At 38.3% G+C, this 101,364-nt stretch carries 107 protein-coding genes, 1 other RNA gene, 1 pseudogene and 2 riboswitches (1 of these 111 running past the window's edge); of the genes and pseudogenes, 35 read left to right on the top strand and 74 right to left on the bottom strand.

What is annotated here, in order from left to right:
• Window positions 1-1,410 precede the first annotated feature (1,410 nt).
• Both ACFX4G_RS06440 and ACFX4G_RS06435 read left to right on the top strand, forming a co-directional pair.
• Window positions 1,411-1,683, top strand: a complete 273-nt coding sequence (locus ACFX4G_RS06440) for a DUF1827 family protein (RefSeq protein WP_176521228.1) — start codon at window positions 1,411-1,413, stop codon at window positions 1,681-1,683.
• A 71-nt stretch (window positions 1,684-1,754) separates the two neighbouring features.
• Window positions 1,755-1,976, top strand: coding sequence for a tyrosine-type recombinase/integrase (locus ACFX4G_RS06435; protein WP_097823511.1), 222 nt, complete (start codon window positions 1,755-1,757; stop codon window positions 1,974-1,976).
• 84 nt (window positions 1,977-2,060) lie between these two features.
• Here the strand turns inward: ACFX4G_RS06435 and ACFX4G_RS06430 are convergent, their stop codons facing one another.
• Window positions 2,061-3,071, bottom strand: a complete 1,011-nt coding sequence (locus ACFX4G_RS06430) for an LLM class flavin-dependent oxidoreductase (RefSeq protein ID WP_043982309.1) — start codon at window positions 3,069-3,071, stop codon at window positions 2,061-2,063.
• 130 nt (window positions 3,072-3,201) lie between these two features.
• Complete coding sequence (locus ACFX4G_RS06425; protein WP_377573405.1) at window positions 3,202-4,419, bottom strand: MFS transporter; 1,218 nt, start codon at window positions 4,417-4,419, stop codon at window positions 3,202-3,204.
• Window positions 4,420-4,559: 140 nt separating this feature from the next.
• Here ACFX4G_RS06425 and ACFX4G_RS06420 point away from each other — a divergent pair, with 140 nt between their 5' ends.
• On the top strand, window positions 4,560-4,841 hold the full coding sequence (locus ACFX4G_RS06420) for an acylphosphatase (protein ID WP_028408645.1): 282 nt from the start codon (window positions 4,560-4,562) through the stop codon (window positions 4,839-4,841).
• 83 nt (window positions 4,842-4,924) lie between these two features.
• Window positions 4,925-5,701: a 3-hydroxybutyrate dehydrogenase gene (locus tag ACFX4G_RS06415; RefSeq protein ID WP_025752250.1), complete on the top strand. Its 777-nt coding sequence runs from the start codon at window positions 4,925-4,927 to the stop codon at window positions 5,699-5,701.
• A 39-nt stretch (window positions 5,702-5,740) separates the two neighbouring features.
• Here the strand turns inward: ACFX4G_RS06415 and ACFX4G_RS06410 are convergent, their stop codons facing one another.
• The 8 genes from ACFX4G_RS06410 to ACFX4G_RS06375 all read right to left on the bottom strand — a co-directional run bounded on the left by ACFX4G_RS06410 (window position 5,741) and on the right by ACFX4G_RS06375 (window position 14,570).
• Window positions 5,741-8,152, bottom strand: coding sequence for a S8 family serine peptidase (locus ACFX4G_RS06410; protein ID WP_377573402.1), 2,412 nt, complete (start codon window positions 8,150-8,152; stop codon window positions 5,741-5,743).
• A gap of 740 nt (window positions 8,153-8,892) precedes the next feature.
• Window positions 8,893-9,330, bottom strand: coding sequence for a S1 domain-containing RNA-binding protein (locus ACFX4G_RS06405; protein ID WP_013056909.1), 438 nt, complete (start codon window positions 9,328-9,330; stop codon window positions 8,893-8,895).
• A 181-nt stretch (window positions 9,331-9,511) separates the two neighbouring features.
• Entirely contained in the window at window positions 9,512-10,333 is an 822-nt protein-coding gene (gene nadE / locus ACFX4G_RS06400; protein WP_013083029.1) for an ammonia-dependent NAD(+) synthetase, read from the bottom strand.
• 34 nt (window positions 10,334-10,367) lie between these two features.
• Window positions 10,368-11,048 (bottom strand): nicotinate (nicotinamide) nucleotide adenylyltransferase, encoded by a 681-nt coding sequence (gene nadD, locus ACFX4G_RS06395; protein ID WP_025752246.1) that lies wholly within the window; start codon window positions 11,046-11,048, stop codon window positions 10,368-10,370.
• A gap of 15 nt (window positions 11,049-11,063) precedes the next feature.
• Window positions 11,064-12,533, bottom strand: a complete 1,470-nt coding sequence (locus tag ACFX4G_RS06390) for a nicotinate phosphoribosyltransferase (RefSeq protein WP_377573399.1) — start codon at window positions 12,531-12,533, stop codon at window positions 11,064-11,066.
• 23 nt (window positions 12,534-12,556) lie between these two features.
• Window positions 12,557-13,105 (bottom strand): cysteine hydrolase family protein, encoded by a 549-nt coding sequence (locus tag ACFX4G_RS06385; protein WP_043982237.1) that lies wholly within the window; start codon window positions 13,103-13,105, stop codon window positions 12,557-12,559.
• 71 nt (window positions 13,106-13,176) lie between these two features.
• Window positions 13,177-13,953 (bottom strand): NUDIX domain-containing protein, encoded by a 777-nt coding sequence (locus ACFX4G_RS06380; RefSeq protein WP_057236878.1) that lies wholly within the window; start codon window positions 13,951-13,953, stop codon window positions 13,177-13,179.
• 221 nt (window positions 13,954-14,174) lie between these two features.
• On the bottom strand, window positions 14,175-14,570 hold the full coding sequence (locus tag ACFX4G_RS06375; protein ID WP_162214168.1) for a CDI toxin immunity protein: 396 nt from the start codon (window positions 14,568-14,570) through the stop codon (window positions 14,175-14,177).
• 331 nt (window positions 14,571-14,901) lie between these two features.
• Here ACFX4G_RS06375 and ACFX4G_RS06370 point away from each other — a divergent pair, with 331 nt between their 5' ends.
• Window positions 14,902-15,990, top strand: coding sequence for an FAD-dependent monooxygenase (locus ACFX4G_RS06370; protein ID WP_043982235.1), 1,089 nt, complete (start codon window positions 14,902-14,904; stop codon window positions 15,988-15,990).
• Window positions 15,991-16,093: 103 nt separating this feature from the next.
• Here ACFX4G_RS06370 and ACFX4G_RS06365 read toward each other — a convergent pair whose 3' ends face one another.
• Both ACFX4G_RS06365 and ACFX4G_RS06360 read right to left on the bottom strand, forming a co-directional pair.
• A complete protein-coding gene (locus ACFX4G_RS06365) occupies window positions 16,094-16,429 on the bottom strand; it encodes a helix-turn-helix domain-containing protein (RefSeq protein WP_013056901.1) in 336 nt (111 codons plus the stop codon).
• A gap of 181 nt (window positions 16,430-16,610) precedes the next feature.
• On the bottom strand, window positions 16,611-16,736 hold the full coding sequence (locus ACFX4G_RS06360; protein ID WP_013083022.1) for an anti-repressor SinI family protein: 126 nt from the start codon (window positions 16,734-16,736) through the stop codon (window positions 16,611-16,613).
• A gap of 232 nt (window positions 16,737-16,968) precedes the next feature.
• Here ACFX4G_RS06360 and ACFX4G_RS06355 point away from each other — a divergent pair, with 232 nt between their 5' ends.
• The 3 genes from ACFX4G_RS06355 to ACFX4G_RS06345 all read left to right on the top strand — a co-directional run bounded on the left by ACFX4G_RS06355 (window position 16,969) and on the right by ACFX4G_RS06345 (window position 19,947).
• Window positions 16,969-18,522 carry an alpha/beta fold hydrolase gene (locus ACFX4G_RS06355; RefSeq protein WP_162214166.1) on the top strand — a complete coding sequence of 518 codons (1,554 nt, stop codon included), beginning with the start codon at window positions 16,969-16,971 and terminating at the stop codon, window positions 18,520-18,522.
• Window positions 18,523-18,537: 15 nt separating this feature from the next.
• Window positions 18,538-19,008 carry a DinB family protein gene (locus ACFX4G_RS06350; RefSeq protein WP_043982232.1) on the top strand — a complete coding sequence of 157 codons (471 nt, stop codon included), beginning with the start codon at window positions 18,538-18,540 and terminating at the stop codon, window positions 19,006-19,008.
• A 153-nt stretch (window positions 19,009-19,161) separates the two neighbouring features.
• Window positions 19,162-19,947: a nucleotidyltransferase domain-containing protein gene (locus tag ACFX4G_RS06345; protein ID WP_377573395.1), complete on the top strand. Its 786-nt coding sequence runs from the start codon at window positions 19,162-19,164 to the stop codon at window positions 19,945-19,947.
• 67 nt (window positions 19,948-20,014) lie between these two features.
• Here ACFX4G_RS06345 and ACFX4G_RS06340 read toward each other — a convergent pair whose 3' ends face one another.
• Window positions 20,015-20,212 (bottom strand): hypothetical protein, encoded by a 198-nt coding sequence (locus ACFX4G_RS06340; protein ID WP_162214163.1) that lies wholly within the window; start codon window positions 20,210-20,212, stop codon window positions 20,015-20,017.
• Window positions 20,213-20,657: 445 nt separating this feature from the next.
• Between ACFX4G_RS06340 and ACFX4G_RS06335 the strand changes: the two genes are divergently transcribed.
• The gene (locus ACFX4G_RS06335) at window positions 20,658-21,017 is read left to right on the top strand and encodes an efflux MFS transporter permease (RefSeq protein WP_377573392.1); all 360 of its coding nucleotides are present in this window, start codon (window positions 20,658-20,660) and stop codon (window positions 21,015-21,017) included.
• Window positions 21,018-21,087: 70 nt separating this feature from the next.
• Here ACFX4G_RS06335 and ACFX4G_RS06330 read toward each other — a convergent pair whose 3' ends face one another.
• From ACFX4G_RS06330 to ACFX4G_RS06315, 4 genes are all read right to left on the bottom strand, one after another.
• Window positions 21,088-21,930 (bottom strand): hypothetical protein, encoded by an 843-nt coding sequence (locus ACFX4G_RS06330; protein ID WP_322551993.1) that lies wholly within the window; start codon window positions 21,928-21,930, stop codon window positions 21,088-21,090.
• Window positions 21,931-22,398: 468 nt separating this feature from the next.
• Window positions 22,399-22,596: a hypothetical protein gene (locus ACFX4G_RS06325; RefSeq protein WP_016763981.1), complete on the bottom strand. Its 198-nt coding sequence runs from the start codon at window positions 22,594-22,596 to the stop codon at window positions 22,399-22,401.
• Between the two features lie 115 nt (window positions 22,597-22,711).
• Window positions 22,712-23,140, bottom strand: a complete 429-nt coding sequence (gene fosB / locus ACFX4G_RS06320) for a metallothiol transferase FosB (protein ID WP_025752225.1) — start codon at window positions 23,138-23,140, stop codon at window positions 22,712-22,714.
• A gap of 67 nt (window positions 23,141-23,207) precedes the next feature.
• Window positions 23,208-23,819 carry a LysE/ArgO family amino acid transporter gene (locus ACFX4G_RS06315; RefSeq protein ID WP_043982225.1) on the bottom strand — a complete coding sequence of 204 codons (612 nt, stop codon included), beginning with the start codon at window positions 23,817-23,819 and terminating at the stop codon, window positions 23,208-23,210.
• A 103-nt stretch (window positions 23,820-23,922) separates the two neighbouring features.
• On the opposite strand from ACFX4G_RS06315, the pseudogene ACFX4G_RS06310 reads away from it, so the two are divergent.
• Window positions 23,923-25,365: pseudogene (locus ACFX4G_RS06310) on the top strand (aminotransferase-like domain-containing protein).
• Here the strand turns inward: ACFX4G_RS06310 and ACFX4G_RS06305 are convergent.
• From ACFX4G_RS06305 to ACFX4G_RS06295, 3 genes are read right to left on the bottom strand one after another with little or no spacing between them, the layout of a single operon-like run.
• A complete protein-coding gene (locus ACFX4G_RS06305; protein WP_043982222.1) occupies window positions 25,356-26,432 on the bottom strand; it encodes a HAMP domain-containing sensor histidine kinase in 1,077 nt (358 codons plus the stop codon). The pseudogene ACFX4G_RS06310 and the gene ACFX4G_RS06305 overlap by 10 nt on opposite strands.
• Window positions 26,429-27,109 carry a response regulator transcription factor gene (locus tag ACFX4G_RS06300; protein WP_165575218.1) on the bottom strand — a complete coding sequence of 227 codons (681 nt, stop codon included), beginning with the start codon at window positions 27,107-27,109 and terminating at the stop codon, window positions 26,429-26,431. The genes ACFX4G_RS06305 and ACFX4G_RS06300 overlap by 4 nt, the downstream gene beginning before the upstream one ends.
• A gap of 11 nt (window positions 27,110-27,120) precedes the next feature.
• On the bottom strand, window positions 27,121-27,684 hold the full coding sequence (locus ACFX4G_RS06295; RefSeq protein ID WP_162214160.1) for a class I SAM-dependent methyltransferase: 564 nt from the start codon (window positions 27,682-27,684) through the stop codon (window positions 27,121-27,123).
• A 233-nt stretch (window positions 27,685-27,917) separates the two neighbouring features.
• On the opposite strand from ACFX4G_RS06295, the gene ACFX4G_RS06290 reads away from it, so the two are divergent.
• Window positions 27,918-28,052, top strand: coding sequence for a hypothetical protein (locus tag ACFX4G_RS06290; protein ID WP_272911204.1), 135 nt, complete (start codon window positions 27,918-27,920; stop codon window positions 28,050-28,052).
• Window positions 28,053-28,135: 83 nt separating this feature from the next.
• On the opposite strand, the gene ACFX4G_RS06285 is transcribed toward ACFX4G_RS06290, so the two are convergent.
• A complete protein-coding gene (locus ACFX4G_RS06285) occupies window positions 28,136-28,855 on the bottom strand; it encodes an SDR family NAD(P)-dependent oxidoreductase (protein ID WP_043982219.1) in 720 nt (239 codons plus the stop codon).
• A 197-nt stretch (window positions 28,856-29,052) separates the two neighbouring features.
• Between ACFX4G_RS06285 and ACFX4G_RS06280 the strand changes: the two genes are divergently transcribed.
• Window positions 29,053-29,679 (top strand): FMN-dependent NADH-azoreductase, encoded by a 627-nt coding sequence (locus ACFX4G_RS06280; RefSeq protein WP_043982218.1) that lies wholly within the window; start codon window positions 29,053-29,055, stop codon window positions 29,677-29,679.
• Between the two features lie 66 nt (window positions 29,680-29,745).
• Entirely contained in the window at window positions 29,746-29,958 is a 213-nt protein-coding gene (locus tag ACFX4G_RS06275) for a hypothetical protein (protein ID WP_043982217.1), read from the top strand.
• A 79-nt stretch (window positions 29,959-30,037) separates the two neighbouring features.
• On the opposite strand, the gene ACFX4G_RS06270 is transcribed toward ACFX4G_RS06275, so the two are convergent.
• Window positions 30,038-30,805, bottom strand: a complete 768-nt coding sequence (locus ACFX4G_RS06270) for a TrmB family transcriptional regulator (protein WP_043982216.1) — start codon at window positions 30,803-30,805, stop codon at window positions 30,038-30,040.
• A 122-nt stretch (window positions 30,806-30,927) separates the two neighbouring features.
• Between ACFX4G_RS06270 and ACFX4G_RS06265 the strand changes: the two genes are divergently transcribed.
• From ACFX4G_RS06265 to ACFX4G_RS06255, 3 genes are all read left to right on the top strand, one after another.
• A complete protein-coding gene (locus tag ACFX4G_RS06265; protein ID WP_025752213.1) occupies window positions 30,928-31,701 on the top strand; it encodes a sulfite exporter TauE/SafE family protein in 774 nt (257 codons plus the stop codon).
• A 164-nt stretch (window positions 31,702-31,865) separates the two neighbouring features.
• On the top strand, window positions 31,866-32,531 hold the full coding sequence (locus ACFX4G_RS06260) for a hypothetical protein (RefSeq protein ID WP_377569834.1): 666 nt from the start codon (window positions 31,866-31,868) through the stop codon (window positions 32,529-32,531).
• Window positions 32,532-32,671: 140 nt separating this feature from the next.
• Complete coding sequence (locus ACFX4G_RS06255) at window positions 32,672-33,562, top strand: PhzF family phenazine biosynthesis isomerase (RefSeq protein WP_043982212.1); 891 nt, start codon at window positions 32,672-32,674, stop codon at window positions 33,560-33,562.
• 39 nt (window positions 33,563-33,601) lie between these two features.
• Here ACFX4G_RS06255 and ACFX4G_RS06250 read toward each other — a convergent pair whose 3' ends face one another.
• The 3 genes from ACFX4G_RS06250 to ACFX4G_RS06240 all read right to left on the bottom strand — a co-directional run bounded on the left by ACFX4G_RS06250 (window position 33,602) and on the right by ACFX4G_RS06240 (window position 36,548).
• Window positions 33,602-33,880: a hypothetical protein gene (locus tag ACFX4G_RS06250; protein ID WP_223268911.1), complete on the bottom strand. Its 279-nt coding sequence runs from the start codon at window positions 33,878-33,880 to the stop codon at window positions 33,602-33,604.
• Window positions 33,881-33,993: 113 nt separating this feature from the next.
• Window positions 33,994-35,496 carry an NAD(P)H-hydrate dehydratase gene (locus ACFX4G_RS06245; RefSeq protein ID WP_377573387.1) on the bottom strand — a complete coding sequence of 501 codons (1,503 nt, stop codon included), beginning with the start codon at window positions 35,494-35,496 and terminating at the stop codon, window positions 33,994-33,996.
• Window positions 35,497-35,507: 11 nt separating this feature from the next.
• Window positions 35,508-36,548 carry a C45 family autoproteolytic acyltransferase/hydrolase gene (locus ACFX4G_RS06240; protein WP_237074865.1) on the bottom strand — a complete coding sequence of 347 codons (1,041 nt, stop codon included), beginning with the start codon at window positions 36,546-36,548 and terminating at the stop codon, window positions 35,508-35,510.
• A 142-nt stretch (window positions 36,549-36,690) separates the two neighbouring features.
• Here ACFX4G_RS06240 and ACFX4G_RS06235 point away from each other — a divergent pair, with 142 nt between their 5' ends.
• The 3 genes from ACFX4G_RS06235 to ACFX4G_RS06225 all read left to right on the top strand — a co-directional run bounded on the left by ACFX4G_RS06235 (window position 36,691) and on the right by ACFX4G_RS06225 (window position 39,738).
• Complete coding sequence (locus tag ACFX4G_RS06235; RefSeq protein WP_043982207.1) at window positions 36,691-38,568, top strand: terpene cyclase/mutase family protein; 1,878 nt, start codon at window positions 36,691-36,693, stop codon at window positions 38,566-38,568.
• 331 nt (window positions 38,569-38,899) lie between these two features.
• A complete protein-coding gene (locus tag ACFX4G_RS06230) occupies window positions 38,900-39,442 on the top strand; it encodes a GNAT family N-acetyltransferase (RefSeq protein WP_043982205.1) in 543 nt (180 codons plus the stop codon).
• 101 nt (window positions 39,443-39,543) lie between these two features.
• Window positions 39,544-39,738 (top strand): hypothetical protein, encoded by a 195-nt coding sequence (locus tag ACFX4G_RS06225; protein ID WP_034652505.1) that lies wholly within the window; start codon window positions 39,544-39,546, stop codon window positions 39,736-39,738.
• A 1-nt stretch (window position 39,739) separates the two neighbouring features.
• On the opposite strand, the gene ACFX4G_RS06220 is transcribed toward ACFX4G_RS06225, so the two are convergent.
• The 4 genes from ACFX4G_RS06220 to ACFX4G_RS06205 all read right to left on the bottom strand — a co-directional run bounded on the left by ACFX4G_RS06220 (window position 39,740) and on the right by ACFX4G_RS06205 (window position 42,632).
• The gene (locus tag ACFX4G_RS06220) at window positions 39,740-40,531 is read right to left on the bottom strand and encodes an ABC transporter ATP-binding protein (protein ID WP_377573383.1); all 792 of its coding nucleotides are present in this window, start codon (window positions 40,529-40,531) and stop codon (window positions 39,740-39,742) included.
• Between the two features lie 18 nt (window positions 40,532-40,549).
• Window positions 40,550-41,032 (bottom strand): GNAT family N-acetyltransferase, encoded by a 483-nt coding sequence (locus tag ACFX4G_RS06215; RefSeq protein WP_162214156.1) that lies wholly within the window; start codon window positions 41,030-41,032, stop codon window positions 40,550-40,552.
• 158 nt (window positions 41,033-41,190) lie between these two features.
• Entirely contained in the window at window positions 41,191-41,667 is a 477-nt protein-coding gene (locus ACFX4G_RS06210; protein ID WP_013082995.1) for a site-2 protease family protein, read from the bottom strand.
• A gap of 146 nt (window positions 41,668-41,813) precedes the next feature.
• A complete protein-coding gene (locus ACFX4G_RS06205) occupies window positions 41,814-42,632 on the bottom strand; it encodes an AraC family transcriptional regulator (RefSeq protein ID WP_237075032.1) in 819 nt (272 codons plus the stop codon).
• Window positions 42,633-42,770: 138 nt separating this feature from the next.
• Here ACFX4G_RS06205 and lacZ point away from each other — a divergent pair, with 138 nt between their 5' ends.
• The gene (gene lacZ / locus ACFX4G_RS06200) at window positions 42,771-45,875 is read left to right on the top strand and encodes a beta-galactosidase, LacZ type (RefSeq protein ID WP_322551984.1); all 3,105 of its coding nucleotides are present in this window, start codon (window positions 42,771-42,773) and stop codon (window positions 45,873-45,875) included.
• Between the two features lie 36 nt (window positions 45,876-45,911).
• Here the strand turns inward: lacZ and ACFX4G_RS06195 are convergent, their stop codons facing one another.
• The 4 genes from ACFX4G_RS06195 to ACFX4G_RS06180 all read right to left on the bottom strand — a co-directional run bounded on the left by ACFX4G_RS06195 (window position 45,912) and on the right by ACFX4G_RS06180 (window position 50,126).
• Window positions 45,912-46,823 (bottom strand): EamA family transporter, encoded by a 912-nt coding sequence (locus tag ACFX4G_RS06195; RefSeq protein ID WP_043982193.1) that lies wholly within the window; start codon window positions 46,821-46,823, stop codon window positions 45,912-45,914.
• Between the two features lie 98 nt (window positions 46,824-46,921).
• Entirely contained in the window at window positions 46,922-48,838 is a 1,917-nt protein-coding gene (locus ACFX4G_RS06190; protein WP_043982191.1) for a vWA domain-containing protein, read from the bottom strand.
• A gap of 11 nt (window positions 48,839-48,849) precedes the next feature.
• The gene (locus ACFX4G_RS06185) at window positions 48,850-49,764 is read right to left on the bottom strand and encodes an AAA family ATPase (RefSeq protein WP_043982189.1); all 915 of its coding nucleotides are present in this window, start codon (window positions 49,762-49,764) and stop codon (window positions 48,850-48,852) included.
• A 131-nt stretch (window positions 49,765-49,895) separates the two neighbouring features.
• Entirely contained in the window at window positions 49,896-50,126 is a 231-nt protein-coding gene (locus tag ACFX4G_RS06180; RefSeq protein ID WP_013056869.1) for a YkvS family protein, read from the bottom strand.
• A gap of 421 nt (window positions 50,127-50,547) precedes the next feature.
• Between ACFX4G_RS06180 and ACFX4G_RS06175 the strand changes: the two genes are divergently transcribed.
• A complete protein-coding gene (locus tag ACFX4G_RS06175; protein WP_016763958.1) occupies window positions 50,548-51,042 on the top strand; it encodes an RNA polymerase sigma factor in 495 nt (164 codons plus the stop codon).
• Entirely contained in the window at window positions 51,039-52,229 is a 1,191-nt protein-coding gene (locus ACFX4G_RS06170) for an anti-sigma factor (RefSeq protein WP_043982187.1), read from the top strand. Before ACFX4G_RS06175 ends, ACFX4G_RS06170 begins: the two co-directional genes overlap by 4 nt.
• 149 nt (window positions 52,230-52,378) lie before the next feature.
• Here the strand turns inward: ACFX4G_RS06170 and ACFX4G_RS06165 are convergent, their stop codons facing one another.
• The gene (locus ACFX4G_RS06165) at window positions 52,379-52,831 is read right to left on the bottom strand and encodes a helix-turn-helix transcriptional regulator (RefSeq protein WP_176521229.1); all 453 of its coding nucleotides are present in this window, start codon (window positions 52,829-52,831) and stop codon (window positions 52,379-52,381) included.
• A 153-nt stretch (window positions 52,832-52,984) separates the two neighbouring features.
• On the opposite strand from ACFX4G_RS06165, the gene ACFX4G_RS06160 reads away from it, so the two are divergent.
• From ACFX4G_RS06160 to ACFX4G_RS06150, 3 genes are all read left to right on the top strand, one after another.
• Window positions 52,985-53,605 (top strand): hypothetical protein, encoded by a 621-nt coding sequence (locus ACFX4G_RS06160; RefSeq protein WP_043982185.1) that lies wholly within the window; start codon window positions 52,985-52,987, stop codon window positions 53,603-53,605.
• 109 nt (window positions 53,606-53,714) lie between these two features.
• A non-coding RNA gene (gene ssrS, locus ACFX4G_RS06155) (6S RNA) lies at window positions 53,715-53,892 on the top strand.
• Between the two features lie 147 nt (window positions 53,893-54,039).
• A complete protein-coding gene (locus ACFX4G_RS06150; protein ID WP_013082985.1) occupies window positions 54,040-54,468 on the top strand; it encodes a pyridoxamine 5'-phosphate oxidase family protein in 429 nt (142 codons plus the stop codon).
• 27 nt (window positions 54,469-54,495) lie between these two features.
• On the opposite strand, the gene thiE is transcribed toward ACFX4G_RS06150, so the two are convergent.
• From thiE to ACFX4G_RS06125, 5 genes are all read right to left on the bottom strand, one after another.
• Entirely contained in the window at window positions 54,496-55,140 is a 645-nt protein-coding gene (gene thiE, locus ACFX4G_RS06145) for a thiamine phosphate synthase (RefSeq protein ID WP_043982184.1), read from the bottom strand.
• 13 nt (window positions 55,141-55,153) lie between these two features.
• Complete coding sequence (gene thiM / locus ACFX4G_RS06140; RefSeq protein WP_043982183.1) at window positions 55,154-55,960, bottom strand: hydroxyethylthiazole kinase; 807 nt, start codon at window positions 55,958-55,960, stop codon at window positions 55,154-55,156.
• 76 nt (window positions 55,961-56,036) lie between these two features.
• Window positions 56,037-56,145, bottom strand: a riboswitch (TPP riboswitch).
• A 192-nt stretch (window positions 56,146-56,337) separates the two neighbouring features.
• Window positions 56,338-57,555 carry an MFS transporter gene (locus ACFX4G_RS06135; RefSeq protein ID WP_013056861.1) on the bottom strand — a complete coding sequence of 406 codons (1,218 nt, stop codon included), beginning with the start codon at window positions 57,553-57,555 and terminating at the stop codon, window positions 56,338-56,340.
• A gap of 96 nt (window positions 57,556-57,651) precedes the next feature.
• Complete coding sequence (locus tag ACFX4G_RS06130; protein WP_013056860.1) at window positions 57,652-58,251, bottom strand: TetR/AcrR family transcriptional regulator; 600 nt, start codon at window positions 58,249-58,251, stop codon at window positions 57,652-57,654.
• 316 nt (window positions 58,252-58,567) lie between these two features.
• Entirely contained in the window at window positions 58,568-59,032 is a 465-nt protein-coding gene (locus ACFX4G_RS06125; RefSeq protein WP_035335654.1) for a GNAT family N-acetyltransferase, read from the bottom strand.
• Window positions 59,033-59,202: 170 nt separating this feature from the next.
• Between ACFX4G_RS06125 and ACFX4G_RS06120 the strand changes: the two genes are divergently transcribed.
• Complete coding sequence (locus tag ACFX4G_RS06120) at window positions 59,203-59,709, top strand: hypothetical protein (protein ID WP_377569605.1); 507 nt, start codon at window positions 59,203-59,205, stop codon at window positions 59,707-59,709.
• A 97-nt stretch (window positions 59,710-59,806) separates the two neighbouring features.
• On the opposite strand, the gene ACFX4G_RS06115 is transcribed toward ACFX4G_RS06120, so the two are convergent.
• The gene (locus tag ACFX4G_RS06115) at window positions 59,807-61,306 is read right to left on the bottom strand and encodes a UDP-N-acetylmuramoyl-L-alanyl-D-glutamate--2,6-diaminopimelate ligase (RefSeq protein ID WP_165575223.1); all 1,500 of its coding nucleotides are present in this window, start codon (window positions 61,304-61,306) and stop codon (window positions 59,807-59,809) included.
• Between the two features lie 462 nt (window positions 61,307-61,768).
• Here ACFX4G_RS06115 and ACFX4G_RS06110 point away from each other — a divergent pair, with 462 nt between their 5' ends.
• A complete protein-coding gene (locus ACFX4G_RS06110) occupies window positions 61,769-62,377 on the top strand; it encodes a DNA-3-methyladenine glycosylase (RefSeq protein ID WP_043982178.1) in 609 nt (202 codons plus the stop codon).
• 68 nt (window positions 62,378-62,445) lie between these two features.
• On the opposite strand, the gene ACFX4G_RS06105 is transcribed toward ACFX4G_RS06110, so the two are convergent.
• From ACFX4G_RS06105 to ACFX4G_RS06085, 5 genes are all read right to left on the bottom strand, one after another.
• Window positions 62,446-63,414, bottom strand: coding sequence for a sugar phosphate isomerase/epimerase family protein (locus tag ACFX4G_RS06105; RefSeq protein ID WP_377573378.1), 969 nt, complete (start codon window positions 63,412-63,414; stop codon window positions 62,446-62,448).
• 1 nt (window position 63,415) lies between these two features.
• The gene (locus ACFX4G_RS06100) at window positions 63,416-64,420 is read right to left on the bottom strand and encodes a Gfo/Idh/MocA family protein (RefSeq protein WP_043982176.1); all 1,005 of its coding nucleotides are present in this window, start codon (window positions 64,418-64,420) and stop codon (window positions 63,416-63,418) included.
• 12 nt (window positions 64,421-64,432) lie between these two features.
• Window positions 64,433-65,458 carry a Gfo/Idh/MocA family protein gene (locus ACFX4G_RS06095; protein WP_043982175.1) on the bottom strand — a complete coding sequence of 342 codons (1,026 nt, stop codon included), beginning with the start codon at window positions 65,456-65,458 and terminating at the stop codon, window positions 64,433-64,435.
• 32 nt (window positions 65,459-65,490) lie between these two features.
• On the bottom strand, window positions 65,491-66,216 hold the full coding sequence (locus tag ACFX4G_RS06090; RefSeq protein WP_230183928.1) for a ThuA domain-containing protein: 726 nt from the start codon (window positions 66,214-66,216) through the stop codon (window positions 65,491-65,493).
• Window positions 66,217-66,305: 89 nt separating this feature from the next.
• On the bottom strand, window positions 66,306-67,337 hold the full coding sequence (locus ACFX4G_RS06085) for a LacI family DNA-binding transcriptional regulator (RefSeq protein WP_377573374.1): 1,032 nt from the start codon (window positions 67,335-67,337) through the stop codon (window positions 66,306-66,308).
• A 250-nt stretch (window positions 67,338-67,587) separates the two neighbouring features.
• On the opposite strand from ACFX4G_RS06085, the gene ACFX4G_RS06080 reads away from it, so the two are divergent.
• Window positions 67,588-68,163, top strand: coding sequence for a cell wall hydrolase (locus tag ACFX4G_RS06080; RefSeq protein ID WP_043982174.1), 576 nt, complete (start codon window positions 67,588-67,590; stop codon window positions 68,161-68,163).
• A 30-nt stretch (window positions 68,164-68,193) separates the two neighbouring features.
• Here ACFX4G_RS06080 and ACFX4G_RS06075 read toward each other — a convergent pair whose 3' ends face one another.
• The 3 genes from ACFX4G_RS06075 to ACFX4G_RS06065 all read right to left on the bottom strand — a co-directional run bounded on the left by ACFX4G_RS06075 (window position 68,194) and on the right by ACFX4G_RS06065 (window position 70,937).
• A complete protein-coding gene (locus tag ACFX4G_RS06075) occupies window positions 68,194-69,528 on the bottom strand; it encodes a sodium-dependent transporter (RefSeq protein ID WP_071274965.1) in 1,335 nt (444 codons plus the stop codon).
• Window positions 69,529-69,704: 176 nt separating this feature from the next.
• Complete coding sequence (locus tag ACFX4G_RS06070; RefSeq protein ID WP_013056847.1) at window positions 69,705-69,887, bottom strand: hypothetical protein; 183 nt, start codon at window positions 69,885-69,887, stop codon at window positions 69,705-69,707.
• 303 nt (window positions 69,888-70,190) lie between these two features.
• Window positions 70,191-70,937: a TspO/MBR family protein gene (locus ACFX4G_RS06065; RefSeq protein WP_043982170.1), complete on the bottom strand. Its 747-nt coding sequence runs from the start codon at window positions 70,935-70,937 to the stop codon at window positions 70,191-70,193.
• Window positions 70,938-71,163: 226 nt separating this feature from the next.
• A riboswitch (TPP riboswitch) is annotated at window positions 71,164-71,261 on the top strand.
• Window positions 71,262-71,355: 94 nt separating this feature from the next.
• Between ACFX4G_RS06065 and tenA the strand changes: the two genes are divergently transcribed.
• Window positions 71,356-72,045: a thiaminase II gene (tenA, locus tag ACFX4G_RS06060; protein WP_013056845.1), complete on the top strand. Its 690-nt coding sequence runs from the start codon at window positions 71,356-71,358 to the stop codon at window positions 72,043-72,045.
• A gap of 28 nt (window positions 72,046-72,073) precedes the next feature.
• Here the strand turns inward: tenA and ACFX4G_RS06055 are convergent, their stop codons facing one another.
• Genes ACFX4G_RS06055 through ACFX4G_RS06045 form a run of 3 tightly spaced genes read right to left on the bottom strand, consistent with a single transcriptional unit; the run spans window position 72,074 to window position 74,582 of the window.
• Complete coding sequence (locus ACFX4G_RS06055) at window positions 72,074-73,474, bottom strand: aldehyde dehydrogenase (protein ID WP_377573369.1); 1,401 nt, start codon at window positions 73,472-73,474, stop codon at window positions 72,074-72,076.
• A gap of 13 nt (window positions 73,475-73,487) precedes the next feature.
• Window positions 73,488-73,790, bottom strand: coding sequence for an ArsR/SmtB family transcription factor (locus ACFX4G_RS06050; protein WP_025752152.1), 303 nt, complete (start codon window positions 73,788-73,790; stop codon window positions 73,488-73,490).
• 12 nt (window positions 73,791-73,802) lie between these two features.
• Window positions 73,803-74,582: an SDR family NAD(P)-dependent oxidoreductase gene (locus ACFX4G_RS06045; protein ID WP_162214142.1), complete on the bottom strand. Its 780-nt coding sequence runs from the start codon at window positions 74,580-74,582 to the stop codon at window positions 73,803-73,805.
• Window positions 74,583-74,890: 308 nt separating this feature from the next.
• Between ACFX4G_RS06045 and ACFX4G_RS06040 the strand changes: the two genes are divergently transcribed.
• Window positions 74,891-76,123, top strand: a complete 1,233-nt coding sequence (locus ACFX4G_RS06040) for a helix-turn-helix domain-containing protein (RefSeq protein ID WP_162214141.1) — start codon at window positions 74,891-74,893, stop codon at window positions 76,121-76,123.
• A 74-nt stretch (window positions 76,124-76,197) separates the two neighbouring features.
• Here the strand turns inward: ACFX4G_RS06040 and ACFX4G_RS06035 are convergent, their stop codons facing one another.
• The 9 genes from ACFX4G_RS06035 to ACFX4G_RS05995 form a co-directional block, all read right to left on the bottom strand.
• Entirely contained in the window at window positions 76,198-77,685 is a 1,488-nt protein-coding gene (locus ACFX4G_RS06035; protein ID WP_377573366.1) for a phytoene desaturase family protein, read from the bottom strand.
• Window positions 77,686-77,801: 116 nt separating this feature from the next.
• Entirely contained in the window at window positions 77,802-78,392 is a 591-nt protein-coding gene (locus ACFX4G_RS06030; protein ID WP_025752148.1) for a superoxide dismutase family protein, read from the bottom strand.
• A gap of 188 nt (window positions 78,393-78,580) precedes the next feature.
• A complete protein-coding gene (locus ACFX4G_RS06025; protein WP_165575227.1) occupies window positions 78,581-79,066 on the bottom strand; it encodes a YusW family protein in 486 nt (161 codons plus the stop codon).
• Window positions 79,067-79,182: 116 nt separating this feature from the next.
• Complete coding sequence (locus ACFX4G_RS06020; RefSeq protein WP_230183932.1) at window positions 79,183-80,565, bottom strand: aspartate kinase; 1,383 nt, start codon at window positions 80,563-80,565, stop codon at window positions 79,183-79,185.
• A 195-nt stretch (window positions 80,566-80,760) separates the two neighbouring features.
• A complete protein-coding gene (locus tag ACFX4G_RS06015) occupies window positions 80,761-82,632 on the bottom strand; it encodes a PTS fructose transporter subunit IIABC (RefSeq protein WP_013056836.1) in 1,872 nt (623 codons plus the stop codon).
• Window positions 82,633-82,644: 12 nt separating this feature from the next.
• Window positions 82,645-83,559 carry a 1-phosphofructokinase gene (gene pfkB / locus ACFX4G_RS06010; RefSeq protein WP_025752144.1) on the bottom strand — a complete coding sequence of 305 codons (915 nt, stop codon included), beginning with the start codon at window positions 83,557-83,559 and terminating at the stop codon, window positions 82,645-82,647.
• Window positions 83,556-84,308, bottom strand: coding sequence for a DeoR/GlpR family DNA-binding transcription regulator (locus ACFX4G_RS06005; RefSeq protein ID WP_013056834.1), 753 nt, complete (start codon window positions 84,306-84,308; stop codon window positions 83,556-83,558). The genes pfkB and ACFX4G_RS06005 overlap by 4 nt, the downstream gene beginning before the upstream one ends.
• Before the next feature lie 381 nt (window positions 84,309-84,689).
• Window positions 84,690-84,830, bottom strand: a complete 141-nt coding sequence (locus ACFX4G_RS06000; protein WP_013056833.1) for a hypothetical protein — start codon at window positions 84,828-84,830, stop codon at window positions 84,690-84,692.
• A gap of 122 nt (window positions 84,831-84,952) precedes the next feature.
• Window positions 84,953-85,306, bottom strand: a complete 354-nt coding sequence (locus ACFX4G_RS05995; protein ID WP_043982157.1) for a YolD-like family protein — start codon at window positions 85,304-85,306, stop codon at window positions 84,953-84,955.
• Between the two features lie 248 nt (window positions 85,307-85,554).
• Here ACFX4G_RS05995 and ACFX4G_RS05990 point away from each other — a divergent pair, with 248 nt between their 5' ends.
• On the top strand, window positions 85,555-86,394 hold the full coding sequence (locus tag ACFX4G_RS05990; protein WP_025752141.1) for a YitT family protein: 840 nt from the start codon (window positions 85,555-85,557) through the stop codon (window positions 86,392-86,394).
• A 149-nt stretch (window positions 86,395-86,543) separates the two neighbouring features.
• Here the strand turns inward: ACFX4G_RS05990 and ACFX4G_RS05985 are convergent, their stop codons facing one another.
• From ACFX4G_RS05985 to ACFX4G_RS05945, 9 genes are all read right to left on the bottom strand, one after another.
• Window positions 86,544-87,539 carry a ketoacyl-ACP synthase III gene (locus tag ACFX4G_RS05985; protein ID WP_377573359.1) on the bottom strand — a complete coding sequence of 332 codons (996 nt, stop codon included), beginning with the start codon at window positions 87,537-87,539 and terminating at the stop codon, window positions 86,544-86,546.
• Between the two features lie 132 nt (window positions 87,540-87,671).
• Window positions 87,672-87,824 (bottom strand): Fur-regulated basic protein FbpA, encoded by a 153-nt coding sequence (locus ACFX4G_RS05980; RefSeq protein WP_043982152.1) that lies wholly within the window; start codon window positions 87,822-87,824, stop codon window positions 87,672-87,674.
• Window positions 87,825-88,171: 347 nt separating this feature from the next.
• The gene (locus tag ACFX4G_RS05975; RefSeq protein ID WP_013056824.1) at window positions 88,172-88,336 is read right to left on the bottom strand and encodes a YezD family protein; all 165 of its coding nucleotides are present in this window, start codon (window positions 88,334-88,336) and stop codon (window positions 88,172-88,174) included.
• 372 nt (window positions 88,337-88,708) lie between these two features.
• A complete protein-coding gene (locus ACFX4G_RS05970; RefSeq protein WP_043982151.1) occupies window positions 88,709-90,088 on the bottom strand; it encodes a sensor histidine kinase in 1,380 nt (459 codons plus the stop codon).
• Between the two features lies 1 nt (window position 90,089).
• The gene (locus tag ACFX4G_RS05965; RefSeq protein WP_013056822.1) at window positions 90,090-90,764 is read right to left on the bottom strand and encodes a response regulator transcription factor; all 675 of its coding nucleotides are present in this window, start codon (window positions 90,762-90,764) and stop codon (window positions 90,090-90,092) included.
• Window positions 90,765-90,908: 144 nt separating this feature from the next.
• On the bottom strand, window positions 90,909-91,796 hold the full coding sequence (gene galU / locus ACFX4G_RS05960; RefSeq protein ID WP_377573356.1) for a UTP--glucose-1-phosphate uridylyltransferase GalU: 888 nt from the start codon (window positions 91,794-91,796) through the stop codon (window positions 90,909-90,911).
• The gene (locus tag ACFX4G_RS05955) at window positions 91,793-92,197 is read right to left on the bottom strand and encodes a GtrA family protein (protein ID WP_377573353.1); all 405 of its coding nucleotides are present in this window, start codon (window positions 92,195-92,197) and stop codon (window positions 91,793-91,795) included. Before ACFX4G_RS05955 ends, galU begins: the two co-directional genes overlap by 4 nt.
• A complete protein-coding gene (locus ACFX4G_RS05950) occupies window positions 92,190-93,155 on the bottom strand; it encodes a glycosyltransferase family 2 protein (protein WP_097823572.1) in 966 nt (321 codons plus the stop codon). The genes ACFX4G_RS05955 and ACFX4G_RS05950 overlap by 8 nt, the downstream gene beginning before the upstream one ends.
• Before the next feature lie 13 nt (window positions 93,156-93,168).
• Window positions 93,169-95,442: an ArnT family glycosyltransferase gene (locus ACFX4G_RS05945; protein ID WP_377573350.1), complete on the bottom strand. Its 2,274-nt coding sequence runs from the start codon at window positions 95,440-95,442 to the stop codon at window positions 93,169-93,171.
• Window positions 95,443-95,682: 240 nt separating this feature from the next.
• On the opposite strand from ACFX4G_RS05945, the gene ACFX4G_RS05940 reads away from it, so the two are divergent.
• Both ACFX4G_RS05940 and ACFX4G_RS05935 read left to right on the top strand, forming a co-directional pair.
• Entirely contained in the window at window positions 95,683-96,255 is a 573-nt protein-coding gene (locus ACFX4G_RS05940) for a GNAT family N-acetyltransferase (RefSeq protein ID WP_014460341.1), read from the top strand.
• A gap of 68 nt (window positions 96,256-96,323) precedes the next feature.
• Entirely contained in the window at window positions 96,324-96,800 is a 477-nt protein-coding gene (locus ACFX4G_RS05935) for a hypothetical protein (RefSeq protein ID WP_013082943.1), read from the top strand.
• 120 nt (window positions 96,801-96,920) lie between these two features.
• Here ACFX4G_RS05935 and ACFX4G_RS05930 read toward each other — a convergent pair whose 3' ends face one another.
• From ACFX4G_RS05930 to ACFX4G_RS05920, 3 genes are all read right to left on the bottom strand, one after another.
• A complete protein-coding gene (locus tag ACFX4G_RS05930; RefSeq protein ID WP_377573346.1) occupies window positions 96,921-97,793 on the bottom strand; it encodes an STAS domain-containing protein in 873 nt (290 codons plus the stop codon).
• Between the two features lie 268 nt (window positions 97,794-98,061).
• Window positions 98,062-98,754, bottom strand: coding sequence for an LrgB family protein (locus tag ACFX4G_RS05925; protein ID WP_042992146.1), 693 nt, complete (start codon window positions 98,752-98,754; stop codon window positions 98,062-98,064).
• Complete coding sequence (locus ACFX4G_RS05920) at window positions 98,724-99,128, bottom strand: CidA/LrgA family protein (RefSeq protein ID WP_377573341.1); 405 nt, start codon at window positions 99,126-99,128, stop codon at window positions 98,724-98,726. Before ACFX4G_RS05920 ends, ACFX4G_RS05925 begins: the two co-directional genes overlap by 31 nt.
• A gap of 190 nt (window positions 99,129-99,318) precedes the next feature.
• Between ACFX4G_RS05920 and ACFX4G_RS05915 the strand changes: the two genes are divergently transcribed.
• Both ACFX4G_RS05915 and ACFX4G_RS05910 read left to right on the top strand, forming a co-directional pair.
• Window positions 99,319-99,750: a MarR family winged helix-turn-helix transcriptional regulator gene (locus ACFX4G_RS05915; RefSeq protein ID WP_028413554.1), complete on the top strand. Its 432-nt coding sequence runs from the start codon at window positions 99,319-99,321 to the stop codon at window positions 99,748-99,750.
• 99 nt (window positions 99,751-99,849) lie between these two features.
• Entirely contained in the window at window positions 99,850-100,137 is a 288-nt protein-coding gene (locus ACFX4G_RS05910) for a phospholipase (protein WP_306430524.1), read from the top strand.
• Window positions 100,138-100,173: 36 nt separating this feature from the next.
• Here the strand turns inward: ACFX4G_RS05910 and ACFX4G_RS05905 are convergent, their stop codons facing one another.
• Both ACFX4G_RS05905 and ACFX4G_RS05900 read right to left on the bottom strand, forming a co-directional pair.
• A complete protein-coding gene (locus ACFX4G_RS05905; protein ID WP_181170484.1) occupies window positions 100,174-100,653 on the bottom strand; it encodes a GNAT family N-acetyltransferase in 480 nt (159 codons plus the stop codon).
• A 139-nt stretch (window positions 100,654-100,792) separates the two neighbouring features.
• Window positions 100,793-101,364 carry the 3' portion of a manganese catalase family protein gene (locus tag ACFX4G_RS05900; RefSeq protein ID WP_377573336.1) on the bottom strand. It continues 340 nt past the right edge of the window, so 572 of the gene's 912 nt are visible here — the last part of the coding sequence; the start codon falls outside the window, past its right edge — the gene reads right to left on this strand; its stop codon occupies window positions 100,793-100,795.

Raw genomic sequence — 101,364 nt, 5'->3', positions numbered from 1 at the left:
GGGAATCCGCCCATGCCTGGTGATCCGCCCATACCAGGGAATCCGCCCATGCCTGGTGATCCGCCCATACCAGGGAATCCGCCCATACCAGGGAATCCGCCCATGCCTGGTGATCCGCCCATACCAGGGAATCCGCCCATGCCTGGTGATCCGCCCATACCAGGGAATCCGCCCATACCAGGTGATCCGCCCATACCAGGGAATCCGCCCATACCAGGGAATCCGCCCATACCAGGGAATCCGCCCATGCCTCCATGTCTATCTAAACCTTGTCTTATGTTATCCATATTATCTCTCCTTCAAATAGGTTACAGTCTAGACTATGTAAAATCAGTAATAAGGCATAGACATATACCTATTCCACCAAAAAAATAATGAAATTACCAAAAATTTATTACTTATATTTATTAGATAACGTATTAGATTAAAGAGTAACAATATCATAATTGCTACATATTTATATACCCCACACTTTTAACGCCTTCATCACATCATCATTTTCACCTGATGGTCAATTGTTTTGGTGATATTGAACAGCAAGTAATACAACACTTACTGTTCTTTTTTTATTTATGTTACTTAAGTAAACAATTTGTCGTCATTTCATCATAATAAATAAAAAAACATCCAACTATTAGAATACTTTTTCTTAAGACACTACTTTTTCAATTTTATTAGGATAAGTCCATTTAGCAGATGTAATTTCCTGTTTAAATAATTCTTTTTGTTCCTCTTTGTCATTCATTGCAACATAGGACTCCACGTTTTTTATATGGTCTATTTCACGTTTCATCTGTTCGTTCATCAAAGTTTTATAGGTATGTTCATGTCTAAATTATGTACTCTATCATCATTGTTCTGGACTTTAAATCTAATCGACATTTTACAATCCATGATAATTGGAGAATTTCCGTACTGAAATAGTTTTAAGAAAGTTGTCTTTACATTCTTATTTTTATATAATTCCACCATTTCCTCATATGGTTTTGTTGATATAATTCTACTATAACCGAAAGCAGGAAAAGTTAGCTCGCCGCTGGGGCTACAACGAAATATTATTTTTGTCTCGTCTTATTGAAGCTTTTCGTAATAATTGTACAAACCGATATGAAACTGCTTCTTTTTTAAATGTAACAGAAAATTTTTTACAAGAAGCATTAGATTGGTATAAAGAAAAATATGGTGTTTGCACTTTTTACGATGGTTACTTAATAGGCTTTGATCCGCTAATTATAGAAAAATTACCGCTTAACTCTGAATCTAATTAATAGGATGTATAATCTTTATTCCGCGCTTTATTAAAAAGCTAAACTTCTAAACCACTATCCTCTAAACTTACTCTTTCACGAGTAAATTAAGGATTAACTTTACCTTAAAACAGAACATACATTCCTAATAGAGGTGATTTACTTGAGATTTAAAGATGTAACTGCAGGAAGAAAAACGTTCGTTTCTTTTTTTAAACACCAAAGTGAGGATACGAATACAATCAAAATTTTTAGTAACGGAGCAACTAAGATTATTTACAGTAGCACTGAAAAGTCTGAAAAAGTCAGTATATCGAATCTTAAAAGAGACGTAAAACAATCTGAGGTATCATACGCAATAAAGAAAGTATTAATGGCTCAACCTGCTTCAGTTGAAATATTCTATAGCATCAATGGGGGTTATCCATATACATAAAAATAACTAATGTTAAACACAAGTTACTTAAAGGAGGTGAAATAGAGATTCTTATCGATTGGTTTAACATTATGAAGGCTATTACTAACAAAGCTAAACTGCATCACATAAGCCCTCATGGTTTACGACATACTCATGCAATTATGTTATTAGAGAGCGGAGCTGACATTAAATTCGTAAGCGATCGGCTGGGACATACTAACATTAAAATGACAGCTGATGTATATCTTCATATTACAAAAAAATATGAATCTGAAAACATTACTAAGCTAGATCGTTATTTAAGTAATTAGTGGGGCAAAAATGGGGCAAACGCCTATTACCCACTCTTCCCCTCCTCTCATATCAATAGCTTACTCACAAACCCCATCTTTTTCTTAAAAAAATGAGGGTTGAGGAAATAGCTCTGCAAGCAGTTCATAAGACTTCTTTTTTGCTTCATAATCATGGATATTTGTAATAATTAAAAATTCGTCGTTATCATATTTTTGCTGCAGCTGAGTTAATCCTTGTTTTACTTCAGCTGGATTTCCTACGATCATACGAGGACGATTGGTGCTTATTTTTTTGAGCTCTTCTTCTGAATAAGAACGATTGCGCACTTCCTCTATCGATGAAACCGTTGTATCTCCGCCTTTAGCTACTTTCAACAGCCAATCATCTAACGTTTTAGCGTGTTCCTCAGCTTCTTCTGTTGTTTCTGCACATACTACAAATACGCATACGTTGGTTTTAGGCGTTGATTGATACGAAGAAGGGATAAATTCTTGTTTATAATGACGAATGGCTTCTTGTCCTCCAACTGAATAAATAAAGTGTCCAAACGTAAAAGAGATGCCCAATTCAGCAGCTGATCTCGCTCCTCTTTTATTAATACCAAGATGCCACAGTTCTGGCTTTGTTTCGCTCAGCGGATAAGCCGTCACGCCGTAATACGGATGATCCGACGGCAAATTATGCTCAAGATGTCCTTTTAACGCTTGAATTTGCCGAGGGAATTCATTGAGGCTTTTACGAACTCCATCTGTCAGCGCTAGCCGGGTAAGCGCATCACCTCCAGGTGACCGTCCAAGACCTAAGTCAATTCGATTCGGAAACAGATTTTCAAGCAGCTGAGCATCTTCTGCTACTTTATACGGACTGTATTGAGGAAGAAGGACTCCTCCAGATCCAATGCGGATTCGGCTCGTTTGAGAAGCTAAGTGCGTCATTAATAGTGTCGGAGATGAACCCGCAAGACCATTCGTATTATGATGTTCCGCTACCCAAAAGCGATGGTAGCCCAACTCTTCCGTTAATTTAGCCAGCTCTACCGTGCGTTTCAACGCTTCCTTTGGTGTTGATCCGCTTGAAACAGGAGACTGATCCAATACGCTTAGCTTAATCATAGGTGATTCTTCCTTTCGATTTTCAATTTCTATTGTCTCTATTGTAGGAGAAAAATATGAATCCGTCTTGAAATTTGCTTCACGCTCATAGAAAAAGCAAACGCTAAGGCGCGTTTGCTTTTTCTTTTTCTTATTTTGCTTCGTGCATTTCTTTCACACGCTTATCGCTCGGTAACAGCCATGTTAGCAGCCCTAGAATTGGAAGATAGCTGCAAAACAGCATAATAAACTGAAGGCTGAAGACGTCGGCTAATTTACCGAATACAACAGCTCCTAAAGCTCCCATTCCAAAAGCAAGACCTACAATTAAGCCGGAAACCAAGCCGATTTTTCCTGGCATCAGCTCCTGAGCATAGACGACCGTGACGCTGAAACTTGACTGAAGAATAAAGCCGATTAGTACTAAAAGAGGTGCTGCCACTCCTAGAGAAACATGAGGCAGTAATAAAGTAAACGGTACTGAACCTAACATAGAAAACAATAGAATATTTCGTTTTCCGAAACGATCGGCAAGCGGACCTCCAAAGAATGTTCCAAACACCCCTGCAATCATAAATAAAAAAACGTAAAGCTGAGCGCTTTTGATAGGCAAATTAAATTTTTCAATGATATAAAACTGAAAGAAATTAAGGATGCCTGCTCCGTACCATGAACGTGCAAAAACTAGAAAAATTAAAAGTCCAACTGCAAAAATAATTTGCTTGTTCATCGTAAATGAAGCATCTGACTGCTTTTTCTTTAAGCGTTGACGAGTAGCTAACTCCGATTTATACCATTTAGAGACGCTATACAAAACCACTACGCCGATACCTGCAATTAACGTAAACCAAATCGTTCCAAACTGACCAAATCCGATAAAGATAAATGCCGTAAATAGCGGAGCCATCGACTGTCCTGTATTTCCGCCAACTTGATAAATAGACTGCGCCAGCCCCCGTTTTCCCCCTGCTGCCATATACGCTACGCGAGAACCTTCGGGGTGAAAAATAGCTGAGCCGAATCCTACAAATAAGACAGATATAATCACAAAATAAAAATTTGGCGCTAAAGCGAGCCCAACCATACCAATCATGCTTAAACACATTGCAATTGGCAATAAAAATGGCGAGGGACGCTTATCGGCAAATACGCCGAACACCGGCTGCATAATCGATGACGTCATGTTTAAAGCAAAGGCAATCCAGCCGATTTGCGTGTAGTTTAAATTCATCGATTTTTCAAGGACAGGAAAAAGTGCCGGTATAACGGACTGCATACAATCATTTAGGAAATGGCCTAAACTAATAGCAAATAAAATACGATAAATCGTCGCCGGCTGCGCTTGCTGCGTTCGTGCTGCTGCTTGCATTCATAACCCTTCTTTCTTATTTAATCTACATCAAAACTGTTAAAGTCTTACAATGTCTTTTTCTATTATACAGTGAAAAGTAAGATTGTAGTTGTTTTCTTTTTTATAAAAAAGGGAAAATTGCCTGTGAGGTGAAAACGGTGAAAAAACATGTGCATATGATTGTGGACGGACGCGTTCAAGGAGTTGGGTTCCGTCACTACACGCAGCTAAAAGCAATGGAATGCTCCATTAACGGATGGGTACGAAATCGAGACGATCAAAAAGTCGAAATTGATGCTGAAGGTGAAGAAAGCAACATCCAAAAATTTATTGAAGAAATAAAAAAAGGTCCCTCACCGTTCGCTTCTGTTAGCAATGTGGAAGTAAAGATAGTAAACACCCCTTCCCACACCCATTCTTTTCGCGTGAAGTATAGTTAAAAAACTCGCTAAATTAAGATAATTTTTGATAAAATGGAAAAGTAAGCGATTTTATATTTTCTACATATAAGGGGGAAAAAACGATGGTTGAAAACAAAATTGTGTTAATTACAGGTGCAGCTCAGGGTATTGGTTATCAAATTGGTGAGCGCTTTGCTGAAGACGGAGCGACTGTTGTCTTAACTGACTTAAATGAAGATGGCGTTAAGAAAGCAGCAGATAAATTGAAGACAAAAGGCTACGAAGCATTAGGCATTAAAGCAGATGTGACAAAGGAAAGTGATATTGAACAAATGATTGCTCAAACGGTTGAAACATATGGCCGCCTTGATGTATTAATTAACAATGCTGGCATGCAATTTGTTTCCCCTCTCGAAGAATTTCCTACTGAAAAATTTGAACTTTTAACGAAAATTATGCTTGTTGCACCTTTTGTTGCGACTAAGCATGCGTTTCCTATTATGAAAAAGCAAAAATTCGGCCGCATTTTGAACATGTCTTCCATTAACGGTTTGATTGGTTTCTCAGGAAAAGCAGCGTACAATAGCGCTAAGCACGGCGTAATTGGCTTAACGAAAGTGGCTGCTCTTGAAGGTGCAGAGCACGGCATTACGGTAAATGCGATTTGCCCTGGTTATGTTGATACGCCGCTTGTTCAAAATCAATTAAAAGATTTGGCACGTACGCGAAATGTAGCGCTTGAAAAAGTACTAGAAGAAGTCATTTATCCTCTTGTTCCTCAAAAGCGCTTGCTTGCTGTCGATGAAATTGCAGATTATGCCATGTTTTTAGCAAGTGATTTAGCAAAAGGCGTAACCGGCCAAGCTGCTGTAATCGATGGTGGATATACGGCTCAATAAAAAAAGAGTGTCAGTTAGACTGGCACTCTTTTTTTTTATTTATTTAATTTCGAATTCTCCTAAAGAACCGGTCGTCTGACCTGCTTTTACTGCTTCTGCGTATAAATAATACGTTCCCGCTGGAAGAGCTTCACCATTAATCTTTCCGTCCCACGTTGCGCTAGAGAATCCTTTTCCTACATTCGTATACGAACTTAACAATTCCCCTTTTTCTAGCGTTGCATCGTAAACGTAATAGCTAAGCTTCTCTGCTCCGCCTGGTAAATAACTGCCGTATTCAAATGATCCATTTCCAAGTACATCTACATACGCAGAAGTAACGCGAGGATAATCCGGCTCTTTTACAAATAAGATGGTTGGAACATCGTACGTTTCTTTATTGTTACTTACGGTAATTGTCCCTTCGTAATAGCCAGGAGATAATTTTCCTGCATCTACTTTTACATTCAGGTTTACTTTTTGCGTTTTTCCTGCATTAACAACTAAATCGTTTGTTGATTTAACGTCAATTGCCTGATGGCTTTTCTTAAATTTTACTTTGACCGAGTATTTTTGACTGTGATTTGATAGATTTTTAATCTTAAAGCTTTGTTTTTCTACTTGTTTCCCTTTATCTTTATAAAAGACACCGTACGAGTGACTTCCTGGTGTAATAAGCGTTTTTGCTTTAATTGCATCTACTACGCGCATGCTTCCTGCACCTTGCGTATTATGAGGATAAACCAGCCCGTTGCGGTCACGAAGCAGTTCCGTTGTATTCATTAAAGATGCTTTTACATCTTCTACTTTATAATTTGGATGCGCCTGTAAAATTAACGCTGCTGCTCCTGCTACGTGGGGTGCTGCCATACTTGTTCCTTGCTTTGATCCATATCCATGAGGGTTGCTTGGATCATTGGTTGGCACTGTGCTGATGATATCGACTCCAGGTGCCGAAATGTCCGGCTTAATCATCCATGTATCAACAACCGGTCCGCGAGATGAAAAGTCAGCCATTGTTTCATCAACTGTCTGATCAAATGTTGCAGTAAAAGAGCCCGTAACGGATCCTTTTGCTAAAGAAGCTGCCAAAGCTTGTCCATCAGCTTTTGATAGGCGAATACTTGGCAGAGATGTGCCTGGAATATCAGGGATTGTCCCTTCTACGTTGTTGTAAATCACCGTTGCCACAGCACCGGCTTTTTTCGCATTGTCAACTTTGTCTACAAACGCAATGTCGCCGCGAGAAATAACCGCTACTTTTCCTTTTACATCCTTTCCTTCAAAGTCTTCTGGTTTTCCGAGTCCGACAGGTACAAATTCATACTTTTTACCACTTGCATCTAGTAATGCCTCGTCATTTGGAAAGCCCATTACTTCAGCTGAAGCATAGCTTGCGTTATCCACAGTTAATGTCGTTTTATACAAATTGTAAGGAAGCTGAGTTGCACCAACTGAAATAGCTTCACGAGATGTTCCCGGAGACCCTACTGTCCAGTTAGCTGGTCCACTGTTTCCATTTGACGTAACGGCAACTACTCCTTCTTCCATTGCCCAATCTAATGCAATACTCGTTGCCAAGTCCGGATTATTAATCGTATCTCCAAGCGACAGGTTCATTACATCCGCTCCGTCTTCTACCGCACGGTCAATACCGGCGATCACGTCTTCTGTTGTACCTGTTCCTCCTGGCCCTAGTACACGATAAGCAAGTAAATGAGCATCAGGAGCTACCCCTTTAATTTTCCCGTCCGCTGCAATTGTTCCTGCTACGTGCGTTCCGTGCGTTGTTGCTTCGCCTTTTGGATCTCCAGCAGGCGTTTCTTGAGGATCTTTGTCATCATCTACAAAATCCCATCCTTTATATTTCTCAAACGCTGACTTTAAATCCGGGTGGTCGTAATCAACGCCTGTATCGATAACGGCTACGGTCATATTTTTACCTGTATACCCTGATTTCCACGCTTGATCTGCTCCCACATAGTAAATGCTTTTATCCATTTCAGAACCGTATTCTTCCGCGCTCACTTCTTTCGATTTCACTTCTGTTGTATGATATTCAACGCTTGGGTAAATAGCTTTTACTCCGGGCAAACTTGCTACTTTTTCAAGGTCATTAGCCGGAAGTTCCGCTGAAAACCCGGAAAACACTTGGTCATATTCACGCTTTACTTTTGAAGTTTTAGAAGCTTTTGAAAGCTCTTTTTTCACTTCGTCACGCGCTTTTTTAATCTTTCCTTTACTTTGCGCTACTCCTTTTTTCTTTGCTTCCGCTACAGACTCTTCATTTAACTCCACAATAACTTTTACTTTTTTAGCCGACTTTAAGTTATAGTCTCCTTGAATTTTAACTAAAGACGGTTCAAGCGCTGGTTTTGAATTTCCGTTGGCGGATGCTCCCATTGCAAAAGAAGATAAAGCAACCGAAAATGCTACTGTACTTAATACAGACCGAATTGATACTTTTTTCATTTTGTTTTCCCTCTCCATTTCTCTCTATACTTCGTGCTACTATGTATGCCTTCATCCCCAGAACATACGCATCTTTCGCTTAGCTAGTGAGTTAAAAACTAGAATAGTATGGAAGTTCTATATATTACTATAAAATCCTTGAGTCTATGGAATCATTTTATATATTCGTGCAAATTAAGCACTAATGCTCAAAAAATAAAGAATTTTGTCTGTTTCTCGTCTTTCTGTAACTTTTTTATTCCTAAAATTATGAAGAGATTAGATGAATATATAAGAATACTGACGAATTTCTGTTAATTTAGCTATTTTTATCAGGGACTCATTCCTACTTTTCCTTTGCTTACTTATAAGGTTTTTTTATTATTTTAAGAAAATTGTTCTTATAAGCGCTTTTTATTTTATAACTTATTATTTAGAACATAGTTTAATTTAATATAAAATATCGCACTTAATTAAATGAAATTTTAAAAAATTACGAATAATAAAATGAGATCTTGCAGATACTAACGTCAACGCTCGCACAAAGGGAGGCATGATTATGATAGATTTAAATTTCATCCTACTCATCCTTGATCTTCTCTCATCACTTGTCACTATTGGCATCTACTTTACAACCAAGTAGTACCTAACCTTCTCTTTACTCTTCTAGCGCATGTACTTAAGCTATTACAAAAAAGAAGCAAGCCAATTTTTATTGGCTTGCTTCAGCTATATAATAAAGTAGTTAAAGTGGAAGGGATTTATCCGCGTCTTCCGCCTCTGCCACCTCGTTTTGATTCAGTGCTGCGTTTTAGTGTAGATAAATTATCTTCACTATCTTTTAAGAAACGCGCCATTTTTTGTTCGAAGTTTTCCTTTGGTTGGAAGTTGCTTTTAGAACGATTATCATTATTTCTTGCCTGACGTGGCGGGCGTTGTGAATAAGAAGATGAGGGTCTTTCAGGTTTATCTATTGCTTTTTTAATCGATAATCCAATTTTTCCGTCTTTCTCATTAACGACTTTCACTTCAATCTCTTGACCAACTTTAAGATGGTCATTAATGTCTTTTACATAGCTGTCAGCTACCTCACTAATATGTACAAGCCCAGTTTGACCTCCAGGTAATTCTACAAATGCTCCAAAATTAGTAATACCTGTTACTTTACCTTGTACCTTGCTACCTACTTCAACTGCCATAAAAAATGTTCCTCCTCAATAATATTAAAAGCACTTCATTATACCAAAGTGCGTAAGAATAACAAAGTGTGTATGAGAAAACAATTTGTTAAATTACACTTTTTCCGCCTCTTTTTTGTTTTATGAAAGAAATCAGTCAAAATAATGCCCATATTAGATATACCTAATATGGGCATTTCTCTCATTTCCACCATTCATCAAACATGCTAGCCGGTAACTGACGTTTATGTTCCGTAATACGATAGCGCTGTTCAATTTTTTCAGCGGCTTCTTGTGATACTTCTTTTCCTTCCAAATAATCGTCTAGTTCATCATAAGAAATTCCTAGTTCCGTTTCATCAGATTGACCAGGACTATTATCTAACAAGTCAGCTGTTGGTACTTTTTCATACAATCGTTTATCTGCACCTAATTCTTTTAGCAATGCTTTTCCTTGACGTTTTGTTAGTCCCGTTAGAGGCAGCACGTCTGCTCCGCCATCTCCGTATTTCGTAAAAAAGCCTGTTACTGCTTCTGCTGCATGATCGGTTCCGATAACTAAAAGGCCGTTTTCTCCTCCGATTGCATACTGTACAATCATACGCGTACGTGCTTTGACATTTCCTTTATGAAAATCAGACAGCGCTATATCTGTCGCACCTGTAAACGAACTTTCAAATGCTTCCACCGTGTTTTTAATATTAAACGTATATGTTTCATTAGGTTTAATAAATTCTAGTGACGCCTTCGCATCCGCTTCATCATGCTGCGTGCCATGGGGCAAGCGAACGGCTACAAATTTTGCTTCATATTCTTCTTTTCGCAATTCGTCTACAGCAATCTGTGCTAATCGTCCAGCTAAGCTAGAGTCCTGCCCACCGCTTATACCTAATACAAAGCCTTTTGCATTTGCTGACTTTAGGTAGCTTTTCAGAAAATCAACGCGGGCACGAATTTCTTGTGCTGGATCAATTTCAGATTTCACATGTAGCTCTTTTCTTATTTTTTCTTGCATGTCTGACATGATACATGCTCTCCTTCCATTATATGTAGATTTCTTACTGATACAGTCCATGTTTTTTACTATAAAAATAACAGAGATCAGGCATTAAATATCTTGGTTCTCCGCCCCGGGCAAATTCTTGACGAATATAAGTAGAGCTGATTTCCATCGCCAGCCCTTTATCAAGAAGCTGAAACCGGCCGTCGTCATAATTTCGAAGCAAAGGAGAATGACTAATAGCTTTCAACATGTCTATTCCCTCTCTTGCCATGATGATAAACTGGTTTTTACTAATAAGTTCATCTGCTTTCTTCCACTTGCCTTCACCAATATCTTGCAGTAAGTCGGCTCCCATAATAAAAAATAAATCAGCGTGTGGAAGCAATTTTTTAAAGTGCTCCATAGTGTAGTATGTGTAATGATAGCCCGGCAATACGTCTAGCTCATACGTATCGAGCAAAAATTTGGGGTTATCTTTAATCGCTAAGCTAACCATATTTACACGGTGCTCATCCAACGTCTGGAGCTTTTTATCTGTTCGTTTGTGCGATGAAGGCAAAAAGATAATAGCATCTAGCTTCTTTCGATGCGCAACCGTTGATGCCGTCCAAAGATGAACATTGGTAACCGGATCAAAAGAAGAACCATAAATACCAATTTTCGCTCCTTTTTCTAAAAGCTTATCTATTTTTTTATCAGGGTTTAGCTGTTGAAAATAAGCAAGCGTATCTGACATGTCTCCAGCTCCCTACTATTTTTTATTTAGGGCTTCTGCTACTTTTTGTTTTACGTACGCAATTTGACGCGTTTTATTTTCCCAACATTTTTCGCTTAAATCTACTGGATATTCTTCAGGATTGCGCGTGCGCTTATATTCATCCCAAAGCAGCTCTAAATTATCTTTTACGTACTGCTGAATTTCCTGAAGTTCTTCTGTTTCATACACAAGCTCTCCGTCTACAAAGATATCATGCTGGAGTTCTTTTGCTTCAAAATTTGTGACGAATTTACTGATAAACGTATGAACAGGATGGAACATTTTTAAACGTTCTTCGCTTTGAGGATCTTCGTCTTCCATCGTGATATAATCCCCTTCAGATTTCCCATTCAAATTATTAATAATACGATATACGCGCTTTAATCCTGGTGTACTCACTTTTTCAGGATTTGCGCTAATTTTAATCGTATCCATCATCTCGCCATTTTCTCCTTCAATAGAAACGAGTTTATACACTGCACCAAGCGCGGGCTGATCATATGCAGTAATGAGCTTAGTACCAATCCCCCACATGTCTATTTGTGCCCCTTGCGACTTTAAATGCATAATCGTATCTTCATCTAAATCGTTGGAAGCAACAATTTTTGTCTCTGTAAACCCTGCTTCATCTAACATTTGACGAGCTTTTTTAGACAAATATGTTAAATCGCCGCTGTCTAAGCGAATCGCTGTAAAATTAATTTTATCGCCTAATTCTTTTGCTACTTTAATGGCGTTGGGAACTCCTGATTTTAACGTATCGTACGTATCAACTAGAAACACGCAGTTTTTATGGCGACGAGCATATTTATGAAATGCAATATATTCGTCTTTATAAGCCTGCACCATGGCATGAGCATGCGTTCCTGCAACTGGAATTCCAAATTTCTTTCCTGCTCGCACGTTAGAAGTAGCACCAAATCCGCCAATATAGGCTGCTCTTGTTCCCCAAATGGCAGCGTCCATTTCTTGAGCGCGGCGTGTTCCAAATTCCATTGCCACTTGATCTCCTACTACATGTTTGATTCGAGCTGCTTTCGTCGCAATCAGCGTTTGGTAATTCACAATATTCAAAATAGCTGTTTCTACGAGCTGAGCTTCAATTAATGGTGCTTCTACACGTAAAATTGGTTCATTATGAAATACAAGCTCACCTTCACGCATACATCGAATCGTTCCAGTAAACGTAAGGTCTTTTAAGTAAGCTAAATAATCTTCTTTAAAACCTAATTCTTCATGCAAGTAGGTTAAATCTGATTCGCTAAATTTAAATGCTTTAATATATTCAATAATTCTTTCTAATCCAGCAAAAACAGCATAGCCATTTCCAAAAGGAAGTTTGCGGAAGAAAACTTCAAAAACAGCCTTCTTTTGATGAATATTATCTTCCCAGTACGTTTCTCCCATATTAATTTGATATAAATCGGTGTGTAGCATTACGCTGTCATCTGTAAACATATTCATTGATTTCCTCCACTTTTATGTCCTTAAATAATTTCTGCCCCGAGGCAAGATTTAAAATGTTCAAGCGCCCACTCATGGCCTTTTTGATTAAAGCTTGCTACGGCTTTTTCATAAATATAAATAGCAAATCCTTTATTATAGGCATCTACTGCTGTATGAAGTACACAAATATCCGTACATACACCTGCTAAGTAGACATCGGTAATTTGTCTTTCTCGAAGTTTAATCTCCAGATCTGTTCCAGCAAATGCGCTGTATCTCGTTTTATTCATCCATTCTACATTTGCCTGTGATCGATACACATTATATAAATCATTTAACTTTCCGTATAGCTCTCTTCCTGCAGAACCTTCAACATTATGAGGCGGAAACAGCGCTGATTCTGGATGCAAGGAATCATTTTCTTTATGAAAATCAATGGCGAACACCACATACTCGTTTTGCTCAATAAATTGACGCGTAATATCGCTTATGAATGTTTCTATTTGTCTCCCTGGTTCTCCGCATGTCAAAGCTCCGTTTTCAGCTACAAAATCATTTGTATAATCGATGTTAATCAGTGCTTTTTTCATTATGTTTCCCCCTCATACGTAAAAATTAACAGTTAACATATTGTTAATTATTTAAATTGAAAGTTTTTCTTTTAATAGCGTGCTGTATAGATTGGCTTCATCACATTCATTTCAACAAACCGGTAGAGCTTTGTTGGTTTTTTAGACGTTCTCGTCGTTGTTTTTCCGTCTACTTCTTCAATAAATGGCAGCATTCTTATTTTTCGTGCAAAGGCCTGATCACTTTTAATCGCTGCATCATCCGTTACGGTAAGCAGCACAGCCTGCAGCTCAGAGTATGTAAACTGAGAAGGCAGAAATTTCTGGGCAATGGTCGTTTGCAATAAATCTTTCTTAATTTCCTTGATTGCATCTCGAATGATGATTTCATGATCAAAAGCTAAAGGCAATGAAAAGATTTCATCTATTTTAAACAATTCAACTCGAGCGGCATCATCATTCGCTTTTCGCTTTATTAGACTATCTTCTGGGACGATTGCATAATGTGCGTTTGTAATGACCCATCCTCTATCGTCTCTGCCAGGCTCATCATAGACACCATAGTGTTTTAAATGAATATCCTTTACGCCAGTTTCTTCTTCGAGCTCTCTTTTGGCCGCTTCAAAAGCTGATTCATCAGGATGGACAAATCCGCCGGGAAGCGCCCACTTTCCTGCTTCGCTGTTCTTTTCTCCCTCTGCATTCACCATTGCTCGTTGGATAAGCATTAATTTCAAACTCATTTTAGGTGGTTTGTATGGTTCTTTTTCTTCCGTCACAATCGTAAATACAGCAATATCTGACGTATAGCCATAGGGTTTAGGGTATTCTTTTTTCGTTTGATTCGTCATTGCTTTATTGTTCGACATTCATCATTTCTCCTGATCGCTCTTTTTACAATTAACAATATGATTAATGTTAATTATATTTGTTTTATGGAAAATGTCAATACTTTTCCCACTAATTATAAAGAGAAGGTAATTTATGTTGTAAATAACGTTATGTTTCGTATTTTTCAGATTTTATATGCATAAAAAGCTGAGTGAAGAAGTTCTAATTCGCCTCCTCTCTCAGCTTTTTTTCCTTTTAATTAACGTGCTGCTAAACCAATCATCATTTTACCGTCTTTAAAATACTCAATTACATAGTCAACAGACGGACAGTAAATAAATGCTTCTTCTGTCAGATCAGCTGTTTGTTGAAAAAACAGTAAAGCCTGAACTAAATCGACGCTTACAGCTTTAGTTGCTCGTTTCCAGAATAAAACAACCTGATGTTCTTTTATATTCATCTCTTGAAGCCATTTTTTGATTTCTTCAATATGCCGGGTGGACTTTTTAATTAATACTTTTCTCCAATTAATTTGCATGATTGTTAAAAAAGGAAAGGTGTTTGAAAGTTTTTCGAAGTAAATGCTTGTCTGCCTTTTTGTTAGCAAATCTGCACTGTTACCCAATGTTTGAATATAATGTTCTACTTTTGTCATAATCATCCTCCAGTCGAAATTGGAGTTTGCTAGAATTTTCAGAAACGATCTCTACTCTTCTTGCTAAAAATCCTGCAGCTTTCCAACCGTGCTTTTTCTCAACAATTTTGAAATTTAACCTTTTTATACAAATTATTCAAAATAATTTGTGTATTTTAGTTTACCATAAAACTTAATCTTTGACTTTGATTATATAGAACCTTATTTGTGTTTTGTCCAAAGAGCGAATTTCATAGAAGAAAAGCTATAAAAAAGTTGACATTAACATTTATAAAAGTTAATATACTTACTAAAAGTAACTTAATTGCATATAACAAACAAGGTGAAGAAAATGAACTATCGAACAGAAGTGTGTATAATAGGAGCCGGACCAGGCGGTGCTCTACTGGCCTATCTACTGGCTAAACAAAATATATCAACTATACTGATAGAGAGATCTGATACGCTTGGAAAAGAATTTCGAGGCGAACATTTAAATGAAAATGGAGAAATGATTCTTAAGAAACATCATATATTTGAAGAAATTGAAAGCTTAGGCCTCCTTCGAATGTCTAGGGTCGAATACTGGAAGGATGGACATATATTCAAAACGATAGAATCTGAACTTGGACATGCAGGAATTCATGTGCCACAGCAGCATCTCCTTCAGTCTATAAATAACCAAGCAAGCATCCATCCCTCCTACAAACTTATGCTGGGCACAAAAATAACGGAACTAATGCAGAATGAAAAAGGCCAATATACTGGAATAAAAGCTCAGCAAAAAGGCCAAGGTGAAATAATAGTTGAAAGTAAAATCATTATTGGAGCAGATGGTCGATATTCAACTGTTCGCAAACTTGCGCACATAAAAACCAATATTCATAATCATGGATACGATTTGCTTTGGGCAAAAATTCCTGCACCAGCCAATTGGGAGCCTTCTATTAAATTTGCACTTGTGAAGCAGCAGCAGGTGGCGCTTTTTTCTCAAGCAAAAGGCTTTGTTCAAATCGGATGGAATATTGAAAAAGGCAGCTATCCTGCTCTTCGGAAACAATCGTTTAGACCGTTTATTCAGCGTTTAATAGACGCTTTCCCTAGCTTAAACCTTTCAATAGAAAGGTTTATTACGTCGTGGTCAGACTTTACGCTTCTTTCTGTGCAAAGCAGCATAAGCGAAGTATGGTCAAAGCATCACCTGTTATTATTAGGGGATGCTGCTCATACGATGACCCCCACTGGCGCTTTTGGATTAAACGAGTCATTAAAAGATGCTGACTTACTGTCTGACTTACTGCATCAAGTTTTTTATCAAAACAAAGAGATTTCAGAAACATTGAGACAGTTTGAACAGAAAAGAAAGCCTAAATTAATAACTCTTGAACGTATTCAGTTTCAGCGAGAAAAAGAATTCTCGTCCCATTTTATTTCTTCTTAAGCCTAAAAAAGAGATTCCATAGATAAATGGAATCTCTTTTTTGTAATCATGATTTTTTAGCAGTTATTCTATGTAAGTTCTCTTTTATGTATATTCCGCGAAGTTAATCTTGCTTTGCCCGCTGCCATTTTTGAAATTCAAGAAATTGTTTAAACTGCTCTTTGCTTATTCCTGACTCCGCTGCTTCTTTTGCTAACTCAAGCCACTCATCGTCAATATCCAACGATTCAGATTTATCCATAGGCTCATGAATTAATCTATCAATACTCACGTTCAATGAGGTAGAAATTTTGTTTAGAAATTGAATAGATGGGTTGAGCTGAATTCCTCTTTCTACTGAAGATATGTAGGATTTAGCAACACCCGCTCGGTTTGCAAGTTCTGTTAGCGATATTCCTTGTTTCGTTCTGAGATCTCGAATACGTTGGCCAATTGTCATTTTAATCACCCTTACTAATGCTTACTTATCGATAATAATACCATAATTTCACTTTACCGTGCATTATAAATAAACGTTCTTACCATAAAGGGGTGATTATGCATCTAGTGAAGATAGCTTGAGACTGGTTATAAAGGTTATCTATACTTGGGAACGATTTATTCCCTTATCATTGTATCGGCTAAGCATTTGAACTAATGCTTTGTAAAAATTGTCTAACTTCCTCGATGCTTATACCTGTTTGTTTTGCTTCCATTATGAGCATAACCCATTCTAAGTCTAACGTATTTTCGTCTTTAAAATTCATAATTCTCCTCCTTTCTTCTTTTTTCGAAATTGATAACGTTTTCTTTTTTCTATTTTTGGGCATTCTCTCTTATTTCTCACTATGGTTTTACAGTATAATGGATATTACTAGAACATTAGACATTTTTTAATTACTAAAAAGCACCTATTTTTTTGAAATTTTTGTCTATTCTTATCATAATAATTTTACCGTTACACAAACGCTACAGTTAGACACTAGGAGGATTGTTTTTATGCCTTTTCTGCATACGGCGACAGAAAAAATTTACTATGAAGTTCATTCGCCCGCGTTCACTGACCAGACAGACACCATTGTGATGATTCATTCTGTTATCACTGATCATACGCTTTTTGATTCTATTACTGCAGAATTAACCCAACATTATTCTGTTATTCAATACGATTTGAGAGAGACAGGAAACAGCGCCTCCGCTACAGGGGAGATATCGTTCGAGGCTCATATTGAAGATCTTTTCCACTTATTACATACGTTACATATAAAAAAATGTTACTTAGTTGGAGTGGGATTTGGAGGACAAATCGCTGTTAAATTTGCTAATCGCTATGAATTTCTTATTGAAGGACTGATACTATTGTCTCTTCCTTTTTATTCCGATAGCACCCTTCAAAAGATTAAGAGATGTTACAACGAAGAAAGTAAAAACCAAATACCGGTAGAAAAAATTTTCGAATTAGGCAAACTAGAGAGTCTGGAACCTACAAACATACAACAGGTAATTGAAAGACTAAAAAAAATGGATCCCGGGGTATATTTCCGCTTTCTTAAACTATCTATTACAGACAATCTATTTCAAGAGTTGACTAGTATTTCACTTCCTGTACTCACTTTATCTGGCCAACATGATTTGCTGCTTTCATCACAGTATCTGATTTCAAAAACGATGTTTTTAAAAAACTACAGTCATATGACCATACCTAACGCTCATTCTTCATTTCTAGTAAAAGAAAAAACAGCTTTACTCAAAGAAATTGTTATAGATTTTATTAAAAGTAATACACAACAATTACCTTCTTTAAAGAATGATCCTATGAAAATACTTAAGAACTGGGAAAGTGACACAGCTATAGATATACAAAAAGATTTTCATGCACATACACCCTCTCTTAAAGTAGATTTTTTGTACTCTTTTTCCGTATATGTAAATGGCCAGCTTATTACAGAAGGCTGGAATAAGCGCTTTGCTCAAGAAATTTTACTATATCTTATTTTTCATCATTCTATCAGCAGAGAACAGCTATGCGAAGCGCTGTGGCCTGATGTACCTTTAAGCAATGCCAAAAAGAATTTACGCGTCTACTTGTCTCATTTAAAAAAGTTATTGAACGCAGAAAAGGAAGAGCCAGTTTTACTTGTTAACAGGCAGCTCATTTCTTTAAACGCCGATGTGTCAAGCGATGGATTAGACTTACTAACTGACCTTCAGTGGATTACCGAACAGTCTGATCCGGCGTTGAAATTTAAGGAAGCTGAACAGCGACTGCACCAATTAGTTCCTCATTATTTAACAACGATTTATGACGATTGGTTCCTTGATATCCGAGTAAAAATAGAGATTATTCTTCTTGACTTATTAATCTGGATGAAAGAATGGCTTTGTGAGAATGGAAAAGTTTCAAAAGCCGTATTTTTACTCATTAAATTTATTGATTTAGTAGAAGAAAAGGAATTCATTTATGATGAAATTGTCGATTGCTATATTAAGCTCGATAACAATGAAAAATCAGAGTACTGGCTCGATCAAAAAATGCGGTATTTAGTTGAATAAAAAGGATGTGAATATATGAATTCGTATTGTGAGACGGTATTTAATCAAATAAACGTTAACATCCATTCCCTAACCGCAATTATTAATGACGTTACAGAAGAAGAGCTTGCTTATCGTCCCCTCCCTCACAAGCGGTCTATTCAAGAGCTGCTTCAGCATTTATGTCTCATTTGCAGTGCAGACTATTATATTTCCTTAGGCTACTCTGCAGATAAAATGAATGACTTTTATCTGCAGCATCCAGCTTATACAAAGCTTGAACTCAAAGTAGCTTTAGTAGAGGGCTTCAATCAGCTAAAAGCAGTTTACTCTTCTTTTGACGAACAAAAGCTATTTTCACTGCAGACATCCTATTGGGGATGCACGTATACACGTTTTGAGTGGCTGCTTGAAATTCAGTCTCATTTATACCATCACCGTGCAGAACTGTATACGCTTCTAACCTGTTACCGCAGAAACGGATTGGATGTAGTGCTTTTTGAGTGATATAATTCTTTACTCTCTATATTTTCGTAGATTTTTAGAGTCCTAAAGGAAGCTTCTTTTATTTATTTACCATTTTCCATCCATTATGAAATATAATAGGAGAAATAGTAATAGCTTTATATAGAAAGCATTAAAAGAAAATGAGGTTGGGTTATGAGAGAAACAATCGTTGCAGCTTTAAAGAAAATTGAAGAAGATTACGACGTAAAAGTATTATACGCTTGTGAATCTGGAAGTAGAGCGTGGGACTTTCCATCTAAAGATAGCGATTATGATGTTAGATTTATTTATATTCATAAGAGGAATAAATATTTAAGCATTGATCCAATGGGTGTAGGTAAAAAGCGAGATGTAATAGAGCTACCTATTAATGACCTATTAGATGTTAGCGGCTGGGACGTAACCAAGACATTAAAACTTTTTAGAAAATCAAACCCACCCTTACTAGAATGGATACAATCAAACATTGTATATTACAAGGCGTATTCAACATTTGATAAAATGAAAGAACTACATTCTAACATCTTTACTCCTACTTCTTGTATATACCACTATTTAAATATGGCTAGAAATAACTTTCGAGAGTATTTACAAGGTGACGAAGTAAAAATCAAAAAATATTTTTATGTTTTAAGACCTGTGCTAGCTGCTAAGTGGATTGAGCAATATAACGAATTTCCTCCAGTAGAATTTCCTATTCTCTTAGAGAAACTGTTACCAGAAGGAGAATTAAAAGAAGAGGTTAGCAAGCTGTTAAAGCGTAAAATTAGTGGTGATGAGTTAGATTTAGAACCACGCATCAATGTTATTAATGAATTTTTGAACTTAGAAATTGACCGTTTAGACAAATACGTGAGAACTTTATCCGTAGAATTAGATGACCCTACATATGAATTAGATCAATTGTTTAGAGATACTTTAGACGAAGTTTGGAACTAAGTATAAAACAAAAAGGCTTATCCCTAATGCAAGTAGCAGCGGATAAGCCTTTTATTTATAATTTCTATTAAAGCGGTATATTATTATTCGTATTTTTTGTTTCATTTAAATAGCTCTCCACATATATTTGTTCTGCATCTGTAGCATTTTTAATTCCATCCTCCGGACTAAATTCAATGCTTCTCCTTACGGCTACACGATCTGCAATGTAACCCATTGCTAACAAAAACACTATACATCCGCCTGCCCACAGCCACATTGTCATTTTACTACCCCCTTTTTTAATTTCAATATTACATTTGATTACCTCTTAAAAATTTGATTAGTTTTACTAACCCCTCCTTTTGCTGACCCAATAAAAGGATTAATTTCATAAGTTAAATCGCTTCAGGTCCCTTTTTTTCTTTAGTTCACCTAGCGTCGCGTAATACAGCATATATCCTCCGACTGTATATTAAATGTTTTTCCGCAAAACGGAATTTAAATTAACATTCCCTATACTTACTATACGTTTTAGCACGAAGAAAAGTTTCAGAAAATTACATTAATAATTTTTGGATTGATTTTCAACAAATCTGATTATAATTTTTTATGTTTCATCCTAAATAATTTCAAAACTGCTGCCAATCTATCTACAAAGCATTTGAGGCTTTACGCCGCTTCAATCAGATCTACTATTATTGCCAGATGCATTAATTATGGTGCCTATTATGACTGCAGGTATGAACCAATTACCTCACCATTTAATTTCTCACGGTACAGCTTTAAGTAATACAATTCGTCAAGTTGCAGGTTCAATTGGTACGGCTATACTTGTTACAATTATGACACAGCAAACTACTGAACATCTTTCAAACTACACTAATACACTAACAACTAACAATGATTTCTTTAGTAGTCAACTTAGTCAGTTAGGTAATAGCGGTATTATATCGCTATACGCTAAAGCAATAACAACTCCGACTATAGATGGTAGGAACGATGTATTCTTATTTGCTACATTATTAGGTCTGGTTGCACTTTTACTCTCTTTCTTCTTGCGTACACCAAAGATCAATAGAGAGAAATAGTAAAAAGCCGTTTCTTTGGTTAAGAAACGGCTTTTTATTTTAATAAACAATTGTATTTAAAGCATATATCTTACATTTGGATATCATATTTAGATTCAAATGTAGACACTTTTTCTTTAGCATCTAAAAATTGTGTTTCAGCAGCTTTTGTGTTTTCTTCTAAAGTTGATTTATCCTTACCGCTTTCTTTTTGTAGAACTTCTAGCATTTCAACTTGTTTATTTAATGACGAAGTTACACTAGTGACTGCGGAATTCAATTGATTATATTCTTCAGTACTAAAGCTATCTTTATATTTCTCCAACTCTTCCTTAATAAGCTTTATTCTTTTCATAGGCATTCCTTGTATAGACTTAATAGCCTCAGTTGCGTCTGCATCAATTTTTTCATAATCGTAGCTATCTGCATTAAAATCTTTGTCTAACTCAATCGTGTTTACTGCATTAAAGTGCTGAGTAATATCGGCTTTCGTTAATACAATATGCATATGAGTACCTATTGCAGCCTCGTACACATCTACTGCCGAACCGTAACGCTTTTGAGCTTTTATTGCTTGATCATTACTTAAATTGTCTATCTCAGTTTTTAAGTCTTTTAAGTGTTTGTCTAGTTCACCATCATCGCCTTGAAGAATATTCTTGCTTTCAATTGACTTTGCAAGTATGTTAAAGTCTGCTTCAAAAACAAGATAATCATCAGATTCCATATATCCTTTTTCTTTTGTATATTCTTCATACTCACTCTCTAATTTGGAGAGTTTTTGTTCGAGTTTCTTCTGCTCTTTCCCCATTTGTTTCTGCTCTTGCTTAGCAGATCCTTGTTTTTGTTCTTCTTTTGTTGACCCACAAGCTACTAAACTAATAGATAGCAAAGATGCTACAAGTCCTAGGCCGATTCTTCTTAATTTTTTCATTTGTTTCTCCTTTTTTTGGTATGTAGTTTTTTCACCCAACAATGATAGCATATATTATGTACTCCAAGAGAACGATTTTAGTAAAATTATCAAGTTTTCTATAGATGAACCATTAAAAGCAACAGTATTTTATCTGTTAGTAGCAGCTTTAAAAACCTCTTATCCGCAGTTTTACTAACAATTACTTAATTATTAGACCTTTTATCTGACGCGCAATAAAACTAATTAGAAAAAAAGTAAAAACCGTTTCACTGTTTAGAAAACGGTTATTTACCTTAACATATAATTCTATACTTAGAGTTAATGTGATATTTCAACCCCCTATTTGTGATTCAAAATAATAAATTTACAATTTTTGTAGCTCACTGACTTGTTTTTCTAAAGTGGAAATTAACCATTTTCCTCATAAAAATAGTACTATTTTCAAGAGGAATCTTTTATTTCTCCTGAAGATAGTACTACACTATATTAGATAACCTTTATTTTTGTTTTAATTGTATAATATGTATCTGCTATGAGTCCTACTGCAAGTCCGCTAATCATCCCGTATGGTAATACACCTGGTACATTTTGATAAAAAGTGCCGATTAACATCGCAGCTAGGATGCCGAAAAGTACGCCTATCACAATATGCGAACCAAACTTCACCTGTTTTGCGGTATACATTCTTCCTCCTCCTCACTTTTTTTCCATTATATCACAACAGTATCGTTTATTTAATGATAACTGAGCGAGGAATGCGAATGTAATAAAACTGTAACCTTATATAACTATTTTAATACTACTCTTCTGGCGAATAAAATGTCATATGAGGCTTTTCTTCTTGATAATACGCTAAACGGTCTTGGAGCGTACCAGTGTGAAATTCAAATTTATGACCGTCCGGATCCGTAAAATAAATAGATTTTCTGTCTCTTTCGTCGCGGTTTCTTCCCGGTAAGATGGTTACATTATGCTGTTTTAACAGTTCTCTTGCTTCGTCAAAGTTTTCAATAGAAATAGAAAACGCTAAATGAGTATACGAATACTGAATGTCTGATCTAGGAATATTTTTTTCTTCGTTTAACGCCAGCCACAGTCCATTCAGACTAAAGTAAGCGGTGGATTTTCCTTTCACTAAAAGTTCCGCTCCTAGCACTTTCTGATAAAATATGATGGATTGTTCTAAATTTGACACAGAAAAGCACATATGATTAATTCCTTGAATCATCTTTACCCCTCGCTTTCTAGAAAAAAGTACTTCTTTCTATTACATAACTTTCCTTTTAGCATCTATTTTACTGAAAAAACATACTTTTTGCCATGTAAAGAGCTACTCCCCAAATCATACATGCAGAAGCCTTATTCACCCAAATCATTATTTTCCCATTTGAATCCATTTTTCCTACTGCTTTTCCTGCAAAAGCTAAGGACAAAAACCATATCCATGAAACGGATATTGTCACCAGCGTAAAAACCCATTTTTCCTTTCCGCTATACAGTAGAGAATTTGTTCCAATCACGCCCATAATATCCATCAGCGCGTGAGGATTTAGCAGAGATACAGAAGCAGCAAATAAAATTTGTGCTTTCACCGTCATTTCTTCCTTTACTGACGTTTTTGACGGTTCGCTCTTCCACGTCACAAAGCCCATATACGCTAAAAAAAGAAGACCTATTCCAAAAATAAGCGTTTGAAAAAATGAAAAAGCAGCGGCTGCTGCTGAAACTCCCAGCACTGCTACTAGAATTAAAATCGTATCACAAACAGAAGCCGTGAAAACTACGGGAAGCGCCTGTTTGAACGTTCGTTGATTGGCTCCTTGATTAAAAACAAACACATTTTGTACCCCTAAAGGTAAAATCAAACCGAATGCTAACAATAAAGCATGTATAACCACTGTAAACATGTTGTTCTCTCCTTTCTCTTTTATACTACAATTGACATCCCCTGTTGTCTCCATCCAAGTTTTGATTTATAATACCAACCAAATTATAAAAAGGTGGTCTCACATGAACTGGACTCCAGATCCGGCTGATAAAAAGCCAATGCACAAACAAATTCAAGAGTATATGAAAGAGAAAATCATAAATGGAGAGTGGCCTATTGGAACTAAAATTCCTCCGCAGCGCCATTTAGCTGCTAGCTTTTCTGTAAATAGAAGCACGGTGGTGACAGCAACCGAAAACTTAATTGCTGAAGGACTGCTCAGCGGAAACAAAGGCGGTGGCACCAAGGTCATTAACAATACGTGGAGCTTACTAGCATCAGGTTCTCACATGAACTAGAATTCGTATGTAGAAGCAGGAATATACAGACCAAATTCTCCGACTATCCGCCATATTAACGAAGCTGAATTTCAACCGGACATTATTCGTTTAGGAACTGGAGAGTTAGCACCTGACCTGCTTCCTTCCCATCAGCTTTCGGAACTATTTAGCGGAATTAATCATAGAGGCGTACACTTGGGCTACGAGCACCCAAGAGGAAATGATGAACTCCGACAAGAGTTAGTCAAGCATGTAAAAAAACGAGGCATTGAAACTTCTTCTTCATCTATTTTAATTGTATCCGGTTCACTTCAAGCCCTTCAGTTAATTTCAATCGGCCTGCTGCCTCCAGGTGCCAATATATTAGCTGAAAAGCCTTCTTATCTTTATTCTCTGCCGTTATTTCAGTCCGCACAAATGAAAATAACGGGCGTTTCGTTAGACGAAGAAGGAATGCATTTAGCTTCATTAAAAGACCACCACGAAAAAGAAAAAGGCACAGCTTTATATACAATACCGAACTTTCATAACCCCACCAATGTAACGATGAGTGAAAAAAGGCGCCAAGAGCTGCTTCGCCAGTGTGAAAGAATGCATTTGCCTATTATTGAAGATGATGCTTACGGAGAGCTTTGGTTCTATTCACCGCCTCCACTTTCGTTAAAAGCTCAAGATAAAAATGGAATGGTTCTTTATTTAGGAACGTTCTCTAAAACATTCAGTCCAGGATTTCGAATTGGATGGATTATAGGGCCTGAACATGTAATTGAGCGATTAGCTGACCTTAAAATGCAAGTTGACTACGGAGCCAGTTCCTTATCTCAATGGGCTGCTGCTGAAGCTCTCAAAACCGGACTCTACGACAAGCATGTGGCCAGCGTACGCTATAAATTAAAAGAAAAATCTCAGCAAACACTGGCTATTCTAGAGAAGTATTTGAAGAATCTCGCTGTGTGGAATGCTCCGAGCGGTGGTTTTTATTTTTGGCTTACGCTGCATAAGCCTGTTTCGATGCGGAAGTTATTTAAGCACTGTCTCGACGAAGGAGTTCTTTTAAATCCAGGCGCATTGTATGACCATGAGGCTTCACAGCATATCAGAATATCCTTTTCTTATGCGACGCTTGCAGAATTTGAATACGGCATCAAAATAGTCGCAAAAAGCCTTAAGAATCTTTACAAGTGATTCTTAAGGCTTTCTTGTGTTAACGGCAGCTTTATAAAAAAAGTGAGCTTATTATGCTGACGTTCCGCTCGTATCTCTCCTTGATGCAGCTGAATAATTTGTTTTGCAATAGCCAGTCCTAAACCTGAACCATTCGCGTCCGTTCTTGATTCATCACCTCGATAAAATCGATCAAACAACTTTTCTACCTCAATTTTTTCACTGATGTTAATGCTGTTCCTAAAAGAAATAACTATGTAACCCTCGTCAATCTCCTGATTCACCTCTAATACGGAAGGCTTTTTGCTGTATTTCTTGACATTTTCGAGCAAGTTTTGAAATACTCTTACCATTTTTTCCACATCAATAAATGCATTCCATTCACAAGCAAAGGTAGTATGAACATCAATGCCTTCTCTTGTTAAAATTGGCTCGTACTCTCCTATTACCTGTTGAAGCAAACGTTTCATATCGACCTCATTTCGTTGAAGCTGAAGATCAGGACTCGTTAATTTTGTATAGTCGAACAATTCTTCTATTAAATCAGTTAAGTATTTTGCTTTTGAATCAACAATATATAAGTAGCTATATAATGTTTCATCATCCATACTTTCTCTTTTTTTGATTAAATCTAGGTACCCAACGATGGATGTTAACGGCGTACGCAAATCGTGAGATACACTGGATATTAGCTGATTTTTTGCTTGCTCCAGCTCTCGTTCACGATCAAATTTTGTACGAAGCTGCGCAGACATTTTGTTAATGTTTTGACTTAATTCAGCCAGTTCATCTTTTCCTCGTACATGGATGGTTGCGCCTAAATCTCCATTTGAAATTTTTTGAACTTGTTTAGAGATTTCTTTCAGATAACGAATATGAGAACGAATAAGTGCTAAAAAAACAAAAACAAAGACCACAACGGCGATAAAGAAAAGTCCAAACGCTAATACATTATATGCAGGGACATTCATTTTCTCTTCTTGTATATACCTGCTCAAAACAAGCCTAGCAATTAAAATAAAAATTAAATTGGTAGCCAAAAAACTTATAATGATAGCAAAAAGAAGCTTTACACTTATTCTTCTCATATTCTGTATCCTACGCCCCATATGGTTTTAATATAAATTGGCTTTTTGGGATTATCCTCAATTTTTTCGCGAATCTTTGTAATATGAACCATTACGGTATTATCCGATTTAAACGCATCTTCTTGCCATACGGCTTCATATATTTTCCCCATACTCATCACCGTTCCTTTGTAGCGTACCAGCAGCTCTAAAATATCAAACTCTTTTGGTGTTAAACGAATCTCTTGGCCGCGCACAAAGACAAGCCGGGTGCTGCGGTTAATTTCCAAATCGCCAATTTGAATAATATCGCGCTCAGCACGTTCATTGTATTTTTTATAGCGTCTAATTTGTGATTTTACTCGTGCGATGAGCTCGAGAGGATTAAATGGTTTTGTTAAGTAATCATCTGCGCCTGCTGTTAACCCAGAAATCTTGTCCATATCTTCTGACTTAGCCGACAGCATAATAATGGGCATGTTTTTTTCTTCACGTATTTTAAAAGCAGCATCGATTCCATTCATCTGCGGCATCATAATATCTAATATAATTAAATCTACTTCTTGTTCCTCTAAAAGCGCTAATCCAGATACAGCATTAGAAACTTTCAGCGCTTCAAATCCTTCATTTTCTAAGTAAATAGCAATTAAATTACGAATTTGCTCATCGTCATCTATAATCAAAATTCTGTCTTTCATTTACAAACTCCTTATATCTGATTTTTTTCGCATGTAAAAATATATGCAGGAGGAACATTTCTCCACTCTTTTTCCACTTTAATCTGAGGGAAAAACGAGCGGATCAGCTGTTTTTTTAAATTCGTATACTGAAACGTAATAAATTTCCCTTCCTTCGCTAATACGCTGCGCGTGTTTTGCAAAATACAGTCCGACACTTCAGACGTTAAAGAAGCAAAAGGAAGACCTGATAGTACGTAATCCACTTTTGGAATATCATACTGTATCAAGTACTTTTGAACATTTTCAGCGGATCCGTGTATCACATACACATTTTTTTCATCTCTTACTTGTTCCTTTACTTTTTCGTAAAAATGCCGATTGTATTCGATAAGAAGCAAAGTTGTACAAGCGCTTCGTCTTCTCATTAATTCACGGGTAAAAACTCCGGTTCCTGGCCCGTACTCTACTATACAGTCTGCATGTTCAAAATCAATCCCTTTTACCATTTTTTTCGCTAAGTGCGTAGAGCTCGGCAAAAGTGCGCCTACCGTTCGCGGCTGGTGAAAATATTGATACATAAAAGCTAAATTCATTTTCTATTCCTTCTTTCTACTCTTTCTTTCTAGAATAGAAAAAAAATCTAAAGAAACGTTAAGTAAATTTCTTAAGAATTCTTAAGAAAACAAAAAGGAGGATGGGACAAACGTATTTTAGTTGAAGGAAGATCCGAACTATGAATTAAAATCCTTTATTGAGAATTAAGTGCATTTGAATTTTTCATGGTGATAGTGAACGTAGGTTTCATGTATGTAGGTGCTTCTAGCTGTTGATTGGAGGGCAAGGCGAAGACTCCTGCGGGAAAAGCGTAACAGATGAGACCCCACAGGAGCGCAAGCGACGAGGAGGCTCATCGGCCGCCCGCGGAAAGCGAAGCCTTGCACGGAAAGCGACAGCCGTGTAACAAGCGCCATACTAAATTATTTATCCCATTTGTGCGCCTTTGGATTGATGTAGTTAATGTCTCCATTCCTTTTGAAAGAGTATTCAGCGCAAATAACATCCGCTATTTAAATCGAAAGTGGCTCCTGTATAATGTTTTGCTTGAGGGCTCAGTAAAAAAAGAACCGTATCTGCCACGTCTTGAGGCGTAACAAAGCTTGGAATCAGCTGATGAGCAATGTATTCATTTTTGCGCCATTCTGGAATATTTTTCATCATATCGGTATTTACCATTGTAGGTGCTACGGCATTCACCCGGATATAAGGAGAAAAATTCATCGCACAGCTCTTGGTTAATCCTAGTATTGCTGCTTTAGACATTCCATATATAGCATCGGAGCTTCCTTCCATTCCTGACACGGAGGATATATTAATAATCGCTCCTTCCGTTTCTTTTTTCATTAATAATTCGCCAAAGTACTTGGAAAAATAAACATATCCTTTAATATTAATGTCCATCACAAAATCTATTTCGTTTTCTTCATAGTCCAATAAATTTTTTCCTAAATATACGCCCGCATTATTGACTAACCCATACAAATTTTTATCTTTTATTTGGTAAAAAAGATCTTTTACATCGTTTCCTTTTTTAACATCTACTACGTGTGTTTCAATATGGCCCTTTGTATCTTCAGCTAGCTGTTTCAAAGCTCCATCGTTAATATCACAAGCAATAACTGAATAGCCCTTCGACACACACTCTTTTACAATTTCTTTGCCAATTCCAGAACCTGCACCCGTAACGATTATCCATTTTTCTTTCATCTCGACACCTCTTATTTACTTCTGTTAGAAATACTTGTTATGTAAATATTCAAACATTTATTATACCATTATTTTCTATATAGGCATCCCTTTCTTGCGTTCTTTTTTAGCTTGCCTGACAAAGCGCGTATAGTTTTTTATGGGAGTGATAACGATAAGACAGTACATTATTTCAAACAAGAAAGAGATGATAAGACGTGGCAAAAGTACTTTATATTACAGCTCATCCTCACGATGAGTCTCAATCATTCAGTATGGCAACTGGAAAAGCATTTATCGATGCTTACAAAGAGCACAATTCAAGTGACGAAGTTGTACATATTGACCTTTATAAAGAAAATATCCCTCATATTGATGCGGATGTATTTAGCGGCTGGGGCAAACTTCAGTCTGGCTCTGAACTTTCTTCTCATGAACAGGAGAAGGTCAATCGCCTTGCAGAATTGAGCGAACAGTTTGTATCAGCGGACAAATATATTTTTGTAACGCCTATGTGGAACTTTTCGTTTCCACCGGTTATGAAAGCCTATTTAGACTCTGTAGCCGTAGCGGGTAAGTCATTTAAATACACGGCAGAGGGTCCGGTTGGACTATTAACGGATAAAAAAGCGCTTCATATTCAAGCGCGCGGAGGCATTTATTCTGAAGGCCCTGCAGCTGATATGGAAATGGGGCATCGTTATATTGGGATTATGATGAATTTCTTCGGAGTACCTTCGTTAGACGGCATTTTTGTGGAAGGGCATAACGCAATGCCAGATAAAGCCCAAGAAATTAAAGAAAAAGGAATAGCAGAAGCAAAAAAACTTGCCCAAACTTTTTAATATAAAGAGGCTGTAACAAAAATATTTTAATTGAAGGAAGATCCGAACGAGGACTCGAGACTCTTAATGGAGCATCAACTTTGTTCGGATTTTTCTGTTGGTAAGATGAACGTAGCTTTCATGCATGGTGGCTGCTTCCAGCAGTTAATTGGAGGGCAATGCGAAGACTCCTTCGGGGAAAGCGGAACAGATGAGACCCCACAGGCGCATAAGCGACGAGGAGGCTCATCGGCCGCCCGCGGAAAGCGAAGCCTTGCACGGAAATTAACTGCGATGTAACAAGCCATTCATACTAGATCATTTATCCCGTTTGTTCGTCTTTCGATGGAAGTGATTTCGTTATGTCTAAGTCTCTTTTCTACGTAAAAAAACTTTCTCTTTCCTTTTCGATCCACCTGTCCATTTCTCTATCACTTTTTTCTACAAGTCTGTTAACGAGAATATCATGCCAAATATAATTTTCAAGTAAATTAATGTTGACTGCGTTATTCGTATAGTACGCCATTTCTTTATGACCATAAATCATTTCACTGCTGTCAACAGATATAATAAACCAGTTTTGATTCCCAATGTTTTCGGTATAGCTTGTATGGCGGTGCCGGTCAAATTCCTCCATCGCTTCATCTTGTTCAAACACAATTCCTTTTAGTGTGACGCTCTCCCTTAGCTGTAATAAAAGAGGCTTCAACTCATTATAAATATCGGGCCAAAGCGAGATGACAATTTTATTTTTTGCTTTTAACAATAGCGACTCACAAAAAGCAAGAATGGCTGTTTCTCCTTTCATCGTCATAACCCGGCTTTCTTCTATAGACTCTGCAGCTTCAAGACGTTTAAGCGTTTCGCTAACGTCTTCATACGTTTCGTGCCATTTTTTTTGCAGCGAATGCAAAAAAGCATCGACGGGCAGCGATGTGTACTGGGTGCCATCATTACTCTCTTCTTTTAACACCATGCCTTTTTCCTCTAGTGTTTGTAAAATATCGTATACACGCGCTCTTGGCACACCTGAATGTTTACTAATGCTATAAGCAGTGGAAGATCCTTTTTTGACAAGCGTCACGTATACTTTTGATTCATACTGATTAAATCCAAGCGACTGCAGCTGCTGAATAATATTTTCCATAAAGGAAACCTCCCTGTTTTTTAAGTTATTTGAAATTTTCATCATTTACATATTTACAACTGCTTTTTATATAGTTACTATTTAAGTAGTCACTATATATTATGACATGAGGAAGGTGCTTTATGGAAGAATTAAGTTTACAGATTGTTCTTTTGCTTTTACTATTTGGTTTTTTAGCCGCATTCATTGACTCTGTAGTTGGCGGAGGCGGTTTAATTTCAACGCCTGCCCTTTTATTTTTAGGCCTGCCTCCTGCTGCTGCCTTAGCTACAAATAAGTTAGCCGGAACGATGGGCGTGTTAACGAGTACCATTCGATTTGTCAAATCCGGAAAAGTCGATTTTCGCGTCGTAGGTAAATGGTTTCCTTTTGTATTTATTGGTTCTTTAGGAGGTTCAATCACCGTTCATTTTCTATCCTCCGCTTTTTTGAAACCTGTTATTTTGATTCTCCTTGTTTTAGTTGCTATTTATACAATCTTCAAAAAAAACTGGGGCACCACGTCTACGTATAAGCCGCTGTCTATTAAGAAACTTATTTTCTTTACCGCACTTATTTTTATTATTGGCTTTTACGATGGATTTTTAGGAGCAGGCACAGGTTCATTTATTTTATTTGCTTTTTTATTTATGGGATTTGATTTCCTGCAGTCAGCAGGCAGCGCAAAATTTTTAAATTTCGGCAGTAACTTAGGTGCTTTGCTTGTGTTTTTATATTTCGATTCTGTTGTATTTTCTTACGGATTAATTATGGGGTTTGCGATGATCGCGGGTTCTTTTGTCGGGTCAAATGTCGCTCTATCAAAAGGCGTGACGTACGTCCGAACGCTTTTTATCCTTGTCACTTTAAGCCTTATTAGCAAAAACATATTCGATTATGTGAATCAGTACAAATAGATCAATGGTTTCTTTAGAACCATAACAATGAACCTATATATCTATTAGATGAATAAAAACGCCTCTTACTATTTTCTTATTTTTGGGTAAATGTGTAAAAAAACACTAAAATTGTTGTATACTGGTCCATGTTGTTTTACATAATTTTGAAATATTATACAGAGGTGAACATTTTGTTTAAGAAATTCAGGTTTTTATGGTTTATTTTGCTGATCTTTGCACTTATTTTTGTCAAAAATACGTTCTTTTCTTCTTCAGAGAACGCTGCTGAGACTCTAGCAACGTCAGATGTTCCACAAGCCGCGGCTACTTTCAAAGAGGGAAACAATCAGCAGGACGGAGTCATTATTCAAAAATATCGCAAACAGCTAGATGCAGCGCAGAAAAAAAACGACGAAAAAGCGACGAAAGAAATACAAGAAAAAATTTATGAAGACGGAAGACAGGCGGCACTAAACTTTTTACCGCGCAATAAATTTCAAAGAGCTTTTTCCCAGGCTTCTAAAAAATCAGCCGATGACATTTATAATTTTCTAATTGCCCAAGTGGGGTTTGGAGGATATGATTCTCTTTATCAAGAAGCAATAGCCGCAAAAAACGATGCAGCTTCTTCTACTGATGAATTAAATATGAGTGGCATTCAAGCTAAAACCGCTGCACTTACATACGGCACACTAGCACAAAGAGAGCAACTGCTTGTTACAAGTCTTGCCTATGACTTAAGCAGCGTAGGCGTCATTTCTTCCGATACAGCTAAAGATATTGATAAAAAAGCTACTCATATGCTAGAAGTTAGAAAAGAAGGAATAAATGCCGCGATGCAAAAATAGTTTTGGGAAGTGAAAAGCAGCAGGTAAAAACTGCTGTTTTTTTATTCTAACGTTCAGGTATTTCACTATTTTAATAGCCGATCATTTAATAACACTGGTTAAAGCTTTCATACAATGATATAAAAATGGAGGTAATTTCTATGAAAGAAGCGATTGTTTATCAATACGATGCGTTCAGTACGCGCCCTAATAAAGGAAACCCTGCAGGAATTGTGTTTAATGGAGATGATTTTTCAGCTGAAGAAATGCAGATGATTGCTTATCAAGTACAGTTTAACGAAACGGCTTTTATCATGAAGTCTTCCCGCGCTGATTTACGAATTCGATATTTTACACCCGGACAAGAAGCAGATTTGTGCGGTCATGCGACCGTCGCTTCTCTTTATGCTTTACACAGTAAAAACAAACTTCCAAAAACTACATTTACAGTGGAAACAAATGCTGGAATTTTGCCGATGACTGTACAGAATAGAAACGGACAACCTGTTATCACCATGAGTCAAGCTTCTCCGCAGTTTCATCCGTTTTCAGGTTCAAAAGAAAAACTGGCAAAAGCTCTTAATCTTCATATTGATGACCTTGATCAAAGACTGCCTATTGTATATGGAAGTACAGGGAACTGGACGCTTATTGTACCTTTAAAAAATTTAGATGCCTGTAAAAAGATGAAGCCTAATCAAGAAGATTTTCCTCATATTTTAACAGATATGCCAAAAGCATCTATTCATCCCTTTTGTTTTGAAACGATTCACTCAGAAGCTCATATGCACGGAAGACATTTCTCTTCACCATTTTCAGGTACGGTAGAAGACGCCGTAACTGGAACAGCATCAGGCGTAATGGGCGCCTATTATGCGAGATATGTGGACCAGCAAGATAACGGCCGCTGGCAATTTGTCATTGAGCAAGGACAGGAAATAGATAAAGATGGCTTCGTTCATGTAGAAATTACAAAAACAGAGAATACGTATGGTGTGGTAATCGCAGGAGAAGCTGCCTATGTAACCAAGCAAATCGTTTCTCTTTCCTAATAAAAACGTGTCCGCCTATTTGGCGAACACGTTTTTTGTTTAGTAAATAATAGCCTGTACGCTCATTATTGTAACGGTTAAAATAAGAATCACATTCCCTATAATTAACCACGGCTTTGCGCTTCCTCTTCTACCTTTAATAGCCGTGATTAGTCCAGCAATGGGCAATAAAGCCATAACGATGACCCAAATTTTACGAAGAATGCTGGAATCCAAATAAAAACCAAACTGCATCATCGCAAATAACACGACTGTGATAAGGAAGAAAAGTGTAGGCACAGCTAAATGAATACCTCTTGGTCTCATTGAGTAGTACACAACATCACTTTCTTTCTATGTAAAATCTTACGTAAAATAACGTTATCATTTACAAAGAGTTTTGACAACTTTTTGAAGGAATTTGTCAACAAATTTTAATAATCTAGAAGAAATTACTTTTTACTCAGCTGCCCTAAGACTGCCGGCAGTGCAGAAATAACGTCGCTTGCTAACATATCCATCATTGTATGCCCCTGATCGAGCAGCACATCCGCTGCTTTTCCGTGAACATATACCGCATTACTGATTGCTTCTTGAAGAGAATCATGCTGCATAATAAAAGCGAGGATGATCCCTGTTAACGTGTCACCCGTTCCGCCTTTTGCAAGTCCCGCGTTTCCAGTGGTATTTACGTATTGTTTTCCGTCAGGTGTTGTAACAATCGTGTTTGGACCTTTTAATACAAGGTACACACCATGTTCTACTGCGTATTGCCTAGCTATTGAAAATCGATTTGCTTCTACTTCGGCGATTGTTGTGTCCACGAGCCTTGCCATTTCTCCCGGATGAGGCGTTAAAATCGTTGCATGTTCTCTTTCTTTTACTTCTTTTTCTAAATGGGGAAGATGAAAAAGAGCATCGGCGTCCACCACAACAGAAACCGGCTGGTGAAGCACTTGTTCGACGACTTTCTTCGTTTCTTTGGTTCTCCCAAGCCCTAGTCCGACTGCAATTGCATCATACTTCCCTTCTTCTAAAGGAATCTCGCCTGCAAAAAATCCTTCTTTGCTTGGACATGGTTTATACATCACTTCCAGCATGTGAGCAGCTGCAATCGCATGAATATCGCTCGGAAGCGCAAGTGTTAAAAGTCCCGCTCCGCTTGTGAGCGCTGCTTTTGACGTTAGCATCGGCGCTCCGGGTGTTTGAAGCGAACCTCCTATTACGATTCCTTTTCCATGTGTACCTTTATTAGACGAAGCGTTTCGAATGGGAAAAGATTGTTTAATATGCTGAGTTGACCATACTTCCTTAAGAGATGAACTTTTTTCAATTGCTAGCGGCGGAATACCGATATCTACTACAATCAATTCACCGTAACTTTCTTTACTCGGGTATGTAAATGCCGTGACTTTCGGCTGCTGAAGCGTAATCGTAGCATCTGCACGTACCGTAAGCTCTTGCTTCTGTTCCATTACTCCACTTGGGACATCGATGCTGTATATGTAAGCATTAGAATCGTTTATTTTTTTTATAATGTCATCGTAAGGAGATTTGATACTGCCTTTTACGCCTATACCTAATAAACAATCAATAAGAACCGTATACTTTTTCATAGAGAAGTTGTCTCCAGCCGATTGCCACGTGAACCCAGCATTTTCATAGATGATCATGGCTTTTTTAGCCGCGTCTTTTATTTTTTCCCGTGCAGGAACTACCCAGACGTCAACTTCATAGCCTTTTGACTTCAAAGCACGGGCAATAACAAAGCCGTCTCCTCCATTGTTTCCCGTTCCTATAAGCAGCCCTATGTTTTCATGTTTTTTGATTCGCTCACTCAGCGCGTTGGCAGCAGCCTGCCCGGCATTTTCCATAAGGGACTCTTCACTCATCCCAATTGTATTCATCATATAATCATCCACTTGATACATCTCTTGATTCGTTACAATTCTCATTATGCTGCTCCTTACTGAAACGGAAATGGTTCATCTGTATTTACCGTTCCTTTTATTTTCGTTATAGTTAATTGTTCTCCTTTCACCCAATCTTCAAACGAGAAAATGAGAGGCTTTGCTTTTCGTCCAATCCCCACAATGACTTGCAGCGTCTCCGGTACATATGCTACTGTATGAAGCGTTCCAGCAGAATTCCGGTAATCTTCTTTAAAAATACCGTATTCATCTTCATTAAATAAAGAGAAAGCTTCAAGAGGCGATAGCTTTTTTTCAATATGATCTCGAATATGATCGAGCCTTTCCTTTGACTCTACCAAATGATGACGATTTTCTTCGACCAGCTGATTAAAATGGTTCGTACATCCCATCATCGTCCCTCTTTGTACATGAACGCCTCTTCCAGATGCTTCGACTACTGCTCCCTGTCCGCTGCGGTCATAAATGGAATAATTAAACGCATGACGATGCGGTGCTCTTTCTAAAATAGCAATAGCCTCTTCTGTCGTTTCACATGTTTCTAAAATAAACCGAGCGAGCGTACAGCAAATAAATCCGTTTGTTTGACGGCGGCGATTAACAAAATGATAGCCAATTGCCAGTCCTTTTTCATTCATTCCATCCATTCGCCCAATCATTCTCGTTCCAAATCCGACGCTTGCATATCCTTCATTTGGCTGAAAAAGCAAAAATCGACCTTCGTACGTTTTAGGATGATAATCGTAGTTTCGTACATACACGCCGTGCTGCATAAGAGCAGAACATCCCGTTTTTTTCCACTCTTGCTGATACCCGCTGTATTCATGAATAACGTCTTCAAGAGGCCAATCTAAGCCTTCTGCTAAGCCCACTAGCTCATCCCACAGTCCACGAGCAAATAAGTCGTAATAATGACGAGCTTCTTTTGCTATCGTTTGATAGCTTCGTAATGAACGTTTTCTTCTTTTTTGATGATTTTCAAACAGCTTTGTTCCTTTATGTAATTTCCCTTGCATTTTACCAAGCTCTCGGTAAGAGCCTCGTCCTTGAATGACTTCTACCTGTATTTCTTTCACTTCTATCACTCCAATTTTCCATTACCTTTATTGTGCAGCAAGCGCTCTATTCTTTGCAACTTTCTCCTCTCATAGAACTCTCTTCCTTTGAATACAGTTATAAAGAAACAGGTCGAAAGATTGAAAAGCATTATCATAAGAGGTGATCATATTGCTAAAGGAAGTTCAGCTAGAGATTCAGCGAAGAATCGCCTATCTGCGCCCAACACAAAAAAATGACGGGTCATTTCGCTACTGTTTTGAAACAGGCGTTATGCCTGATGCGTTTTTAATTATGCTTCTTCGCACCTTTGATTTAGATAAAGAAGTGTTGATTAAACAATTAACCGAACGGATCGTTTCCCTTCAAAATGAAGATGGTCTTTGGACGTTGTTTGATGATGAAGAACATAACTTATCCGCCACTATTCAAGCTTATACAGCTCTTTTATATTCAGGGTATTACCAAAAAAACGACCGGATTTTGCGAAAAGCAGAAAGATATATTATAGATTCGGGAGGCATTTCGCGCGCTCATTTTCTCACAAGATGGATGCTTTCTGTTAACGGTTTATACGAGTGGCCAAAGCTATTTTACCTCCCGCTTTCTCTTTTGCTCGTGCCTACCTATGTACCGCTTAACTTTTATGAATTAAGCACTTATGCCAGAATTCACTTCGTTCCGATGATGATAGCAGGAAACAAAAAATTCTCACTTACTTCTAGACATACACCTTCTCTTTCTCATTTAGATGTAAGAGAACAGAAACAGGAATCGAAGGAAAATGCTCAAGAATCACGCGCTTCTATTTTTTTAGTCGACCATTTAAAACAGCTGGCTTCTTTACCTTCTTACATCCACAAGCTTGGTTATCAAGCAGCCGAGCGTTACATGCTAGAAAGAATTGAAAAAGATGGAACACTCTACAGCTACGCCACCTCTACTTTTTTTATGATTTACGGTCTTTTGGCTCTTGGCTATAAAAAAGATTCATTTGTGATCCAAAAAGCAATTGACGGGATTTGTTCACTACTTAGTACATGCAGCGGCCACGTGCACGTAGAAAACTCCACGTCAACCGTTTGGGATACCGCGCTGCTCTCTTACGCTCTACAGGAAGCAGGTGTACCGCAGCAAGATCCCATGATTAAAGGCACAACTCGCTATTTAAAGAAAAGACAGCATACAAAGCTTGGAGATTGGCAGTTTCATAACCCAAATACAGCGCCTGGAGGCTGGGGGTTTTCCGATATTAATACGAATAACCCTGACTTAGACGATACGTCTGCTGCTATCAGAGCTCTTTCTAGAAGAGCGCAAACCGACACAGATTATTTGGAGTCTTGGCAAAGAGGCATTAACTGGCTGCTATCCATGCAAAACAAAGACGGGGGTTTTCCTGCATTTGAAAAAAATACCGACTCTATTTTATTTACTTATCTACCGCTTGAAAATGCAAAAGATGCAGCGACGGATCCGGCTACTGCCGATTTAACCGGTCGAGTGCTTGAGTGTCTCGGAAACTTTGCTGGCATGAATAAATCCCACCCTTCGATTAAAGCTGCAGTAAAATGGCTGTTTGATCATCAATTGGATAACGGGAGCTGGTACGGCCGGTGGGGAGTTTGCTATATTTACGGAACGTGGGCCGCTATTACAGGACTCCGTGCTGTAGGGATTTCTGCTTCTGATCCGCGTATCATCAAAGCTATCAACTGGCTCAAAAGCATTCAACAAGAAGACGGTGGATTCGGAGAATCATGCTATAGCGCTTCTTTAAAAAAATATGTGCCACTATCGTTTAGCACCCCTTCTCAAACGGCTTGGGCTCTCGATGCTTTAATGACAATATGTCCGTTAAAAGATCGATCCGTTGAAAAAGGAATTAAATTTTTACTGAATCCAAATCTTACAGAGCAGCAAACTCATTACCCCACAGGAATTGGTCTCCCTGGACAATTTTATATTCAGTACCACAGCTACAATGATATTTTTCCTCTTCTTGCACTTGCCCACTACGCAAAAAAACATTCTTCGTAAAAAGGGTGGGACAAAAGGAGTTTAGCTGAAGGAAGATCCGAACGATGAATCGAGATTCTTGCTTGAGAATCCAACTCGTTCGGATTTTTTTATTTGTAGGATGAACGTAGGCTTGCTTCATATATGTAGAGCAGTTAATGGGAAGCCAAGTCTTGCACGGAAATCAACCGCGGTGTAACAAGCACTCCATACTAGCACATTGATCCCATTTGTTTGTCTTGAGATTCGATGGACATAGTTGTGTCTCAATTTCTTTTTATACGTAAAAGCAGGTTTTTTAAGAAACAAGTGGAATACCTTTTTAAATGTTAGAAAAGAAAGGATGCATCAAATGAATAATGTTTCACCATTTTTAAAAGGAAAAAACGTGATACTAAGAAAACCAAAGGACAGCGATGTAAATGACTACCTAGCATGCAAACAAACAAAAGAACTTATTCGCATGTACGGAGGCGATACCCGAAACTTAAAACCTCTTACATTACAAGATGCCAAGCGGCACGTCGAGTACATAAAGTCTCAAAAGCTGAATTGGTGCATTGAATATCAGCAGCGTTTTGTTGGAGAGGCCCGGCTGACCGTTAACGAGTACGACCGGCGCGCACGGTATGCAATTGGTTTATTTGATTCCTCCGTTTGGAATCAAGGGCTAGGCACTGAAGTTACAAAATTGGTACTTGCGTATGCATTTGAACACCTTCACTTGCACAGAGTCGATTTACGAGTGCTCGAATACAACCATAGAGCCATTGCTTGTTATGAAAAATGCGGTTTTGTAAAAGAAGGAATAGAGCGTGAAGGTGCTTTTATTGAAGAAGCATTTCAGACAGATCTTATCATGAGTATACTCGAACAAGAATATTATCAGCTGTAGAAAAGAGAATCAGCTGTCATCATCTTACTTCTTTAAAAGTTCGTATAGCCCAAGCCTTTTGTGAATAAAGTAACATAACGATATAATCAAAGGAGCCAACGATGACAGCTTATGATTCCTCTTCTTTTGTATTTGTAACCATTGATAAACATGACATTGCTGCTTTTTTACTAATTGATATTATTTGCGGCACCACTATTTATGTAGCATGTAAACATTATCTTCACAATGAGCTTGTTTCCATTGCAAGCAGCGCTCTTTTTCCCATGGTATGTAAGAAGGTTTCTCGACGTTAGATCAGCTTTTTACCGGTACCGGTTCTTTTAATGACAGCCAAGTGCGTTCCTTCTGCTGCTTCATCTCTACGGCGTGATTAAAAAATTTAGAAAGATGCGGCTCAGTGAGCTGGTCTTTCGTTTTTCCAGAAGAAAACACTTCTCCTTGGCGCATACAAAGCGTATGGGTAAAGCAAGGCAAAATTTCTTCTACATGGTGAGTAACATAAATAAGCGTAGGCGCTTTTGGCTGCTCTGCCATTTTTGCAATCAGCTGAAGAAGCTGTTCTCGGGCCATTATATCTAGACCTGTACATGGCTCATCAAGTATTAAAAGCTTTGGTGAAGCCATAAGAGCTCGGGCAATTAGCACCCGCTGGCGCTCTCCTTGAGAAAGTGTTCCGTACGCCTGATTTTGTAAATCTGCGCAATTTAGCAGCTGCATTAATTCTATGGCTTGGTTCATATCTTTTTGCTCCACTTGTTCATATAAACCAATAGATGCAAATTTGCCGCTTAAAATCAATTCTAAAACCGTATCGTCATCTCGAAACCGCTGCTGAAGCGAAGAACTTACCCACCCGATTTCTTTTCTGAGCTCAGACAGATTTGTTTCTCCAAATTTCCTTGAAAGAACTTCTACTTGACCTTTTGTAGGCCAGATATATCCGTTGATTATATTTAAAAGCGTCGTTTTTCCGGAACCATTTAACCCAAGCAAACACCAATGTTCCCCTTTTTCCACTAACCACGACACGTTTTTTAAAATTTCTTTTTCTGCTCGTTTTACCGAAACGTTCTTAATTTTGATCATGCTACCACTCCTATACTCTCATTTTTCATTATATATACTATAAAAGAATAACGATTTATCCCATTTGTTAACTTGCTTTTCTTTTTTCATGCCAATTCTTTCAGCCACTTTAATCGATGGGAAATTGTCAGGATCTATTAATGATATAATCTTCTGAAATTTCAGCGTATGAAGTCCATAATCTAAGCAAGCTTTTGCTGCTTCCCTCGCATAGCCTTCCCCCCAGCGGCTGCGTAAAAATAAATAACCAAGTTCTGGATCTACCTTTCCGTCTACTTTTTGAAGAACCATGCCGCACTGCCCTAGAAACTCTCCTTTCTGTTTATCCTCAGCGATCCACATGCTAATGCCGTACGTTTGATAATGCTGCTTCATCCATTGAATCCAGCGGCGTGTGTCTTGTTCGCTTTTAGTAGAAGAATAATACTTCATTGCTTCAGCATCCTCAAAGATTTTCAGTAAATTTCCTGCATCGCTTTCGGCCATGGCTCGCAGTGTCATTCGTTCTGTCTCAATAATCGTATGAATCCTCTCCTTTCTTACATTCCAACATCTTCTATCTTTATTATCCGCTACTATTTTCTTTTCGTAAAGTTTTCCTTTTTTTATTTAAATGAACGAGAAAAAACGCACCAAAAAAGGCTGCTGCACACAGCCCTTTAATCTGGATCACACGTTTTCCCGTACCGTAATACGTTATATATAGCACGTCCATCACTTGCAGTTGTCTCTGTATATTGAATTGGCAGCAATGAGAAAATAACATAATAGACTGAAAAATAAACAAATTGATAGCAAAATATATCTTCAGGCAGAATATTAGCCATAATTAATCCATTTATTATAAAAATAGTAAGCAAATTAAACAGTACACCACCAGCATACACCACTGCATGAGAAATGCGACTGTCATTCTTAAGATTTTCATATTTACAAAACGAGTCTAAAAAGTAGACTGACTTAATTTTAAACTTCCCCATTTTAAGAATCGTTTTCCCTCGCCCAATAGTAAAATCGACCTTCCCTCCGAAAATAATTGCCATGACGGAATGCCCCAGCTGATGAACAAATGATACAAGTGGCAATACAAGACAGAATGACCACACAAATTTTGGAAGATCATTTAACCCAAACACGTTTATCCCTCCTTTTTGTTTCTTCTCTCTACTTTTCCTCCCCGTTTTCACTTAAAACTACATTTAATTTCTTTTTTAAAACTCATACGAAATAACCAGCATACACATCATGTCTTATGACCTAGATAAACCCCGATATATGTAGCTTATGAAAAATACATTTTTCGAAAAATAGTTGGCGTAACGTTTTCCTGTTCTTTGAAACGCTTGATAAAGTAGCTTGGATGTTCATACCCTACTTGTCTTGCTATATCTTGTACAGAGATTTGGTTGTTTTTAAGCAACAGTTTCTTTGCTTTTTGAATCCGCACGCGCGTTACGTATTCAAATGGCCGGATGCCAAGAGATTGTTGAAAAAGCAAACACGTATACTGCTCCGTTACGTTGAGCTGCTGCGCCAGTACTTCTAGCGTTAACGGCTGATGATAATATTCCTCGATATAACGAAGGACTGGGTTTAGCTGAGTAATTTGCTGCAGACGACTTTTACTTTCTATATATACGCTGTCTTGGCGAAGTTTTAAAATGACGCTGTATAGTAGTTCAGAGCACTGCATGGTGCTAGAGGTATGATTTTCTTCTAACCGATCCATTAGTTCTTGAAGCATCCTGTAAAGACTTTCAGGATTTGTAAGGACGATTTTTCCCGAATTAATAAATTGAAGAGAAAGCATGATATCATCAATCACACTTCCGTTAAAAGAAACCCAGCATACTTGCCATTCGCTCGTAACGGGATAGTATTCGTGCGGAACGTGCGGCGTCAGAAACATCCCTTCATTTTCTTTTATAATATAAACCTCGTCGTTTACACGAAGCTCGCCTCTTCCTTTTAGGCATTGAATCCATTGATAATCAGGAAACTCTCCCTGACGCTTAATATGCGTTTGGTGTCTCCAGCTTCCAGCGCTTGTAACATAGAATGGCAGTTTCATATCTTCATCTGAAAGAGCCGGAAAGTACATACGGTCCACATTACTTCCCCCTTTTTATGTGAATATAGTTATATTATCATGAAAATAATTAGATTGATAAGGTTTTCAGAAAACGTTATCATTTTCATATAAACTAATAACCTAGTACTTTAGAAATGAGGGATCGACGTGTTAAAAACCGGCAAGAAATTTCATTATACAGCACCTGCAAACGGATACCCTGAATGGAATAACAACCCTGAAATTTTTCAATTGAACCGTTCAAAAGCACACGCTTTACTTATGCCTTATCAAACGGTCGAAGAGGCCTTGAAAAATGATAGAAAATCTTCTGTTTACTATCAAAGCTTAAATGGCAGCTGGTATTTTCATTTTGCTGAAAATGCAGATGGCCGCGTCAAAAACTTTTTCGCACCTGAGTTTTCATATGAGAAATGGGACTCTATTTCAGTTCCTTCACACTGGCAGCTGCAAGGATATGACTATCCTCAATATACAAACGTGACATACCCTTGGGTTGAAAATGAAGAGCTCGAACCTCCTTTTGCACCGACTAAATATAACCCTGTCGGTCAGTACATCCGTACTTTTACACCTAAATCAGAATGGAAAGATCAGCCGGTGTACGTCAGCTTCCAAGGCGTCGAATCTGCTTTTTACGTATGGATTAACGGTGAGTTTGTTGGTTACAGCGAAGACAGCTTTACTCCAGCTGAATTTGATATAACTTCTTACCTTCAAGAAGGTGAAAATACGATAGCAGTAGAAGTATATCGCTGGAGTGATGCAAGCTGGCTTGAAGACCAAGATTTTTGGCGAATGAGCGGCATCTTCCGAGATGTGTATCTCTATTCTACTCCACCGGTTCACATCTATGACTTTAGCGTTCGTTCGTCGCTTGATAACAACTACGAAGATGGTGAACTTATCGTTTCAGCTGATATTTTAAATTACTTTGAGCACGATACTCAAGGTCTAACATTTGAAGCCATGCTGTATGACGCCAATGGCCAAGAAGTACTACAAGCTCCGCTGCAAACAAATTTAAGTGTGAGCGATCAACGTACAGTCTCCTTGCGTACACACATTAAAAGCCCTGCAAAATGGAGCGCAGAAAGTCCTAATTTGTATACGCTTGTACTCAGCTTAAAGAATTCTGCTGGTTCTATTATCGAAACAGAAAGCTGTAAAGTCGGCTTCCGTACGTTTGAACTAAAGAACGGTCTTATGACAATCAACGGCAAACGTATTGTACTTCGAGGAGTGAATCGCCACGAATTTGATTCAGTAAAAGGCCGGGCAGGCATCACGCGCGAAGACATGCTTCACGACATTTCGCTGATGAAACAGCATAATATTAACGCGGTGCGTACATCCCATTATCCTAACGATTCAGTATGGTATGAACTATGTGATGAATACGGGCTGTACGTTATTGATGAAACCAATTTAGAAACGCACGGAACGTGGACTTATTTACAAGAAGGTGAGCAAAAAGCCGTTCCAGGAAGCAAGCCAGAATGGAAAGAAAACGTATTGGATCGATGTCGTTCCATGTACGAACGTGACAAAAACCACCCTTCTATCATTATTTGGTCGCTTGGAAACGAATCATTTGGCGGAGAAAACTTTCAGCATATGTATACCTTTTTTAAAGAAAAAGATTCCACGAGACTTGTTCATTATGAAGGAATCTTCCATCATCGCGACTATGATGCTTCAGATATAGAAAGCACGATGTACGTTAAGCCAGCAGATGTAGAGCGCTATGCATTAATGAATCCGAAAAAACCTTACATCTTATGTGAATACAGTCATGCAATGGGTAATTCATGCGGGAATCTGTACAAATACTGGGAGCTGTTCGATCAATATCCGATCTTACAAGGCGGTTTTATATGGGACTGGAAAGATCAAGCCCTTCAAGCAACAGCAGAAGACGGTACTTCTTACTTAGCTTACGGGGGAGATTTTGGTGATACTCCTAACGATGGCAACTTCTGTGGAAACGGCTTAATCTTTGCTGATGGGACAGCTAGCCCCAAAATTGCAGAAGTAAAAAAATGCTATCAGCCCGTAAAGTGGACAGCAGTCGACACTGCAAAAGGAAAGTTTGCCGTTCAAAACAAACACTTGTTTACAAACTTGAACGCCTATGATTTTGTTTGGACTGTTGAAAAAAACGGTGAACTCGTTGAAAAGCATGCGTCTCTTTTAAATGTAGCTCCTGATGGTACAGACGAACTGACGCTTTCTTATCCTCTTTGTGAGCAAGAAAATGAAGCTGACGAATTTGTTTTAACTCTTTCTCTCAGATTGTCTAAAGATACAGCCTGGGCTTCAGCTGGATATGAAGTGGCGTACGAACAGTTTGTACTGCCTGCCAAAACCGCTGTGCCTTCAGTAAAAGCTGCTCATCCTGCTTTAACCGTTAACCAAAATGAACAAACGCTTACGGTTACAGGAACTAACTTCACGGCCATTTTTGATAAGCGAAAAGGACAGTTTATTTCTTACAACTACGAGCACACCGAGCTGCTTGCGTCGGGTTTCCGTCCAAATTTTTGGCGTGCAGTAACCGATAATGACCTCGGGAATAAACTGCATGAAAGATGTCAAACGTGGCGTCAAGCAAGCTTAGAGCAGCATGTGCAAAAAATAAGTGTTCAGCCGCAAATTGACTTTGTTATCATTTCGGTTGAACTAGCTTTAGACAACTCTCTTGCTTCTTGCTATGTAACGTATACGCTATATAACGATGGTGAAATGAAAATTGAACAATCTTTAGCACCTTCTGAGACAATGCCTGAAATTCCAGAAATCGGCATGCTGTTTACGATGAATGCGACTTTTGATTCTTTAACATGGTACGGAAAAGGACCTCATGAAAATTATTGGGATCGTAAAACTGGCGCTAAGCTGGCCCTTCATAAAGGCAGTGTAAAAGAGCAAGTCACACCGTATTTACGCCCTCAAGAATGCGGAAATAAAACGGACGTTCGATGGGCCACTATTACAAACGATCAAGGACGCGGCTTTTTGATAAAAGGTTTGCCAACAGTCGAGCTGAATGCTTTACCTTACTCACCTTTTGAACTGGAGGCTTACGATCATTTTTACAAATTGCCGGCAAGCGATTCAGTAACCGTGCGGGTTAACTACAAGCAAATGGGCGTTGGCGGAGACGATAGCTGGCAAGCTAAAACACATCCTGATTACACACTATATGCTAACCGCTCGTATACAAACACGTTTACGCTAAAACCTCTATAAAAACAAGAAGGACTTTCATTTGAAAGTCCTTTTTACTTATGACGTCACCTCTGGCTTTCGCTGAGAAAGTAAAAATACCGTAGCGATAATAAGAATCGTACCTAACCACTCCGTCCATCCAAAGGTCACATGAAGCCATAGAACAGAGAGCGCCGCTGCTGATAAAGGCTCTGCTGACGCAAGAACAATGGCTTCAGAAGCGCTAATATGCTTCAAGCTTTCCAAATAGCAATAAAATGCAATGAGCGTTCCGAATATGATTACAAATAACACCGCACACAGCGACAATAGCGACCATTCACCTGCTATATGCCACGGCGGGTGAATAAATGAAAAACTTACGCCGCCTATCACCATTCCCCAGCCTACTACTTCAATTGAGCTCCATTTCGTAAGAAGACGCTTAGGCTGAAGCGTATAAAAAGCAGACGTCACAGCTGCCCCAATTCCCCAAAACAACGCCCATCCTGTAATAGACAGCTCGTTAAAATTCCCGCTTGTTGCAAGAAAAAAGGTCCCCATTATGACGAGCACAACAGAAATCATTTCTACTTTCACCGGCCACTTTCTTGCTTGCACAGCTAAATAGCCAATAATAAATATTGGCGACGTATATTGAAGCACTGTAGCTGTAGCAGCGTTTCCTGCTTCAATAGCTGCAAAATATGTATACTGCACGCCGAGCATACCGATTACACCAAACAAAAGCAGCGAAGTCCTCTCTTCTTTTGTTTTCCAAATTGCAAAAATATTGCGCTGCTTAGAGGCTATTGCCAAAAGCAGCAATCCGGATACTAACATACGAACGACAACCAGCCACTCTGCGTTAAAACTTTTATGCTGAAATAAATATTGAGCCACCGTGCCAGATACTCCCCACATTGTGGCGCCAATGATTACAAGCAGCAGCCCCCATGCTCTTCTAGATGACGTTTGAACTCCTTCCACTTGCCATTCCTTCTCTCTTTTTCATATATATTTAACTTACCTCGCTCTTCTTTAACGGTCAATAGCAAAAAAAGTCGAAGCAATATGCTTCGACTTTTTTAAATGCTTTTATGAAGTAATTTCTTGAGTAAAGGAAATAGCACATCGGGAAGTTCTTCGATGTTTGGTACTAGAATACTATATTTCCCGTACATATTTTGAATGGTTTTCTTTTGTCCTTCATCAATTTCCCCGTTGGATAAAAAGACGTTGATGACTTCAATTCCGTGCTTGCGTGCTTCTAATACCGCTTCGTGCGTATCTACAATACCATTTTGTTCATATCCCATAGCGGCTGGTTCACCGTCTGAAAACACAAGTAAAAACTTCTGCTGTTCAGAACGCTGAAGCAAGCGGCGTGTCATATGGCGAATGGCAAATCCATCACGGTTGTCTTCTTCAGGCTCAAGCTGCATAATTTCAGGACCGCTTTTACGCTTTAAAGATGCTTGAAAGTCCATAACTGTCTGCAGGTAGTTAGGCTGGCTCGTTTCGGTGGCATCATTTGTATCTTCCCAAAACCCTACAATTTGATGAGGCACCATAACAGACTTTAACGCTTCATGAAATAGCGTAATCCCAAGCTTCGTTTCATCCATTTTGTCGTACATTGATGCGGAACAGTCAACTAAAAGAGAAAAGACGGCATCAATTTGCGCAGAATCTTCATCTTTTTTATAAAATAAACGAGGATTGTCGTCTGTCCATAGTTTTAGAAGCTTTTTATTTAATCGGCCAAAGTGCAGCTCGCTTCTAGGAAGCGTTTTTTTATGTTCAAGCGTTTTTTCAATCATTTGCTTTAATTTTTTTTGATACGATGCAATAATTTTTTTATTCTCATCATACTGAACAACATGATCGTCGTTCGGAAGTTTAGAATCTATAAAAACAGCATAGGCATGCTTATTTTCTTTCCCATACTCATAATCCGCTTCCCCGTCTTTTTCCGGATGCGTTTGCTCCATGGCTTCGATTTGAGAATAATCGTTCCGCGATGTTTTTTGAGAAGACCCTTGCACCATGCCCATTGCTTGATCTCCATCGTCGCCTTCACGAACACCATCGCCTAGCATGTCTGTTTTTGAGCCTTGATCCATATCAAACTGTAGAAAACTTTGCGTCGCTTCGCTTGTCTCTCGATGCCACATTTCCATTTTCTCTTCGTGAATGTCTTCATCTCCGTCTTTTTCATGCTCTAAAATATCATCGTTCACTAATGAATCTTTGCGTTTTAGATCTTCAAATGTTAACCCTTCTTCTAACTGATCATACTGAAGTTCAGCCAAGAAGAAATAAGTATTAAGCATATCTTTTTCAACAATATCATCAAAGACATCTACAAGTTCAAGACAGATGCGCGATACATCTTTTGTTGTTTTAGCTTCATATACATTTGTTAGCTGTCTGCGGATAAAAGGCATCGCTAAATTAATCGATTCACTCATTGAAGGAATTTCTTCAAATGGATTTTCAGCCGTCAATAGCAAGTAGATGCCGTTAAAAAGTGCATCCGTATACACGCTTTTTGTTAGATTTGCGCTCATTTGTGTAGCAAAATATTTTCTGTAGAGCTGTCTTCTGACGGCGAAGGCTTTTTTCGTTCCAGGGCGTTCGCGTTTGCATACTTCTTCTAAACGAATATCTTCAAACAGCATAAACAGCTGCTTAGCTAAGCCAGGTACCGAGGTTTTATTTATTTTCTTTAAATATGCATTAATTTCTTTGAAGTTTGAATGCTTATAGCTTCCAATACTTCTTAAAAATACATCACTTTTTAAGCCGTACACTTTGTCTTCTTCTGGACGGTTATCCCAAAAGTGACTGAGGTAAATAATGCCGTGTACAGGATCATAATAAGAAGAAACGCGATACTCTACTTCAATTTCATCATTTTTTGTTAATGTTTTCGTTAAATCTGCCAGCTCCATATAGAGAAAGGAATCTACATTTTTGTCGTTAAATTTAATAAATCGCATAGCGCCACTCCTTACTCAAATAATGTTTCAGCAATATTTTGAATGGCGGCTTTTTCCCTTTCATCTTCTAGCTTTTCAATAATACCGCGTCTAATCGCGCGAAGAGGCGGCATATAAAGAGCTAAATCACACGTATCGATAAGCGCACGAATAGACGCAGCTTCTTCTGATACATGGCCGCTTTGAACTTGAGTAATTAAATCCGCAGAGAGCGTGACAAATTTATCAATTAATTTTTCGTCTTTTAACTGAGACTGAGACATCAGAACTTGCTTTAAGCTGCCTCCTTGAATATACGGCACTTCAATAACAACAAAACGATTTTTTAACGCTTCGTTTAATGGAACGGTACCAACATACCCCTCATTAATAGCCGCTACTACGCCGAACGTTTGCTGACCGCGTACTACATCTCCAGTGAATGGGTTCGTAATCATTTTTCGGTAATCAAGAACCCCATTTAAAATAGGAAGTGTTTCAGGTTTAGCCATGTTAATTTCATCAATATATAATAAATGCCCTTTTTTCATTGCCTGAATAACAGGTCCTTCCACAAACTCAATACCTGTTTTCCCTTCTTGTTCAGCAATTGTTTTAAAACCAAGCAGCGCTTCTGCATCTAAGTCAACCGAGCAGTTAACGCTATGCATCGGCTGAGAAAATAAATGCGACAGCGTTTCAGCAAGCTTTGTTTTACCTGAACCTGTTGGTCCTTTTAAAAGTACGTTTTTCCCTAGTGACAAGGCAATAATAGCATCTTCTAAAATATCTGCTTCTTCTGCTGTATAGCCGCCTTTTCCAATTAATAGCTGATCAGCATCGGACAAGTTTTCATATTTACGATTCGCTAAAAGCGAAAGAACCTCTTGTGGTAATGATAATTGTGATAGTTGAATTGACATAACAAAAATCCTTTCTTTCTGCATACTTTCTATAGTTTACTAAAAAACATTCTTCTTCTCAAAGAATTGCTTTACCTACGCTTTTCTCTAAGGTTTCCGATAGAAAAACCGCAGTCTTTAAACATATATTCAGTAAAAAAAAGTAGGTTATTCACCTACTTTTTTACGATTTTATAGTTTTTATGATTAACGACTGTTTTCATGGATTCGCCCGTTTCAGCATCTTTCCCAAAATCTACGATAACCGAATTGTCTCGCACTACCATAACAATTCCTTTAAATCCTTTATAGTCGCCTTTTTTTGGCTGAATGGTATCGCCAACTTTAGCTGCTTTGACTTTAGGTGCTTGTTCTTCTGTACCTTGTGTATTTTCTACGTCCATCATGACCCCACCTTTTCCAATTTACCGTGTTTTTTATAAGTGAAAACACAATTTAATTTACTTTTTGTTGAAAATACTTAGTTTATTTTCCCACAAACATCCATGGTTAAACACCATGTGTTTGTCCATTTTTATTTTGCAAACAAACGCTGTATTTTTTATTATGTATGTAGCTGTTTTTTGTAAGAGCACATCCTTGTTCTATCATAACATTTTCTGTTTCCTTCGAACACCAATTACCCTTTAGTTTTTTAAAAAAATGACAAATTACATGGAATTATGTCGAATTTCATATGGTTTTCTTTTTAGTATGATAAGCTATATATCGTATTTTAAGCATCTTTTATCTATTACATACGATTTTTGATAAAAAAACCGAAACTTTTATCCACAAATTGCGTTGATTAAATGAAAGGGGGAGAAAATGGCACAACAGCATAACTTTGAACACATTTATAAACAGCACATGCATGATTTGCTGCGCTATCTTCTCTCTCTTACTCGCAGAAAAGAATCAGCGGAAGATTTAATGCAGGAGACCTTTTACCGGGCACTTTTACACTTAGAAACATATAAAGGCGAAGAAGTGAAGCCTTGGCTGTTCAAAATTGCTTATCACGCCTTTATTGACTGGTATCGAAAAGAAAAAAAACGCCCTACTGTCGAAATAGAAGAATGGCACTTTACTCCTCAGCCAAGTGCTGAAGAACAAGTGATGATTCAAAGTGAAATCGACGGCTGGCTTTCTGATGTATCTGCTTTGCCTCCGGCTAAGCAGAATATTGTACTGTTACGAGATTATCACGGCTTCACATATGAAGAGATTGCAGAAATGACTGGCTATACTCTGTCAAAAGTGAAAATGGACTTGTATCGTGGTCGTCAACAATTGAAAAAAAGAAAGGAAGAGGACGGATGAGCTGTCAAGATATGAAGCATCAATGGGAAAAATATAAAAACGGCACTTTGACAGACAAAGAAGCAGAAGCACTTGAAGAACATACGGAAAATTGTGAAGCATGCTCGGCTCATTTGGAGCACTTGCTAACTGAAGATGAACTGTTATCGCCAACTTCATCAGCTACTTCACTAAGTGACGATACGATGTTGGATAATAAAAAAGTTAAAAAGTCCATTTATATCGCCAAATGGAAGCAGCGCCTTTCAAATGTGACAACTGTCATTGGCTCTGTCGTTCTGCTATGGATAATCGGCAGCTTTTTATCTATTGTATATTATCATCAATCAAAAACCGAATACATAAACAGCGTGAATCAAGCGGCTATCGAATCTGCTTTTCCGAACGTTCATATACGTGAAACCACTTCTGATACACAGTCCTTTTTCCGCATGCAGTCGCAAATGGAAGCTTATAAGCAAATTGGACGTGAAGAGCAGGCCATTGGGACGTTTACATTTCATCAGCTGTTTGATAAAACAAGCGGTGTAGAAAAAGAATTTTCCGGCGGCAAATACGACCTTAACCTTTCTTTTGTCTATCCTGATCCCAAAAAACTAAAGCTGCATGCAAAAGAGTATAAGGAATGGACAAACGAAACATGGAAAGCGTTAGAAAATCTACCAAAAGGAACGGTAAGCGAAGTGGCTATTTCTTTTGATGATACGTATTCGCTAAAAGAAGTTCAGCAAAAAATGAACGCCATCGACAGCCGTGATTTTTCTACCTCTTGGTACGCGCTTAATACAGGGCACGAACAAAAAACAAGCACAAAAGATGAGCCATTAATTGACTTAACATCAACATTTGGCTTTCCAGAGTTTTTAGACTTACCTTACGATCACAAAGGAAATCAAACCCACTCTACTAGCAAGTCGAATGTTTTAAATATGATGAAATTATTAGCCGATAATGAAGAAACGGTCCAAAAAGTTCGTCAGCTGGACCATTCCGATCTGTTGCTAAAGCAGCGATATTCTTATGTAAAAAAACACGGCGTCGGTGTGTACGGCGTTGTGATTACAGGGCCTACAAAAAAGCTTCTGAAATTAAAGAATGATCCGTCGATCACATATGCGTCACTTGGAGATGTAGAGCTATGGAATTGGTTCAGTCGTCCCTCATCAGGTACGTTAATGAATCAGTAGTGGCTGAGACAAAAGTATAGCAGTGGAAGAAAAATCCGAACGATAAATCAAGACTCTTAATGGAGAATCAAATTCGTTCGGATTTTTTTATGGATAGAGTGAACGTAGGTTTCATATATGCAGTGATTTTGTTATGTCCCGGCCTCTTTTTATTCATTCGTTAATTGTTCAAACCTTTTTACCGCTTCGCTTTTATCAAATGAACTAAACCATCGATAGTCTTGGTCATCTAAAATGCGATAGTGCTGACTAATCATATTTTGCTGCAGACGAAAAAAGCCTTCTTTTTGAATTTCTTTCCACCATACTCTTCCTCCGAGCGTTTTATCTTTTGGAGAAGATACGCCGTTATGAGCAATGATTTCTACTACTTCTAAAGGAACGTCTCCCAAAACCGATTGAAGGATTTCACTGTCACCAAACAAACCGCATACTGCAACAGTGGTCGTCCACCCTGCTTCTGTGCGCCCTTTTTCAATTTGAACCAATGTTTTTTTAGAAATACCAATGACTTCAGCCATTCTGTCTTGTGAATAGTTTCTTTCTAAACGAATTAATCGTATTTTATCCGATACTGATTTAATTACTTCTTGTTTATTCATTTTCACAGCCCTTTCTTTCTATACACGTACATTTCTTTAGTGTAATATTACACCTAATTAAAGAAGAGTTTCAAGCGTTTCCCTTCGTCACAAGACGGGGAAATATACTGAAATGGTTTTTGTACACTAAAACAATTAAAAGGAGTTGAGAATATGTATATCATTGTATGGGCTATGCTTGTACTATACGCCTTGCTGCTAGCTCCAGGAGCAAGCGCCGGTAATGATTTGCTGTTTAAAAATCTTATCACAGGAAATTTTCAACAGGTAGATCCGCTCGTGGTTATAGTATTCTCTTTTTTAGGACTTTTCCCAGTATTGTTTATGGTAATGATCTGTAAAAAAGATACATACAAACTGCTTGGATGGCCATTTTCTCTTCTATCATTTGCGCTTGGAGCTTTTTCTCTTTTGTTCTATTATCATTGGAAAGGACAAAAAGTTCGAACACGTTCGCGTATTCCTTCACGTTTCATTGCTATCATTTCTTCTCGTCTATGGATTGGATTATGCTTAGCGCTCACGATTGCAGGTTACGCATACGGACTATCCTTAGGTTCAATAAAAGCTTATGGAGATGCTTTTATGCAGTCACAGCTTGTTAGCGTGATGACCGCTGATTTTTTTGTTTTAACGTGGCTTTCTTACTCCGTTATGACAAAAGAAAGGATAGCATCCCGGCCTTACCTTCTTTTATGTTTCATTCCAGTTGCGGGCCCTTTTCTTATTTTGTTGCTGTTTCCCCGCCAAGATGTTAGAGAAGAAAAACTTTAAATAAAAGTCTTGCGTTCCATTCATTATTCCGTTATAATCATTTCTTGTACGATGAAAGTTGATTAATTAGAAAACATTTATATATCGGCATTTTATTTACATTTGTTATACATACCTGCGCTGTGCGTATACTCATGTTGTCTTAAACCTTTGAGTGTTAAAAGGGAGCTCAAAATTTAGCTGCAGATAGCACGCCCTTCTTGGGACGCTAAACCCGGCTATGAGGGCACCCACCTAGTAGATCTGGGTATTTAAGACACTTAGGGTTACGGCAGTGCGGGCTTATTTTTTAGTTAGCTGTAGCTAGCTTTTTTTATTTTTCATTTTACTAGTTTACATAATTATTTTATTGTTAACTTATATTTTTTTTAGACATGTATGTTTTATTTATCTTCGATTGAGGAACATAAAAAGTAATAAAGGAGATGGATAAAATGAATGAACAAAAAATTGCTAAAAAAGTAAACGAAGTATTAGAAGGAAATCGTGTAGGAACATTAGCCACAGTTGTAAACAACAAACCCCACTCTCGCTATATGACATTCTTTAGCGATGAAGATGGTATCGCTCTTTACACACCAACAAATATCAATACACATAAGGCAGAGGAAATCGAAGCCAATCCGAACGTGCACGTACTATTGGGCTACAGCGGCGAAGGATATGGCGATCAATACTTAGAATTATCTGGTACAGCTGTTCTTCGTACTGGTGATCAATTAAAAGGGCGTATATGGAACGATCACATGAAAGAATGGTTTGACGGTCCAAATGACCCTGAGTATGTTGTTCTTGAAATTACGCCGAACGAAATTCGCTTTATGAATGAAGGCGAAGAAACTCCTCAAACTGTTCAGCTATAATAAAAAAGCGCACACTGTGCGCTTTTTTTATTTTCTTACCGCTTCTTTCAATTGAGCTGCTTTTTCTTTTGGAGACGCTGCTAAGCTAATCGCGGTAATAATAGAAACGCCATCTGCACCTGCTTCTACTACTTGTTTGGCATTTTCAGGCGTGATCCCGCCGATTCCTACAATTGGAAAGTCAATATTCTGGTTTCGCACTTCTTCAATTAACTTTGTACCTTGCACTGCTTTTGCGTCTTTTTTTGTAGAAGTAGGAAAAACAGGTCCCATTCCTACATAATCCGCCCCGTCTTTTATCGCTTGCTGCAGCTCTTGTACATTATGAACAGAGACGCCCACAATTCCTTTTCCTATTTTCTCTCGAACAATATGAGCTTTTTCATCTTCTTGTCCAATATGAACGCCATCTGCTTGTAAGCGGATCGCTAAGTCCAGATCATCATTCACCACAAAAGGAACGCTGTGCTGCTGACAAATTTGCTGAAGTTCCTTCGCCAGCTGATATTTCGCTTCTCCTGTTAAGGCACCCTCGCCTTTTTCACGGAATTGAAACACGGTAACGCCGCCTTCAATTGCTTCTTTCAACACTTCTTTCGGATCTTTTTTACAGTTATTGCTGCCCATTATAAAATAAACTTGCAGCAGCTTTTTGATTTCTTCATTTGTCATTTTCCGGCTCCTTTTAACGTTGATGTACTCTTGCATATGATTCAATATCCTGCCCAGATAAAAGATGAAGCTGATTTAACAGCTCAATTTGAAAGCTTCCCGGCCCTTCTTCACCTTTTTTCGCTGCGGCGATTTCACCTGCCACTCCGTAAAAACTTAAAGCAGCAACGCTTGCCTCGACATATTCTTTTTCTACAGCAGCGAAAGCTCCTATAATTGATGTTAGCAGACACCCAGTCCCCGTCACTTTCGTAAATAACGGGTGACCGTTGTCTACTGTATACGTTTTGTTTCCATCTGTGATTACATCTTGTTTACCCGTGATAACAATCACCGTATCTAATTTGTTCGCTGCTTTTTCAGCAAGTTCAATGACGTCTCCTTGCCCTTCTAATGAATCAACGCCTTTAATGAGCCATGACTCGCCTACGACATTCGCAACTTCAGCAGCGTTACCACGAATAACTGCCATATTTAATTCTTCTACAAGCTGACGTGCTACTTCTGTACGAAACGGTGTCGCTCCGGCTCCTACAGGATCGAAAATAACCGGCACGCCATTTTCATTTGCTGATTTTCCTGCTATTCTCATCGCTTCTACTTCTTGAGCCGTCAGTGTACCCATATTTAAGACAAGCGCTCCGGCGATTCGTGCCATGTCAGCCACTTCTTCCTTCGCATAAGCCATAACAGGTGAAGCTCCTAGTGCAAGCAGTCCATTTGCTGTAAAGTTGGTTACCACAACATTCGTAATATTATGAACAAGCGGACTTGTATCTCTTACTTTTTCTAATTGAGCTGAAATTTTACTAATATCCATGTTTTTTTCACTCTTTTCATTTAGTTTTAACACTGCAAAAAAAAGACAAAAAAGCACCTTGCATGCGCAAAGTGCTTTGGTATGTACTCACATTCCCTGCGCTGGCATTATCCAACAGGTTCAAATGGTCAACAGGCGTCCCTGTACTCTCAGCCTGCCCCGCGCAAGCTCCCATACTATTCTTGTTACGTTTAAAGTTTACTATTAACCTTTTTTATTTGCAACCATTTCACTGTTTTGCCGATAAAATAAAGCTTCTCTATAGGGTGAGTGGCGCTTTAAACCTTACACCATTCCTAAAAGAATAATCAATAGACCTCCAGTAAGCTACTCGAGGTCTTCAATTCCCTAAGAATTCTATCATTTTTTCCTTATGGTTATTTCTCTTGAACCGCTTGATTTCTCACAGCTGTTTTTCTGTCCTTCCCTGCTCTTAAAGATAAAAGAAAACAAAGCAGCAGTACAAGTGCAGCTGATACGTACGGATAATTAATGTTTATATCAAAAAGAAAGCCTGCTACAACGGGTCCAATAATATTCCCAAGACTTGTATAAGCAGAATTTAGTCCGGCTACATACCCTTGGTCGTCTTGTGCCATCATCGACATTTGCGTGCTGATTGCCGGACGTAAAATATCTGTTGCTAAAAAGACGATGAATGTCACAACAATAATAAGCCAGTACGTGTGCACAAACAGCGTAAGTAAAATAAAAAGTCCCGTCATCATCAAGCAAAACGAAATCACTCTTTTTTCACCAAACTTATTTAAAATCCAGCCAAAAATCGTAACCTGCACTACGGCCCCCGCAATAGAGCCAAACGTAATAACAAACGCAATATCTTTGGGCGTAAAGCTAAATTTATGATCAACAAATAGCGAAAAAATCGTTTCATAATTGGATAATCCAAACGATGTCACAAAAACAATAATTAAACTTAGAAAATAAGGTTCTTTATAGGAATTCATAAGCTGGAGTAGCAGCCGATCTTCTTTTGGATTCTCATTGTTTGAAACAGCATGATTTTGTACAGGACGAGACTCTGGCAAAACAAAAAGCGTAATCACTGCAGCCAAGCCTCCTGCTACTGCGGCCATATAAAATGGTACACGCATGCCGTATTCAGCTAAAAAGCCGCCGATACCAGGTCCAATAATAAATCCTGTTGTAATCGCCGCCGTCACATAGCCCATTCCTTTAGCACGTTCTTTAGCAGACGTCACGTCCGCTGTATAGGCCATAACAGCAGGCATAATGAGCGCGGCCCCGACACCGCCTAACATTCTCGATACAAATAATAAAAGAGGTGTACTCACTGAACCAAAGAACCATTCAGACAAGGCAAAAACAATCATTCCCGCTACAATAATTTTCTTTCTCCCTAACGAATCTGATAACCGACCCGCTAAAGGTGAAAACAAAAATTGAGTCAGTGAAAACACCGCTACTAAGAGGCCCATCACGCTGCCGTTGATATGAAGCTCCGTCATATATGTTGGCATAATTGGAATAACGAGACCGATTCCTGTAAAAATAATAAAAATGTTTAGCATGAGCAGCAAAATCGCCGCTCGATTTCTTAACAATAATGACATATAAACCTCCTGATTACAAAAATACTGAACGTTCGGTCTATAAAAATACAAAATAATGAGGGATTACTCATTACCGCAATAAGCATCCCCGATTATTTAAGAAGACCTTGCTATAATTCCATTTAAAAATACATCGATTGCTGAATGGTATAGCTGCAAGGCATTTTCCGTGTTCGTTTTTCGAGACATGCGGCTCATTCCAACAAACAGCCCTTCTAAAATCACTGCAAGCTGTTCTGCATTTTTAGGAGAAAACTCTCCTTCATCAATGCCTTTTTGCAAAAGCTCCCGGTTAAACTCCACGTGTCGTTTCACCATCTCATCAATTCGCTCTTCGATGTCGCTGCCCTTTTCCTCGTTGTTAAAAAACTCATCGGCAGCTTTCGTAAGAGGATGATTTAAATCATCTAAAATGATTTGCTCCGCAATTCCAAAAAGCTTATCTCTTGTTGTTTTGTAAAGAGACTCTCTTTCTTTCCAGTTTCGTTCCCACTCGAGATCCCATTCGTCTATTAAATAGAGAAAAAGCCCTTCTTTACTTTTAAAGTGATAATAAATATTCCCTTTACTGCTTCCCGTAGCTTCTACAATTTCCTCAATAGATGTAGCTTTATAGCCTTTTTGAGAAAACAATGCTTTAGCGGCATCTGCCACTTTTCTTTTGGTTTGTTCACTTTGAAGCTTTTTTTTATTCAAGCTATTTCCACCGCCCCGCACATTTATTATTTATACTGAACATTCGTTTTGTATTATCTGACACTTATACTACATAGGAAAATCTTTTTTGTCTAGTGAAAAAACCTAGTTTATACCTTTTTATATGAATTATGACAAAACAAAAAACAAAGAGGTTGAGACATAACTAAATCAACCGCTAGAAGCCACTACATATATGAAACCTACGTTCACCATCACCATAAAAAATCCGAACGAGTTGGATTCTTCATCAAGAATCTTGATTCATCGTTCGGATCTTCTTTGACTAAAATACTTTTGTTACAGCCTCTTTTAATCAATCATTCAATTTCTTTGTCATAAATACACTGTATGGATCTTCTTTGTAGGTAGAAAACGGTTCGCACTCGTAAAATCCAAAACTGGCGTACAGCTTTCTAGCCGGTTCAAAAGCAGACGCGGATCCTGTTTCTAAGCTTAAGCGTCGGTACCCTCGTTTTTGCGCTTCATTTATTATGTACTGCAGTAGTTCTCTAGCAATTCCTTTTCGCAAATGAGCTGCGGCTGTTCGCATCGATTTAATTTCTCCGTGGTGCTCATCTAACTCTTTTATAGCCCCGCATCCTGCTAGCTGGCTGTCTTCCCACACGCTCCAAAACGTAATATCACGGTGTTTTAAGCTTTCAACATTTAGAGCATGAATACTTTCAGGGGGTGAATGTAAGTTCATTCCTTGAAGGTGAGAACTTACTAGTTCAATAACTTCATTGTTCGTTAAGTGGTCTCTTTTTATTTTAATCATTTTCTCTTCCTTCCTGCTACTAAGGGGTGGTCAACTACAAACCGACTTATGAATAAATTCACTGCCGACCTTTAAAAATCCTTTTATACACTCCCTTCTTTTTCTCCAGTTATTAAAACCGACTTTGCCAAGCAGATATTTCATACATTGTTAAACGGAGGTGAAATTCGTTGAAGAAGGTTTTATTTTGTCTTGTCCCTCTTTTGTTTTTATTATCCGCCTGCTTTAGTGATCCTGTTCAAGATGATTTAATCGACTATAACAACCAAGATTTAAAAAAAGCCGCTCAGCTTGAAAAAGAAGCGATTGACGCATACGATTCTGTTACAGGCGCTAACTACACAAGTGACGCAGTGATGTATGATACGATGACGAGTGAAGTCATTCCTACTTATCGTAAATTTGTTGATGAACTGGAAAACATCAATGTAGAAACCGACGATCTTCGAAAGGTTCATGAAGGCTATATAAAGGCTGCCAATACCCAGTATAACGCTTTCATTAAAATTGTCAGCGCTTTAGAAAAGCAGGACCGCAACCTTATTGCTGAGGCAAATGCTATGCTTGATGAGGCACGAAAAGGCATACGCGATTACAATGCAGCTATTAAAAAGCTGGCTAAAGAACATGATGTAAAAATTGAAGAACCAAAAACACAGCGAGAAAACAGCCTATAGTTTTGATGCAAAAAGAAGGTCTCTAAAAATAGTAAGAGACCTTCTTTCGTATGCTGTTTCAATTTCTCCACGTTCGTGCGATAAATGAAGAAGAGTATTAAGAAATATTGCTTAACGATGCATAATAAGAGGCAATAATCTCTTCATCTGAATGCGGAATTTCGTTGCCTTTTACAAGCTGAGCGCCGTTAATACAGCCGCTTGTAAGTAAAATAATGTCATTCGGCTTTCCTAAAGAAAGCGACTTTAATACTCCTTCTGTTCGAGTAGGGGCACGGTGAATATTACTTGCGCTTGGATTTGAAAAGCCTGTCATTACTTGATCTACAATTACGTTCGGATCATGATGACCTGGATGATCAACAGTTACGACAATTTCATCAGCTTTTCCTTCAATGACACGCGCCATTTTAGGCATTTTATTAAAATCTCGAATGCCAATGCCTGCAATCATGACAATTAGCTGGTTATACTCCATCTTTTTTACTTCTTCTATTAGACGCGTAAGGGCAACAGGCGTATGGGCATAGTCTAAAATCACTTTTTGGTTATTAGGACCTTCTATCACTTGAAAGCGCCCTTCTGGACTTTCCAATTGAGGAAGCACGCTAATAATATCCTCAATGTGGTATTCAAAGTGAAGAGCTGTACCAATGGCTGCTAGCACGTTAGCAATATTGTAATCGCCATATACAGGCACTGCTACTTTGTATGACTGTCCTTTATACAGCAAATCAAAGAAAGAGCCCCCTTCTTTGACAGTAATATTTTTTGCTTGCAGAGTGGCCTCCGCATTATTTAATAAGCTATACGTGACTTTAGGTCCTTTAAATAGCCTGCTTAAGTCTTTACCCATGTCCTGATCATCTATATTAATAACGGCATGTTTTGCCTGCTGAAATAATTTCATCTTGCACTTTTTATAGTGTTCAAACGTTTTATGATACTCTAAATGCTCTTCTGAAAGATTTGTGTGAATGGCTACATCAAAATAAATATTTTCTACTCGCTGCTGATCAATCGCAATTGAAGATACTTCCATCACTGCCGCTTCATCGCCTCTTGTATACAAATCATAAAAAATTTTATGCAAGTCTATCGATTCAGGTGTTGTAGGCGTACTTTTTTTATAAACTAACTTTTTCTTTGATGACCAAATGCCGGTCGTGCCAATCGATCCTGTCGGCAATTTTAAAAGAGTTAAAAGCGACCTTACGTAAGCTGCTACGGTTGTTTTACCATTTGTACCTGTAACGCCAATTGTCTCAATCTTTTCATCCGTATAATCAAAATACATTTTAGAAAAAGACGCCATTACTTTGCGAACGTCGTCAACAGCTAAAAACGTACAGTGAGAATACTGAGTGCTTAAAAGACGCAGCTCCTCAATGCTTGTCCCAAAGACTGCTACGGCTCCTCTAGCTATAGCTTCTTTAATATATTGATGTCCATCTTCATTTTCACCTTTTATACTAAAAAATACTGATCCGTCGTGAACCTGCTTTGAATGATATGTCAGATGGTTGATCGTTTGAGATGCAGGCCCAAAAATATGTTTAATTGATAAGTTCATTAATGTATCAAAGTGGATGTTCATAGCTATTCCTCACAGTGTATAAATTTTATTTTTAATATGTTCTAAAATCCCTTAAATACTCTTTGAAGGATATTTTTTCTTTATTTCCATTTATAAAGAACTTTCTACAATTCAATCTTTTTATTTTGCTTTCATGTGTAGAACGAAAATAAAGAAAAGACGGATCACTAATTTTTAGAACTAAAAGCATGTAAAATATGGATGAACTGTGTATATCATACCAGCAACAAATGCGAAGTATTGTAGTAAAATATTCCCCCTATACGTGCAAAACGAAACCATTCTTTAAAATAAAATAATTTCATAGAGTAAGTTGAATCATGATAAATACTTGAACGTGGAGTAAGAAAGATTACTGTATTAATCAGTGCCTTTCTTTGCAAAATAACAAAGAAAACATCATAATAAAACATGCGCATAACAGCGTGAATGACTCTGTTTTGAAAGGATGGACTACAGCAAATGACGCGTTCTCTTTTAGCGATTGAACCACTTCCTCTTTTATTTTATCAACAGCCTACACTTGAATTAGCTCAGTCGCTGTTAGGATGTCTTCTTGTTCACGAAACGGCAGAAGGAACTGCATCTGGTTTTATTGTAGAAACTGAGGCTTATAAAGGGCCTTTCGACCGAGCAGCTCATAGCTTTAATAACCGGCGCACAAAAAGAACGGAGGTAATGTTCGGTCCTCCTGGTCATGCCTATACGCATACAATGCATACACATTGTTTACTCAATGTTGTAAGCAGCGACATCAATTGTCCAGAAGGCGTCCTCATTCGAGCTATTGAGCCATTTAGCGGAAAAAATTTGATGAAAAATAGACGTCGAGGGATGGAAAACGAAACAAATTGGACAAACGGTCCTGGGAAACTAACAAAAGCACTAGGGGTTTCAATGGATTTGTACGGTCATGATTTAACCAGCCCTCCTCTTTATATTGCTCGTGGCTTCACTCCTTCAGAGATTTCCGCCGGACCTCGCGTTGGCATTGATAATTCTGGTGAAGCGAAGGATTACCCTTGGCGCTTTTGGGTTGCCAATCACCCGTTTGTATCGAAATTCAGGTGAACAAAAGGCGAATTGATTTATTAACAAAAATAAAAGAAGCACCTCTTTTTAGAGGTGCTTCTTTTTGCTTACGCCCACCACATTTGTGAGGGAGTTTCTTCAATTAATACACTTTGTAAGTTTGTAACCGCGCGTTTAAATCCTTCTTCAATCGACATGATTGGATCTTCATGCTCAATGCTGACTACATAATCGTATCCGTATGTGCGAAGTGCACTCATCATATCAGACCACTCTTTTATATCATGTCCGCACCCTACGGATCTAAACGTCCATGCACGCGTTTGGACTTCTCCGTATGGCTGCATATCCGTCAGGCCATACATATTAATATTATCCTGGTCCAAGTACGTATCCTTTGCATGGAAATGATGAATCGCATTTTCTTTTGCTAAAATTTTAATAGCTCCTACCGGATCAATTCCTTGCCACCATAAATGACTTGGATCAAGGTTAGCGCCAATCGCTGGACTTGTTTTTTCGCGAAGCTTTAGGAGCGTATGCGGAGTATGAACTAAAAATCCGCCGTGAAGTTCTAAACCAATTTTCACGTTATGCTCCTCCGCTAGTTCTCCAATTTCTTTCCAATAAGGAACAAGCTTATTTTCCCACTGCCAATTCAATACGTCTCCATACTCGTTAGGCCAGGGAGTAACAGGCCAGTTTGGGTACTTCGCTTCTTCGTGATCTCCTGCTGTTCCAGAGAAGCAGTTAACCACTGGAACACCTACTAGTGATGCTAGTTGGATGGTCTTGCGAAGCGTTTCGTCAGATTCTTTTGCAAAACTTGCCTCAGGTGAAATAGGATTGCCGTGGCAGCTAAATGCGCTGATTGTAAGTCCGCGGTCTTTTATCTGCTTCATATAGACTTCTCTTTTTTCTTCATCTTCAAGCAGCTCATCTAGCGGACAATGGCTATTTCCCGGATAGCCGCCCGTTCCGATTTCAACAGCATGAAGACCTGCTGTTTTTACTTTATCTAACATCTCTTCAAAAGAAAGATCCGCAAATAAGACCGTAAATACTCCAAGTTTCATTTTAATTTCCCCCTGTGCGATATATTTCGTCAATAATAGCTGAGACTTGAAGCGCTTCTTGTGGCTTTACCACTAATTCAGCATTTCCTTTACACGCTTCAACGAAATTTTTAGCCTGACTCAGGCTGTAATCATCTTCTCCATCTATCCAAGGTGACGTACTGTTCATGAGCATACCGTTTTTAGACGTGTATAGTTCAAACGGAAACACGCTTAAACCGCCATCTACCCCTGATATGCTTACGTGCTCTTCATCATCTGCGATATTAGCAGCCCAAGAAGTTTCTAAAAGAAGCGACGCTCCATTTTCAAATTTAATATAGGCCGTTACATGATCATCCACGCTGAATGTTTCATGATCAAATGCTCCCCATTGATTTAATTGGTTAGGCGTTTTACTCAGGTCATTATATGTACTTCCCAGCACTTCAGTATGCTTTGGGTTTCCCATCAGCCAAAGCGTTAAATCAAGCAAATGGCAGCCGTAATCAATTAAGCTGCCTCCTCCTTGAAGATCTTTGTTCGTAAATACCCCCCAACCGGGAACCTTTCGGCGACGCATTGCTCTGACACGTGCAACTAATGGGCGCCCTACCTCTGTCATCATTTTTTTCGCTGCCTGCGCTTCTTTCATGAATCGGTAATGATACGCAATCGCTAACTGCTTACCTGATTCTCTAGCAGCAGCAAGCATTTCTTCACCTTGCTCTTTAGACATCGCCATTGGCTTTTCACATATGACGTGAACGCCTGCTTTTAGCGCTTCTACTGCAAACTCGGCGTGAAATTTATTCGGTGTACAAATACATACAGCATCCACTTCTTTAAACATATCTTTGTAATCAACAAATACGTGAGGGATATTATGCTCATTGGCTACCTCTGTGGCTCTTTCACTATTAATATCGCTAAGCCCCCAAATCACACATTCATCACCCAGTTGTTTGAATGCTGGGATATGCCTGCTTACAGCAATCCCTCCTGCTCCGATTATGCCAATTCTCACGTTTTTCACCTCTTACACGCGCGTAATTTGTTTCGTTTGACTTGATTTTAAAGCTGCTAAAATAACAGCAAGTGATTTTAATCCTTCTTCACCAGGAACAGGAGATTCTTTATCTTCTGCAACTGCATCTACAAATTGTTCAATGACGTGAGAATTACTTTGTCCGCCTTCATCGTTCGACTGGATTTTTCCTAATTCATAGTTCACCACTTCACCCGTTGCATATTGTGCAACTAATGAATACGTCGGATCGTCCTCTAAACGAAGAATCCCTTTCTCTCCGTAAACAATCGTGGAGTTATCTTCTTTTCCATTGTAAGCCCAGCTTGCCGCAAGCGTCCCGATAATCCCGCTTTGCGTTTTTAATACGCATACAGCATTGTCGTCTACATTTGCAAAGTCTTTTGCATTGCTTTCTACAAATGCACCGACTTCTACAATTTCTTCATTCAATATGTAGCGGAGCATATCGGTTTTGTGAACGCCTAAATCCCCCATAGCCCCAATAAACGCTTCGTCTTTTTTGAAGAACCAGCTGTCTTTTCCGTCCACGCTCCAACCTTCAGGACCGCCGTGGCCAAATGCCGTACGGAAACTGTAAATTTTACCGATTTCCCCTTTTTCAATAAGTTCACGAGCTTTTTGATGAGAAGCTACAAAGCGCTGATTATGTCCGATCATTAGTTTTTTACCGTTTGTTTTTGCTGCTTCAATCATTGCTTTCGCTTCTTCTTCTGATGTTGCCATCGGCTTTTCACACAGGACATGAACTCCGCTGTTTAACGCTGCAACCGAAATAGGCGCATGAAGATAGTTGGGCGTACATACGCTCACTGCTTCCACTGTACCGCTTGCTAAAAGTTCTTCGTAGTTTGTGTAAGCTTTTACACCGTACTGCTGCGCTACGCTGTTTGCACGTTCTGTGTTTATATCGCAAACGGCTACTAATTCTACTTGTTCATTCATCTTATATTCTGGTAAGTGACGGTGTTGCGCAATGCTTCCGCACCCAATAACGCCAATTTTTACTTTTGCCATCTTTCCTATCCCCTTTGCTTAAGCATTATTAATTAGTTTTTAACAGCGATTGATTCAAGCGGTTGCGCATTGCCGTAAACAGGACGTTTTCTCTCTGCTGGCTTCGCCCATTTAATAGCATTCATAATGACACGCTGAATGTCTTTGTTATGGTATGTTGGATATGTTTCATGTCCAGGTCTGAAATAAAATACTTTTCCGTTTCCGCGTTTGTACGTGCAGCCGCTTCTGAAAATTTCTCCGCCTTCAAACCAGCTCGTGAAAATCAGTTCATCAGGTGCTGGAATATCAAAGTGCTCTCCATACATTTCTTCGCGCTCAAGCTCGATAAATTCACTAATACCTTCCACAATCGGATGGCTCGGTTCTACTACCCACAAGCGCTCTTTTTCATCTGCTTCACGCCATTTTAAGTCGCAGCTTGTGCCCATTAACGTTTTAAAAATTTTAGAAAAGTGACCTGAGTGCAAGACAATAAGCCCCATACCGTCTAGCACGCGCTGCTTTACTTTCTCAACGATGTCATCTTTCACTTCGTCATGTGCTAAATGACCCCACCATACTAAAACATCCGTTTGATTTAATACTTCTTCAGTCAACCCGTGTTCTACTTCGTCTAATGTTGCGGTGTGTGTACGAAACCCTCCTTCTTCTAAAAAAGAAGCGATGGCACCGTGAATGCCTTCAGGGTAAATTTCTCTTACAACCGGATTTTTCTGTTCATGACGATTTTCATTCCATACTGTAACATTAATCATTTTCATATCCCCTTTTTTTGTGAATGCTAACTTATATCCCCTTTTTTCATAAATGCTAAACTTTGGTTAACCGGTTAACTTACTGCGGTTCACCCGCGCTTAGCAGTCGAATCTCGAATAATAAGTTCAACCGATAATTTCACATGCTGCAGCGTGCTGAAACGGTGTTCAATTGCTTGAATAAGCGAGGTCGCAGCTACGACTCCTTTGTTAAATACATCTTGACGAATGGTTGTTAGACTGGGAGATGCATAGCTACTAAACGTTATGTCATCAAACCCTACGATTGAGTAGTCCTGCGGAATTTTTTTCCCCTTTTCTTGCAGTGCTTTCATAATTCCAAGCGCCAGCGTATCAGAGGAAGCAAAAACCGCCCGAATATCCTTATGATCTTTCAGCAGCTTGTTCCCTAAATTGTAACCGTTATCAAACGAACTTTCGTTCACTTCAAAAACAAACGTCTTTGATGGCGTAATGCCCGCTTCTTTTAATGCTTTCTCGTAGCCTATATACCTCTTTTTATCCACTGGACTATTGACGAGGTGATGAGCAACAAAGGCAATTTCTTTGTGCCCCAAATTCACTAAATGTGTTGTAGCTAGATATCCTCCATACTCATCGTCTACAGAAATATGATGATAATCACGTTCGTACCTTTCATATGTATCTACTAGCACAATCGGATTCGATAACGCTTTCATTTTCTCATACAATCGATGCGGGAAGGCTCCTAAAAACAGAAGACCATCAATATTTCTCGTTCGAATCCATTTTAGACAATCAGCTGGGCTACTCGCTCCAGATATGACTAGATCATAACCATGCTTACGGATTACATATTCAATTCCACTAATCATTTCACTGTAATAATGGTTATCTTTAAATATAGTAGAAAGTGAATCATCTGTAAGCGGGAACATAACGCCAATCATATTTGACTTTTGTTTCGAAAGACTAACGGCGGTTAAATTTGGTTCGTAGTTTAATTCTTTTACCGCTGTTAAAATTCGCTCTTTTGTTTCATCGGATACTTTGTTAATTCCGTTTAAGACGTAAGATACTGAAGCTGCAGATACCCCTGCATGCTTCGCTACATCACGAATCGTTATCTTTTCTCCCATAAAATCTCTCCAGTTAAACGGTTAACTATTTACTCGTTCATTATAATTCACTCCTTTATTATCAGTCAACGTATTTTTCAAATTATCTGTTAACTATTATAATATCTTCCTAGATTGGTATGTTTTAAGCAGTGACAAGATGTATTGACACCTGTTAATCTTTGAAACGTACATATAAAGTTCGGTGCACAGCACGCACCGATCCGTGATAAAAGGGGCGTTCAAAAGGATTTCAGGAGGTACTTACTTTATGTTTAAGAAACTAGCAATTATTGGAGCACTGGCAGTTCCTATGTTCGGCATGAGTCACGGGGCAAATGCCGCTGAAACAACTCATCGCGTAAAAGCCGGAGAGACTCTTTACAAGATTGGCACTGAATACGGCGTTACGGTTAAACAGTTAAAAGAAGCGAATCACAAATCTACGGACTCTATTAATGCAAATGAAACACTAACAATCCCTAACTCTATTAGCGAAAGTGATAAAGAATTGTTAGCTCGCCTTGTACAAGCTGAAGCAAAAGGCGAACCTTACGCTGGCAAAGTGGCTGTAGCAACAGTTGTCTTAAATCGCGTGGATAGCGATTCTTTCCCAAACTCTATTCATGATGTCATTTATCAAGGTACACAGTTTACACCTGTACAAAACGGTGAAATTAATAAAGCAGCTGATGCTGAAGCAAAAAAAGCTGTAAATGAAGCACTAGCTTTTAGAGGTCAAGGAAAAGGTTCATTATTCTTCTTTAATCCAGATAAAACAAGCGACCAATGGCTTCGTCAAAAACAGGTTACGATCACAATCGGAAATCACGTGTTTGCAAAATAAACAAAAAAAGCACTCAGATGAGTGCTTTTTTTAATATGCAACAAGTAAGCTTAATAAAACAGCTATAATAATAATAGGCAATACGTATTTAACTAGAAAGAACCATGCGTTGAATAATTTAGCGCCTTTTGTACTTCCTGAAATAAACTCTTCGTACACGGCTTCTTTTTTCATTTTAAATGTCACAAAAATCGCAATGGCTAAACTTCCCAGAGGCAGCATTAAGTTGCTCACAAAAAAGTCAGCTACGTCAAATATACTTCTGCCAAAAAGTGAGACATGTTTTAGTACACCAAACGAAAGCGCTGATGGGATACCTACCACAAACACAAGAATCCCTGATAAAGAAGCGTAGCGAGTTCGTTTTGTCTGATCGTCTTTGGTTAAAGCAGCTACGATAATTTCCAGCAGTGAGAAAGCAGACGTAAGCGTAGCAAATAGAAATAAAATTAAAAACAGTGCTAAAAAGACGGTACCAAACGGCATTTTCTCAAATACTGTTGGCAAGACCACAAACAAAAGTCCAGGTCCTTCAGTTGGCTTTAATCCAAATGAAAAAACGGCTGGGAAAATAGCCAAACCCGCCAGCAGCGAAACAAACAAGTTCAAAATAGCAATAGTCCCAGCTGAACGCGTCAAGCTTACTTTTTTCCCTAAATAAGAGCTATATGTCACCATGCAAGATAATCCCACGCAAAGCGAGAAAAACGACTGACCGAGCGCATAGAGAACAGATGACCCTGTAATGGCTGAAAAATCCGGTTTCAAAAAGAACTTTACTCCGTCCATTGCTCCGTCTAATGTTAAAGAACGCACCACGATAATGATAAAACAAATAAATAACAGCGGCATCATGTATTTATTAGCACGCTCTATTCCTTTTTGTACGCCTTTTGAAATAACAAACACTGTAATTAATAAAAACAGCGCCTGTGCACCTAATACTACATAAGGTTGGCTAATGACGGCATTGAACAACGGACCGTACTCTTTTCCGCTTAGCATACCGGTTACGCTCATAATCGTATATAAAATCACCCAGCCGCCAACGACGCTGTAAAAGGAAAGCAAAACGACACAGCTTAGTACTCCCAGCCTGCCAATCCATACCCAAGCGGATTTTGGAGCAATTGCCTTATAAGCACTAATCGCTTCTTTCCCCGTATGTCTTCCAATGATAAATTCTGCCAACAGAAGCGGCAATCCAATAAAAATCGTAAATAAAATAAACAACGCAAAAAACGCTCCACCGCCACTGGTTCCCGTTACGTATGGAAACTTCCATATCGCTCCTAGACCAATTGCTGCCCCAGCAGATGCTAAAATAAAACCGAGGCGTGAAGACCACTGATTTCCTTTACTCATATAATGTTACTCTCTCCTCTTCTAAACTCAAAACTCACCTGATTAGTACTGTACCATAAATGCAGAAGAAAATCATTCCCGTTTTACTTTTTTCTATAAAACGATATCTATATAGAATAGAAAAAATGAAGAAGCAGCTGCTTCTTCATTTTAAGGTTGGTGTTTCTATTCAAAATTTATTCTCTGTACGAGGATTCATCTCCACGGTAGGCTTCTTGATTTGAAATTTCTTCAATATGCATATGCCCTTCTCTCTCTAAACGAAGGACCGTACGCTCTGCATCTTCATAACTCTCGCACGTCACTTGTTTATATTCCATATCATCTTTATCCGTGTAAGCGACTAAATATGTTTCCATTTTAACTCCTCCTAATATAACCTGTATGTAACGTATGTTGCCTTTTTCGTTTATTTCTAAACATATAGGCTCCAAACATAAAGCCTAGCATACTATAATAGCGGAACTTCAATTTAAAAAAGTTGAATTTTTCATTATGCACCGATGCAACATGGAGGTTACACTTATGACATTTATTTTATCATTCGTACCAATTGTTGTTCCTTTTGGTATTTTAATTAGCTTAATTGCTTTTACAGCTGCTTTTTTACAATCAAAAGAGCATCATAAAAAGCTCTAGCTTACAAAAGCTAGAGCTTCTTTTTAAAAACGTCTATAGCGTTTAATCAATCCCACAATAATGGCAATTGCTAATAAAACAACTGAAATGATGACAGTAATGACAATTGGCTGATTTCCACTTTGCTTCACTGCAATGGCAATATAAGCCCAAATAAAAACAAGCGGATAAACAGCGTCTCGGTTTTTTAATGTAAACATGATGCCCAGCACAGCTCCTACCAGCAGCATAATAATCGTCCATGCTAACTCGTTTAAGCCAAGCAAGTGCTGTATTCCATTTGCTTGAAATACGACAAACACATTGACAATAGTCGCAACAGAAATCCATCCAAGATAAAGCGAAATCGGCAGACGCATAAACCATGTCGTCATTCGAGAATGCTGAATAATGGAATACACAATCATTAATGTGCCTAGAATAAAGAGCATAACTAAAAGAGATAACTTATAGTAATCGTTTTGGAAAATAAAGATCCACGCACTATTTAACAAACAGTTTAGAAAAAACCAAATGCCGATACGTGCATATATTTCCTTTTGATCTTCTCTTGCAAAAAATTGGCGTATAACCCAAATGGTTAATAATAAATAAATAACGCCCCAGATAGCAAAAGCATAACCCGCTGGTGTAAACAACGTAGGAACTTGCGCAGAAGCTTCTCCCGTTGTTTTGCCTCCTATTGGAATGGCATTTGCTAAATAATTCACAAGCAGTGTAATAGCCAAGCCTACTGTATTTAATACAGCATACAAACGAAATTTCGCCATTTTGTTCTCTCCTTTCTTCTATTTATATGGGAGTGTTTCGGAGACGAAAACGGCTCTTCCCTTCATTAATACCTCTTCTTCCCTAAAAATATGCATTTTTAAACAAAAATGATTAAAAATAGCTTTAAGAAATTTCCTCTTTAAGAAAGAAAAGCGGTTAGCACACAATTTCCCATAACGCTTTCTATTTTTCAGAATATATGGTAAGTTAAACTTAGATTAATAGGAAGTCCACTAGGGGTGCCACCGGCTGAGACAAGTTTTCTTGATCCCTTTGAACCTGATCTGGCTCATACCAGCGTAGGAAAGTGGCAATGTTCAGTTTTTACTGTCCTTTGCCACTCCGTTTATAAACGGAGTGTTTTTTATTTCCTTTATGTGCTTGTTTGTGACTTCCTCATATTAAAGGAGGATTTTGATGTCATTTTCATCTCAATTAAGACAAGAAGCAAACTATATTTACGAAGCCATTTTTAACCATCCTTTTATTAAAGGAATTGCTGAAGGAAACGTGCCAAAAGAAGCGCTTATTCACTACGTTTCTCAAGATTACGAATACTTAACAGCATTTGTTCGCATTTACGGCGCTGCTTTAACAAAATGCCGCACGCGTACCGAAATGGAAGCCTTTAATGCCGGCATTTCTACGGTATTACATAGTGAAGTACACCCTCACAATAATTTTTGTGAAGTAGCAGGCGTACGTTATGAAGACCTTCACACTGAGACGCTTTCACCGACGGCCAGCCACTACATTAACCATATGACAAGTGTTGCGCATACAGGCAGCTTAGCAGAAATCATTGCAGTGCTTCTTCCATGTCCATGGACGTACGTTGAAATTGGCCAGCGCATTACAGAACAAGTAAATCCATCTCCTTCTCATCCTTTTTATGAATGGATTCAGTTTTATAATAATGAAGAAATGAATGGCACAACACAATGGTTTTGTAACAAGCTTGATGAACTCGCCGAACAAGCTACTGAAGAAGAACGTAACCGTATGAAAGATCACTTCATCAAAAGCTGTGAACTGGAGTATTTATTTTGGGAAATGGCATATACCCAAGAAAAATGGCCGCTTTCTCAGCTTTCACTTTCAAAATAACGAAAAAGCCTCCTATCAGGAGGCTCTTTTATTTCAATAGTTTTTTGATCATTTTCAAGCTTTGTTTTTCCGAAGGATAGCGGAATGACAAATCAAACTTGGTTGTTTGAGACAGCATGCTTTTAAAATGAGTGAATGTCTGAAAGCTGTCTTTTCCATGATATTGACCCGTGCCGCTTTCTCCCACTCCGCCAAACGGCAAATATGGCGTAGCGATATGCATAAGCGTATCGTTTATACAGCCTCCTCCAAATGAAAGGCGCTCCGTTATCACGTTTTGCACATTTTCACTTTCTGTAAATAAGTAAAGAGCTAACGGCTTAGCTTTTTCTTGAACTTTATGAATGACTTCGTCTAGTGTTTCATATTCAATCATAGGAAGAATAGGCCCAAAGATTTCTTCTTGCATAACATCTGATGTCCAGCTTACTTCACTTAACACCGTAGGTTCTATTGTTAGCGTGTTTTTATTGTACCCGCCTCCAACTATAGCATTTCCGTCTTTTAAAAACTCAACTAGCCGAGTAAAATGACGCTCACTGACAATACGGCCGTAGCGGTCGCTTTCAAGTGGATTACTACCGTAAAATTGAGAAATTGCTTCGCGAAGTTTCTCTACAAGCTGCGCTTTCACTTTTTGATGCACGAGCAAATAATCAGGAGCAACGCACGTTTGGCCTGCATTCATCCCTTTACCAAACATAATTCGCTTCGCTGCAAGATCTAGGTTTGCGTCTTCATGTACAATGCACGGACTTTTTCCGCCTAGCTCAAGCGTGACTGGAATAAGCTGCTTCCCTGCTTCTTGCATAATAATTTTCCCTACATTTACACTTCCCGTAAAGAAAATATAATCAAGTGGCTGTTTTAAAAGCAGGCTCGTCGTGTCTACAGCGCCTTCAATCACCGTCACAAATGCTGGGTCAAAAGCTTCAGCCAGTAATTCTTGTATAACGCGAGATACGCTAGGCGTTAATTCAGAAGGTTTTATAATCGCCGTGTTTCCAGCGGCAATCGCTCCTACTAAAGGAGACAATGCTAATTGAAACGGATAGTTCCACGGAGCAATAATTAACGCGACTCCATACGGTTCAGGAACAATTTTCCCTTTAGAGCCCACATGTGTTAAAGCGGTTTTTACTTTTTTAGGCTTCATCCATTTTGCTAAATGCTTAAGCGTAAACCGAATCTCCTCTAGTAAAATCCCAATTTCCGACGTGTACGCCTCTACTTCAGATTTATTTAAATCTTGTTTTAAAGCATCCATAATTCTCTGCTCGTTTTGTTTGACTGCGTCTCTTAGCTTATTCAGCGCTTGAATACGGCTGCTGATACTCTTGGTCTTTTGCGCATAGAAATACTGCTTTTGTGTAGAAACAATATGTTCAATGACCGTTTCATCTGTTATATAAAATCGCTCGTGGTTCATCTCTTTCATCTCCCTATAAACATTCGCTTTCAACTGTAGCAAGCAAGTTTTTTAATAGCTCAACTGCCTCATTTAAAGCTAATGAATAATATCTCTGCGTTCCTTTTTGCTCAATTTGCACAAGCTTTTGATCGCGTAGAATTTTTAAATGATGAGAAATTGCCGGTCGTGATAGCGTAGACTCATTTGCAATTTCATTTACGGTTAAAGGCTCTTTTTCCGCGAGCAGCAAAATAATATCTTGTCTTGCTGAATCACTTAGCGCCTGAAAAATAGGAATGCTGGCACGAAATAACTCGACTGCTTTTTGACTCATATAGATTCTCCTTTATTTAATTTCTTGTGTTCTGCGGACAACGGATGTAAGCCACTTTCTTGGCACGAAGCGCGGGATGAACGTAGCGAGACGAAACTGTACTCCTGGTACGATAACCGTCTGCCCTTTCATAAATTTTTTATAGCCAACTTTCGTTACTGTTTCTACATCCGTTGCACCGCTTTGAAAAAGCTTGGAGTTGCTTAGCTGGGCTCGGTCGCTAAAACCCGTTTTAGTTGGACCCGGGCATAGAGCACTTACCGTTACATTGGTACCTTTTAATTCATTTTCAAGGGCCTCTGTGAAAGATAATACGTACGCTTTCGTTGCGTAATATACCGTCATAAGTGGACCTGGCATAAATGCAGCAACAGATGCAATGTTTAAAATTTTCCCGCGATTTCTTTTGACCATATCCGGTAAAAATAATTTTGTTAAATGAGTTAATGCTCGAATATTTAAATCAATCATGTTTAACTCTTCATCTAAAGCTGTTTCAATAAATTTGCCGTATAGTCCAAAACCAGCATTGTTCACTAAATAGTCAACGTGCATTTTTTTATTTTTAAGTTCTTCATATAATGACTGTATCTCTTCTTCTCTTGATAAATCCTTAACAACCGTTATGACTTCAATATTATAAGTAGATTTTAAATTCTCTCCAATAGCGGCTAGTTTATCAGCGCTTCTGGCAACTAAAATTACAGGATGCCCATCCTTTGCGAATTGATAAGCTAATTCTTTACCTATTCCTCCCGACGCACCGGTGATGAGCGCATAATGCTGTGACATAGTGTTCACTCCTTATGTTTATATGTTCAAGAACTTAAACATTTAAACTTATCTTATAGGATTCATTTTTTCCCGTCAACTGTTTTCTATACTCTTCTTTTCTTTTGTGTTTTCCATTTTTTCCATTTACGCATTTCTGTACATTTTTTTACAAAATATGCGTTTTCTTTACATAGAAGGCTAATGTCGTCTAGTTTTGACAACCTTTGTCACCTAGCAGGAAAACAAGTGAAGATATGGTGAATACAACATACAACAAATAATCCATTACATAGTTGGATGAAAATAGATAAGGGAGGAAATGAAAAATGATGGAGTCATATACAATTAAAAAAGTAAGTGATCAATTAGAGGTAGAAAAGAAAACGCTAAAACAATGGGAAAAATTATTGGGCAGCTATTTAACAATTGAACGAGTAGATGGAGCCCGTGTCTATACAGAGGAACAAATTGAATTATTTAATGATATTAAACAGCTGTTTGATGAACAATGTACGTTAGATGAAGTCAAAGAATACGTTCAGCTGCTGATAAAAGAACAAGAAGCACAGGAGCATTTAGTGATGGAATCAGAGGCAGCGGTTTCAAAAGAAGAAGAACCGGCACAGTTGAAAACTGCTAAAAAAGAAAACGTCATTGATTTTCAAGAACATTCCAATAAACAAATGAAGCAAGAAAAGAAAAAAGCTGCTGAAAAACAGGAAAGCATTTCAGAAAATAAGCAGGAGAAGACCCCTCCTATACCTGAAGCACGATTAGCTACTGAAGAAGAAAAGCAGGCTATTTCTGCTTCTATTGAAGAGCCAAAACCAAACGACCTTGTTGTGAATGAAAAAGAACTGCTTCAAGGGGAATTAGTAGAAGCTGTTCGCCGCTATGAAGATGTGTTTGAGGTACTTGATACATTTAAAGCTGATTTGTTAAAAGAAATGCGAGAAGGTATGCGAAATGAAGTTCGCGAAGAAATTGTCGGAGAAGTAAAAAGAGAGCTTGAAAAAAGTGCTACCCAAACTGTAGAAATGGTGGAATCGGTCGGGGCATACATCTCTGAGTCTTCAGAACGCAGTGCAAGAGATGTAGAAAATATGTCTAAAAAAATTATCCGTTCTAACGAAAAATCGTTTGATGAAGTCACTTCTTTGATTGAAGATTATTCAACAATTGCTGAAGAGAAAACCGAGGATATGCGCCTGTTCATGAAAGATGTCATGGAGAATGCGGATGAATCCTCTAAAGAAATGCAGTATTTATTAGACCGATTCTCCAGTAATTCCACCGTTGCGATGAATCAAGTAAAATTTATGGTTGAAAAATTAAACAATTCTTCAACTAATACGACAGAAGAGCTTCGTGATTTAATTGATTCAATGAATGAGGAACGAGTCTATTATTTAAAAGAAATGGAGAAAGAACGTAAGCTTCATCGTCAGAGCGTAGCTGAACGCGAAGAGATGTTTAGTGATTTTGTCCAAACCTTTAGACAAACCGCCGCTGCTGATATGAAGCGAAAACGGAAGTGGTGGAAGCTGTTCCTCTCCTGAAAACACCGGCCCTATGGTAATAGGGCCGGTGTTTTTTAATGGTATGAACAATAGTAGTTTGTATGTAAAAAATGTTAAGGTAACGTATGGCGATGAGACGTTATACTTTGAAACACATGATAGCCGCTTACCGATACGCCTATAGTTCCCGCTCCCGGAAACACTGTATCTCCGCATAACCATAGTCCTTGTAAGCCAGATCGATGCGAAATGCTCTTGAACAAGGCATGATCTAACGTTTGCGGAAAGCCTCCCACTCCCCCGTTTGGGCGAGAAGTGAACCTTTCCCATGCTTTAGGAGCTCCCGAAATTTGATGCTCTGCTTTTCCAATGCCAGGAATAATGGTTTTAATGCCTGCTACCATTTTTTTCTCAAGAACTTGTTTTTGAAGGTCATAGGCTTCTTTGTTGCTCCACTTGCTAAGATCAATGTGAGTAGACACTGTAATTGTACGCTTGCCTTCAGGGGCTCGAAAACGATCATCAGGATGAGAGACTGAGATAAATAAATGATTTCCTTCTGTCATTTCCCCTTGTTCGGATTGAAGTACTTGCTGAAACAACTCTACATTTTGCGGCAGATCTCTTTCATCAATCGCAAAATACATCGAAAACGTTCCCCACTGCGGAAGCTCGCTTTTTTCTTTTGCCCGCTTATGAATATGTTGGTAATCTTCATCATGCAGTAAAGACTTTAAGCTTTGAACCGGCGCGTTGCATACAACGTCTGATGCACGGTAACGGTTACCTCTATGATCATGCACGATCCACCCGTCATTATCACGCTCTATCTTTACTACTTTCCTTCCTAGAGTCGTTTTTCCTCCGCTGGCTTTAATCGATTTTTGCAGCGCTTCTGCGACTTTGTATAAGCCGCCATTCACATAAAAAGCTCCTTCGTGATAAATATCTAACGCCAAACACCCAATAAGCATTGAACAGTTCTCGCTCGTTGTCTGCATGCTGTCTATTAATTGACCATCAACAAAATGAAGAAAGTCCGCTTCGTCTAGCAAGCTGTGTTTTTTTAGTAAATAACTAAACGATTGATGAAAATAAGGCAACAGCTTCACAGAACCAACATTCAACGAACTTACTAGCCTGCTCCACTCACCGACTGTCAGAGGAGGAAGAACCGGCAGAGGCTGCATGAGCTTGCTAATTTCTTTTGCAATTCTAAAAACATTTTCATAAAAGCTCCTAATATTTTTTGCTTTATGAGGAAATTGTTTTTGAAGATAGGAAATATGCTGATGCCGGTCTTGATAATAAATCAGTGTACGATGAGGAAGATGGACTTTCATGATTTTTTCAAGAGAAACCTTTTCAACTTCTAGGCTAAGGTACGTGCCGATTCGCTCATGTATCCCTCCGTGCTCAAATCCCATTCCAAGCGTCGCCCCAACAGGAAACGTATACAAATGGCGCTGAAATTTCCCTGCACAGCCTCCCCATTCTCGAGAAGCTTCTAAAACCGTCACTTCATAATCATGTTTAGCTAAAAGCGCTCCCGCTGTTAACCCACCTATTCCTCCGCCTATTACAACAACTTGCTTATGCATGTTTTCACCTTCTTTCGTTCTTTCTTTTATTGTGCAAAAAAAAGAAGCTTACCGCAATTTAGAAGCGGCTCGTTACTGAAATAAAAAAGCCGTGAATGATCTCACAGCTTTTTGGCTTATTTTGTAATCACTCCACAAACAATCCGATCTCCTGAGTTTCCTGAAGGATCCGTTGTGTAATCGTCGACTTTATCATGTATCACTAATGCCGATCCATCCATATCCAAAAGAGAATTCGGCTTTCCTTCTTGCAGCGTGACAAGAGAAGCAAAAATTTCTGTATCTACTTTGCCATTTGGAGCAACTTCTAGATTGGGCAAATCACCTGCATGCGGGCCTTTTGTATTTTTAAAGCCGTGTTCACGTTTAAAAGGATTAAAATGGGCACCCGCTGTTTTAAAATCCGGCACCTCACATTTTCCTATTTCATGAATATGAAATCCATGTCTTCCCGGTGAAAGACCTTGAGCAGTTAATTTAATGTGCACGCCGTTCTTTGCTTCTGACAGGGTAGCCTCTCCTACTTTTTTGCCCGATGTATTTGTTAAATCCACTTTAACAGGTTCTACCGATACTTCGCTTGTTTCTTTCGCTTCCTCTGTTTTCAGGTGGTTTTCATGAGCGTTATTTTGCTCTTTTACCATGCTGCATGCTCCTAACAATAACAGAACAAAGACTACGCATCCGTTCATTATCAACTTTTGCATCCGTGATTCCTCCTTTTTCTTATTTATCACCATCCTTTCACTATTTTCCTTTTTTTAGACATCAAAAATAAGATTGAGACATACGTTCACCTTACCAATGAAAAAATCCGAACGAGTTGGATTCTTAATGAAGAACCTCAATTCATCGTTCGGATTTTCCTTCAACTAAAATACTTTGTTTTAACGTCTTACTTCTGTTTAAAGTTGTATTCTTTTTCCGTTCCGTTTGAAAAACGAACTTCTAATTCAAACGACTGAAAATCTTTTTTTAGACCAAACGCATCGATTACTTCCTTTTTTACATCTTCATCGGGCGTGCGCTGATCAAAATTCAACTTTTTAAATTTTGAAGATAATTTATTAAAAGCTTTGTCTCCGTTCAAGTGGTCATCGTTAATATTATCATCCACTTTGGCTTCTATCTCATCATTTTCATTTTCGTAGTCGGCTTCATAATCATTGTTGAGCCCCTTATAGTCTACTTCTAAATCAAATTTTGAAAAGTTAAAAGATGTGTTTTCGCTTTGATTATCATAGCTCATCGGCGTTCCGCCATTCGTCACTCCTTGTTTATTTTGAGCTTCTTTTGCCGGTGCTGCATCATCATTGTGGCATGCTGAAAGTACGCTAATACCTATAAGGGAAAAGAATATGAAAAAGGGTCGTTTCTTCACTGTATTTCCTCCTTTGACTTCACTCTTCCTTCCCTTTATGTCCACAAATCTGATTTTTATACGCCTTCACTAGAAAACCCCGCTCTCTAAAAAGAAAGCGGGGTTTTTCGTCTTGTTTATTTTACATTCGAATAAGAAATACTGTACATGCTGTTAAAATACGTATTGTAAAGAGCTTGAACAGCACGGTCTAAAGCATCTGCTTTCACACCAAACATCATGCTCACCTCAGAAGAACCTTGGTTGATCATTTCAAGATTCACTTCAGCACGAGCAAAAGCTTCTGTAGCTTTTGCAGCAATTCCTACTGTGCTATTCATTCCTTCTCCTACTACCATAACCATAGCAAGATCACGTTCAATAAAGATTTCATCCACTTCAAGTTCTTTTTCAATTCGAGTAAATACACGCTTTTCCACATCTGGCGTAAGCTGATGCTCGCGCATGATGACAGAGATATTATCAATTCCTGAAGGGGTATGCTCGTATGAAATACCTTCATCCTCTAAAATTTCAAGCAATCTTCTGCCAAAACCAATTTCACGGTTTAATAAGTATTTGCTCACGTGGATGTTGCAAAAACCTTTATCCCCAGCGATTCCAACTACCGGCGTATCGCCGTGAGGACGCTCAGCTACAATGAATGTACCCTTTGCTTCAGGATTATTTGTATTCTTTACACATACAGGAATGCCTAGTTTATAAACCGGCTCTAGCGCTTCATCATGGAAGACAGAAAAACCTGCATAGGATAGTTCACGCATTTCTCTGTATGTTACTTCTTTCATTTCATGAGGCTTTTCCACAAGTCTTGGATCTACGCTATAAATAGCATCTACGTCGGTAAAGTTCTCATACAAATCAGCTTTTACTCCCGCTGCTACAATTGAGCCTGTGATATCTGACCCACCGCGCGAGAACGTAACCATGTTTCCTTCTTCAGAGTAGCCAAAGAATCCTGGAATCACCAAAATGCCCGAACGCTCTCTTAGCTGCGGTAATTTTTCATAAGACAGTGGAAGCACTCTTGCTCTTCCGGGTTCATCAGAAACAAAAATACCTGCTTCTTTTGGATTTACATAATGAGCTTCAAAACCTAAATGGTTTAAATAAGCAGCCATTACCTTTGCGTTATTATCTTCTCCACTTGCTTTTAGGCAGTCTAATACGCGAAATGGATCGTTTTTATGTAAATCAATAAGTGATTGTAAATTCGTAATAATGTCAGTAATAATCGTTTCTGGCATAGACAAGTCCACAACGATTTCACGATAGCGATCAATTACTTGCCCAAACTCATCGACGTAATCTTCTCCAAGCTGTATTTTGGCAGAAAGTGCGATTAGCAAATCTGTCATTTTTGTATCTTCTCCGTATCGCTTGCCCGGAGCTGATACAACCACCAGCTTTCTCTCTTTATCAGACGTTACAATATGCGCAACCTGTTTAAATTTCTCTGCGCTTGCAACTGAACTCCCGCCAAACTTCGCAACCTTCATGTTTGAGACACTTCCTTACTTTGTTTTTAATATTCGATTATTGTACCATATTTTATCAAGTAGAAAAGCTTATCTATCTAACTTTTCTAAAAATTAAAGGAATACTACCGTAATTGTACTCTCATAAAGAACAAATGTCTACCAGAAAAACACAAAAAGACTGATTTTACATCATGTAAAATCAGTCTTTATTTGTTATTCTGCTTTTGGCTTTTTTAATACACCTACAAGGACCGCTGTTACAATTGCACCAATTAAAATTGCTAGTGCATATAAAAGAGGATTTCCTTGTACAATTCCGATAACGAATACGCCGCCGTGTGGTGCTGGTAAACCGATGTGGAACATCATTGTTAAAGCACCTGCTACTGCAGCACCGATAACCGATGCGGGAATCACACGGCCTGGGTCAGCTGCTGCGAATGGAATCGCACCTTCTGTGATAAATGAAAGACCCATTACATAACACGTTTTACCTGTTTCACGCTCTTGGCGAGTAAATTTATTTTTGAACAAAGTTGTCGCAATGGCCATACCTAATGGTGGAACCATACCGCCTGCCATAATCGCTGCGTGTGGTGCATAGTTTCCAGCATCAATCATTGCAATACCAAATGTAAAGGCTGCTTTATTAATAGGACCACCCATATCAATCGCCATCATACCGCCTAAGATAATACCTAATAATACTAAGTTACCTGTACCAAATCCACTTAACCAGTGCGTTAATCCTTTGTTAATCGCACTAACTGGCTCATTTACAACATAAAGCATAATCAACCCTGAGATAAAAATCCCAAATAGCGGATAAAGAAGAACTGGCTTAATTCCATCAAGCGCTTGCGGTAAACCGCTGAATAATTTCTTTAACCCCACTACTACATAACCTGCTAAGAAACCAGCGATTAAACCACCTAAGAAACCGCCTCCGCCAGAAGCTGCTAAAAGACCTGCAACCATACCGGGAGCTAAACCAGGACGATCAGCAATACTCATTGCAATAAACCCTGCTAGTACTGGTACTAGTAAGAAGAATGCATTATCTCCGCCAATTGTTTTTAATGCTGCTGCAAATGCATTGTACGTCGGATCTTTCGGTTCTGCTGAGTGAATGCCAAACATAAATGAAATAGCAATTAAGATCCCGCCCCCTACAACAAACGGAAGCATTGCTGATACACCGCTCATTAGGTGCTTGTAAAACCCTGTACGCTCTGATCCTTTACTTTCTCCGCCTTCTTTGCTGCCACCGCCGCCGCTGTATACAGGAGCGTCTCCTTTTAACGCGCGGTTAATTAATTCTTCAGGCTTGCGAATTCCTTCAGCTACTGGAACTTGAATGACTTTTTTACCTGCAAAACGTTCCATTTCTACTTGCTTGTCCGCTGCAACGATAATAGCGGTAGCGTTTTCAATTTCTTCCTTCGTCAACGCGTTTTTAACCCCGCTGGAACCGTTTGTTTCAACTTTTAGCGTGACATTCATGTCTTTCGCTTTTGCTTTTAAGCTGTCCGCTGCCATATATGTGTGGGCAATTCCCGTTGGACAAGCCGTTACAGCAAGCACTAATTGATCTGAAGCTGTATCTACTTCCTCTTCCGGCGCTTCATTTTCAGTTTCCTTATCATCAATTGCTTTAATGACTTCATCAATTGATGATGCTGTTAGCAACGTTTTTCGGAACGATTCGTCCATTAACAACGTAGACAAACGAGATAATGTTTCTAAGTGAGCATTATTCGCTCCTTCACTCGCTGCAATCATAAAGAATAAGTGTGCAGGCTGTCCGTCTAATGATTCATAATCGATACCTTCTGTTGAGCGTCCAAATGCAATGGCCGGTGTTTTTACCGAGCTTGTTTTCGCATGCGGAATGGCAATGCCTTCTCCAATTCCCGTTGTACTTTGAGATTCACGATTTAAAATTGCTTCTTTATAGCCAGCTCGGTCGCTTAAGCGACCAGCTTCGTCTAATTTTCCAACTAATTCATCAATAACATCAGCTTTTGACGTGCTTTTTAAATCAAGAATGATTGTATCTTTTTTTAATAATTCAGTAATTCTCATTCTCGTTTCCCCCTACTCTACCTTTGTGATTGACACTTGTTCACGAAGCGTCTTTACATCTTCTGCTGTACATAATTCAAGTGAGAATGCTGTGGCACTTCCTGAAGCTACTCCTGTTTGAAAAGCTTCTAATAAATCCCCTTGTTTTACATAAGAAGCAATAAATCCAGCTACAAGTGAATCGCCAGCTCCAACAGAATTTTTTACCGTTCCTTTAGGGACTGTGGCACTGTAGACACCGCTTTCGTTAATAAGCAGTGCTCCATCACCTGCCATAGACACAACGACGTTTTGCGCTCCTTGTTCCACGAGCTTCTTACCGTATACTAGCGCATCTTCTGCACTGTTTACTTCTACATCAAACAATTCTGCAAGTTCATGATGATTCGGTTTGATAAAAAACGGCTTGTGGGACACGACGTCTAGCAAAGTTTTTCCACTTGCATCTACTACAACTTTTACTCCGTTCGCTGCTGCTAGTTCAGTTAACGTTTCATACACAGAACTTGGAAGCGTTTTCGGTATACTCCCTGCTAATACGAAGATATCGCCTTCAGTCATTTGCTTTACTTGAGTCAATAAAGACTGAAGCGCTTCGTCTGTAATAGCAGGTCCTTGACCGTTAATTTCTGTTTCTTTTTCTGTTTTTAACTTTACGTTAATACGGGTATCTCCCTCAACTCTTGTAAAAGCTGTTTCGATATTCTCCGCTTTTAAGTAGTCTTCGATATAGGTTCCTGTAAAGCCGGCTACAAAACCGAGGGCTTTATTATCAACACCTAATCGTTTTAAAACGCGAGAGACGTTAATGCCTTTTCCTCCTGGAAACTTGGCTTCATTCGTTGTGCGGTTAAGCCCGCCTTCTTCGAATGCTGAAACATGTACTACGTAATCAACGGATGGGTTCAACGTACATGTATAAATCATGATTTCACAACCTTTATGTCTGTTTTGTTTGCATACTGTATAAGTACATCGCTAGGTACGTCATTTGTTATAATTTTTGCTTCATGTAAATCGGCTATTTTCGCAAAGCTTGTTTCAAAAAACTTAGTGGAATCTGATAAAATATAAGATTCTCTAGACAGCTTCATTGCCGTTTGCTTGATCAATGCTTCTTCTGGATCAGGAGTTGTATATCCATATTGATGATGAATCCCATTCGCTCCCATAAAGCACTTGTCAAAACGATATTGCTCAAGACTTAAAAGAGCTCCATTGCCAATTAAAGCGCCCGTTTTATGTTTAACAGATCCTCCAATTAAATAGAGGGTGATACCTTGTTCTAGCATCGGGTTTAAATGCATTAAACCATTTGTCACGACAACTACATCTTTTTGCTTTAAAAAAGGAATCATTTCATACGTTGTAGTTCCTGCATCTAAAAAAATACAGTCACCTTCATTTATAATGGAAGCCGCATACTCTGCAATGTTTCGTTTATCTTGAACATTTTTAGCAGATTTTTCGATAACGCTCAGTTCGATTCGTTTACTGCGAATAAGCGAAGCGCCACCATGAACACGTTTGAGCATTTGCTCTTCTTCTAGTTGACTTAAGTCTCTTCTAATGGTTGATTCCGAAGCGCCTGTAACTTCGATAAACTCTTGCACTTTTACAAGTTCTTTCTCTTTTAAAAGTTTTAAGATTAGTTGATGTCTTTCCGGCGTTAACATGTTCTAGCTCCTTTTTCAAAAAAGCGTTTTCATTTATTTCATGTACTTACTTTATCACGGTTTACATTCAAAATCAATCATAAAAAATCAAAAACATTCATTTTTTTAATTACAAAATAAAGTTTTTTGAATGAACAATTAGATTTGCATTTGGTTTAATAATAGTTCATACAAAAGGAAATATGCTGGTAATTCAAGAATTTGTCTACTTTTCTCATTATATGTAAAGGTTTTCTTCCACTCAATTAGTTATGACTGTTTTTGACTATTTCTTGACCGATTGAATTTTTCTGACTGAATCAGCCATAGCTTGTCCTGATTTCATAAAAGCCTACACACCAAAAAAGTTGTCCACCTTTTTGGACAACTCAAAGTGACCCATCATTTAAATAAAAACAGAAGCATATATAATATGGAAGCAAGGGCAGAAGAAATAGCTAAACTTGAGATAAAACGAACGAGTCTTTTTTTAATGAACTGCGTTAATTCGATTTCTCTTACTTGAGTTTTTTCATTTTGCATACAATAATCCCTTCTTTAATTAAAATTTCCTAGTAGCTAGAAGTTGCTACTCGCAGAATATGCTTTTATGTATTGTATGCATGCGTTAAAAAAAAGATACAAAACGAACAAAAAAGCTACTCTTAGCTAGAGTAGCTTTCATCTTTCCATACATCTGCTTCAATTACTGCATCCGCTCGAATCGAATATGTATAGCAAGGGCCTGTAACCATCAGCGTATTCGACTGCAGTGAGACTTTATCAATCGTCACTCGTTCATACCTTTGAATATGTCCTGCTTCATAGACGTGAAGCGTTACTGGATAATGCTCCGAGTAACTGTTCATAATGACATTTTCAATATGCTCAATCTTTTCTTTTTTTAACCCTAAAGGCTGCTTATGCGCATCGGGACTGTACATTTTCTTCATTTTCTCTAAATGCTCGGGCATTACTAACTTCGCATACTGTTTTAATTCATCTTGATACACGTTCATTCTCCCCCTTGACTCTTGCTTCTATTTTACCGAACGAACATTCTCATTGCAAAACTTTTTAATCAAAATAAAAGCAAACAATTCATTTTTTCATACTCCATAAAAACTGTCAAAAGATTTTATGTTAATAGCAGAAAATGATTTTTAAAAAAATAATAATATCCCATCTTTAATTCAGTCTCTAGAGTTGGTATAATACATTGTCATGACTGTGTTTTCGGAGCTTTTGATGATTGGAGGTAACGTTCATGATTAATAAAATAAAAGAAATTATCCTCATTATTCTAGGGAGCCTCATTTTCGCACTGGCCATTAATTACTTTGCTATTCCAAATGAATTAGCAGAAGGCGGCGTAACCGGTGTAACAATGATTACCTATTATGTATTAGGCTGGTCTCCGGGTATCACAAACTTTATATTAAACGGTTTGCTGGTACTGATCGGATACAAATTGCTTCATAAACGTGTGATTGTTTACACAATTATATGTATTATTTTCACTTCTCTATTCCTACATATAACTGAAGGACTGGGAAATCCTCTTGACGATACGCTACTGGGGGCTATTTTTGCTGGTATTTTAGCTGGTGTAGGACTCGGACTTGTGTTTAGAGGCGGCGGAACTTCCGGAGGCTCTGCAGTTATTGCCCGCTTAGCTAATCAATATCTAGACTGGAATATTAGCAAAACGATGCTGGCAATTGATTTATTAGTTGTAGCAAGCGCTTATTTTGTCATCGGTGGAGAAAAGACAATGTATACGGTTATTTCTCTTTACATCGGAACGAAGGTGCTTGATTATATTATTGAAGGACTCAACCCTCGCAAAGCAATCACTATTATTTCACACCGTTCAGTTGAAGTAGCCGAACAAGTCAATAAAAAGATGCAGCGCGGCGTCACTGTCTTTTCTGCTCATGGAAGCTATACAAAAGAAGCAAAAGACGTATTGTACGTAGTTGTGAACAAACAAGAACTGTTAGAATTAAAGCGTATTATTCATAAAGTCGACGAACAAGCTTTTGTGGTCGTACACGATGTACGCGACGTCTTTGGAGTAGGTTTTACCATTCCAAAAGCCAGTTGAAAACCCGCTGTAAAAAAGCGGGTTTTTTCTATTATATATGTTTGCGCTGAAAATACTGCAAACCTGCTGTTATAAGAAGAATAAACTTTCTTGTAACGACAATAAAAAACTCTGTAATGAAAAAGAAAAAAGCTAAAAGGCGACGCCTTTTAGCTTTTTTCTTTACACGTCCATTTAATTAACAAGCCGCAGTGCGTTAATCCTCCTCCAAACCCATAGAGAATAAGGAGGTCATTACCCTGTACTTTTCCTGTCATTATTCCTTCGTTTAAAGCAAGCGGAATAGAAGCTGAAGATGTATTTCCGCAGTATTGCACACTCGTTAACGTTTTATCCATTGAAACACCTGTTTTAGCACAAATAGCTTCAATCATTCGAAGGTTTGCACTGTGCGGAATAAACCAATTTACATCAGAAAGAGAAATGGAAGTATTCTTTAATAATGCTTCTACTCCTTTTGGAATCGTTCGAACAGCAAAGCGGTATACTTCACGCCCGTTTTGAACTAAATTCCCGCTCGAATTAATTTCTTTTCCTGAAAGAGTATTAGATAAGTTAGAACGATATAAATTCACCCCTCCGCTTCCGTCCGTTCCGTAGTGACATCCTAAGAAACTCGGATTATGCTCATCGTACTCTACAAGCATAGCTCCCGCTCCGTCACCAAACAGCACGCATGTGGCCCGGTCCGTATAATCTGTAATTTTCGACATGACTTCAGCACCAATAACTAAAATCTTTTTATGCAATCCCGACGTCACTAAGCCGTTCGCCACATGAAGGCCATATGTAAAACCGGCGCATGCGGCACTTAGATCAAATGCAGCAGCTTGATCAATATGAAAGTAATCTTGAATCTGACATGCTACGCTAGGAAAAAAGTGATCTGGCGTTGTTGTCGAAACAATAATTGCATCTACATCTTCTATTTCTACAGCATATCGGTTAAGCAAATTTTCAACGGCTCGAATGGCAAGCGTAGACGTGTATTCGCCTTCACCAGCAATTCGTCGTTCTTTCATTCCGGTACGCTGTACAATCCATTCGTCACTTGTATCAACCATTTCTTTTAAATGGTCGTTCGTTAATTTTTGCTTTGGTGTATATATCCCCATTCCTGTGATTCTAGCTTTTGATTGCATCATTTCTCCACCTCAAATCAGTTGATACTTAATTATAACACCTACTTTTAATATCTGGTACTAATTTATTGTTAGATAAAAAGCGCAAAGGCATACCCTTTACGCTTTTTTATTGGATATAAATTTTTCTATCCCTTACCTACTGCGTGCCTGATACTCTTTTTCTAAGTCAGAGAGTGTAAGTTCAAAAAGATGATGGTTTTCTTTTTTGTAAATCCCTTTTTTCAGTAACTTTTCAATGAGGTATTGTTTTCTTTGCCGCACCGCTGCTCGTAATAAATTTTCCATCTTTTCTCCTCCTATTATATTAATTTAAGAATAAAAAAAAGACTCCTAACACAGGTCAGAAGCCTTCGGTAATCCGGTCAGCACAGGAATGAAACTGTCAGATTTTCATAATTTTAAAAAGTACAAAGCTGCTGCTTTAGCAGCTTTAGACTTCTCATCGTCATACTCATACAACCTATAACTCAATTTTAATTCAAAAAATTCTAAATCTTTAACCGGAAAGAAAGTCAATTTTTCTTCGAATACGCACGTTTTCTATATTTAGTACGGTACTTGCTTGCCCCGCCGCCAAGCATTCGCTAGCTAGGCTGGCCCTTCAGTTTCTCTAAATACGTATTTAAATAGGCTTATTTGTGGCTTGCTACTTTGCTTTTAGCTAAAAAGCGGTTTTTTTCCGTGCTGTCCACTTGAGTAATTTGTCCGTCGTGAAGGGTAATTAGTACAGATCCATAGTTGATTTCAGTTAGTAATTTAACAATATAATCTAATTTTTCTTGTGTAATTGAAGCCATTTTATCATTCTCCTATTCATAGATAAATTTATATTTTAGTTGCAGTTGAATAAACAAAGCGAACAACATCTATAAGTACTTGTATAATGTGCAGAAGATAAATACATGGTAATCCTCCCCATATGTTCAGTTGAAGATTGAGATTTTAATGACCACAACCAATGTACAGAAAAGGCCCACACTAGTAGCGAACAAGTATGAGCCTTCGGTTGACCGATCAGCTTCTTTAGCATCCCAATTTTTTCAAAAGATTTATACTATCTATATTATTTACACTTTACCTATATGTCAAGTAGGGATTAAAAAAATAAATAGATATTATTAATTTTTTTTATATCTTTGACCTAATAAAAAAGACTCATCTGCATGAACTTACACAGACGAGTCTTTTTTAGCCCTAATTTTTTGGATAGGCAAGGTTACCGTAAAAATGCTTCCTTGTTCTTTTTTGCTTTCAACACGTATTGTGCCCTCATGCAACCGAACAATTTTTTTTGTAATGGCTAGACCGAGGCCGCTTCCTTTTAACGTTCTCGATTTATCTACTTTATAAAAGCTTTCAAAAATATATTTTTGATCTTCTTCGGCAATACCAATTCCATTATCCTTTATTTTCACGTCTATTTCTTCGTTTTTTAGAGAAATGGATATTTTCACAAATCCATTTTCAGGCGTATATTTAATAGCATTTGTTACTAAATTCAGCCAAACTTGCTCTAACAAATCTTTATCTGCTTCCATTTGAACATTGGATAAATCAAGGTCAATTTCTATATTCTTTTTTGTCCACTGAGGTTCTAAAGCCATGACCACATGCCTGATTTGTTCATCTAAACGGTATTGCTGCAGCATTAGCGTTTGATGTTCAGAGTCTAGAGAAGCAAGCTTTAGCAAATTGGAACTAAGCTGAGAAAGTCTTGTACTTTCTTTTTCAATAATCGTTAAATATTGTATCTTTTTATCTTCACTGACGATATCATCTTTAAGTGCCGCTGAAAAACCGCGAATAGAGGTCAGCGGTGATTGAATCTCATGCGAAACGCTAGCAATGAACTCTTGCCTCATCGTTTCTATTTTGTTTAATTCTTTAGTCATTTGATTAAAATTTTTAGTTAACAGACCGATTTCATCATTCGCTGCGTGCTCGACTTGCACATTGTATTCGCCTTGTCCGACAACTTTCATCGCTGTACTGAGACGCTTAATCGGTTTAATAATAATCATTGAAACATATGCAAATAATACAATACCCACTAATAAAATCGTAATAAGCTGGATATTTTGAACATCTTGAATAACTGAAAATTGCCGCTGTGGATGAGACTGAATAAATAGAGCATACGACCGTCCATTTTCTTTAAAAGGAAGGCCCACTACGTTTGGCTGTGGACGATCATCTTTTTCCTCGTTTAAATTAGAATAACGCTTCCCGTCTAATACTTGATCTACTTCTTTCGGTGTAATTGGAATAGGCGGTCCTGGCTGTCCTAATACTTTTTCTTCATGCTGATCATCAATAATAATAAACGAAAAATGAATGAATGATGAATTAGATAAAAACCTTGCAGCTTTGTCCGAGTCTTCTGCTCCGTACAAATCGATAAAATCTTCTCCCATCTTCACCATATCCTGACCTAATCGCATTTCGAGCTTCTGCTTGCTAAGAAATGTCGTGACGACAACGGTAATCACAACGCTCAATAAAATTGTAATGATGAACGACAGAACCAGCTTTACATAAATTGATTTCACGTTAACACCCTTCTGCTCTATAGCCTAGTCCGCGAATTGTTTTGATTTCCATACCGACGTTTTTCATATGATTAAGCCTCTCTCGCAGACGTTTTATGTGAACGTCTACCGTGCGCTCATCGCCTTCATAATCATATCCCCAAATTAATTGAATAAGCTGATCACGAGTAAAAATTTTCCCTGGAGAACTAACTAACGTGAACAGTAATTCAAACTCTTTTAACGGCAGCTGTTCGCTTGTTTCTCCTGCACTCATCTCTAATTTGGTACGGTCTAGTTTTATATTCCCCATATAGATTACATTGTTAGCTTCTACTCGGTATCTGCGTAAAAGAGCCTTTACACGAGCAACCATTTCCTGAGGATCAAAAGGCTTCACGACATAGTCGTCTGTTCCGATATCAAATCCTTTTAGCTTATCATGCGATTCGCCTCTAGCTGTTACCATTAAAACCGGTATATCAAAATACTCCTTAATTTCCTTTGTTAGTTCCCATCCGTCTTTAAATGGCATCATGATATCAACGACCGCTAGATCAATTCGAAACTCTTCCATTTTCGCCCACGCTTCTTCACCATCTGCTGCTTTTATAATTTTGAATCCTTGATTTTCTAAATATAATGATATCAGCTCTCGAATATGTTGATCATCATCTGCAACTAATATTTGAATCATACATGTCTCTCCCTATTCCTAAGTTTGTCCAGCTTTTACGCACAGTAAGCTCTCTGTTTATAGTAAACAGAGAGCCGCATAAGATCATACAATGATTTTATACTTCAAATATGAACTGAATATGAACAAACGGATTAACTCTTATTAGCTGAAGTTGTTTGCTCGTTCTTTTTCTATAATTCCCTCCAAATACGATAAAAACGTTTGACGTAAATCTCTGCGCTTTAACGCAACTTCTACCATCGCTTTCATATAGCCTACCTTATCTCCAATATCAAAGCGCTGTCCTTCCAGTTCAAGAGCAAACAATCGCTCTTTTTCACATACCACACGCAGTGCATCTGTTAATTGTAATTCATTTCCTACCCCTCTTTCAATCGTTTTTAGATAAGAAAAAATAGAAGGATTTAAAATGTAGCGGCCCATAACGGCAATAGTTGACGGAGCTTGTTCTATCGATGGTTTTTCAATCAAGTCATTCACTTCATGAAGGCTGCTAGATTTATTTTTCGGCTGAATGATTCCGTATTTTGATACCTCTTCAACATCCACTTTTTGAACTCCGATAACTGATTGATTAGTCGTTTCATACGCTTCAATCATCTGTTTGAGCGCAGGTTCTTCAGAAGTCATAATATCGTCTCCAAGAAGAACGGCAAACGGCTCATCTCCAATAAACTGTTCGGCACAAAGAATAGCATGACCGAGTCCTAACGGCTCTTTTTGACGAATATAGTGAAGGCTGGCCATTGATGAGATCGTTTGTACTTCTTTTAGCATTTGGAACTTGTGTTTTTCTTCAAGCATTTGCTCTAACTCAATTGATTTATCAAAATGGTCTTCAATTGATTTTTTGTTTCGTCCTGTAATAAAAATAATACTTTCAATGCCTGATTTCACAGCTTCTTCTACAATATATTGTACAGCAGGCTTATCGACAATTGGCAGCATTTCTTTCGGCTGCGCTTTTGTCGCTGGCAAAAATCGAGTTCCTAAACCGCCTACTGGAATAACTGCTTTTTTTATCGTCATATATCAATCCCTCTTTCTTTTTTAGTAGTAAATACAAATAATTTAGTACCAATAAAGTTGATACCGACACTTACGATTGTAATTAAAAGTTTACTGATTAGCAGCGATATACCCCATTTATTATATAGAACAGTCAACATAAATGATGTTAGGGATAAAGTGATCAAATTTACGATCACGAATGAAATCACTTCACGCCTACTGCTTTTTTCTTTTCTCTCAAACGTCCATTTGCGATTCATGACATAACTGTTTAAGATGCCCGCACTGTATGAAACCCACTGCGCTAGTATGTAGTTAACACCGATTGTTGTTAAAAGTGCGTATACTACAAAATCAATCAGTGTATTTACAACTCCTACTAACGTAAATTTAATAAAAGATATCCATTTGTTAGTCACGAAGTGATACTTCCTTGCGTGTTTCAAGCTGATACTTTTCACGGACGATATAGAGTGGACGATTTTTTGTTTCATCGTAGATGCGGCCAATATATTCTCCAATCATACCAAGAATAATTAAAATGATGCCGCTAAAGAATAGCTGAATGACAATTAATGACGACCACCCGGTGATGGTGCTGTCTGTAAATAACTTCAAATACAGCACTACTAAAAGATAAATAAAACCGATACCAGATAGAGTTACACCAGCATAGCTAGCTAGCTTTAATGGCTTATATGAAAAAGATGTAATACCATCCATTGAAAGCTTCAGCATCTTTTTCAAAGGATATTTCGACTCCCCGGCCAAACGCTCGTCTCGCTCATATTCTACTGCTGTTTGCTTAAAGCCAACCCAGCTTACTAATCCCCGAACAAAGCGATTTTTTTCTTGAATGCTATTCATTTGATTGCACACTTTGCGATCTAGCAAACGGAAATCCCCTGTATCAAGCGGAATATCAATATCGGTCATCGCACGTAAGAAGCGATAAAACATAGCAGCCGTTTGTTTTTTAAAGTATGTTTCTCCTTTTCGCTTTGTACGCTTAGCGTATACAACGTCAAACCCTTGCTTCCATTTTTCAATCATCTCTAAAATCAATTCGGGCGGGTCTTGCAAATCAGCATCAATCACAACGACCGCCTCTCCTCTTGCATAATCCATACCAGCTGTAATAGCAATTTGATGACCAAAGTTACGGGCGAAATCTAATAAAACAACCGCTGGGTCTTGCTCACTGTACTCTTTAATGATTTCTGCTGTTCGATCTCTACTGCCGTCGTTCACGAAAAGAAGCTCGTAAGCTTCTTTCGTTGAACGCATCACTTCTGTGAGACGGCGGTAGGTTTCATGAATCACTTCTTCTTCGTTGTAGACAGGAACAACAATAGAATATTTAACGATGGAACTCATGTTCATGCCCTCCTTATTTAAGCGTTATTTCGTATAGTGTTCCGTTTCCAAATGGCCCTTGCTGAGCACTTGATGAAGTAGACTGCCACTTGGAAGAAGGAATCTCCTTACTATTTTCTTTAATCCACGTGATAACGTCAGATTGACCTCCCTTGCCTATGCCAGACAAGTAGAAATATTTCACTTCACCTTTTTTAATCATGGCTTTTAATTTACTTACCGTTAAAATTGGATCTGAACCGCTAAATCCACCCATTGCCATTACTGGCTTGCCCGTTTTGATAATGTAAGGTGCAGCTGAAGTTGAATCCGTTGTGGCAAATAAATATTTTTCACCTGTATTATTTTTTGTTAAATAGTTTAGTAGCTTTTGGTTTACTTCTGCGTTCATCCCTCCACTTTTTCGTTTTGAAGATGATGATTTGCTTGAAAAGCTATTTGGCATTTGACTATTATTGGATGAACCGCCTGGCATTTGCATTTGACCACTGTTTGAAGAACCGCTTGGCGGCTGCATTTGACCATTATTGGATGAACCACCCGGCATTTGACCGCCGTTCGATGAACCGCTTGGCGGCTGCATTTGATTGTTCGATGATGAATTTCCGCTAGAGCTTCCTGGAGGCTGCATACCGTTAAAGCCAGATTGTTTGCTATTTGTAGCTGTGCTTGGAGGTCCTCCCATACCGCTTGAAGAATCAGGACCTGCTGATGGAAGCATGCTATTTCCACCATAAATAATTGGTGTCATCGCCCAGTACGCCGGCATCGCAAGTAAGACAACCATCGCTGCGGCTCCCAGGTAGTTTGTCAACGAATTTTTACGCTGTTTACGAACAGCTAAAACAAGAGCTAAAATGACGCCCAGTGCTCCTACACCTGCAATTGGCGCTGCGCCGATTGAGCTGACATAAGGAGACATAATATATACTTGAAGTGCTGCTGTTGTTAAAATACCACCTGGCAGCAGCCATGATTTCCAGCCATTATGCTGTTTGTACATGCTCCATAAAGCTACTGCTCCCGCTCCGGCAAATGCAGCGATTGGAGGTGCCAGCATAATTAAATAATACTGATGGAAAAATCCTGCGATACTAAAGAAGACAGCTACTGGTAGCAGCCACGCTAACCAAAATAAACTTTCTTTTTGTTTTGTCGTGTAAGGCCCTTTAAATTTTACTCCGGCAAATAAACCCACGATTGAAAAGATTACAAATGGTAATAACCAGCTGATTTGATCTGATAACCCTTTTTGGAATAGTCGGAAGGGACCAGGATTCCCCGTGTTGAACATTCCGTTTTGATTCCCTCCGCCTGGAGCCTGCATCTTTTGAGAAGAGCTGCTTTTTTTTTGATTTGAGCTTTGTGAAGAATCAGCACTTGAATTACTACTTTGTTTTGTTTCACTGCTTGCTGTTTGCTGCTCAGTTTGAGCAGGCTGCTTATGACTGCTTCCCGTCACGCTTGTATTTCCAGTTAAACGATTAATACCGTTATATCCAAAAGCAAGCTCTAAAACTGAATTTGTTTGACTGCTTCCCATATAAGGTCGCTTATCAGCAGAAGTGGAATCCACTACAACTGCCCATGAGACAGAAACCGCGAGCATTAGTGTAGTCGCTGTTGTTAAAAAAGCAATTTTCTTTTTCCAAGTGATTTTGGTTGCCACTACATAGAAAACATAAAATGCTGGTAAAACCATGTATGCTTGAAGCATTTTCATATTAAATGCAACACCAATCATCGCAAAAGCTGCTAACACCCAGCCAAATTTAGCCGTACGCACAGCACGAAATAACATCCACGTTGCTACTAATAATGTAAATACAAGCATACTATCGATATTATTTGTTCGGCTTACCGCAGGTACAATTGGCGTCAGAGCCATGGCAAGAGCAGCAAATCTCCCAGCCCATACGCCAAACGTACGTTTTACGAGTACGTATAGTAAAAGGACTGAACCGATGCCTGCTAATGCTTGCGGTAGAATGACGCTCCATCCGTGAAATCCAAATATTTTGGCACTAATTGTCTGAATCCAAAATACAACCGGCGGCTTATCAATCGTTACATAGCCTCCTGGATCAAAAGATGCATAAAAGAAATTATGAAAACTTTGAAGCATACTTTTGACAGCTGCCGTGTAATAAGCGTTGGCGTATTCATCTGTCCAAATTTTAAATAAGTTCAAAAACGCTGCAATTAAAACAATGGGAACTAAAAATAAGTCTATTCTGTTTTTATTTGAAGTTCGTTCTTCTTTCACTTCACTGTTCATGTGTTTCATTTCACTCCTTCTTAATTTCTGACTTTAGTCTAACAAGCATATGTGAACTGATTATGAACAGAAAAAATAATTTTTTATTTTTCAAAAACCCATTTGACCTCTTACGCTCACCAATGAAATATTTTACAATTAAAGAATCAAGCACATGAAATAGAAAGCGTATTTTTGGAATGCTGCAGCTTCTCTGAAACATTATTATCAACATTTCATCCACTTCTTGCTGAGAAAGGAGACAACTTTATGATTCAAGTAAAAGATATATACGGAAATTTACCCACACTAGAAACCGAAAGACTCCGCTTGCGGAAAGTTACAAAAAAAGATGTGCGTGACATGTTTGAATATGCCTCAAATGAAAAGGTGAGCAGATATGTAAATTGGGAAAAGCACCGAAAGCTTCAAGATACAAAAGAGTTTGTTTCCTTCGTTCTAAAGCAGTACAGCAACCAATCCATTTCTCCTTGGGCTATGGAAATCAAAGCCTTAAAAAAATGTATTGGCACCATTGACTTTGTCACTTGGAACCCTACACATCGCATTGCGGAAATTGGCTATGCGATTTCTGAAGCATATTGGAATAAGGGATTTGTTACGGAAGCAGCTGAAAAAGTAATTGCGTTTGGATTTGAAGAAATGGATTTAGTGCGCATTCAGGCGAGGTGCTTTGTTGAAAATGCTGCATCTGAGAAAGTAATGAAAAAAATCGGTATGTCTTATGAAGGAACGATTCGAAAAGCCATGTTTATTAAAGGAGCTCATCAAGACTTAAAGTTATATTCAATCTTGCGAGAAGAATATACACGCAACGCGTAGAAAATGTATAAAATACCTTCCATAACATAGGCTAACTTCAACACTAACTCTTTCTTTTGAGGTGAACAATGTTGGAGCAAGCAATTCAGCATTTAGACTTATCTGCACATGGTTTGTGGTTTCCGATTACCGTTAGTTTATGTTTATTTATTCTTGCCCTTGTTTTATTTAAACGACAGCTAACTTGGCGAGATTTTTATATCACGTTTTGCGTAGTTGGGTTTGTCGGATGGCTTTGTGATGTTATCATTACGCGTGTTTTTAACATGATTGATTTGGGAGATCCAAAAGTTACAGGACTTGGAGATATTCTAAGCTATACATTTATTCCACCTTCCCTTTCCATTTTATTTTTGACTTACTTAACAGCTAAAAATAAATGGGTTTTATCACTTCTCTTTTGCGCTGGTTCACTACTCATAGAATACGGAATGATTAAAAGTGGCTATATGCATTTAAACGGCTGGTTTTTTATCTATTCAATAGTGGTATACTTCCTCGTTTATGCTTTTGTGCTACCATGGCATATGGCATTTATTAAGTAAAAAAGCGGATGTTGATTAACATCCGCTTTTTTACTATGCGCTTACTTTCTATCTGCTGAAATCCATATTTCATACCGACGTTTAGAAGAAGGAATATCTCCATTGCATGTTCATAACCGGTCATTTTATGCGCCGTGATGACACATCCGCGCGGCTATGTTCTTCAGGACGTCTAAACCCAATTTTTAAAAGCGCTGCTTCTAAATTTGCTTCTGTTTTAATTTGATTAAAATCAATTCCCAGTTTCACTACCGTTTGGGCAATTTCCGGTCGTATCCCTGTTATAATAGCTTCCACTCCTACTAATTTGAGAGATCGATGAATTTTGAACAGATTGTCTGCTACCATTGTATCAATAATCACGACACCTGAAATATCCAAAATAAGATAGGATAATTGAAGGCTTGTCCCTTTTTTCAAGCAAGTTTCCATAATAACTTGCGAGCGATGGGTATCAATTTCTCCAATAATCGGCATAATAGCGATACCTTTTGTGACAGGTACGAGCGGAACTGACAGTTCTTCTAGTGACGTGTAAGCTAAATTCATCATGTATCGATTATGCTCATCATAAATTTGACCAAAAACACATGTTACCGTATCTAAAAGTGGATCAATTCGTTCACTGACATGCAGCATGGTAATTGCAGCAAACTGGTGCTCCTCTAGTTCTCTTGTAAATACATCCCAAATAACGCTGCGATAGATTGGAAGGATACCTAGTGCTTTTTCTAAAGGAATATTTTTTTCCACTGCATATTTACCTGTATCAAGTGCCCATTCTTTAACAAGTTTAAGTACAGACTCTTGTTCTTCAAATAGAGCTCTCCCAAAGTATTCCATAATTGACACTCGCCACTTCAGAATTTTCTTTTCTTTCAATTCCTCTAGACTTAGCGTATGTGTAGCATCTAAACGTTCGGCTAATTTTTCTGACAAGCTATATTTATGTTCAAGAATCTTTTTTCCTATATACACGAGCTCCTCTTTCATAAAATACGTTCAGCTCCTCTTTTCTGCTATTTTTACTGCGTATATAACTTTGACTAAGCCTACTTACCCACCCGACAATTGACTAGCCTTCCTAAAAATAACAAAAAAGCGGTTATTTTATGAATTTTCTTTCTTTTTATTATAGTATCAGAGTAAGAGCCGCACAACTTAAAATTTGCTTGGGAAAAATTTATGCTTTTATAAAAAAAACAATCCTGCTCCAATTGGAACGGGATTGTTTTTTATATTCACTTTCTTTTATCTCACCTTACACTTGGAATAGCCAGACAACAATCGGTCCAAAAACCGATCCTAATACAGCACTTAACGTCATTGATACTGAACTCATCGATACCGTTAGCTCACCGTATTCAAATGCTTTAGAAGTTCCTAGGGCATGAGAAGCACTGCCTAGTGCAATGCCTTTTCCTAAAGAACTTTTGATCCTAATCCATTTTAAAAGTAGCGGTCCAAGGATTACCCCTGAAAAGCCTGCAATCATAACAAATACCACGGTCATCGATGGAACGCCCCCTAGTCCTGTGGCAATTTGAATCGCTACCGGGGTAGTAATAGATTTAGGAATAATGGATAAAATCAGGCTTCGATCAACGCCAAATACTTCAGCAAACACAAGTCCGCTGATCATGCCTGCGAATAAACCTACAAATACCCCTCCAATAATAGGAACGCTGTATTTTACTAGCATCTCACGCTGTTTATAGAGTGGATACGCTAATGCAACAACCGCTGGTCCCAGAAGTGAATTAATCCATTTGCCTCCAATCATATACTCGTCATAGGAAATATGAAAAGCAAGCAAAAGAAGAATAACGAATATGGTTGTAGTTAAAACAGGAATAAGAATCGGATAGGAGAACCGTACGTATACTTTTGCCATGACTAGATACAAAGCAACTGTAGCTACGATTATAAAGACCGCGATAAAGAATTCTTGCACTGTTGTTTCTCCTTTCGTTTGTTCGATTTCTTTTCTAAAATTTGGCTGGCAATCCCTGCGGCGGCCATCGTAACAATCGTACTAAGCACAATAATTAAAAATAAAACCGCTCCGCTGCTTGAAAGAAGCGAAGGATAATTCATCACACCTGCCATAGCTGGTATGAATAATAGCGGTAAAAAAGATAACAAAAAACTTGCTCCGTCTTCAATTATTTTGATGGGAACAACTTTGCATGTTAAGCAAATGAGCATTAAAATTAAGCCTATAATACTGCCTGGAATAGGCAGGTGAAGCACATGGTGAACAGCTTCGCCAATCATAGAAAAAGTATAAAGAATCGCAATTTGTAAAATAATTCGTATCACTTTCATTATAGGTCACTGTCCTATAGATAAAGAACAGCTGTCCTCCTCTCTTTATTTTGTCATGTTGTCTAACATTTAACTATATAAACACCTTTACTTTACCTACTTTTACTTGTACTATACAACTATATATACATTTGTATTATACAAGTATATATTTCTTTGTCAATGAATGATTTTGTAAGGGGCGATTATGATGCAAGAAAAGAATTCAATTGAATTGATTGAATATGAACTTACTACCTTTATTAGACGAGCCGTCTATCTTGATAATTCTGAAAATAAAATAGGAAACCTAGAAAGATCAGCTTATTTATTATTGCGGCAATTAGATGAATTTGGACCAGCTCGTGTAAAAGAACTGGCAGAAGCGTTTAAACTAGACATTTCAACTCTTTCTAGACAAGCAGCTGCTCTAGAAAATAAAAAGCTTATTTCTCGCTCCTCTGATCCTTCAGATGGACGAGTCAGCCTATTTGACATCACAACACGCGGGAAACAAATGCTGCAAACTGATAAGCAAATGCGTCTTGAACGCTATCATAGTATGTTAAAAAAATGGTCAAGTGAAGAAAAGGAGCTGTTTGGCAAACTATTAATGCGAATGAATGACGCATTTATCGATTAAATAGAAATTCAGGAAAATTAGGCCGCTGCTGCAAGGTGTTTGTCTCTGTCCTTTTTTTTCTTATTGCATTTACTGTAAAGAGACTATTGAAAAGGATGTATGATTATGTCTGTTCCGAACAAAAGGAAAGCCACGCCCTGCCTTTTCCCAGGCTATAAATGGTGCGGCCCAGGATGCAGTGGTCCAGGATGCCCAGTAAATGATGTAGACTGCTGCTGTAAATACCATGATTTATGCTATGAAGATTACGGTTCATGCCGCTCATGTGATGAGCAATTTCTTAACTGTCTTTGCTCCAAAGCAAATCCATACAGCTTGAAAGGAAGACAGGCATACGCTATGTATACCTATATGCGACTGAAATTAGCTTTAAAACAATATGACTAAGCATAAAAGAGGTGAATTTAAAAATTCACCTCTTTTTTATACTATTTTATCCGTATGAATCCAAAAGCGCTGAACAACAGCTCCGTTTTCTTCTATATAATCCTCGTCTTGTATACCACCGTTTGCCAAAATAGTTTGACGAGAAGCGGTGTTCCAATCATCGCACACTACTAATGCCCGTTGAACTCCTAGCTTTCTGATCTCTTGAAGAGATAACTTTAATAGAAGCTTTGCATACCCTTTTTTTCTTTCGCTTGGCCGAATACCATAACCTATATGCCCCCCGCTGTTTCGGAGCAATTCACTTAGTTCATGACGGATATTAACTACGCCTATCACTCTTTCTTTATACATTAGCCAATAGGTAGAATCCGGTACATATCCTTTTTTTAATCCGATCCCTTTTTCGGCATTTATTAACTCTTGAATCATTCCTTCAAAGTGAGTAGGGTCTTTAGCAATTACCCACGGAATCATTTTTTCTCCGCTTTCTTTCCATTCATTATAAAAACTCATATAAGCATTTCGATAAGCTGCATCTGGTTTCACCAAAACGGGGGTTTCCACGTACCTTCCTCCTTTTTTATTTATTAAGTTTATACTACCTGTTGTCTCCAATAAGCAAAAGAGAATAGTGGAAAATTTTTCACTGAATTTATTTTTTATAGTCTGAAATTCCTGCAGACTGCTGCAAACGACGGGCAATTTCTGCAAATTCATCCGGGCCGATGCCAGGAGCAAACTCTTCTCGTATGTCATCTAAATCAGGAATGCTGCTTCCGTTAGGCGTTCCTTCGATGACTTCTAATAAACTGCCATCTTCGGGATGCGTACCTTTCCATATTTGAGCTATTTTTTTGTAATCGCCGTCGCTGAACGTATAAAGTCGACGATGAACTCCTTGATCTTCAAATTTCCTTGCTGTATCAAATGCCTTGTTGCTCAAATTAGGAATTGGAATAAGCTTTGTCATCTCCACGCCCGTTGCTATTTCGAGTGCTTTTGCGTAGGCAATAACATGGACTCCGCCTCGTACTAATAAATACCCAATCATTTCACGAGCTACGGGATTATCCGTCATTTCGTATACACGCATTTTATGTGTACGTGCTCCGCATTCTAAAAAGAAATTATGAAGTAAATCTAAGATTAAATTTCCGCTGTTAAACACGTTACTCCCTGTCCATGGTCTTCCCATCGAATCAAAAGGGTACGCTGTTTGAGCGG

Origin of the sequence: Priestia sp. YIM B13486 (assembly GCF_042787865.1) — a bacterium.
In the GTDB taxonomy this organism is placed as follows: Bacteria; Bacillota; Bacilli; order Bacillales; family Bacillaceae_H; genus Priestia; species Priestia megaterium.
The sequence above is the reverse complement of the archived record's forward strand: the minus strand, read 5'-3'. Positions and strand labels throughout refer to the sequence as shown.

Bases quoted from the DNA above. Each gene is read 5' to 3' on its own strand.
- ACFX4G_RS06190 (WP_043982191.1), bottom strand. From the start codon at position 48,838: ATGCGATTTATTAAATTTAACGACAAAAATGTAGATTCCTTTCTCTAT.
- ACFX4G_RS06255 (WP_043982212.1), top strand. From the start codon at position 32,672: ATGAAAGAAGCGATTGTTTATCAATACGATGCGTTCAGTACGCGCCCT.
- ACFX4G_RS06185 (WP_043982189.1), bottom strand. From the start codon at position 49,764: ATGCAGAAAGAAAGGATTTTTGTTATGTCAATTCAACTATCACAATTA.
- pfkB (WP_025752144.1), bottom strand. From the start codon at position 83,559: ATGATTTATACATGTACGTTGAACCCATCCGTTGATTACGTAGTACAT.
- ACFX4G_RS05935 (WP_013082943.1), top strand. From the start codon at position 96,324: ATGTTGGAGCAAGCAATTCAGCATTTAGACTTATCTGCACATGGTTTG.
- ACFX4G_RS06245 (WP_377573387.1), bottom strand. From the start codon at position 35,496: ATGAGAATTGTAACGAATCAAGAGATGTATCAAGTGGATGATTATATG.
- ACFX4G_RS06345 (WP_377573395.1), top strand. From the start codon at position 19,162: ATGAGAGAAACAATCGTTGCAGCTTTAAAGAAAATTGAAGAAGATTAC.
- ACFX4G_RS06075 (WP_071274965.1), bottom strand. From the start codon at position 69,528: ATGAGTAAAGGAAATCAGTGGTCTTCACGCCTCGGTTTTATTTTAGCA.
- ACFX4G_RS06005 (WP_013056834.1), bottom strand. From the start codon at position 84,308: ATGTTAACGCCGGAAAGACATCAACTAATCTTAAAACTTTTAAAAGAG.
- ACFX4G_RS06225 (WP_034652505.1), top strand. From the start codon at position 39,544: ATGACAGCTTATGATTCCTCTTCTTTTGTATTTGTAACCATTGATAAA.
- ACFX4G_RS06360 (WP_013083022.1), bottom strand. From the start codon at position 16,736: ATGAATTTTAAAGACGAAAATACGTTAGACTTAGAATGGGTTATGCTC.
- nadD (WP_025752246.1), bottom strand. From the start codon at position 11,048: ATGTCAGATACGCTTGCTTATTTTCAACAGCTAAACCCTGATAAAAAA.
- ACFX4G_RS06430 (WP_043982309.1), bottom strand. From the start codon at position 3,071: ATGATTAAGCTAAGCGTATTGGATCAGTCTCCTGTTTCAAGCGGATCA.
- ACFX4G_RS06175 (WP_016763958.1), top strand. From the start codon at position 50,548: ATGGCACAACAGCATAACTTTGAACACATTTATAAACAGCACATGCAT.
- ACFX4G_RS05990 (WP_025752141.1), top strand. From the start codon at position 85,555: ATGATTAATAAAATAAAAGAAATTATCCTCATTATTCTAGGGAGCCTC.
- ACFX4G_RS06090 (WP_230183928.1), bottom strand. From the start codon at position 66,216: ATGATTAATGTTACAGTATGGAATGAAAATCGTCATGAACAGAAAAAT.
- ACFX4G_RS06380 (WP_057236878.1), bottom strand. From the start codon at position 13,953: ATGTCGAACAATAAAGCAATGACGAATCAAACGAAAAAAGAATACCCT.
- ACFX4G_RS06370 (WP_043982235.1), top strand. From the start codon at position 14,902: ATGAACTATCGAACAGAAGTGTGTATAATAGGAGCCGGACCAGGCGGT.
- ACFX4G_RS06040 (WP_162214141.1), top strand. From the start codon at position 74,891: ATGATGGAGTCATATACAATTAAAAAAGTAAGTGATCAATTAGAGGTA.
- ACFX4G_RS06300 (WP_165575218.1), bottom strand. From the start codon at position 27,109: ATGAAAGACAGAATTTTGATTATAGATGACGATGAGCAAATTCGTAAT.
- ACFX4G_RS06405 (WP_013056909.1), bottom strand. From the start codon at position 9,330: ATGGCAGTTGAAGTAGGTAGCAAGGTACAAGGTAAAGTAACAGGTATT.
- ACFX4G_RS06170 (WP_043982187.1), top strand. From the start codon at position 51,039: ATGAGCTGTCAAGATATGAAGCATCAATGGGAAAAATATAAAAACGGC.
- ACFX4G_RS06230 (WP_043982205.1), top strand. From the start codon at position 38,900: ATGAATAATGTTTCACCATTTTTAAAAGGAAAAAACGTGATACTAAGA.
- ACFX4G_RS06065 (WP_043982170.1), bottom strand. From the start codon at position 70,937: ATGGCGAAATTTCGTTTGTATGCTGTATTAAATACAGTAGGCTTGGCT.
- ACFX4G_RS06265 (WP_025752213.1), top strand. From the start codon at position 30,928: ATGGAAGAATTAAGTTTACAGATTGTTCTTTTGCTTTTACTATTTGGT.
- ACFX4G_RS06355 (WP_162214166.1), top strand. From the start codon at position 16,969: ATGCCTTTTCTGCATACGGCGACAGAAAAAATTTACTATGAAGTTCAT.
- ACFX4G_RS06000 (WP_013056833.1), bottom strand. From the start codon at position 84,830: ATGCAAAATGAAAAAACTCAAGTAAGAGAAATCGAATTAACGCAGTTC.
- ACFX4G_RS06050 (WP_025752152.1), bottom strand. From the start codon at position 73,790: ATGAGTCAAAAAGCAGTCGAGTTATTTCGTGCCAGCATTCCTATTTTT.
- ACFX4G_RS06135 (WP_013056861.1), bottom strand. From the start codon at position 57,555: ATGTCATTATTGTTAAGAAATCGAGCGGCGATTTTGCTGCTCATGCTA.
- ACFX4G_RS06055 (WP_377573369.1), bottom strand. From the start codon at position 73,474: ATGAACCACGAGCGATTTTATATAACAGATGAAACGGTCATTGAACAT.
- ACFX4G_RS06415 (WP_025752250.1), top strand. From the start codon at position 4,925: ATGGTTGAAAACAAAATTGTGTTAATTACAGGTGCAGCTCAGGGTATT.
- ACFX4G_RS06015 (WP_013056836.1), bottom strand. From the start codon at position 82,632: ATGAGAATTACTGAATTATTAAAAAAAGATACAATCATTCTTGATTTA.
- ACFX4G_RS06070 (WP_013056847.1), bottom strand. From the start codon at position 69,887: ATGGAAACATATTTAGTCGCTTACACGGATAAAGATGATATGGAATAT.
- ACFX4G_RS06350 (WP_043982232.1), top strand. From the start codon at position 18,538: ATGAATTCGTATTGTGAGACGGTATTTAATCAAATAAACGTTAACATC.
- ACFX4G_RS06220 (WP_377573383.1), bottom strand. From the start codon at position 40,531: ATGATCAAAATTAAGAACGTTTCGGTAAAACGAGCAGAAAAAGAAATT.
- ACFX4G_RS06125 (WP_035335654.1), bottom strand. From the start codon at position 59,032: ATGATTAAAATAAAAAGAGACCACTTAACGAACAATGAAGTTATTGAA.
- ACFX4G_RS05930 (WP_377573346.1), bottom strand. From the start codon at position 97,793: ATGAAAGAGGAGCTCGTGTATATAGGAAAAAAGATTCTTGAACATAAA.
- ACFX4G_RS06160 (WP_043982185.1), top strand. From the start codon at position 52,985: ATGTATATCATTGTATGGGCTATGCTTGTACTATACGCCTTGCTGCTA.
- ACFX4G_RS06115 (WP_165575223.1), bottom strand. From the start codon at position 61,306: ATGAACATCCACTTTGATACATTAATGAACTTATCAATTAAACATATT.
- ACFX4G_RS06305 (WP_043982222.1), bottom strand. From the start codon at position 26,432: ATGAGAAGAATAAGTGTAAAGCTTCTTTTTGCTATCATTATAAGTTTT.
- ACFX4G_RS06270 (WP_043982216.1), bottom strand. From the start codon at position 30,805: ATGGAAAATATTATTCAGCAGCTGCAGTCGCTTGGATTTAATCAGTAT.
- ACFX4G_RS06375 (WP_162214168.1), bottom strand. From the start codon at position 14,570: ATGACAAAAGTAGAACATTATATTCAAACATTGGGTAACAGTGCAGAT.
- ACFX4G_RS06275 (WP_043982217.1), top strand. From the start codon at position 29,746: ATGGAGCATCAACTTTGTTCGGATTTTTCTGTTGGTAAGATGAACGTA.
- ACFX4G_RS05910 (WP_306430524.1), top strand. From the start codon at position 99,850: ATGATTATGTCTGTTCCGAACAAAAGGAAAGCCACGCCCTGCCTTTTC.
- ACFX4G_RS05975 (WP_013056824.1), bottom strand. From the start codon at position 88,336: ATGGCTTCAATTACACAAGAAAAATTAGATTATATTGTTAAATTACTA.
- ACFX4G_RS05965 (WP_013056822.1), bottom strand. From the start codon at position 90,764: ATGATTCAAATATTAGTTGCAGATGATGATCAACATATTCGAGAGCTG.
- ACFX4G_RS06105 (WP_377573378.1), bottom strand. From the start codon at position 63,414: ATGAAACTTGGAGTATTTACGGTCTTATTTGCGGATCTTTCTTTTGAA.
- ACFX4G_RS06385 (WP_043982237.1), bottom strand. From the start codon at position 13,105: ATGAAAAAAGCACTGATTAACATCGATTATACAAATGATTTTGTAGCT.
- galU (WP_377573356.1), bottom strand. From the start codon at position 91,796: ATGACGATAAAAAAAGCAGTTATTCCAGTAGGCGGTTTAGGAACTCGA.
- thiE (WP_043982184.1), bottom strand. From the start codon at position 55,140: ATGACAAATGAAGAAATCAAAAAGCTGCTGCAAGTTTATTTTATAATG.
- ACFX4G_RS05940 (WP_014460341.1), top strand. From the start codon at position 95,683: ATGATTCAAGTAAAAGATATATACGGAAATTTACCCACACTAGAAACC.
- ACFX4G_RS06030 (WP_025752148.1), bottom strand. From the start codon at position 78,392: ATGCAAAAGTTGATAATGAACGGATGCGTAGTCTTTGTTCTGTTATTG.
- ACFX4G_RS06180 (WP_013056869.1), bottom strand. From the start codon at position 50,126: ATGATGGACGTAGAAAATACACAAGGTACAGAAGAACAAGCACCTAAA.
- ACFX4G_RS05920 (WP_377573341.1), bottom strand. From the start codon at position 99,128: ATGAAAGTGATACGAATTATTTTACAAATTGCGATTCTTTATACTTTT.
- ACFX4G_RS06020 (WP_230183932.1), bottom strand. From the start codon at position 80,565: ATGAAGGTTGCGAAGTTTGGCGGGAGTTCAGTTGCAAGCGCAGAGAAA.
- tenA (WP_013056845.1), top strand. From the start codon at position 71,356: ATGTCATTTTCATCTCAATTAAGACAAGAAGCAAACTATATTTACGAA.
- ACFX4G_RS05950 (WP_097823572.1), bottom strand. From the start codon at position 93,155: ATGAGTTCCATCGTTAAATATTCTATTGTTGTTCCTGTCTACAACGAA.
- ACFX4G_RS06295 (WP_162214160.1), bottom strand. From the start codon at position 27,684: ATGAATTTAGCTTTTATGTATCAATATTTTCACCAGCCGCGAACGGTA.
- ACFX4G_RS06035 (WP_377573366.1), bottom strand. From the start codon at position 77,685: ATGCATAAGCAAGTTGTTGTAATAGGCGGAGGAATAGGTGGGTTAACA.
- ACFX4G_RS06390 (WP_377573399.1), bottom strand. From the start codon at position 12,533: ATGAATATGTTTACAGATGACAGCGTAATGCTACACACCGATTTATAT.
- ACFX4G_RS06045 (WP_162214142.1), bottom strand. From the start codon at position 74,582: ATGTCACAGCATTATGCGCTCATCACCGGTGCGTCGGGAGGAATAGGT.
- ACFX4G_RS06315 (WP_043982225.1), bottom strand. From the start codon at position 23,819: ATGTTTACAGTGGTTATACATGCTTTATTGTTAGCATTCGGTTTGATT.
- ACFX4G_RS06085 (WP_377573374.1), bottom strand. From the start codon at position 67,337: ATGGGAGAAAAGATAACGATTCGTGATGTAGCGAAGCATGCAGGGGTA.
- nadE (WP_013083029.1), bottom strand. From the start codon at position 10,333: ATGTCAGACATGCAAGAAAAAATAAGAAAAGAGCTACATGTGAAATCT.
- ACFX4G_RS06435 (WP_097823511.1), top strand. From the start codon at position 1,755: ATGAAGGCTATTACTAACAAAGCTAAACTGCATCACATAAGCCCTCAT.
- ACFX4G_RS06150 (WP_013082985.1), top strand. From the start codon at position 54,040: ATGAATGAACAAAAAATTGCTAAAAAAGTAAACGAAGTATTAGAAGGA.
- ACFX4G_RS05980 (WP_043982152.1), bottom strand. From the start codon at position 87,824: ATGGAAAATTTATTACGAGCAGCGGTGCGGCAAAGAAAACAATACCTC.
- ACFX4G_RS05905 (WP_181170484.1), bottom strand. From the start codon at position 100,653: ATGAGTTTTTATAATGAATGGAAAGAAAGCGGAGAAAAAATGATTCCG.
- ACFX4G_RS06335 (WP_377573392.1), top strand. From the start codon at position 20,658: ATGACTGCAGGTATGAACCAATTACCTCACCATTTAATTTCTCACGGT.
- fosB (WP_025752225.1), bottom strand. From the start codon at position 23,140: ATGATTCAAGGAATTAATCATATGTGCTTTTCTGTGTCAAATTTAGAA.
- ACFX4G_RS06365 (WP_013056901.1), bottom strand. From the start codon at position 16,429: ATGACAATTGGCCAACGTATTCGAGATCTCAGAACGAAACAAGGAATA.
- ACFX4G_RS06285 (WP_043982219.1), bottom strand. From the start codon at position 28,855: ATGAAAGAAAAATGGATAATCGTTACGGGTGCAGGTTCTGGAATTGGC.
- ACFX4G_RS06325 (WP_016763981.1), bottom strand. From the start codon at position 22,596: ATGTATACCGCAAAACAGGTGAAGTTTGGTTCGCATATTGTGATAGGC.
- ACFX4G_RS05985 (WP_377573359.1), bottom strand. From the start codon at position 87,539: ATGATGCAATCAAAAGCTAGAATCACAGGAATGGGGATATATACACCA.
- ACFX4G_RS06095 (WP_043982175.1), bottom strand. From the start codon at position 65,458: ATGGCAAAAGTAAAAATTGGCGTTATTGGGTGCGGAAGCATTGCGCAA.
- thiM (WP_043982183.1), bottom strand. From the start codon at position 55,960: ATGGATATTAGTAAAATTTCAGCTCAATTAGAAAAAGTAAGAGATACA.
- ACFX4G_RS06205 (WP_237075032.1), bottom strand. From the start codon at position 42,632: ATGTACTTTCCGGCTCTTTCAGATGAAGATATGAAACTGCCATTCTAT.
- ACFX4G_RS06410 (WP_377573402.1), bottom strand. From the start codon at position 8,152: ATGAAAAAAGTATCAATTCGGTCTGTATTAAGTACAGTAGCATTTTCG.
- ACFX4G_RS05915 (WP_028413554.1), top strand. From the start codon at position 99,319: ATGCAAGAAAAGAATTCAATTGAATTGATTGAATATGAACTTACTACC.
- ACFX4G_RS06110 (WP_043982178.1), top strand. From the start codon at position 61,769: ATGACGCGTTCTCTTTTAGCGATTGAACCACTTCCTCTTTTATTTTAT.
- ACFX4G_RS06215 (WP_162214156.1), bottom strand. From the start codon at position 41,032: ATGACACTGCGAGCCATGGCCGAAAGCGATGCAGGAAATTTACTGAAA.
- ACFX4G_RS06425 (WP_377573405.1), bottom strand. From the start codon at position 4,419: ATGCAAGCAGCAGCACGAACGCAGCAAGCGCAGCCGGCGACGATTTAT.
- ACFX4G_RS05995 (WP_043982157.1), bottom strand. From the start codon at position 85,306: ATGAACGTGTATCAAGATGAATTAAAACAGTATGCGAAGTTAGTAATG.
- ACFX4G_RS06165 (WP_176521229.1), bottom strand. From the start codon at position 52,831: ATGAATAAACAAGAAGTAATTAAATCAGTATCGGATAAAATACGATTA.
- ACFX4G_RS06080 (WP_043982174.1), top strand. From the start codon at position 67,588: ATGTTTAAGAAACTAGCAATTATTGGAGCACTGGCAGTTCCTATGTTC.
- ACFX4G_RS05945 (WP_377573350.1), bottom strand. From the start codon at position 95,442: ATGAAACACATGAACAGTGAAGTGAAAGAAGAACGAACTTCAAATAAA.
- ACFX4G_RS06330 (WP_322551993.1), bottom strand. From the start codon at position 21,930: ATGAAAAAATTAAGAAGAATCGGCCTAGGACTTGTAGCATCTTTGCTA.
- ACFX4G_RS06340 (WP_162214163.1), bottom strand. From the start codon at position 20,212: ATGACAATGTGGCTGTGGGCAGGCGGATGTATAGTGTTTTTGTTAGCA.